At 66.6% G+C, this 114285-nt stretch carries 100 protein-coding genes, 1 tRNA gene and 3 pseudogenes (1 of these 104 only partly in view); 39 read left to right on the forward strand and 65 right to left on the reverse strand.

The window, feature by feature from the left end:
* Positions 1 to 373 precede the first annotated feature (373 nt).
* Positions 374 to 1144, reverse strand: coding sequence for a S9 family peptidase (locus F622_RS0107365; RefSeq protein ID WP_019568107.1), 771 nt, complete (start codon positions 1142 to 1144; stop codon positions 374 to 376).
* A gap of 139 nt (positions 1145 to 1283) precedes the next feature.
* Between F622_RS0107365 and F622_RS0107370 the strand changes: the two genes are divergently transcribed.
* Positions 1284 to 1484 carry a YdcH family protein gene (locus F622_RS0107370; protein ID WP_018168326.1) on the forward strand — a complete coding sequence of 67 codons (201 nt, stop codon included), beginning with the start codon at positions 1284 to 1286 and terminating at the stop codon, positions 1482 to 1484.
* Positions 1485 to 1779: 295 nt separating this feature from the next.
* On the opposite strand, the gene F622_RS0107375 is transcribed toward F622_RS0107370, so the two are convergent.
* Both F622_RS0107375 and F622_RS0107380 read right to left on the reverse strand, forming a co-directional pair.
* A complete protein-coding gene (locus F622_RS0107375) occupies positions 1780 to 3075 on the reverse strand; it encodes an FCSD flavin-binding domain-containing protein (protein WP_018952242.1) in 1296 nt (431 codons plus the stop codon).
* Between the two features lie 17 nt (positions 3076 to 3092).
* Positions 3093 to 3404: a c-type cytochrome gene (locus tag F622_RS0107380; protein ID WP_018144594.1), complete on the reverse strand. Its 312-nt coding sequence runs from the start codon at positions 3402 to 3404 to the stop codon at positions 3093 to 3095.
* Between the two features lie 224 nt (positions 3405 to 3628).
* Between F622_RS0107380 and F622_RS0107385 the strand changes: the two genes are divergently transcribed.
* Positions 3629 to 3937 carry a PilZ domain-containing protein gene (locus F622_RS0107385; RefSeq protein WP_077277014.1) on the forward strand — a complete coding sequence of 103 codons (309 nt, stop codon included), beginning with the start codon at positions 3629 to 3631 and terminating at the stop codon, positions 3935 to 3937.
* 16 nt (positions 3938 to 3953) lie between these two features.
* Here F622_RS0107385 and F622_RS0107390 read toward each other — a convergent pair whose 3' ends face one another.
* Positions 3954 to 4346: a DUF3775 domain-containing protein gene (locus tag F622_RS0107390; protein ID WP_018144592.1), complete on the reverse strand. Its 393-nt coding sequence runs from the start codon at positions 4344 to 4346 to the stop codon at positions 3954 to 3956.
* Entirely contained in the window at positions 4347 to 4658 is a 312-nt protein-coding gene (locus F622_RS0107395; RefSeq protein WP_018144591.1) for a DUF2288 family protein, read from the reverse strand. It abuts the gene before it with no gap.
* Between the two features lie 95 nt (positions 4659 to 4753).
* Here F622_RS0107395 and F622_RS0107400 point away from each other — a divergent pair, with 95 nt between their 5' ends.
* The 3 genes from F622_RS0107400 to F622_RS0107410 are packed head-to-tail and all read left to right on the forward strand — an operon-like array spanning position 4754 to position 7156.
* Positions 4754 to 5083 (forward strand): PepSY domain-containing protein, encoded by a 330-nt coding sequence (locus tag F622_RS0107400; protein ID WP_018144590.1) that lies wholly within the window; start codon positions 4754 to 4756, stop codon positions 5081 to 5083.
* The gene (locus tag F622_RS0107405; RefSeq protein WP_019571601.1) at positions 5080 to 5796 is read left to right on the forward strand and encodes a response regulator transcription factor; all 717 of its coding nucleotides are present in this window, start codon (positions 5080 to 5082) and stop codon (positions 5794 to 5796) included. The genes F622_RS0107400 and F622_RS0107405 overlap by 4 nt, the downstream gene beginning before the upstream one ends.
* Positions 5797 to 5821: 25 nt before the next feature.
* A complete protein-coding gene (locus F622_RS0107410; protein ID WP_018144588.1) occupies positions 5822 to 7156 on the forward strand; it encodes an ATP-binding protein in 1335 nt (444 codons plus the stop codon).
* A 170-nt stretch (positions 7157 to 7326) separates the two neighbouring features.
* Here F622_RS0107410 and F622_RS0107415 read toward each other — a convergent pair whose 3' ends face one another.
* The 8 genes from F622_RS0107415 to F622_RS0107450 all read right to left on the reverse strand — a co-directional run bounded on the left by F622_RS0107415 (position 7327) and on the right by F622_RS0107450 (position 20467).
* Positions 7327 to 8583 (reverse strand): FAD-dependent oxidoreductase, encoded by a 1257-nt coding sequence (locus tag F622_RS0107415; RefSeq protein ID WP_018168322.1) that lies wholly within the window; start codon positions 8581 to 8583, stop codon positions 7327 to 7329.
* Positions 8584 to 8608: 25 nt separating this feature from the next.
* Positions 8609 to 12553: an ATP-dependent RNA helicase HrpA gene (gene hrpA / locus F622_RS0107420; protein ID WP_019571602.1), complete on the reverse strand. Its 3945-nt coding sequence runs from the start codon at positions 12551 to 12553 to the stop codon at positions 8609 to 8611.
* Positions 12554 to 12555: 2 nt separating this feature from the next.
* Positions 12556 to 13146: an SPOR domain-containing protein gene (locus F622_RS0107425; RefSeq protein ID WP_019571603.1), complete on the reverse strand. Its 591-nt coding sequence runs from the start codon at positions 13144 to 13146 to the stop codon at positions 12556 to 12558.
* 3 nt (positions 13147 to 13149) lie between these two features.
* Positions 13150 to 14913, reverse strand: a complete 1764-nt coding sequence (gene argS / locus F622_RS0107430; RefSeq protein ID WP_019571604.1) for an arginine--tRNA ligase — start codon at positions 14911 to 14913, stop codon at positions 13150 to 13152.
* A 100-nt stretch (positions 14914 to 15013) separates the two neighbouring features.
* Positions 15014 to 17230: a primosomal protein N' gene (locus F622_RS0107435; protein WP_019571605.1), complete on the reverse strand. Its 2217-nt coding sequence runs from the start codon at positions 17228 to 17230 to the stop codon at positions 15014 to 15016.
* Between the two features lie 410 nt (positions 17231 to 17640).
* Entirely contained in the window at positions 17641 to 19029 is a 1389-nt protein-coding gene (locus tag F622_RS0107440) for an NAD(P)(+) transhydrogenase (Re/Si-specific) subunit beta (protein ID WP_018168318.1), read from the reverse strand.
* Positions 19026 to 19337 (reverse strand): NAD(P) transhydrogenase subunit alpha, encoded by a 312-nt coding sequence (locus F622_RS0107445; RefSeq protein ID WP_017942675.1) that lies wholly within the window; start codon positions 19335 to 19337, stop codon positions 19026 to 19028. Before F622_RS0107445 ends, F622_RS0107440 begins: the two co-directional genes overlap by 4 nt.
* Positions 19334 to 20467 carry an NAD(P) transhydrogenase subunit alpha gene (locus F622_RS0107450; RefSeq protein ID WP_038037866.1) on the reverse strand — a complete coding sequence of 378 codons (1134 nt, stop codon included), beginning with the start codon at positions 20465 to 20467 and terminating at the stop codon, positions 19334 to 19336. Before F622_RS0107450 ends, F622_RS0107445 begins: the two co-directional genes overlap by 4 nt.
* A 334-nt stretch (positions 20468 to 20801) precedes the next feature.
* Here F622_RS0107450 and F622_RS0107455 point away from each other — a divergent pair, with 334 nt between their 5' ends.
* From F622_RS0107455 to F622_RS0107475, 5 genes are all read left to right on the forward strand, one after another.
* Entirely contained in the window at positions 20802 to 21383 is a 582-nt protein-coding gene (locus F622_RS0107455) for an HNH endonuclease (protein WP_019571606.1), read from the forward strand.
* Positions 21384 to 21497: 114 nt separating this feature from the next.
* Entirely contained in the window at positions 21498 to 22592 is a 1095-nt protein-coding gene (gene hemH / locus F622_RS0107460) for a ferrochelatase (protein WP_019571607.1), read from the forward strand.
* A 22-nt stretch (positions 22593 to 22614) separates the two neighbouring features.
* Positions 22615 to 23373: a molybdopterin-binding protein gene (locus F622_RS0107465; RefSeq protein ID WP_019571608.1), complete on the forward strand. Its 759-nt coding sequence runs from the start codon at positions 22615 to 22617 to the stop codon at positions 23371 to 23373.
* Between the two features lie 156 nt (positions 23374 to 23529).
* On the forward strand, positions 23530 to 24246 hold the full coding sequence (locus F622_RS0107470; protein ID WP_018168314.1) for a 2OG-Fe(II) oxygenase: 717 nt from the start codon (positions 23530 to 23532) through the stop codon (positions 24244 to 24246).
* 250 nt (positions 24247 to 24496) lie between these two features.
* Positions 24497 to 25486, forward strand: a complete 990-nt coding sequence (locus F622_RS0107475) for a DUF4382 domain-containing protein (protein WP_019571609.1) — start codon at positions 24497 to 24499, stop codon at positions 25484 to 25486.
* Positions 25487 to 25591: 105 nt separating this feature from the next.
* On the opposite strand, the gene F622_RS0107480 is transcribed toward F622_RS0107475, so the two are convergent.
* The 17 genes from F622_RS0107480 to F622_RS0107560 all read right to left on the reverse strand — a co-directional run bounded on the left by F622_RS0107480 (position 25592) and on the right by F622_RS0107560 (position 45569).
* Complete coding sequence (locus F622_RS0107480) at positions 25592 to 27772, reverse strand: hypothetical protein (protein WP_155997108.1); 2181 nt, start codon at positions 27770 to 27772, stop codon at positions 25592 to 25594.
* Positions 27773 to 28011: 239 nt separating this feature from the next.
* Positions 28012 to 30363, reverse strand: coding sequence for a S8 family serine peptidase (locus tag F622_RS0107485; RefSeq protein WP_019571611.1), 2352 nt, complete (start codon positions 30361 to 30363; stop codon positions 28012 to 28014).
* A gap of 534 nt (positions 30364 to 30897) precedes the next feature.
* The gene (locus F622_RS0107490) at positions 30898 to 31740 is read right to left on the reverse strand and encodes a hypothetical protein (protein ID WP_155997110.1); all 843 of its coding nucleotides are present in this window, start codon (positions 31738 to 31740) and stop codon (positions 30898 to 30900) included.
* A 22-nt stretch (positions 31741 to 31762) separates the two neighbouring features.
* Positions 31763 to 32458, reverse strand: coding sequence for an outer membrane protein assembly factor BamD (locus tag F622_RS0107495; RefSeq protein WP_019571613.1), 696 nt, complete (start codon positions 32456 to 32458; stop codon positions 31763 to 31765).
* Complete coding sequence (gspN, locus tag F622_RS0107500) at positions 32455 to 33273, reverse strand: type II secretion system protein N (protein WP_019571614.1); 819 nt, start codon at positions 33271 to 33273, stop codon at positions 32455 to 32457. The genes F622_RS0107495 and gspN overlap by 4 nt, the downstream gene beginning before the upstream one ends.
* Before the next feature lies 1 nt (position 33274).
* A complete protein-coding gene (gene gspM, locus F622_RS0107505; RefSeq protein WP_019571615.1) occupies positions 33275 to 33769 on the reverse strand; it encodes a type II secretion system protein GspM in 495 nt (164 codons plus the stop codon).
* Complete coding sequence (gene gspL / locus F622_RS0107510; protein ID WP_019571616.1) at positions 33766 to 35064, reverse strand: type II secretion system protein GspL; 1299 nt, start codon at positions 35062 to 35064, stop codon at positions 33766 to 33768. The genes gspM and gspL overlap by 4 nt, the downstream gene beginning before the upstream one ends.
* A gap of 48 nt (positions 35065 to 35112) precedes the next feature.
* The gene (locus F622_RS0107515) at positions 35113 to 35913 is read right to left on the reverse strand and encodes a general secretion pathway protein GspK (protein WP_019571617.1); all 801 of its coding nucleotides are present in this window, start codon (positions 35911 to 35913) and stop codon (positions 35113 to 35115) included.
* On the reverse strand, positions 35910 to 36596 hold the full coding sequence (gene gspJ, locus F622_RS0107520; RefSeq protein ID WP_026331552.1) for a type II secretion system minor pseudopilin GspJ: 687 nt from the start codon (positions 36594 to 36596) through the stop codon (positions 35910 to 35912). The genes F622_RS0107515 and gspJ overlap by 4 nt, the downstream gene beginning before the upstream one ends.
* Positions 36583 to 36975 carry a type II secretion system minor pseudopilin GspI gene (gene gspI / locus F622_RS0107525; protein ID WP_019571619.1) on the reverse strand — a complete coding sequence of 131 codons (393 nt, stop codon included), beginning with the start codon at positions 36973 to 36975 and terminating at the stop codon, positions 36583 to 36585. The genes gspJ and gspI overlap by 14 nt, the downstream gene beginning before the upstream one ends.
* A gap of 2 nt (positions 36976 to 36977) precedes the next feature.
* A complete protein-coding gene (locus tag F622_RS0107530) occupies positions 36978 to 37550 on the reverse strand; it encodes a Tfp pilus assembly protein FimT/FimU (protein WP_018650544.1) in 573 nt (190 codons plus the stop codon).
* A gap of 8 nt (positions 37551 to 37558) precedes the next feature.
* Positions 37559 to 38029: a type II secretion system major pseudopilin GspG gene (gspG, locus tag F622_RS0107535; RefSeq protein ID WP_019571620.1), complete on the reverse strand. Its 471-nt coding sequence runs from the start codon at positions 38027 to 38029 to the stop codon at positions 37559 to 37561.
* A 2-nt stretch (positions 38030 to 38031) separates the two neighbouring features.
* Positions 38032 to 39261 carry a type II secretion system inner membrane protein GspF gene (gene gspF, locus F622_RS0107540; RefSeq protein ID WP_019571621.1) on the reverse strand — a complete coding sequence of 410 codons (1230 nt, stop codon included), beginning with the start codon at positions 39259 to 39261 and terminating at the stop codon, positions 38032 to 38034.
* A gap of 4 nt (positions 39262 to 39265) precedes the next feature.
* The gene (gene gspE, locus F622_RS0107545; protein ID WP_019571622.1) at positions 39266 to 40822 is read right to left on the reverse strand and encodes a type II secretion system ATPase GspE; all 1557 of its coding nucleotides are present in this window, start codon (positions 40820 to 40822) and stop codon (positions 39266 to 39268) included.
* The gene (gspD, locus tag F622_RS0107550; RefSeq protein WP_019571623.1) at positions 40823 to 42736 is read right to left on the reverse strand and encodes a type II secretion system secretin GspD; all 1914 of its coding nucleotides are present in this window, start codon (positions 42734 to 42736) and stop codon (positions 40823 to 40825) included. It lies immediately after the preceding gene.
* Complete coding sequence (gspC, locus tag F622_RS0107555; protein WP_026331553.1) at positions 42733 to 43617, reverse strand: type II secretion system protein GspC; 885 nt, start codon at positions 43615 to 43617, stop codon at positions 42733 to 42735. Before gspC ends, gspD begins: the two co-directional genes overlap by 4 nt.
* 563 nt (positions 43618 to 44180) lie before the next feature.
* Positions 44181 to 45569 (reverse strand): VWA domain-containing protein, encoded by a 1389-nt coding sequence (locus tag F622_RS0107560; protein WP_019571625.1) that lies wholly within the window; start codon positions 45567 to 45569, stop codon positions 44181 to 44183.
* 631 nt (positions 45570 to 46200) lie between these two features.
* Between F622_RS0107560 and F622_RS13395 the strand changes: the two are divergent.
* From F622_RS13395 to F622_RS0107585, 4 genes and pseudogenes are all read left to right on the forward strand, one after another.
* Positions 46201 to 46920, forward strand: a pseudogene (locus F622_RS13395) (2OG-Fe(II) oxygenase).
* A gap of 101 nt (positions 46921 to 47021) precedes the next feature.
* A complete protein-coding gene (locus F622_RS0107575; RefSeq protein WP_019571628.1) occupies positions 47022 to 49157 on the forward strand; it encodes an adenosylcobalamin-dependent ribonucleoside-diphosphate reductase in 2136 nt (711 codons plus the stop codon).
* 19 nt (positions 49158 to 49176) lie between these two features.
* Positions 49177 to 49884 (forward strand): annotated as a pseudogene (locus F622_RS13400) (ribonucleoside-diphosphate reductase).
* Positions 49885 to 50089: 205 nt separating this feature from the next.
* Positions 50090 to 50518 carry a hypothetical protein gene (locus F622_RS0107585; RefSeq protein ID WP_019571631.1) on the forward strand — a complete coding sequence of 143 codons (429 nt, stop codon included), beginning with the start codon at positions 50090 to 50092 and terminating at the stop codon, positions 50516 to 50518.
* A gap of 48 nt (positions 50519 to 50566) precedes the next feature.
* On the opposite strand, the gene F622_RS0107590 is transcribed toward F622_RS0107585, so the two are convergent.
* Entirely contained in the window at positions 50567 to 51628 is a 1062-nt protein-coding gene (locus F622_RS0107590; RefSeq protein ID WP_019571632.1) for an IS5 family transposase, read from the reverse strand.
* 725 nt (positions 51629 to 52353) lie between these two features.
* On the opposite strand from F622_RS0107590, the gene F622_RS14040 reads away from it, so the two are divergent.
* The gene (locus F622_RS14040) at positions 52354 to 52728 is read left to right on the forward strand and encodes a hypothetical protein (protein ID WP_155997112.1); all 375 of its coding nucleotides are present in this window, start codon (positions 52354 to 52356) and stop codon (positions 52726 to 52728) included.
* A 318-nt stretch (positions 52729 to 53046) separates the two neighbouring features.
* Positions 53047 to 53406 (forward strand): hypothetical protein, encoded by a 360-nt coding sequence (locus F622_RS14205; protein WP_019571633.1) that lies wholly within the window; start codon positions 53047 to 53049, stop codon positions 53404 to 53406.
* Between the two features lie 63 nt (positions 53407 to 53469).
* On the opposite strand, the gene F622_RS14045 is transcribed toward F622_RS14205, so the two are convergent.
* The 10 genes from F622_RS14045 to aroB form a co-directional block, all read right to left on the reverse strand.
* The gene (locus tag F622_RS14045; protein ID WP_155997114.1) at positions 53470 to 54084 is read right to left on the reverse strand and encodes a hypothetical protein; all 615 of its coding nucleotides are present in this window, start codon (positions 54082 to 54084) and stop codon (positions 53470 to 53472) included.
* Positions 54084 to 54449, reverse strand: a complete 366-nt coding sequence (locus F622_RS14050) for a hypothetical protein (RefSeq protein WP_155997116.1) — start codon at positions 54447 to 54449, stop codon at positions 54084 to 54086. The genes F622_RS14045 and F622_RS14050 overlap by 1 nt, the downstream gene beginning before the upstream one ends.
* A gap of 11 nt (positions 54450 to 54460) precedes the next feature.
* Positions 54461 to 55198: a TIGR04255 family protein gene (locus F622_RS0107605; protein ID WP_019571635.1), complete on the reverse strand. Its 738-nt coding sequence runs from the start codon at positions 55196 to 55198 to the stop codon at positions 54461 to 54463.
* Between the two features lie 177 nt (positions 55199 to 55375).
* A tRNA-Ile gene (locus tag F622_RS0107610) sits at positions 55376 to 55452 on the reverse strand.
* 103 nt (positions 55453 to 55555) lie between these two features.
* On the reverse strand, positions 55556 to 57505 hold the full coding sequence (gene rpoD, locus F622_RS0107615; protein ID WP_255346797.1) for an RNA polymerase sigma factor RpoD: 1950 nt from the start codon (positions 57503 to 57505) through the stop codon (positions 55556 to 55558).
* Positions 57506 to 57682: 177 nt separating this feature from the next.
* Entirely contained in the window at positions 57683 to 59464 is a 1782-nt protein-coding gene (dnaG, locus tag F622_RS0107620) for a DNA primase (RefSeq protein ID WP_019571636.1), read from the reverse strand.
* Between the two features lie 391 nt (positions 59465 to 59855).
* The gene (gltB, locus tag F622_RS0107625) at positions 59856 to 64319 is read right to left on the reverse strand and encodes a glutamate synthase large subunit (RefSeq protein ID WP_019571637.1); all 4464 of its coding nucleotides are present in this window, start codon (positions 64317 to 64319) and stop codon (positions 59856 to 59858) included.
* A 717-nt stretch (positions 64320 to 65036) separates the two neighbouring features.
* Positions 65037 to 66917, reverse strand: coding sequence for an SPOR domain-containing protein (locus F622_RS0107630; protein WP_019571638.1), 1881 nt, complete (start codon positions 66915 to 66917; stop codon positions 65037 to 65039).
* Positions 66918 to 66928: 11 nt separating this feature from the next.
* A complete protein-coding gene (locus F622_RS0107635; protein ID WP_038096225.1) occupies positions 66929 to 68119 on the reverse strand; it encodes a deoxyguanosinetriphosphate triphosphohydrolase in 1191 nt (396 codons plus the stop codon).
* Positions 68103 to 69212, reverse strand: coding sequence for a 3-dehydroquinate synthase (gene aroB / locus F622_RS0107640; RefSeq protein ID WP_019571640.1), 1110 nt, complete (start codon positions 69210 to 69212; stop codon positions 68103 to 68105). The genes F622_RS0107635 and aroB overlap by 17 nt, the downstream gene beginning before the upstream one ends.
* Before the next feature lie 180 nt (positions 69213 to 69392).
* Here aroB and rpsU point away from each other — a divergent pair, with 180 nt between their 5' ends.
* From rpsU to hemE, 4 genes are all read left to right on the forward strand, one after another.
* The gene (gene rpsU, locus F622_RS0107645) at positions 69393 to 69608 is read left to right on the forward strand and encodes a 30S ribosomal protein S21 (protein WP_018144550.1); all 216 of its coding nucleotides are present in this window, start codon (positions 69393 to 69395) and stop codon (positions 69606 to 69608) included.
* A 39-nt stretch (positions 69609 to 69647) separates the two neighbouring features.
* Positions 69648 to 70094, forward strand: a complete 447-nt coding sequence (locus tag F622_RS0107650) for a GatB/YqeY domain-containing protein (protein WP_018176191.1) — start codon at positions 69648 to 69650, stop codon at positions 70092 to 70094.
* A gap of 75 nt (positions 70095 to 70169) precedes the next feature.
* Positions 70170 to 71576, forward strand: a complete 1407-nt coding sequence (locus tag F622_RS0107655; protein ID WP_019571641.1) for an FAD-dependent oxidoreductase — start codon at positions 70170 to 70172, stop codon at positions 71574 to 71576.
* 8 nt (positions 71577 to 71584) lie between these two features.
* Positions 71585 to 72640: a uroporphyrinogen decarboxylase gene (gene hemE, locus F622_RS0107660; RefSeq protein ID WP_018168288.1), complete on the forward strand. Its 1056-nt coding sequence runs from the start codon at positions 71585 to 71587 to the stop codon at positions 72638 to 72640.
* 30 nt (positions 72641 to 72670) lie between these two features.
* Here the strand turns inward: hemE and F622_RS0107665 are convergent, their stop codons facing one another.
* A complete protein-coding gene (locus F622_RS0107665) occupies positions 72671 to 73300 on the reverse strand; it encodes a hypothetical protein (protein ID WP_019571642.1) in 630 nt (209 codons plus the stop codon).
* Complete coding sequence (locus F622_RS0107670) at positions 73301 to 75679, reverse strand: penicillin-binding protein 1A (RefSeq protein ID WP_019571643.1); 2379 nt, start codon at positions 75677 to 75679, stop codon at positions 73301 to 73303. It abuts the gene before it with no gap.
* Between the two features lie 143 nt (positions 75680 to 75822).
* Here F622_RS0107670 and F622_RS0107675 point away from each other — a divergent pair, with 143 nt between their 5' ends.
* From F622_RS0107675 to F622_RS0107705, 7 genes are all read left to right on the forward strand, one after another.
* Positions 75823 to 76890 carry a pilus assembly protein PilM gene (locus tag F622_RS0107675; RefSeq protein WP_038084249.1) on the forward strand — a complete coding sequence of 356 codons (1068 nt, stop codon included), beginning with the start codon at positions 75823 to 75825 and terminating at the stop codon, positions 76888 to 76890.
* Positions 76887 to 77450 (forward strand): PilN domain-containing protein, encoded by a 564-nt coding sequence (locus F622_RS0107680; RefSeq protein ID WP_018144543.1) that lies wholly within the window; start codon positions 76887 to 76889, stop codon positions 77448 to 77450. Before F622_RS0107675 ends, F622_RS0107680 begins: the two co-directional genes overlap by 4 nt.
* On the forward strand, positions 77450 to 78031 hold the full coding sequence (locus F622_RS0107685) for a type 4a pilus biogenesis protein PilO (RefSeq protein ID WP_018144542.1): 582 nt from the start codon (positions 77450 to 77452) through the stop codon (positions 78029 to 78031). Before F622_RS0107680 ends, F622_RS0107685 begins: the two co-directional genes overlap by 1 nt.
* A 14-nt stretch (positions 78032 to 78045) precedes the next feature.
* Positions 78046 to 78573 carry a pilus assembly protein PilP gene (locus F622_RS0107690; protein ID WP_026287946.1) on the forward strand — a complete coding sequence of 176 codons (528 nt, stop codon included), beginning with the start codon at positions 78046 to 78048 and terminating at the stop codon, positions 78571 to 78573.
* A gap of 20 nt (positions 78574 to 78593) precedes the next feature.
* Positions 78594 to 80735, forward strand: coding sequence for a type IV pilus secretin PilQ (gene pilQ / locus F622_RS0107695; protein WP_019571644.1), 2142 nt, complete (start codon positions 78594 to 78596; stop codon positions 80733 to 80735).
* 62 nt (positions 80736 to 80797) lie between these two features.
* Positions 80798 to 82741 (forward strand): Ig-like domain-containing protein, encoded by a 1944-nt coding sequence (locus F622_RS0107700; protein WP_019571645.1) that lies wholly within the window; start codon positions 80798 to 80800, stop codon positions 82739 to 82741.
* Between the two features lie 248 nt (positions 82742 to 82989).
* Entirely contained in the window at positions 82990 to 83532 is a 543-nt protein-coding gene (locus F622_RS0107705) for a shikimate kinase (protein WP_026331554.1), read from the forward strand.
* Positions 83533 to 83893: 361 nt separating this feature from the next.
* On the opposite strand, the gene F622_RS0107710 is transcribed toward F622_RS0107705, so the two are convergent.
* A complete protein-coding gene (locus F622_RS0107710) occupies positions 83894 to 84355 on the reverse strand; it encodes a nuclear transport factor 2 family protein (protein WP_018938215.1) in 462 nt (153 codons plus the stop codon).
* Complete coding sequence (locus tag F622_RS0107715) at positions 84331 to 84741, reverse strand: nuclear transport factor 2 family protein (protein WP_019571647.1); 411 nt, start codon at positions 84739 to 84741, stop codon at positions 84331 to 84333. Before F622_RS0107715 ends, F622_RS0107710 begins: the two co-directional genes overlap by 25 nt.
* A gap of 124 nt (positions 84742 to 84865) precedes the next feature.
* Here F622_RS0107715 and F622_RS0107720 point away from each other — a divergent pair, with 124 nt between their 5' ends.
* A complete protein-coding gene (locus tag F622_RS0107720; RefSeq protein ID WP_019571648.1) occupies positions 84866 to 85756 on the forward strand; it encodes a PfkB family carbohydrate kinase in 891 nt (296 codons plus the stop codon).
* A 50-nt stretch (positions 85757 to 85806) separates the two neighbouring features.
* Here the strand turns inward: F622_RS0107720 and F622_RS0107725 are convergent, their stop codons facing one another.
* The 15 genes from F622_RS0107725 to F622_RS0107795 all read right to left on the reverse strand — a co-directional run bounded on the left by F622_RS0107725 (position 85807) and on the right by F622_RS0107795 (position 97343).
* Positions 85807 to 86076 (reverse strand): HPr family phosphocarrier protein, encoded by a 270-nt coding sequence (locus tag F622_RS0107725; protein WP_018144535.1) that lies wholly within the window; start codon positions 86074 to 86076, stop codon positions 85807 to 85809.
* Entirely contained in the window at positions 86048 to 86473 is a 426-nt protein-coding gene (locus F622_RS0107730) for a PTS sugar transporter subunit IIA (RefSeq protein ID WP_018168280.1), read from the reverse strand. The genes F622_RS0107725 and F622_RS0107730 overlap by 29 nt, the downstream gene beginning before the upstream one ends.
* A 51-nt stretch (positions 86474 to 86524) precedes the next feature.
* Positions 86525 to 87397 (reverse strand): RNase adapter RapZ, encoded by an 873-nt coding sequence (rapZ, locus tag F622_RS0107735; RefSeq protein WP_019571649.1) that lies wholly within the window; start codon positions 87395 to 87397, stop codon positions 86525 to 86527.
* A gap of 7 nt (positions 87398 to 87404) precedes the next feature.
* Entirely contained in the window at positions 87405 to 88436 is a 1032-nt protein-coding gene (gene hprK / locus F622_RS0107740) for an HPr(Ser) kinase/phosphatase (RefSeq protein WP_018144532.1), read from the reverse strand.
* 48 nt (positions 88437 to 88484) lie between these two features.
* Entirely contained in the window at positions 88485 to 88952 is a 468-nt protein-coding gene (locus F622_RS0107745) for a PTS sugar transporter subunit IIA (RefSeq protein ID WP_018168278.1), read from the reverse strand.
* Between the two features lie 3 nt (positions 88953 to 88955).
* Positions 88956 to 89294, reverse strand: a complete 339-nt coding sequence (gene hpf / locus F622_RS0107750) for a ribosome hibernation-promoting factor, HPF/YfiA family (protein ID WP_018144530.1) — start codon at positions 89292 to 89294, stop codon at positions 88956 to 88958.
* A gap of 16 nt (positions 89295 to 89310) precedes the next feature.
* Positions 89311 to 90795 carry an RNA polymerase factor sigma-54 gene (locus F622_RS0107755; protein WP_019563243.1) on the reverse strand — a complete coding sequence of 495 codons (1485 nt, stop codon included), beginning with the start codon at positions 90793 to 90795 and terminating at the stop codon, positions 89311 to 89313.
* Between the two features lie 88 nt (positions 90796 to 90883).
* Positions 90884 to 91654: an LPS export ABC transporter ATP-binding protein gene (gene lptB / locus F622_RS0107760; RefSeq protein ID WP_019571650.1), complete on the reverse strand. Its 771-nt coding sequence runs from the start codon at positions 91652 to 91654 to the stop codon at positions 90884 to 90886.
* The gene (gene lptA / locus F622_RS0107765; RefSeq protein ID WP_018176181.1) at positions 91651 to 92193 is read right to left on the reverse strand and encodes a lipopolysaccharide transport periplasmic protein LptA; all 543 of its coding nucleotides are present in this window, start codon (positions 92191 to 92193) and stop codon (positions 91651 to 91653) included. Before lptA ends, lptB begins: the two co-directional genes overlap by 4 nt.
* Positions 92174 to 92755: an LPS export ABC transporter periplasmic protein LptC gene (lptC, locus tag F622_RS0107770; protein WP_369773124.1), complete on the reverse strand. Its 582-nt coding sequence runs from the start codon at positions 92753 to 92755 to the stop codon at positions 92174 to 92176. Before lptC ends, lptA begins: the two co-directional genes overlap by 20 nt.
* Positions 92752 to 93291, reverse strand: coding sequence for an HAD family hydrolase (locus F622_RS0107775; protein ID WP_019571652.1), 540 nt, complete (start codon positions 93289 to 93291; stop codon positions 92752 to 92754). Before F622_RS0107775 ends, lptC begins: the two co-directional genes overlap by 4 nt.
* Positions 93291 to 94268, reverse strand: a complete 978-nt coding sequence (locus F622_RS0107780) for a KpsF/GutQ family sugar-phosphate isomerase (RefSeq protein ID WP_018168272.1) — start codon at positions 94266 to 94268, stop codon at positions 93291 to 93293. Before F622_RS0107780 ends, F622_RS0107775 begins: the two co-directional genes overlap by 1 nt.
* The gene (locus tag F622_RS0107785) at positions 94265 to 95242 is read right to left on the reverse strand and encodes a calcium/sodium antiporter (protein ID WP_018168271.1); all 978 of its coding nucleotides are present in this window, start codon (positions 95240 to 95242) and stop codon (positions 94265 to 94267) included. Before F622_RS0107785 ends, F622_RS0107780 begins: the two co-directional genes overlap by 4 nt.
* Before the next feature lie 56 nt (positions 95243 to 95298).
* Positions 95299 to 96231, reverse strand: coding sequence for an NAD-dependent epimerase/dehydratase family protein (locus F622_RS0107790; protein ID WP_019571653.1), 933 nt, complete (start codon positions 96229 to 96231; stop codon positions 95299 to 95301).
* Between the two features lie 11 nt (positions 96232 to 96242).
* Positions 96243 to 97343 carry an LLM class flavin-dependent oxidoreductase gene (locus tag F622_RS0107795; RefSeq protein ID WP_019563237.1) on the reverse strand — a complete coding sequence of 367 codons (1101 nt, stop codon included), beginning with the start codon at positions 97341 to 97343 and terminating at the stop codon, positions 96243 to 96245.
* A gap of 78 nt (positions 97344 to 97421) precedes the next feature.
* On the opposite strand from F622_RS0107795, the gene F622_RS0107800 reads away from it, so the two are divergent.
* The 11 genes from F622_RS0107800 (at position 97422) to hisC (ending at position 107110) form a co-directional block, all read left to right on the forward strand.
* Positions 97422 to 98084, forward strand: a complete 663-nt coding sequence (locus tag F622_RS0107800; RefSeq protein ID WP_019563236.1) for a hypothetical protein — start codon at positions 97422 to 97424, stop codon at positions 98082 to 98084.
* 381 nt (positions 98085 to 98465) lie between these two features.
* A complete protein-coding gene (locus F622_RS0107805) occupies positions 98466 to 99299 on the forward strand; it encodes an ABC transporter ATP-binding protein (RefSeq protein ID WP_026313092.1) in 834 nt (277 codons plus the stop codon).
* A complete protein-coding gene (mlaE, locus tag F622_RS0107810) occupies positions 99292 to 100074 on the forward strand; it encodes a lipid asymmetry maintenance ABC transporter permease subunit MlaE (protein ID WP_018144518.1) in 783 nt (260 codons plus the stop codon). The genes F622_RS0107805 and mlaE overlap by 8 nt, the downstream gene beginning before the upstream one ends.
* 33 nt (positions 100075 to 100107) lie before the next feature.
* On the forward strand, positions 100108 to 100566 hold the full coding sequence (gene mlaD, locus F622_RS0107815; RefSeq protein WP_018144517.1) for an outer membrane lipid asymmetry maintenance protein MlaD: 459 nt from the start codon (positions 100108 to 100110) through the stop codon (positions 100564 to 100566).
* A 25-nt stretch (positions 100567 to 100591) separates the two neighbouring features.
* Positions 100592 to 101260: a phospholipid-binding protein MlaC gene (locus F622_RS0107820; RefSeq protein ID WP_019563234.1), complete on the forward strand. Its 669-nt coding sequence runs from the start codon at positions 100592 to 100594 to the stop codon at positions 101258 to 101260.
* The gene (locus tag F622_RS0107825; RefSeq protein ID WP_019563233.1) at positions 101257 to 101574 is read left to right on the forward strand and encodes a lipid asymmetry maintenance protein MlaB; all 318 of its coding nucleotides are present in this window, start codon (positions 101257 to 101259) and stop codon (positions 101572 to 101574) included. Before F622_RS0107820 ends, F622_RS0107825 begins: the two co-directional genes overlap by 4 nt.
* 101 nt (positions 101575 to 101675) lie before the next feature.
* The gene (murA, locus tag F622_RS0107830) at positions 101676 to 102935 is read left to right on the forward strand and encodes a UDP-N-acetylglucosamine 1-carboxyvinyltransferase (protein ID WP_018144514.1); all 1260 of its coding nucleotides are present in this window, start codon (positions 101676 to 101678) and stop codon (positions 102933 to 102935) included.
* Between the two features lie 38 nt (positions 102936 to 102973).
* Complete coding sequence (gene hisG / locus F622_RS0107835; protein WP_018144513.1) at positions 102974 to 103624, forward strand: ATP phosphoribosyltransferase; 651 nt, start codon at positions 102974 to 102976, stop codon at positions 103622 to 103624.
* Positions 103625 to 103635: 11 nt separating this feature from the next.
* Positions 103636 to 104703, forward strand: coding sequence for a 3-deoxy-7-phosphoheptulonate synthase (locus F622_RS0107840; RefSeq protein ID WP_018168264.1), 1068 nt, complete (start codon positions 103636 to 103638; stop codon positions 104701 to 104703).
* A gap of 14 nt (positions 104704 to 104717) precedes the next feature.
* Complete coding sequence (hisD, locus tag F622_RS0107845) at positions 104718 to 106019, forward strand: histidinol dehydrogenase (protein WP_019568176.1); 1302 nt, start codon at positions 104718 to 104720, stop codon at positions 106017 to 106019.
* The gene (gene hisC / locus F622_RS0107850) at positions 106016 to 107110 is read left to right on the forward strand and encodes a histidinol-phosphate transaminase (protein WP_019571654.1); all 1095 of its coding nucleotides are present in this window, start codon (positions 106016 to 106018) and stop codon (positions 107108 to 107110) included. The genes hisD and hisC overlap by 4 nt, the downstream gene beginning before the upstream one ends.
* 440 nt (positions 107111 to 107550) lie before the next feature.
* On the opposite strand, the pseudogene F622_RS13410 reads toward hisC, so the two are convergent.
* The 5 genes and pseudogenes from F622_RS13410 to F622_RS13805 form a co-directional block, all read right to left on the reverse strand.
* A pseudogene (locus F622_RS13410) lies at positions 107551 to 112075 on the reverse strand (DEAD/DEAH box helicase).
* A gap of 24 nt (positions 112076 to 112099) precedes the next feature.
* A complete protein-coding gene (locus F622_RS0107860) occupies positions 112100 to 112402 on the reverse strand; it encodes a hypothetical protein (RefSeq protein ID WP_018144508.1) in 303 nt (100 codons plus the stop codon).
* A gap of 64 nt (positions 112403 to 112466) precedes the next feature.
* Complete coding sequence (locus tag F622_RS0107865) at positions 112467 to 113666, reverse strand: alkaline phosphatase family protein (RefSeq protein WP_019568173.1); 1200 nt, start codon at positions 113664 to 113666, stop codon at positions 112467 to 112469.
* A 4-nt stretch (positions 113667 to 113670) separates the two neighbouring features.
* The gene (locus F622_RS0107870) at positions 113671 to 113994 is read right to left on the reverse strand and encodes a BolA family transcriptional regulator (RefSeq protein ID WP_018176172.1); all 324 of its coding nucleotides are present in this window, start codon (positions 113992 to 113994) and stop codon (positions 113671 to 113673) included.
* Between the two features lie 148 nt (positions 113995 to 114142).
* A protein-coding gene (locus F622_RS13805; protein ID WP_081620867.1) for an addiction module protein crosses the window boundary here: on the reverse strand, positions 114143 to 114285 show its 3' portion. It continues 118 nt past the right edge of the window; 143 of the gene's 261 nt are visible here — the last part of the coding sequence; its start codon lies off the right edge, out of view; its stop codon occupies positions 114143 to 114145.

Below are 114285 nucleotides of genomic sequence, written 5' to 3' on the forward strand. Positions count from 1 at the left end.
CTTCACCTTGCCCGCTGCCAGGTCCCGGACCCACATGCAGTCGAGCTTGTTCTTGCTAACATCAATGCCAATATGAGCCATCTCGTCCTCTCGCCTTGTCCGTACAGCCTCACCCGTCCATCACGGAGGGGGGTCTTGGATACCGTTCAAACTTCGAGATGAGAAAGGACTCGGGGGCCAATCTACAGAACAGGTTCGTGACCTCAGGAGCCTGACGGGTTACCCCGAGCCCAATGCGGTTCATGGTAGCGATCCGTGAACCGCAAGACACAAGGAGCCTGCTTGCAGGCGAAGCGCCTGCCAACGCTCGATATGGGGCAGGGGCGTTCGCCTGCAAGCAGGCTCCTACGGGGGAGCTTCTGCCGTTCCGGGTCTAGTCGAGCAGATTGGCCGACCAGGCGCGGATCAGGCCGGCGACATAGCGGGTGTGTTCCGGGCGCGAGAGCAGGTGGTCGGTCTGGTGCAGGGCGACGAAGCTCTTCGGGTGGTGGGCCTGCTGGAAAATCTTGCGGGCGTGGTCGACGCTGACCACGGTGTCGCCCGGTGCATGCAGCAGCAGGAGTGGCTGTTCCAGGGTCTCCAGTGCGGCATCCAGGGTCGGCTCCTCGATCGACTCGATAAAGGCGTGGCCGATTTCCACCGGGCGCCCGCCGATGCTGATGCGGGCCGAACCCTCGCGCCGAATCTCCTCCGCGGTATCGCCGAACAGGTGGGCGACATGGCCGGGGCGGCTGGGGGCGGCGATGGTCACGATGCCGTCCAGTGACTCGCGCTGCGCCCCCACATAGATCGCCATGGCGCCGCCGAAGCTATGGCCGATCAGCAGGTTGGTATGCCGCCCCGTGTAGGTCTCCAGCGCCTCGATGGCGGAGTGCAGATCCTCGCAGTAGGTTGCAAGCGTGCTGTCGCGAAACTCCCCTTCGGAGTCGCCCAGCCCCATGAAGTCGAAGCGCAGGGTGGCGATGCCTTCCGCGGCCAGGGCGCGAGCCAGCCGCACCGTAGCGGGGAAGTCCTTGGAGCAGGCGAAACAGTGGGCAATGCAGGCCTGGCCGCGGATGGCATCCGCCTCGGGCGCGACGATCACGCCGCCGAGGCGGACGCCGCGCGGGGTCTGAATGGTCAGCGGCGTGTTGTGGGTCGCCATCGGGGGGCTCCGGATGCAGGGTATTCGCTATGGTCCCACCGGGGACGGTCTGCGATCATACGGGTTTGATGATCCGAATGGCCACGCGGGGTGTCTCCCGGTATACGGCCACCACTTCACGGGACCACTGGGGGACGGCTTGGAAACCGAGAGTCAGATTCGCGCACGCCTGGCCGAGCTGGAGGCCGAGCACCGGGCTCTGGATTCCGCGATCGGCGTGATGCACGAGCAGGCCGCACCGGACATCTTCGCCATTCAGCGCCTGAAGAAGCGCAAGCTGCAGTTGAAGGACTCTATCCAGCGCCTGCGCAGCCGCCTGATCCCCGACCTCAACGCCTGACCCGGGTGTATTCACCACGAAGCGGATGAAGGCACGGAGAAGGGGAGGGATCCGGCGGTTGTCAGGCGAGTAGGATGCGTTGAGCGTTGCGAAACGCATCCGGGGGGCGGCAGTTCCGCGGAACCGATGCGATTCGCTGTGCTCATCGGCATCCTACCCTTCCTGTATGTTTTCCCCGGTTTCATCGCTGACCTCTGTGGTGCAAATCGCCCTTCTTCGTGTACTTCGTGGTGGCCAACAAAAAACGGCGCCCGGAGGCGCCGTTTAAGTGTGTTCCATAGTGGAACGCCGGGGTTTAGCCCCAGATGTCGTGGGTGATGCCGTTGTACCAGGCGCGGGTGTATTCCGCCTCGCGGCGACGGAAGCTGGTGCTGGCACCCGACGGGCTGACCCCACCGGCACCGGATACCCCGGCCATCGCACCGTCCTGGTACTGGTAGACCGCGGCTACGCTGACCGCGTAATCGGGGGTCACCAGGCTGTAGCAGGTGTTGGCGGACGACGGGTTGATGGGCTCCTGCCCCGCCAGTTCGCGGACGATGGCGGCCGCCACGATCTTGCCCTGGTTGTTGGCCGAGTGGCCGGACTTTGGCATGGCGCCCGCCACGCTGGCATCCCCCAGGACGTAGATGTTGTCGTCCATCTCCGACTTGAAGGTCAGCTGGTCTACCGGCACCCAACCGGCGTCGTCGGTCAGTCCGACGTCATGGGCGATCTGACCGGCGTGCTGGGCCGGGATGAAGTTCAGCACGTCGGCGCGGACGCGTTCGAAGCCGCTGTCGGCCAGTACGGTCATGTTGGAGACGTCGATCTCCTCGGCGCGCCCGCCCGATGAGCCGGCCCGCCACTCGATCATGTCGCCATAATGCTCGGCCCAGCCTTCCTCGAACAGGCCCTGCTTGGAGAAGCCATCCTTCGGGTCGAGGATGATGATCTTGGAACGTGGCTTCTCCTGCTTGAAGTAGTTCGCGACCAGCGATACCCGTTCGTACGGCCCCGGCGGGCAGCGGAACGGGTTGGGCGGGGCGACCATGACGAATACGCCGCCGTTCGGCATGTCCTGCAGCTGGGAGCGCAGCAGTTCGGTCTGCGAACCGGCCTTCCAGGCATGCGGGATGCGCTCGGCATCGGACTCGGAGATGCCCGGCATATCGTCGTAGCGGAAGTCGATGCCCGGTGACATCACGAGCTTGTCGTAGCTCACGCGGTCGCCTCCGCTCAGGCGCACGCTGCGCGCATCGGCGTCCACCGCGGTGACGCGGTCCTCGATGATCTCGATGCCGTATTCATCGCGCAGGGTGTCGTAGCCCTGGGCGATGTCGTCCATGCCAGCGAAGCCGCCGATCACCCAGTTACTGCCGTAGCAGGTGTAGTAGGTGGCGTTGGGCTCGATCAGCGTTACGCGCATGTCGGGCGAGAACTGCTTGATGTATTTCGCGGTGGTCGCGCCGCCGGAGCCGCCGCCGACGACCACAATGTGGGCCTTTTCGGCCCCGCGCATGCCATTGGCGGCACAGCCGATACCGGTGAGGGCCGCGGCGCTGCTGATGCCCGCGACCTTCAGGAAATTACGTCGATTAAAGTCATGCATGATTCGTTTCCCCCTGATCAGAAGCGGCTGAAGTAGCCGGCCATCGATTCGATTTCCTCGTCGGTGTAGCCCTTGGCGTGACGATCCATGATCGTCGCGTCGCGGTCACCGTCGCGGAATGCCTTCATTTGGCTCTCGATGACTTCAGCGGGAATGCGGTTCAGTTCCGGTACGCCGTCGTCTGCAGCGGCTGCGTTGTGGCAGGCCTTGCAGGACGCGGCCATCAGCTGGCCCCGGGTGATTTCGTCGTCGGCAAGGGCCTGGGTAGCAGTGCCCGCCATCGCCAGCGAGGCGGCAAGCCCCACCAGGTACAAGTGCGATTTCTTCATTGAAACGGACTCCTCCGTAAGAAGTGGCTTTTAGCGAGCGACAGCTGTGAAGTACTGTCTTCATCCTTTGGCCCGGTGTGAAGATCCGGGTTGTGATTACGCCACCGGGTTCGAGCCCGGTAGTTGCGCCTGATCGCGAAAACCAACGATCATGAACCTCGTATAGCACAGAAAAAACGCCTTTTCGATGCATTGCAAAGGCATATGCCGCCAGGAGGAGTGCCATGACAGGAGAACGACGTCGTCATCCAAGGATCCCGATGACGGTCGAGGTCGTGGCCGAGTGCGAGAGCGGGGATACGGTCACCCTGACCACGAACGATATCTCCGGCGGGGGGGCCTTCCTCGAGTGGGAAGACCCGGAAAATGCCTGCGTGGGGCACCTGATGAAGCTCGCCTCGGACGACGAACTGATGCTGCAGGTATTCGGCATGCTGGGGGATGGCGGCGCGGCGCCGCGGGTCAAGGCCCAGGTGGTGCGGGTGATGGACGGGGGTATTGCGGTGCGCTTTGACCCCGAAGAGCTGGAATAGCCAACGGGAACGGGGGTTACGCCTCGCGCTCGATCTGTTCCAGCCCCGCGGCCCATTCGTCGGCGATCAGCGGATTGGTCAGCAGCCAGTTCACGGTGTCCGGGCTCCAGTCATCCTGCGCCTCTTGCAGGGCGCTCTCCCAGTCTGCTGCCGTGTAATCCCCGCGCCCCAGGGTGCTGAGGGCCTGCAGCTCCGCCTGTTGGTCCGGACCCAGGTCGCGCAGCGTGCCCTCCAGTTCCTGCAGGGTCAGGTCGCTGGCGTGATCAGCCAGGATCTGCATCGCCCAGTCATTGTCGCTACCCTCGCTTCCGGTATCCGGGAAGACCACATCCTCTTTGGCATGGAATTCCCGCGCGGCCTGGATTAACCGCTCCATCGTCTCGCCGGTGATGCCGAGGGAGATGGCCATCTAGTGGGCCGGCGTCCGTTCCTGGGCCAGGACCCAGGGGGCGGCCACGATCGCAGTGAAGATCGGGTCGTTCGCGGCCCAGCGGCGGGCATCGTCATCCGAGGCCCGCGCGACCTGGTCGTTGGCCAGCCATTCGCTGACCTGATGGGTCGCATCGTCGCGGATGGCGCGGGCGACCTCGATCAGATCCAGCTCCGGCGCCACGCGGATCACCACGCCGCGCGCGAAATGCGGCATCAGGTCTTTCCACGGCAGCGGGCCGGCCTGTTCTTCCAGTGGGACTTCGGGTTGTTCGGCAGTGGCGTCGTGCATGACGGTTCCAGTCGGTTTCAGATATCGTTCAGGCTAGGCCGATACCCTTGTATCTTCAACATCTGCCCACGCACGCGTCCGGAGAATGCACCGATATGCGACCCACGCCGGATCTCCAGCCCGGATACCGCGGGCGGGACCTGACGCGGCCCCGCGCGGGCCACGCACTGGTGCTGGCGACGCTGCTGTTCGTGGCGCTTCCGGCGCAAGGCCAGTTCAACACGGATGACCCCGAGGCCGCCGTCTGGGATCTCGACGAGGCCGTTGCCCAGATCGAGGCGCACTACCCGGGCCGGGTGCTCCACGCGCGCGAGGATGTGAGCCAGTTCGGGGCGCGTCTGTTCATCATCCGTATCCTGACCAATGATCAACAAGTGCGTACCCTCCGGATCGAGGAAGGCACCGAAGTGGAGCTCCCGGAATGAACCTGCGCGTGGTACTGATTGAAGACGACGTCGCGCTGCGCAACCAGATTGGCGACGAGTTGGACCGCAGTGGCTGCCGCGTGGATACCGCCTCGGACGGCGAGACCGGGCTTTACCTGCTGACCGAGTACCACTGCGACATCGCGGTGGTGGATCTGGGCCTGCCGGGCATGGATGGGCTGGACGTAATCCGCAAGGCGCGCGAGTCCAAGCCGCGCCTGCCGATCCTGATCCTGACCGCGCGCGACCGCTGGCAGGACAAGGTCGAGGGCCTGGAGGCCGGGGCCGACGACTACCTGGCCAAGCCGTTCCACATCGAGGAATTGCTGGCGCGGCTGCGCGCCCTGGCACGCCGCAGCCTGCAGTCGGGCCAGGAGCGGCTGGCGTTCGGGCCGCTGGTGATCGACACCGCGGGTGACGAGGTCTGGCTGAATGGCGAGCCGGTCACCCTGACCACATTCGAATACCGCCTGCTGATGACATTGGTCCGCCAGCCGGGCCGGGTGCTCAGCAAGGATGTGCTGGCGGACTACCTCTACGATCACGACGAGGACCGCGAAAGCAACGTGATCGAGGTCCTGATCGGGCGCCTGCGGCGCAAGCTGGATGCCGACGGCAGCCTGGGCTTGATCGAGACCCTGCGCGGACGCGGCTACCGCTTCGCCCGCGAACCCGACGCCGTGCCGGAAAACGAGTCGGACAGCCCTCGATGACCTGCCGCGAGGCTGCCGGGTCCGCATGACAGCGGCCCTGCGCAAGCTGCGTGGGAGTCTGGTCCTGCGCTTGGCGGGGGTCACGGCGATCACCGTGCTGATCTTCTCGTTGCTGACCGCCTGGGTGCTGGAGGCCGCCTTCCGCGACAATGCGGCGGATGCGGTAGAAACCCGCCTCGAGGCGCAAGTCCTGCTGCTGATGGGGCTGGCCGAGGTGGTTGGCCCGGCCGATGTGCGCGTCCCCGAGATGCTCCCCGAGAGCCGGCTGCAGTTGCCAGTCAGCGGGCTCTACGCGCGCATCCTGGGCGAGGAGGGGCAGACCCTGTGGCGCTCGCCGTCGGCGGTCGGCGTCTCCCTGCGCGGCTGGACGGAAGACGACTACTTCAGCTTCAGCCTGCCGGTGCAGTGGGAGCTGGACGGCGGTCAGGTCGGCCTGACCTTCCAGATGCTGGAGGACCGCGAGGCCTTCAGCGAACAGGTCGAGCAGTACCGCACCAGCCTCTGGCAGGGGCTGATGACCATGACCCTCTCCATGATCCTGGTCCTCTCGCTGGCGTTGTGGTTCTGGGGCTTGCGCCCGCTGCGCCAGGTCCGGCGTGACCTCGATGCCCTGCGCCACGGCGACCATGCGCATCTGGCTGGCGATTATCCCACCGAGGTCCGCGCCCTGACCGGCAGCATCAACGATCTGGTCGAGTTCGAACGCGCCCGCCTGGCGCGCCAGCAAAATGCCCTCGCGGACCTGGCTCACAGCCTGAAGACCCCGATCTCCGCCCTGCGCCTGAACCTCGAGAGCGCGCGACCGGATAATGACGACATGCAGCGCCAGGTCGACCGGCTGCAGGGCATTGTCCAGCATCAGCTCAACCAGGCCCAGCGGCTTGGGCCGGCCCCGTTCCAGGCTGCCGAGCCGCTGGGGCCGATCATCGAGCGTACCGGACAGGCATTGGGACGGCTCGCGGCCCAGGAAGGGGTGGCGCTGGAGACCGATCTGGCTGCGGGCTGCGTCCTGCGCATGGACAGCGGGGCGATCTTCGAGCTCCTCGGCAATACCCTGGACAATGCCATCCGCCATGCGACCACGCGGGTGCGCATTACCACTCGCTGCCAGCCCGGCGAGGTGATGCTGATCATCGACGATGACGGCCCCGGCATCCCGCCGGCCGATCGTGCCCGGGTGCTGGAGCGCGGGCAGCGCGCCGATACCCGCGGCGGCCAGGATGACGGCCGCGGTGAGGGTCAGGGGCTCGGTCTCAGCATCATCCACACCCTGGTGACCGACCACGGCGGGACGCTGTTCATCGAGCAGGCCCCGGAGCTCCACGGCGCGCGCATCCGCATGGTGTTTTCCGCGTCCTGAAGCCGGCGCGGGCGGGGTCGGGGGTTGCTCCATGATGCGTTTCGCGGTGCTCAACGCATCCTACGAGGATCCCTAATGGCACCCCGCCGCTTGGCATCGTGCACCGTAGGATGTGTTGAGCGTAGCGAAACGCATCGACCAGGGCGTGTCGCTCCCCAAACCGTTCGAAATCAGAGTGTCAGGCCGTCCATCGGCAACGCCGGGGGCTCGCCCAGCACGCTGTCGCGCACCAGCGCGGCCGCGCCGCAGGCGAAGGTCCAGCCGAGGTGGCCGGACCCGGTATTGAGGTAAAGGCCGGGTACCGCGGTCGCCCCGAGGATCGGGGTGCCGCGTGCGCTCATCGGACGCAGGCCGGTCCACGGGGCCATGGTCTCGGCATCCATTTGCTCGGGCAGGCTGGCCAGGGTGCGCCGGCAATGATCCAGTACGCTGGCGGCACGTTGCGGGTTCAGGCTGCCGTCGCGACCCGCGAACTCCGCGGTGCCGGCCAGGCGCAGGCGATCGCCCAGCGGGGTCATCACGACCTTGTTGGCGTCGTCGATCAGCGGCAGGTGAATCCGGGTTCCGGCGTTCATCGGCAGGGTCAGCGAGTAGCCCTTGACCGGTGCCACGGGCAGCCGGATCCCGAGTGGGCGCAGCAGATCGGGCGCGTGGTAGCCGTTGGCAACGACACAGGCATCCGCGGCGATCGGGCCTTCCGAGGTCTCCAGTGCATTGAGGCGGCCGCGGAAGGTGCGCAGGCGGCGCACCGCCACGCCCGGGCAATAGGTCAGTCCGCGGCGGCGGGCGATGGCCAGCAGGCCCGCGGTAAAGCGCGCGGCATCGCCGATGGCATCGTCGGGAAAGTAGAGCCCGCCGCACAATTGATCGCGCACGGGGGCCAGCGCCGGCTCTTCGGCGATGATGCGTTCCACGGTCCAGTCCTCGAAGCGCACGCCGGCGTCCGCCATGTCCTCGCTGGCGGTGCGATTGCGGGCCTGGCTGGTCGGGTCCTGGAATAGCTTGAGGATGCCGCTGCGGCGGAAGTCGAAGTCCAGCCCCTCGGGTGCCAGCTCGCGCTGCAGGCGGTCGATCTCCTTCAGGGAGAAGGCCGCCAGGCGCGCATTGAGCCGGGTGTGTTCCTCGAAGCGCGCGCGGCGGCTGTTGCCGAGAAAGCGCAGGCCCCAGCCGATCAGCCCCGGTATGGCGTGCGGGCGCACCAGCAGTGGCGAATCGCGGCGCCCGAGATAGCGCAGCAGGTCGAGACCCACGCCCGGGGCGTTCCAGGGTTCGGCATGGCTGGCATGCAGCATGCCGCCATTGGCGAAACTGGATCCGCTGGCCGGCGCCGCAGCGGCGTCCAGCAGCACGACCTCGGCTCCGGCCTCCTGCAGGTACCAGGCTGTGGTGACACCGATCACCCCGGCGCCGATGACCGCTACGCGCATCCGTTGGTCCTTCCGTTGTCGTGGCTCATGTGCCACTGGCCAGTCGTTGGATCAGTGTCGCGTATTCGCGTTCCAGGCGTTTGGGCGAAACCTTCTCGCGGGTGCCCAGTTCCTGGGCGAACTGCGAGACGCGGAATTCCTCGATGCGGTAGCGAAAGGCGAGGACGTCCGGGTGGTCCGGGGCGCGGGCGATCAGTTCCTGCGCCTGCTGCCACAGCGGCTCCACGGCGACGCGGCGGGCGCGGTCCTTGTCCGGGGCCTGGCTCAAGCGCTCCAGGCGCTTGTCGATCGCCTCGAGGTAGCGCGGCAGTTCCGGCAGGACATCATGCGGGATGCACAGCAGGAAGTCCGCCGGGACCAGCGCGTCCAGCTGCCCGCGGATGTCGCGCGCGGCCTCGATCCAGGATAGCGGCAGGTCGCCCTGCAGCCGGGTGCGAAGGTCGTGCCAGCGGCGCAGGATCTCGGCGGTCAGGCGCGAGAGCTCCATTACGGTGGGCGAGAACGCCGGCAGCGACTCGTCGAGTCGTTGGGCGAACGCCTCGGCGGCGCGTGGCCAGGGTTCGGCCAGGAACACGCGGTCCGCAGCGGCCTCCAGGATCTGGTCGCGCAGGGCCTCGCAGCTGCCCAGCGTCGAGTAGTTCAGGCAGGCGCGTTCGATCTCCGGGAGCTGGCGGCGCAGATCGCGCGCGGTCTTGCGGGCGCCGAGCAGGAACAGCCGGCGCAGGCCCGCGCGGTGGGCGCGTTCGGCCTTGGTCGGGTCGGGTTCCAGCTCCAGCGAGACCGAATCGCCGCGATCGACCAGGACCGGGAAGGCCCGCAGCTGTGCCCCCTGGTGGTCGAATTCGACACTCTCCGGCAGCGCACCGAAATCCCACTCCGTGATGCCCTCGCGGGTGATCTCGTCCGGACGGCTGGCATCGAAGTGGGCCTCGGCGCTCCCGCCCAGCCGTGCCTTGAGCGCGGGCAGGTCGCGGCCGCTGGTCTCTTCCTTCCCTTCCGGGTCGAGGATGCGAAAGCGCATCACCAGGTGCGGCTCCAGGGTCTCCGGGCGCCAGGCATCCAGCGGGATCTCGGTGCCGGTTATGGCGCGCAGGGCCGCGGCCAGTGCGGGAATCAATGGGCCCTGGCGGTGTTCGATGCGGGCCAGGGCGGCCTGGGCGAAGTCCGGGGCGGGCACGAACTGGCGGCGCAGGGCCTTCGGCAGGCTCCGCAGCAGGGCGGTCACGCGATCCTCCAGCAGCCCCGGCACCAGCCAGTCGCCCAGCCAGTCGGGCACCGCGTTCAGCGCGGCGATGGGGATGGTGACGGTCACGCCGTCGTCCGGTTGGCCAGGTTCGAAGCGGTAGGCCAGTGGCAGGCGCAGCCCCTCGAGCTCCAGATGGTCGGGATAGGCGCCTTCCGGGAGCGTGGCCTCTGGCTCGTTCAGGAGCTCGGCGCGGTCGATCTTCAGCGCCTCCGGATCGTGTTTTTCGGTCTTGCGCGCCCAGGTCTCGAAGCTCGTGCCGTCTGTGATCGCGGCCGGCAGACGGGCGTCGTAAAAGTCGAACAGGCGCTCCTCTTCCACCAGCAGGTCGCGGCGGCGCCCGCGCGCCTCCTGTTCGGCGATCTCGGCTACCGCCTCGCGGTTGGCGCGCACGCCGTTGGAGCGCGAGCGCAGTTCGCCGCCGACCAGGCCCTCGCGGATCAGGATACGCCGTGCCTCGGCCGGGTCGTGCTTGGCGAAGTCCACCGGTTTCCTGGGTGCCACGACCAGCCCGTACAGGGTGATGCGGTCGAAGGCCCCGACGCGCCCGCTGCGGCCCTGGAAGTGCGGCTCGAAGATGTGGTGCTTAAGCAGGTGCGGGGCGGCGGTCAGGATCCAGTCGGGCTCGATGCGCGCGTTGTCGCGGGCGTAGACACGCGTGGTCTCGGCGATCTCCGCGCTCATCACCCAGGCCGGCTTCTTCTTCGCCAGCACCGAGCCGGGGTGGATCTGGAAGCGGCGGTTGCGCGCGCCCAGGTAGCCGCCGCGCTCGGTCTTCTGCCCGACCTGACTGACCAGCCCGGTCAGCAGCGCCCGGTGCACCGCCTCGGCGTCCGCCGGTTGGTGGTTCGGGTGCAGGTCCATCTCGCGCGCCAGGCGCAGGAGTTGTACGCGCAGCTCCTGCCATTCGCGCATGCGCAGAAAGTTCAGGAAGTGCTCGCGGCACCAGCGCTTCAGGGCACTGGACCCGAGGTCCTCGCGGGCGGTGTGCCAGGCGTCCCACAGCCGCAGCATGCCCATGAAGTCGGACCCCTCGACCTGGAACTCGCGGTGGGCCTGGTCCGCCGCCTGGGTGGCCTCGGCCGGGCGCTCGCGCGGGTCCTGCAGCGACAGGGACGCGGCGATGGTGGCGGTCTCGGTGACACAGTCGTGCTCGGTGCCGGCCAGCAGCATCGCCGCGTGGCGCGGGTCGATGGGCATGCGCGCGAGCTGCCGCCCGCGCCGGGTGATCCGGCCACGCTCGTCTACCGCGCCCAATTCGTCGAGCAGGTGGTAGCCATCCTTGACCAGGCGCGGGTCGGGCGGGTCGAGGAACGGGAACTGGCGCGGCTGGCCGAGCTTGAGCGCGGCCATCTGCAGGATCACCGAGGCGAGGTTGGAGCGCTGGATCTCCGGGTCGGTGAAGGGCGGGCGCAGGTTGAAGTCGTCTTCCGCGAACAGCCGGATGCAGATGCCGGGGCCCAGCCGCCCGCAGCGCCCGGCGCGCTGGTCGCAGGCGGCCTGCGAGATGGCCTCCAGGCTTAGGCGCTGTACCCGCGAGCGCCAGGAGTAGCGCGAGATGCGCGCGAGCCCCGAGTCGATCACGAAGCGGATGCCGGGCACGGTCAGCGCGGTCTCGGCGACGTTGGTTGCGAGTACGATGCGACGGCCGCTGTGTGACTGGAATACCCGCGACTGCTCGCGTGCGGACAGGCGTGCGTAGAGCGCCAGGATCTCGGTGTCGGCGCGGACCTGGCCGCGCAGGGCCTGGTGGGCGTCGCGGATCTCGCGTTCGCCGGGCAGGAATACCAGTACGTCGCCGGGCCCGGCGCGCTCGCACTCGGCCACCGCGTCGCGGATGCCGTCGAACAGGTCGCGTTCACCACGCCCCTGTTCGTCGCCTTCGTCCCCAGTATCCTCCGGCTCGATCGGCCGGTAGCGGACCTCCACCGGATAGGTGCGTCCGGCCACCGTCAGGATCGGGGCGTCGTCGAAGAATGCCGACAGCCGGTCGGGGTCGAGGGTGGCCGAGGTGATGATGATGCGCAGCTCGGGGCGCTTGTGCGACAGGCGTTTGAGCACGCCCATCAGGAAGTCGATGTTCAGGCTGCGTTCGTGCGCCTCGTCGACGATGATGGTGTCGTAGGCGCGTAGCTCCGGGTCATGCGCCATTTCCGCCAGCAGGATGCCGTCGGTCATCAGCTTGATCCAGTTGTTCGGCCCGGTCTGGTCGGAGAAACGTACCTTGAAGCCGACCGTGGAGTCCCGGTTGCCGCCCAGGGTGGTGCCCAGTTCCTCGGCGATGCGGCTGGCCACCGAGCGCGCGGCGATCCGGCGCGGCTGGGTGTGACCGATCAGCCCGGCCTCGCCGCGCCTGGCCTCCAGGCACAGCTTGGGCAGCTGGGTGGTCTTGCCGGAGCCGGTCTCGCCGCACAGCACGAGTACCGGGTGCTCGCGGATGGCGGCGACGATGCGTTCGCGCTCGGCGTGGATCGGCAGGTCGCCGGCGTAGACGGGTTGCGGGCGCAGGCGGGCGCGCTCGTCGCTGCCTACCTGGGGGGCGGCCCCCTCGGTGGTGGCCAGGCGTTCGGCGAGGGTGCGGGCCATGCGGTCGCACGGCTGCCCGCGCCGCTGGCGCTGACGGGCCCGGCGCAGCAGGTCCGCGAGGTCCTTGCGTTCGCCGCCGGCAGGCAACGCCTCGATGCGGGCCGCGAGGGCGTCGAGATCCGGTGCGGGGGCCGGTTTCACGCTCAGCCCTGGTAGCGCAGACGCAGGGCCTCGATATTCTCCGTGCGCAGGCGCTCCAGCGCCTGGCGCACGCGGTCCTCGTCACTGAACGGGCCGAGGTAGACGCGGTACCAGGTCTCGCCCTGGATCTCGACCTCGTGCACTTTCGGGTCCAGACCGAGCAGGGTCAGTCGTGCCTTCATCTCGTCGGCCTGGGCAAAGCGGCGGAACGAGCCGGTCTGCAGGACGACCGGATCGCCTTCACTGGGCGATGCGGCCGGTGGCACAGCCGGGGCGGGCGCGTCGCGCTCGGACTCCGGCACCCGGATCTCGTCCTCGGGCAGCAGCTCGTAGTAGCGGAAGCGGGGCTCGTCGTCCGAGGGAACGGTGTCCCGCTCCACCGGTGCCGGGGTCGGGGCGGCCGTCTCGGTCGTGGGATCCGGGTCACCGAACAGCGCGCCCAGATCCGGCGAGCGGTCGGCACCCTGCAGGTACAGCACGGCGGCAAGCCCCAGGCCGATCAGCAGGCCGAGCAACATCCATACCCAGCCGGGGATCGGCCGCGAGGCCTTCCGCGGGGCGGACTTGCGACGGGTCTTGCGCGCCTGGGCCATGGTCTACATCCGTTCCGGGGCGGTCACGCCCAGCAGGCGCAGGCCGTTGTGCAGCACCTGCCTGGCGCCGGTCAGCAGCGCGAGACGCGCACCGATCACGTCGGGGTCGTCCGCGTTGAGGAAGGGTACCGCGTTGTAGTAGGTGTGGAAGCCGGCGGCCAGCTCGCGCAGGTACTGGGCGATCTGGTGCGGTTCGCAGGCCTCGGCGGCCGCCGCGATCACCTCCGGGAAACGGTCCAGGCGATCCAGCAGGTCATCCTCTTGCGGTTCGGTCAGGCGCGTGCTGAGGCCTGCGGCGTCGGCGGCGGCCGGGGCATGCCCGCGCTCGGCAGCGGTGCGCAGCACGCTGGCGATGCGCGCGTGCGCGTACTGGATGTAGTACATCGGGTTGTCGTTGGACTGCGACTTGGCGAGGTCGAGGTCGAAGTCCAGGTGCTGGTCGCAGCGGCGCTGCACGTAGAAGAAGCGCGCGGCATCCGAGCCGACCTCGTCGCGCAGTTCGCGCAGGGTCACGAACTGTCCGGCGCGGGTGGACATGGGCAGGCGCTCGCCACCGCGATAGAGGATCGCGAACTGCACCAGCAGCACGTCGAGGCGGCCGGGGTCCAGGCCCAGGGCCTGCAGCGCGGCGCGCACGCGCGGGACGTAGCCGTGGTGGTCAGCGCCCCAGATGTTGATGACACGCTCGAAGCCGCGCTGGAACTTCTCGCGGTGGTAGGCGATGTCGGAGGCGAAGTAGGTGTAGTCGCCGTTCTCGCGGCGCACCACGCGGTCCTTGTCGTCGCCGTAGTCGGTAGAGCGGAACCACAGGGCCCCGTCCTGCTCGTACAGCGCGCCGCGCCCCTGCAGGTCCTCCACCGCGGCGTCGATCGCGCCGGAGTCGGCCAGGCTGCGCTCGGAGAACCAGCACTGGTACTCGACGCCAAACTCGCGCAGGTCGTCGCGGATGTCATCGAGGATCGCGTTCAGGCCGCAGTCGAACACCTTGCGGTAGAGCGTCTCGCCCAGCAGTTCGCGGGCGCGGGCGATCACCGCGTCGATGAAGGTTTCCTTGTCGCCGCCGTCCGGTTCGTCCGCCGGAAGGTCGCGGGTGACGGCCTCGGCCGGGTGCACGCCCTGTTCGCCGATCTGCGCGGTCAGGGTCTCGGCGACCGGGTGGATGTAGTCGCCCTTGTAGCCATTGGCCGGGAACGGCACCTGGACACCGTGCTGCTCCAGGTAGCGTAGCCACACACTGGCAGCGAGGATGTTCATCTGCCGCCCGGCGTCGTTCACGTAGTACTCGCGGGTGACATCGAAGCCGCAGAAATCCAGCAGGTCGGCCACCGTGGCGCCGAAGGCCGCGCCGCGGCCATGGCCGACATGCAGCGGCCCGGTGGGATTGGCGGAGACGAATTCCACCTGCACCGGGCGTCCGCCGCCTGCGCTGGAGCGGCCGAAGTCGTCACCTTGGGTCGCGACGCGGCCCAGCACCAGCGTGCGGGCATCCGCGGCCAGGCGGAAGTTGATGAAACCGGGGCCGGCGATCTCGGTGCCGGCGAGGCCGGGCACCTCGGGCATGGCCGCACACAGGGCCTCGGCCAGATCGCGTGGCTTGGATTTCGCCGGGCGCGCGAGCTGCATCGCCAGGTTGGCGGCGAAGTCGCCGTGTTCGCGGTCGCGCGCACGCGTGACCTGCACCTCGACACCGTGGTCGGCGGGTACGCGGCCTTCGGCCACCAGGGTCTCCAGTGCGGCCGCCAGGGCCTCGGTCAGGGTGTCTTTCAAGGGAAGCTCGATCCGTCGGGTAAAAAGGGCCGCATTCTAACCCGGAAGCGCTGGTCGTGCCGCCCCGGTACGGGGCGCTCGAAGGGAACCGGGCGGCGGTTTACGCCAGCGAGACCGGGTCGATGTCGATGGCGATGCGGGTGCCGCGCGGGAGGTCGTCGGTCTGCCAGGCGTGGCGGGCGCGGGTCAGGGCCCGATGGAGTGGGCCGCGCTGGGTGGACTGCAGCAGGATCTGTTCGCGGAAGCGGCGATTGACGCGGTGGCGCGGTGCGGGGGCCGGGCCGAGCACGCGCAGGCCTTCGGCAGCCGCGTTGCGCAGGTGGGTGGCGACGCGCTCGGCGTGGCGGCGGGTGGTCTCGGCATCGCCCGCCTCGACGCGGACCAGGGCCAGGTGGCCGTGGGGTGGCATCTCGGCGGCAGCGCGCTCCTCCAGCAGGGGCGCGACCATCGCCGGGTAGTCCGCGGCGTTCAGGCCGCGGATCAGGGGGTGGTCCGGATGACCGGTCTGCAGCAGGACGCGGCCGCCGCCGGAACCACGTCCGGCGCGCCCGGCGGCCTGCACGATCAGCTGCAGGGTGTTTTCGGTCGCGCGCAGGTCGACGCTGAACAGGCCCTGGTCGACGTCAATCACGCCGACCAGTCCGACCTGCGGGAAGTCGTGGCCCTTGGCCAGCATCTGGGTCCCGACGACGATGGCGGCATCCAGCTGGCGGATACGGTCCAGCGCCTCCTCGAGCGCCCCCTTGTGGCGGATGCTGTCGCGGTCCAGGCGGATCAGCGGAGTGGTCGGGTAGTGGCGCGCCAGGGCCTGTTCCAGGCGCTGGGTGCCGAGACCGCGCTGGGCCAGGGCCTCGCCGCATTGCGGGCAGCGCTGGGGGCGCGGTTCCTGGTGACCGCAGAGGTGGCAGACGGCACGCGGGTTGTGCGCGTGGATGGTCAGGCGCGCATCGCAGTCCGGGCATTCGGCGACCCAGCCGCAGGCGTCGCAGGCCAGCACGCGGGCGAAGCCGCGCCGGTTCAACAGCAGGAAGCACTGGTGGCCGGCGGCGAGGGTCTGTTGCATGGCATCCAGAAGCGGGGCGGTGAGGCCCTCGTCCGGGGTGTGCACACGCGTGTCGATGGCCTCGACGGCGGGCGGTTGAGAGCCGTCCGGGCGCGTCGCCAGTCGGGCATGGGCGTAGCGGCCAGTGGTCGCCGCATGCAGGGTCTCCAGGGTCGGCGTGGCCGAGCCCAGGACCACCGCGGCCTGTTCCAGCTGGCCGCGCTTGATGGCCAGGTCGCGGGCGTTGTAGCGAAAGCCGTCCTGCTGCTTGAAGGCACTGTCGTGCTCCTCGTCAACGATGATCAGGCCGAGATCGGGCAGGGGCGTGAACAGCGCCGAACGGGTGCCGACCACGATGCGGCGCTGCCCCTGACGGGCGGACTCCCAGGCGCGCAGGCGCTCGCCCTCGGACAGCCCGGAGTGGAGGAGGGCGACCTGCCCGGGGAAGCGCTGCTGGATGCGCGCGCTCAGCTGTGGCGTCAGGGCGATCTCGGGGATCAGGAACAGGACCTGGCGCCCGCGGGCCAGCACGCGTTCGGCCATTTGCAGGTAGACCTCGGTCTTGCCGCTGCCGGTAACACCCTCCAGCAGGAGGGGTACGCCGGTATCCGGGGTCAGGGCGTCGACGGCGGCGCGTTGTTCGGCGGTCAGGGTGTGGTCGCTGGTGTTCGGGGGCGGTGGCTGTTTCGGGTCGGGCGTGATCGCCTCCAGCCAGCCGCGTTCCGCAAACGCGCGCAGTTCGCGCGGGGCGAGTTGCAGCCCGGTGGCGGCGGCCAGGGTGGCGCGATCCAGGGCCGGTGAGGCATGCGGTGTGGAATTCGGGTGGGCCAGCGCGCGGAGGACGGCCTGCTGGCGTCGCCCGCGGGCGTCACCGTCGGCCAGCGCCTGGCTGCCCGCGGGTGTCATCCGCCACAGGGTCTCCGGGGTCAGGGCGGGGAGCGGGTCGCCATGGCGCAGGGCCGGGGGAAGTGCCCCCAGCAGGGCTTCGCCCAGGGGGTGGTGGTAGTACCGGGCTCCGAACTGCAGCAGCGCCAGCAGGCGGGGCTCCAGGATCGGTTCTGCCTCGGGTGCTTCCTGGATCGCACGCAGGCGGCCGGGTGCAACCTCGCTGGTGGATGCCAGCTCGACCACGACCCCGATGGTCGACCCGCGCCCGAAGGGCACGCGCACCCGCTGGCCGGGTGCAAGCGTCAGTCCCTCGGGGATGCGGTAGTCGAACAGCCGGTCCAGAGGGCGATCCAGCGCGATGCAGGCGATTCGGGGCGCGGCAGGCATGCGCACAGTCTACTGTGTCGGACCCCGGGGAGGGGGAGTGGCCGTCGCACTGAGGGAGGGGGGGGTTATCCACAAAAGCTGTGGATAACTCTGTGGGTGAATCGGTATGAACATCCCTAAATGCTTGTTACTGCTAAGGGCTACCTGGATTGGGCAAAAATCGACCATATCCATTTAATAGATTGAAAACAGCGAGTTAGGATCGTTATGTGAAACCGAGTGCGCGCTGTGTGTGCTAACCGGGGTTTGACCCCGGCCCTTGTGGGTAGTTTGTACAGGAAACGTACAGATTTCGGGTTTCAATCCTGGCCCGGTGGGTGAGCAACAAAAAAAAACCCGGCACCGCAAAACGGTGGCCGGGTTTCGGTTGCGGGGCCCGGTGTCCGGGCCCCGCGAGTGGAGCGGGCCGACTAGCCGAGGGCCTTGACCGATGCCACCAGTTCGGCGGCCACCTTCTGGCCGTCGCCGTACAACATCTGGTTGTTGTCGGCATAGAACAGGTGGTTCTCGATGCCCGAGAAACCGGAGCCCTTGCCGCGCTTCACGCAGATGACGTTGTGCGCCTGGTCCGCGTTGAGGATCGGCATGCCGTAGATCGGCGAGTCCGGATTGGTCCGGGCCACCGGGTTCACGACGTCGTTCGCGCCGATGACCATGGCGACATCCGCGGTCTTGAACTCCTCGTTGATCTCGTCGAGGTCGAAGATGATGTCGTAGGGCACGCCGGCCTCGGCCAGCAGCACGTTCATGTGCCCGGGCATGCGGCCCGCGACCGGGTGGATCGCGAACTTCACGTCCACGCCGCGCTTCTGCAGCAGCTGGGTGAATTCCCAGATCTTGTGCTGTGCCTGCGCCACGGCCATGCCGTAGCCCGGCACGATGATCACCTTCTCGGCAAAGGCCATCATGATCCCGGCGTCGTTGGCCTGGATCTCCTTCATGGTGCCCTCGATCGCTTCCTCGGCACCCCCGCTGCTGCCACCGAACTGGCTGAACAGGATGTTCTTGATCGGGCGGTTCATCGCCTTGGCCATCAGCTGCGTGAGCAGCGTACCGGCCGCGCCGACGACGATACCGGCGATCATCAGGGCCGGGTTGTCGAGCACGATGCCCTTGAGGCCGACTGCCAGGCCGGTGAGGGCGTTGTACAGCGAGATGACCACCGGCATGTCGGCGCCGCCGATCGGCAGGGTCATCAGGATGCCGAAGGCGAGCGACAGGATGAAGAACAACAGCAGTGTGGCCGAGCCGATCTCGCCGCCGCCGGTCGCCAGCATGAAGCCGAGGATCACGGTGATAGCAAAGATGGCGATGTTCACCACCTGCTGGCCCGGGAAGTGGAAGGTCTTCTTCATCAGGCCCTGCAGCTTGGCGTAGGCCACCAGCGAACCGGAGAAGGCGACCGAACCGATCAGCGAGCCGGTGGTGGCGATCGCCAGGCCGGTGTTGCTGACGGTCTCCGGGGTGGCCTGCAGCAGGTAGATCGCGCCGATGCCGGCCGCGGCGCCGCCGCCCATGCCGTTGTACAGCGCGATCATCTGCGGCATGTCGGTCATGGCGACCTTCTTGCCGCTCCACCAGGCGAGACCGCCACCGATGACGATACCCAGGACGATCAGGGTGTAGTTCACGCCCCCGGAGACCTCCGGATGCACGAAGGTCACGAGCGTGGCGAGCACCATCCCCACGCCGGCCCACATGATGCCCGGCCGCGCGGTGGTCGGCGAAGACATCTGCTTGAGGCCGACGATGAACAGGACCGCCGCCGCAAAGTAGGCGAGGTTGATAATCAGACTCATGCGTTATCTCCCTTCTTGTCGTCCTTCTTGCTGGTCTTGAACATCTCCAGCATGCGTTCGGTGACGACATAGCCACCCACGGCGTTGCCCGCGGCCAGGATCACGGCGACAAAGCCGATGGCCTGTTCCAGCGGGGTCGTGGCGTGGCCGAGCGCGACCATGGTCCCGACCAGCACGATGCCGTGGACGAAGTTGGAACCGGACATCAGCGGGGTATGCAGGATGACCGGGACCTTGGAGATGATCTCGTAGCCGGTGAAGGCCGCGAGCATGAAGATGTACAGCGCGATAAAGCCTTCGATGATCATGATTGAGCTCCCTTCAGGGCCTCGCGGGTGGCCTCGTGCACGATCTCGCCATCGCGGGTCAGCACGCTCTTGGCGATGACCTCGTCATCCCAGTCGGGCTGGAATTCGCCGCCTTCTGCGATCATCGGCGTGAGGAAATTCAGCAGGTTCTTGGCATACATCTCGGAGGCATGCAGCGGGACCTGCGAGGGCACGTTCAACGGGGCATGGATGATCACGCCCTTGTGGTCGTGGGTCTCGCCGGGCTTGCTCAGCTCGCAGTTGCCGCCACCTTCGGCCGCCAGGTCGATGATGACCGCACCCGGCTTCATGCCCTCGACCATGATCTTGGGGATCAGCTTGGGTGCATCGCGTCCCGGGATCGCGGCGGTGGTGATCAGCACGTCGGCCTTGGCGATGTACTCGCCCAGGGCATCCTGCTGCTGCTTTTTCTCTTCCGCGGTCAGTTCGCGGGCGTAGCCGCCCTCGCCCTCGGCGGAGACGCCGAGATCGAGGAACTTCGCGCCCAGCGACTCGACCTGCTCCTTGGTGGCGGAGCGCACGTCATAGGCCTCGACCATCGCGCCCAGGCGCTTGGCCGTGGCAATCGCCTGCAGCCCGGCCACGCCGGCGCCGATCACGATGACCTTGGCCGGGCGGATGGTGCCGGCCGCGGTGGTCAGCATCGGGAAGAAGCGGCAGGACAGGTCGGAGCCCATGATCGCGCCCTTGTAGCCGACCACGGCCGCCTGCGAGGACAGCACGTCCATGCTCTGGGCGCGCGAGATGCGCGGGATCAGCTCCATAGCGAAGCTCAGGATCTTGCGCTCCTGCATCGCCTTGACCACATCCGGGTTGCGGTGAGCGTGGAACAGGCTGACCACGGTCGAGCCTTCCGGCAGCTGGTTGATCTCCTCGACTGTCGGCGGTGCCACGCGGACCATCAGGTCCGACTGGCCGTAGGCGGTCTCGGTGTCGACCACGGAGGCCTTCTCGTAGGCCGCATCCGGAAAATGGGCCTCGGAACCGGCACCCTTTTCCAGCTGCACCGTGATGCCCATATCGCTGAACTTGGCCGCTACCGACGGATCCAGGGCCACGCGGCGCTCGCCACTGGCGGATTCCCTGGGAACGGATAATTTGATTGCCATGCGCTCTCTCCCCGGGCCAAGCGTTCCCGTATTCCCTATGGGACGATCAGCCGCGCTCGCGGGTGGTGAAATCGGATGCGGCACGCGTGATTCGGGCGTGCCGCACAAAAAACGACCCGCGAGTGTAGCGGATCCGGCCTCGTGCTTAAACCGTGTCCACCCTCGTTGCCGGGCCCGTCAGGTTGGGCGAGCTTACGATACCGCGGGTCATGGCGTTGTAATTGCTTTGTTCCTGAAGGCTGTTTATTGTTTTTCGGGTATCGAAGGCGGCATGGATTTGTTCACCCGTACGCCGCGTGAGCAAATCCGTGTTTCCTTGAGACGGGACGGGGTCATGTTGCCGAATGAGCATCAGGTCCTGCGCACGGATGCCGCGGGCATGCCGCTGGAGTGGATCGGCCTGGAGCAGGCCGTGCGCCTCTATTACACCGAGCAGGTGGCCTACACCTGTGGCAGCCCGCTATATCGCATGCGCGGCGGCATCAACGCGCGCACCGGGTTGCAGTCACGGGTCGAGGTCAACTCGATCATCGCCACTCACGGCACCCGCAAGTCCCGCTTCAACGACTACATCCCCCCGCTCAACAACACCACCCTGTTCCGCCGCGATGCCCATCTTTGCCTCTACTGCGGTCATTCGTTCCTCGAGCGCGATCTGTCGCGCGATCACGTGACCCCAATCAGTCAGGATGGCGAGGACACCTGGACCAACGTGGTCACCGCCTGCAAGCGCTGCAATAACCACAAGGCGGGGTTCACGCCGGAAGAGGCCGGGATGCAGTTGCTCGCCATCCCGTTCACGCCCACCCACGCGGAATACATCTTCCTCAAGGGCAAGCGCGTGCTGGCCGACCAGATGGAGTTCCTGCAGGCGCACTTCCCGCGTACCAGCCCGTTGCGGGGTCGTAGCGTCTGATCCGTCCCGGGCGCGCGCCCACTCGTGCCCGCGGGTATCCTTGGCGTGTGAACCAAAGCGACGCTCCGTGACTCCGACAGGGAGTCACCGTCCCCCATGCCTGCAAGGAGCCCCATGAAGTATTTCGGAGAAGCGGATTATCGCCATGGCCAGGCGCGCGGCGTCGGCGTTTTGCTGACCAACCTGGGGACGCCGGACGAACCCACCGCGCCCGCCTTGCGGCGCTACCTGAAGGAGTTCCTCTGGGACCCGCGCGTGGTCGAGGTCCCGCGACCCATCTGGTGGCTGATCCTGAACGGCGTGATCCTGAACATTCGGCCCAAGCGCTCGGCGGCGAAATACGCAACCGTGTGGACCGACGAGGGCTCGCCGCTGCTGGCGATCTCGAAACGCCAGGCCGCCGGTGTGCGCGAGCGCCTGGCCGCGCAGGTCGGCGAGGATGTCCCGGTCGCCCTGGGCATGCGCTACGGTAACCCGTCCATTGAATCCGGCCTGGACGAACTGCGCCGCCAGGGCGTGCGTCGTGTGGTTGTCCTGCCGCTGTACCCGCAGTACTCGGCCAGCACCAATGGCTCCACCTTCGATGCCGTGGCCGACGTGCTCAAGGGCTGGCGCTGGGTGCCCGATCTGCAGTTCATCGCCGCCTATGACGCCCAGCCCGGCTACATCGAGGCCCTGGCCAGCAGCGTGCGCGAGCACTGGCAGGCGCATGGTCAGGCCGATCGCCTGATGATGTCCTTCCACGGCATCCCCAAGCGCTACCTGCTGCAGGGCGACCCCTACCACTGCCTGTGCCACGCCACCGGGCACAAGCTGGCGCAGGCGCTGGGCCTGAACGACGACCAGTGGCAGGTCACCTTCCAGTCGCGCTTCGGTCGCGAGGAATGGCTGCAGCCCTACACCGACAAGACCCTGGAGGCCTTGCCGGGACAGGGCGTGCGCTCGGTGGACGTGATCTGCCCCGGTTTCTCGGCGGATTGCCTGGAGACCATCGAGGAGATCGGCGACGAAAACCGCGAGATCTTCACCGAGGCCGGCGGCGAGCGCTTCCACTACATCCCGGCGCTGAACGACCGCGCCGATCATCTCGACTTCCTGGCCGGGCTGCTGCAGCAGCACCTGGCGCCGTGGCTCGACGATCCGGACAACGCCCCCGAGGCGCGTGCGGCTGCGCGCGAGCGCGCGCTGGCCATGGGTGCCAAGCAGTAGATCGGCGATGGATCGACCCACGATGGACGGCCGGGGATCGCACACGATCGAGATCGGCGCCGTGATCATCGGCGACGAACTCCTGAGCGGGAAGCGCCACGATCTGCATCAGGCGCACCTGACCGCGGCGCTGGCGGAAAGGGGGCTGGAACTCGCGTGGATCCGTATCGTCGGTGATAACGCCCGCCTGCTGACGCAGACCTTCCGCGAGACCCTGGCGAGCGGCGCCGAGGTGTTCAGCTTCGGTGGCATCGGCGCGACCCCGGATGACCGCACCCGCGCCTGCCTGGCCGAGGCACTGGGCCGGCCGCTGGCGCCTCATCCCGAGTTCATGGCCATCCTCGAGGAGCGCTTCGGTGCCGACGCCTGGCCCCACCGCGTACGCATGGCCGAGCTCCCCGAGGGGGCCAGCCTGATCCCGAACCCGGTCAACGGCATCCCCGGCTTTAGCTGTGCGCAGCATCACTGCGTACCCGGGTTCCCGGCCATGGCCGAGCCCATGGCCCGCTGGGTCCTGGAGCAGCGCTTCCCCGACCGCGATGCGGCGGCGGGCGCCGTGGAAGAGATCCTGCGCCTGGAGAATGTCACCGAGAGCCGCCTGGTCCCGGTGCTCGAGGCCATGGAGGCCGCGTTCCCCGACCTGCGCATCTCCTGTCTCCCGCGCATGGACCGCCAGGCGCCGCAGGTCGAGCTGGGCCTGCGTGGCGCCCGCGCCCGCGTCACCGAGGCCCAGGCCGCCTTGCGCCAGCACCTGATCGCCGGCGGTTTTCTGGCGTACTAGTCTGCAGCCTCCTGGCAGGGCAACGGTGCTATAAAGCCCTTGCGCACCCCGGCGTTCCCGGTATATATCCTGTGGGGAAGACGCTGATCTGGGCGTCTGCCTGACAGGCGCCCGCCTGCGCGCCGCGATCGCGGCCCGAATGGAAGACCCGAGTACGTGAACCTGCCTGCCCTTGGCCCCGAATGGCTGGAAGCCGCCGAGACCGCGCCGACCCTTGCGCCGGTCGTGGCCGACTCCTCCTCCGAATTTTGCGCGCCCGACGGCTGGCTGGATGCGCTGGCGCGCGAGCATCGGCTCGTCTGGCCCGATTTCCTGCCGCAGGAGATCGTCGACGCCCTGCGAGAGGAGGTCTATGCGCTGCGTGATGCGGCGCAACTGGCGCAGGCGCGGATCGGCCGCGCCGGCGAGCGCCATCGGGACCGGGCGACCCGCGGCGACTGGATTCACTGGCTGGATGGCGCGAGTCCCGCGCAGCAGGCGTTCATGGCGCGCCTCGACGAGATTCGTTTGCAGGCGAGCCGGGCGCTGATTCCGGGTTTGTTCGAGACCGAGTCCCACTTCGCCCTGTATCCGCCAGGAACTCACTACGCCCGGCATGTGGATGCCTTCCAGGCTGGCAATTGCCGCCGCCTGTCGCTGGTGTTCTACCTGAACCGTCACTGGCGCGAACGCGACGGCGGCCAGCTCGCAATCTACGACAGCGAAGGGCGCGAGATCCGCCGCATCCAGCCACGCGCGGGGACGCTGGTGATGTTTCTCAGTCAGACCGTACCCCATGCCGTCCTGCCTACCCGCCGCTGGCGCGCCAGCATCGCCTCCTGGATGCGCATCCGCGATCTCTCGGGCCCCCTCGCCAGCCTCGACCGCTTCTGACGGTCCTGGTTGCCTGAGGGGGGGCACCTGCGCGGCGGGCCGACGCCTGCCGAGTTCTCGCCGAAATCGCAAGTCGACCCCGCCCATTCGCGACGCGGGACTCGCCCCGACAGCGGCTCCGTGCGGTTCGTTTCGTGTGATGCGCTTCTGGTTTTCCAGCCTTTCCGCGGTCCATGCGGCTTTGTGTGTCATCGGGCCTGGCAAACTGCCTAGGCTTGCAAAGGACGTTTCTGGCTAGAGGGAGACCGTGATGCACAAGATTGGCAATTTGACTCGTTTGGTGGGGTTTGGGATCGCGACGGCGGGGCTCGTCGCCTGTGGCGGCGGCGGGAGCAGCGGTGGCGGGACTGGACAGATGAGCCTTGCCGTGACGGATGCCCCTGTCGATTCGGCCAGCCGGGTCGTGGTCCGCTTCACTCATGTGGAGCTGAAGCCCGAGCAAGGGGGAAGCATCCTGATCGACGTCAGTGAAGAAGGAGAGCCCGTACGAGAGATCGACCTGCTGACTTTGCAGGGAGAGGACTTCAAGCCACTGTTCGAGAACGAGGAGGTCCCGGCGGGTGACTATGCGTGGCTTCGTTTCCATCTGGAAAAGGACGATGAGCGGGCGGGCTTCCCGGGCTCCCAGGGGGATATCGCGACGACCTCTTTCATCGAGTTCGTGGGCGGCAACCAAGATCGCCTGATCATCCCGGGGGCGAATCAGGCCGGATTGCAGCTCAGCAGCGGCTTTTCGGTGCCGGAAGACGGCCAGGTCTCCTTTACCGTGGACTTCGACCTGCGCAAGGCCATCAAGGAGGATTCGCGCGAGGGCTTCCATCGCATGCGCCGATCGCTTCGGCTGGTCGATAACAGCAGCGTCGGTAGCATAACCGGTACGGTGGATCCGACTATTGTCCCGGGAGACAGGTGCGAAGAGCGCGAAGAGGGGCTGCATGCCTGTCCGGGCGTCGCGGTCTATGTCTTCGAGGATCATGATCGCGAGCCCCGGGATCTGCGCGACGACGATGATGATGCGGTGACCACGGCGAACGTGTATTACCGCCATGTCGAGGCGACTGATGACTGGGAGTACCGCTACACCGCAGGATTCCTGGAGGCGGGCGATCACACGGTGGCCCTGACCTTCGAGGCGGATCAGGACGATCCGGAAGAGGCCACTCTGATCGAATTTGTGGATCAGGCGAACGCTGAGGTCACTGCCGGCGATGCCACGCGGATGGATTTCTCGGGCAGCTAGCCCTTACCCCGCAGTGCGTATGCTGGAACTAAGGCAACAAAAAGGGGCCCCAGGTTTCGACCTAGGGCCCCTCATTGTGTGATCCGGTCTGTTGCTGATGCCGGATCAGTCGGTGCAGGCTGCGCCGTCTGCGTCCTCGGTCCGTACCCCAATGATGAGGCCGGCACCGGATACGCTGCCACCGCTTAGTGTGCGTTCCGCGAGGACCATCATTTGGCCGTCGGAACTCACGAAACCGGTAGCCTCGATCCGATCAAGGCCTGCTTCGTCGTCGTAGCCGATGGTAAGGACTCCGTCTTGCGCGGTGGTGACGTTTAGGTTCTGCCCGGCATCTAGAACTATGCGCTCGCCGAAACCGGAGGCATCCGGCACGGGAACGCCCTCGCTGTCACGCTCGATGTCCAAAAAACGATCGGGATCGGACACCAGGCGCGTACCGCTGTCACAGAAGGTGACAGCGGAGCCGAGCGAACCGCCCAGCGCAGTCGGTCCGAAGCCCCCGTCGTAGAGGGCATCGTAGCTGAGCAGTCGCCACGCCGTGTTGTCCACGCTGGGCATTGTCGAATCGACGGCGACGCCGATCAGAAGGGTGTTTTCGGTATGGGTTTTGACTCCGTCCAGTTCGGTCTCGTTGTAGTCGCCGATTACCCAGAGATTACCGTCCGGGTCCGACGCGCCTTCCAGCGGTTCATCGTCCGGTTCGCCACTGATCCTGATACGACCGTCGCTCAAACCCTCGATCTGTACATGTACGTTGTCCAAATGTTCCGGCTCAAACGGATCACAGTTGGTGCCTAGGGCCGCATCGTCTCGCAGGATCGCATTGGTGATACTGAAGTTGCTTCCATCGGTCCGGGTGGCGAGGATGGCCTCGTTCCCAGCCTCGGAACAGCCGTGGCCCACGTCATCCAGGCCGAGGGCGAACGTCATGCGGACCAAGCCATAACGGTGCTGCAAGCTGGGGATGCTGCCATCACTGTGGACCATCAGATCCAGCATCATTTCTTCGCGCTTCCCGCGCGGCCGATCAAGGTCAATCGCACCGAAATTTCCCTGTGGGTCGACGCTTGTTTCTCTTCCGAAGAACAGCTGCGTCTCCTGATTGACCCCGACGAAGGCATAGGGCGCCTGGCTCGTGCGCGCCGGGATTCCTTGCAGGCGGAAGGTCCCTGGCAGGTAGCGGATGGCGAAATCGTCGTCGGCGAGCTCTTCTTCCAGTGGGAACGAACCGCTTAGAACACCGTTTTCTCGCAGGTTAAACCCAGAGACCTCCTCATCGCCGAAGATGTCCGTAATCACGTTCAATGGCGGAAGGATGAGGGGGTCCGGCTCCCTGATTTGTCCCGATGTCATGACCGCGCCCTCGATGGAGGCGCCGACTGTACTGTTGTCATCAATGAAAAAGGCTAAACGGCTGTCCTTTTCGAAGTTGGTGGCAACCTCCCGGAAGCCGTCCAGGATGCCAATGCCCTTGGCCAGCAGGAACAGGGTGTACTCTTCACCATTGATTTGTTCGGCCGAAACAATCGGGGTGTTCAGTTCCGCGATATCGGGCCGAACCACCGTCTCGGCCACCGCGCCGATCGCGTCCAGGGTGTTTTCGAGGTTGGTGCCCTCGGCGATCTCCAAGTCGTCGATCTGGCCGCGGAGGCGCACCACCTCATTCACCGGCAGGCTGGCGAGATTTACGTTAGCCCGTTCAAGTTCGCGCACCAGGAACTCGGATACCGGGTCGATATCGACCGATTCACCCGTGGTGACTGAGCGCAGGGGGATGTTCGATGATTCCGGGTTGCGGACGTTCTCCCTGACCACGCGCAGCACCAGATCGGCGGTCAGGTCCAGTGTCTCGGGCAGCGTAAGGGTGTACTGGCCGGTAGCGCTGACCAGCGCACTAACCGGATCACCGGTGGAGTCGTCGACGACCTCGACGTTGCCGTCGGGCCCGACACGGGTGAGTTGCACCCAATACGGCCCCTGAAAAGTTCCTGACTCTGCTTGTGCCGTGCCGATCAGGAAGTCGCCTGCCAGGCGAATGGCCCGGTTCAGGCTGGCCAGGTCGTCCCCTTCTTCGAATTTGGCGACCCCTGGAAGTGACACTGTGCCCTCGACGGAGGAAATCTCCACCGCGTCCTCGGTCGTATCCCCGTTCTTGGCGGTATCCCCGTTTTCGGTCGTATCCCCGGAAGAGGATCCGCCGCAGCCGGATAGCGGGACCGCCAGGGCAGCCGAGCAAATGATTGCCATCAACGAGCGCGCCAGTACCTTCTTGCGCATGTATTTCACTGAATATCTCCCTGTGTCTCGTGCGGCATCCTCGGGAGGAGGGGCCACGATGGTTGCGAGGAGGACGTTCGCAGTGAATGTGCAAGCAAGACGCCCCCTGGTCGGATCGGCCAGGGGGCGTCTGTGCGATAGCCTCTCCCAAAGCCGTACTTTAGGGAAGGGATATGCAGTTGTCCAGCTCGCGGTCGTTACCTGTGGCGGGACCTTCGTTTGCCCGAATCGGGGGGGCAGGTGATGGACTAGCGGTTCTCCAGAAGGAAACCTTCGTCGGAAAACGGCCGCCAGGCAATTCCGAAGTCGAGGCCGGTACGGTCGCGATCCACTCGGAAGGTCTCGCGGGCTCCATATTGGGGCCAGGCTCCGCAGGCCTCGGCGCCGGCACAAATCCGGTCATTGCCCGCGATGTTGGTGCCGGCGACCACGCGATAATCCCCGGCGGGCACCCCTTCGAAGCGATAGCGGTAGGTCCCGTACTCGGGTTCCAGGGCCGTTTGCGCCACGACGCGATCGTCCCGGTCGAGCAGTAGTACGTAGACCCGTCCCACGGTATCGCGTTGCGGGTCGCGCTCGGCGACCCGGATCCCGACCGGAATGTCGCGCTGGTCGCCGTTGTCGGCAGTGATGCGCAAGCGAGACTCGTAGTCGCCCGGGCTCAGTGCATCGCGCTGTCCGTAGGAGCGATAAAGCCCCAGGCCGTCTTCGGTGACGTCGTGGGGTTCCACGGTCAGCCATGTCGCGGGCGTGGCGATGTCTTCAATCTGCAAGCTGCCATCGCCCCCGTTGCGCAGCCGCAGATCCAGGCTCGTGCCCGTGAAGCCGAAGTTCAGGACTTGTGGGGTGACCGAGATCCGGGGCGCCAGCTCTCCCGTGTCGGTCCGCTCCGCGAACGTCTGGACCGCTTGATGCGCGTCGATCTCGCCCCAGCCGGTTTCCGGGTCCCAACCGGTGGGTCCCAGGTCCTGGGTGAGCGCGCCCGATTCCAGCAACTCCAGCAGCAATCCCGGGGAGAGCCCCGGATTCACCGCGCGGCCCAGCGCAAGGACACCGGAAACGACGGCCGTGGACATCGAAGTGCCCTCAAGGAATGCGTAGCCCGATTCCAGGGTTCCGGCCCTGCTCTCCTTCACCCAGGTGCTCAGGATGCCGTCGTCGGGTTGAATCATGACGCCCCCGGGCGCCACCAGGTCCAGACGGGGGCCGTAATTGCTGTACCCGGCGCGTTCGGCGTTGCGGTCCGTGGCGCCCGCTGCAAGTACCGATTCGTAGGCCGCGGGGTAGCCGATCGTGCTGGTTCCGTCGTTGCCCGCGGCCGCCACCACCAGGATTCCGAGCTCGCGTACCTCCTGCAAGAGTTCATCGGCCTCCGCGCTGTAGCCACCACCCCCGAGGCTGAGGTTGATGATGTCGGCTCTCTGGCTGGGTACGGTGCCGGAGTCGTTCGGCAGACCGGCTGCATAGCGGATCCCCTGTAGCGTGTCGTTCAGGGTCCCGGTCCCGTTCAGGGTCCAGACGGGGAGGATGTCCACCCCCCAGGAGATACCAGCGACGCCCAGACTGTTGTCGGTTGCCGCCCCGATGATTCCGGTGACGTGCGTACCATGCCAGGAACGCTCTTCATCGCAGGTGCTGTCTGCTGGATCGCAGACAAACCGCTGCGTTGGGAAGAGCCGATCCTCGTCCAGATCTTCGTGCTCGCGGTAGACGCCGGTATCGATTACGGCCACGACAACCTCTTCGTCTGCTTCTTGGCCGGTGGTTATGTCCCAAGCTTGCGGCAGGTTGATGGCCTCGTGGAACCATTGATCTCCCCAGTCTGTGTCGTTCGGCGTCCGCATGGGTTTCATCCGGTAGTTGGGTGACGCCGAGACGATATCCGGTTGTCCACGCAGCGCCTTGATGACGCGCAGGGTTTCATAGCGAGAGGCGTGTTCCGGAGTGCGCCAGGCCACTGCCGGCGAGATCGAGGGCGTATGCAGGCCCAGCGTACTGATGACTGCCTCCGCATGACCCTCGGGGATCCGCCAGAGCTGCTCGCGTCCCGGAGCCCCGGAAACCCTTTGCAGGAGCATCTCGGTTGGCCCTTTTCCCCGTGTGAAGGGGCGCATCTCCTCCGTGCTGCGCACAATGATCTCGCCCGGCACAAAGTCATCCGCCACACGCAGGCTTGCCGCATGCGCGGGGTCCAGCAGCTGCGACGAGTCGAGTCGCAAGTGGTACGCGGACTGGCCCGAATAGGCCGATACCCGGACATAGTAAAGCCCGGCCTCGGGTGCGACGACGCGCGCGAAACCCTCGACGCTAATGGAGGCATCCACCAGCATCCCGTCTTCATCGATCAGGTTCAGGTCGAGATCGGCCCGTGCGGGATCTGGGAACTCCAGCAAGGCCTGGTCGCCGGCCTCGAACTCGGCCACGAAACTGTCATCCGGGTCTCCGGCCGAGCCGAAGCGGCAGTCGGTCAGGGGGCTGGCCACAAATCCGCCGATGATGGCGGGCATGCGCACCGCTTGCGCATTGGCAAGGTCGTTGTTACTGGAGATCCGGCTTTCCGGGTCGTTCGTATCGGAATCGACATGGTGCAAGGCCTGCACCTCGATGCTCCCGGAAACGACAAAACCCCCGCTGGACGACCCGCCGCCCCCGCACCCGACCGCCAGAAGCGCCGAAGACAATGCCAGTGCGATCCATGCGAAGACCTGCCGCATCGATCGCGCTGGGTCATGGCGATGCACGTCGCCATTTGATGGGCCGAATGACTGCTTCACTCCAAAGCTCCTCCGGATCACCGGCATTTCTGGGGCATCGGCGATTTCGACGGGCGTGCCCCGCGAGCCGTCCTCGATGCCCGTTCGGCCGCAGACGCGAGAAGGAACTCGCCACGATCGACCAAGAATCGCAGGTCCGGGCGGTTCGGACTGTCAACCCTGCCCAATGCGGTCTTTCTGTACCGGCCACGACGATAGCCGGTGTGGCCGACCGCGTCGTTCGGATGGGCCATATTTGGCTGCCTCTCCCGCCGGGGGCGGCTCTTTCTCGCTCATCGCAACGCGGCGCGAGAAGACTCCGCAAGGTTGAGGGGCTGGTAACCGCCGTGCGGGGTGGATCCAGCGGGCTACGCCGGGATGTCAGTGCGTGTCGATTGGCCGGCCGTTGATCGTGGCGCCTGTCAGTTCCCACCGGGTTTCCGCGAACCCGTGGCCTTCCACCTGCGTCATGACCGGGATTCCGCTCCCGACCGCCTGCCATTGGTACAGGGTGTGGTCTGGCATTCTCAGGCTATACGGGGCCCCATCCGTCTGTCGGTCCGAGGGCGCTTCGTAGCGTTGAACGATCAGGCAGGTTTCGAAGCGGCCGGCTGGGACCTCGACGGTTTTTCGTCCCCGGTAGGTCGTGGTGATCGTCCAGTGGCTGTCCCACGCGCCGTGCGGCATGTGGCGCGAGGTCACGAGGGCCTGCGTGTACGAGTCGCCTTCTTGCAGGTCGTGGCGTATCAACCGGGCGGGGTGGTGGGTCACGATGGTCGGCCCTTCCAAGCCGCCTTCGTGACGCTGCCCCAGCACGCGGTACCCGGTCGCCGGATCGGTGCCGGCCTGGATGTAATGCGCGGTCTCGAATGGCGGTTCCGGTTCTTCCTGCCAGTAGGTGCGCGTATGCCGGCGGGTATCGGCCAGGCGCGCGTCTGGGCCGAATTCGATGCCGGCATCGCTCTCCACGCGCACCTCGAACCGGGTGGGGCCGGATAAGGGATCATTGGAATCTCCGAACCGCGTTGTGTCAGGCGCGGAAGTTGGCTCTTCGGGTGTCTGCGTGTAGCCATAGGTGGAGCCATTCCTGAGCAGTTCCGGGTTGAAGCAGTCCGACGCCGTGTTGACATCTCGTGACGTGCCCTCGTCGCAGGCGGAGATGCCGAGGACGACCAGAGGCAGGCCGACGAGCAGACGCCTCGTAGACGGTGACAAGAGGGCCATGTGTCGGGCGCCGAGTGGCCGGTCAGGTCCCGGCATCGTCTTCGCCGGCTTCACGCGCCTCGAGTCTCTCGGCGGCGGTTTGCGCAGCGGTGGTACCCGGGTAGTAGTCGCGCACGTACTCGATTCGTGCGCGAGCCTCCTCTGCGTGCCCGGCCGCGGCGGATCGGTCGGCGATCTCCAGTTCGATGTCGGCCAGATTCTCGCGCATGCGGGCCAGGCGCGGGGCAATGGACTCCGCGTACTCCGACATGGGGTAGTCGTTGAGGAAGGCGGCCAGCTGGAGGAAGACCTGGCGGCCCTGTTCGCTGCGTTGCTTCGGCGGCGCGGACGTGGCCCGGTTCCACGTTCCCAGATGCGCCAGGGCACCGAGATACGCGGCGTAGTCGATATCCGGGTGATCCGGGTTCTCCTGGCGGATGGTATCGGTGAGGTTGCGGGTGCGCGCGAATTCCCCGCGCTGCAGGCATACCCGGGCGACCGACAGGCGGACGTCGACCGAGGCGGGTGCGTCGGCAGTATCCAACGCACTGTAAGCCGCACGGCAGTCCCCGCGTTCCAGGGCATAGCGGATATCCTCTGGCGGGGGCTCGGACCCGTTTGGCGGGGTGGTGGCACAACCCGCCAGCATCAGGCCGAACAGCGCGCTGGCGGTCAGCGCGGCGGTCGGGGTCGCAAGCCGGAACCGGCGGGGCGTTATCGGGTTTGGTTCGGGTGTCACGGGGCTGATCCTGCGGTCCATAGATACCGTCCCTGGTCGTCACGGCGGAGATTGTTTTCGAGTAGGCGCTGGATGCTGGCATCGGCGTGGGCGCGCGGGTCCAGCAAAACGCGCGCGTTCATGCCCGGGGCATCCGTACGCAGGTCCAGGCGAATCGTGCCGGTGATTCCCAGTTCGGCATCCGGGGCGGCATCCAGGTCGATCCCCAAGCGCTGGTCCTCTTCGCGCAGGGTCGCGCGTTGCTCGCCCAGGGGCAAGGGGCGGGGGAGGCCCGCGGCCGCTTCCTGCCAGTTGACCCGCCCCGAGGCGTGCTCGACGGTTCCGTCCCGATGGATCCGGAGTTGCAGGCCGCTCGTCTGCAGCCGGCCGTCCAGGACGAGGGGGATGCCCGTGTCCCACTGATGCAAGGCAGCCGCGGGCAGGCTCCCTTCGAGCCCGGAGAGCTGCACGCTGTCGAGCCCAAGCCGCAGGCCTCCACGAAGTTCGCCGCCGCCGGGCGGGGCCCAGTGGAGATCGGCGCCCAGCCCCCCGCGCAGAAGCTCGCCGGGGCGCACATCCCAGTGCAGCCGGCCCATCGGCCCCACCGGTGATTGAACCCCCTCGACGCTACCCTGCCAGAGCGACCCGTGCACCTGTTCCCAGGTGATGGTTGCCGGCAGACCGCCCCAGCGCTCGGCACCCGCCAGCGCGATGGAGGCGGGCGCGCGTACGATCAGCGCAAGCAGCAGGACGAAAACGAAAAACGCCCCCAGCGAGAACCATGCAGGGCGATCCCGGTGGCGTTCATCGGCGCGGTTGTCGGAGGCGATGGTCACGCTACGACTCGCGGGTCAGAAAGAGTTCGGCATTGATGCGCCCCGGTTCGACGACGCGTTCCAGCAAGATGCGTCCGGGCACGACACCGTCTCCTTGTTCCAGTTCGCCGAGCCAGCGCATCAGATCGCTGTAGGGAACCCCTTCGAGGTGCAGGGTGACGCCGGTCTCGCCTGGGCGGGCGCGCGCCAGGTGCTCGCCCAGGCCGAAGGCCCGCGCGGAGGCATCCACGTGGGCGATCAGCGAGCGGCCTTCAAGGTGCGGTCGCTGATTGTCCTGTGTCGGTTCGCGGCTGTGGGCGGCCGCAACCTCGGGGGCGTTGGCCTGCATCCAGGCCAGCTCCGCGCGCGCCTCGGCGAGTCGGTCGCGGGACTGTTCGCGGCTTTCCAGCAGGGGCTCGACGACACCCAGGAACAACACCGCGATCAGCAGGACCAAACCACCTGCCAGCAGGATCCGTTGCTCGCGCGTCCGCAAGTCGTCCCAGTAGGCCTTCATGGTTCCCGCTCGATGGTCATGCGTGTCCGGACACCCTGCTCGCCGGTTTCGGCCGAGACGATCCGCACACGCGCGGACATGGCTTCGCGTAGGGCCTCGCGCAACTTTTCCAGTTCCGCGATTCCGCTGCCCTCCAGCTCGAGTTCAAGGCGATCCGGGTCGCCCCGCAGGCGCTGCAGGGTGAGGTCGCGCGGGGCGAGGCCCTCCATGATGCTGGCAAGGGCTTCGCCGAGCGGGCTGTGTATGGTCGCAGTCGTCGTGTCCGGTCCGGCCTGTCCCAGCAGGCTCTCGAACTGAGCCACGGGGTCGACCATGCGGGCCTGCGGCAGGGTTTCCTCGAACAGGGCCGCGATGTCCCGTTCGGTCGACCGGTATTCCCGCTCGAGCTGCCAGGCCTCCAGCCACACGGACCCAAGCCAGAGTACGGCCACGACTAGCGTGAGTGCCGCCGGTGCGCGCCATGGTGCGGGAAGAGCGCCGAGCGAGGTCGGGCTTTCGGCGGAGGATGCGAAGTCGAAGGCCAGTGCGGCCCGTACGGCGCGCTGGAGATCGGGTGGCGACAGGCTTCCCGATTGCACCCCGGTCAGCAGGAGCTCGAGGACGTCGCCGGACCATTCGGGTGGGGGCTGGAGGGGTGCGCATGGGTCGGGTTCGGCGGCCGGATCCACCACATGAACGGCGGTCTGGGGAGACTGCGTTTCGTTGGCGCTGGTGTCATCGGAGGCCGTGGCGGCGGCGGAGCGTTGTTGCAACCACCAGCTGGCGACTTCCCGGGGCATCGCGAGGGGTTCGGCCTCGGGCGAAAGCACGATGCTGCGTTGCGTTCCCGAGAGCAGGAAGACCTGATCGCCCGGGTCCAGGGTTCGCAGTAGCGCAAGATCCGGGATCATGTGCGACACGCGGATGCCGAGCTCGCGAAGCCAGTCTTCCCAGCGTTCCAGGTCGCGATGAGCGACCACGCCGGCCAGGGTCTCGCTACCGTGGCGAGGGCCGGCAACGATCCGGAGCTGTTCCAAATCCTCGCTGAGACGGTCCTCCAGGGCGAACGGAAGCGCGCGGCGACGCACGCGGCCCGACTTCCCGGGCACGAACACCCGATGGAGAGGGGCGCGTTCCCCGGGGAGCAGCGCAACCACATGGTCGTCCGCGGCGAGCAGGGCGCGCAGCTCGTCCGGTGCCGCCTCGCCCTGATCCGCGAGCGCGCCGTTCCTGCGCAGCCGCAGCCAGCGCAGCCGAAGCGGCGTGTCCGCGCCGAGCATCTCGGGTTCTGGCAGCTGGAAGAGGAACCAGTTCATGCGGCGTCCGGTGAGTGAAAGGCGTCTGCAGGCATCCGGTTTTCTTGTTCAGGGTTCGCAGGGAGCATGTTCGCGAATAATGGTACGCCCGTTGGGGCCATCGAGGATCGCGCAGTGAAAATAATCCCGTCCGGCGATGCGGACAACCAGTTGCAGTCGGAAATAGCGAATGTCGCGGCTCTGTTCGGTCGCCTGACCCAGCGCCGCCGCGGTTACGGGATCCGGGGCGCGCTCCATGTCGATGGCGTTGTCCGTGCCCGGCCGGGCCACGACCCAGGGCGCCAGTGCCTGCCAGAGGTCCGGATCGAACCCGTGTACCTGAAGCAATTCCGACGCGAGGCGCATCGGGCGGTTGCCGCTGAGCCGGGGCGGTTCCAGGCCGCGGTATACCGGGTCGTCCGTTTCCGGGTTCATCCAGTCATGTACGGCGACCGCCAGGCGCTGGGGGTTACCCGACTGACCCTCGGTTGCCGCGAGGGCCTGCTCGATCAGGCCGGCGAAGGCCTCAAGGGGCGGGTCATCGGCGCGCCCGAGACTGTTGATGTTGAAGCGGCAGTGAAGATTCTCCAGGCGGGCGCGCACGCCGACCCCCTCTAACTCCAGTGGCAATGTAGGTGAGGTGCAGCCTTCCCACGGCAGGTCGTCGTAACTTGGCAGCCTTTCCAGCATGTGGAGGGCGACGGTTTCGGCCCCCTGGGTCAGGTGCCGCGCCCGATCCTGGTCCTGGATGGTGGCCGCGCGGAAGACTTGCTGATTGTCACGCATGGTCATGGTGACCGCCGTCACGCTGGCGATCGCGACCACCAGCAGGGCCGTGATCAGCGCGGCACCCGAATGCCGGCCCCTCACTGGACCCCCGGCAGGGCGATGCGGCGCTCGATGGGGCCGAGTCCCGGAACGACGAGGCTGACGATCACCTGCGCCGGCCGCCGTTCGCCGCCATCCAGCGGCGGCCAGCTGTCCTTGATCTCCTGGGTGTTGCTATCGACAAAGTCGAACCGGATTTCCAATTCATCTCCCGCGTCCCGCGTTATTTCGCGGTCCGCCGTGGAGGTCCTGCCGGCGTGTGCGTCCCGATCCAGAAACAGGCGCACCTGCTCGGACTCCGGCAGGGCACCGTCCAGCACCGGCCAGGTGACCCGTTCCAGCCCCCGGTCACTGACTCTCCAGGCCACCCGCGCCAGGCGGCCGTGTTCCCCGCCTCCCGCCCGTACCAGTTCCAATTGTCGCGGGTCCGTGACCGGGCTGTAACGCAGGGCGGGGAGGCGGTCGCCGTAGCCGTCGCGGGGCTGCAGCTCGATGCTGTGGCGCAGGTCGCGTTCCAGCACGGCCAGCGTGACCTGCAGCTCCGCCAGGCGCTGGCTCTGGGCCTGCGTGGCATGGTCCGCCATCAGCACTGCACGCAGTCCGCCGATGGCGAGCACGCCGACGGTGGCGAACACGGCCACGGCCACGAGCAGCTCCAGCAGGGTAAAGCCGCGCGAGGCGCCGAAAGAACATGACCGATGTGCCGGCACGTCAGGGCAATGCATAGCCGGTCGTCTGGACGAGAGGATGGTCGGGGTCGCCATTGAGCGGCCACACCCGGACCTCGATGTGGCGAACCGCCGGCAGCTCCAGCGGGGCGTCGATGACCGTATCGGTGATCTCGATGCGGGCCTCCCATTCGCGGTCCGCGAGTGTGGACTGAATGTGCTCGGTACCGACATCGACTCGCCGCAACCCGGCCTCGTAGTCGGCGAGCAGGTTGCCGGCCACCCATCCGGCCAGCGTACGTTCCTGCAGGTAGGCGGTATTGCGTGCGTGTTCGCTGCCCGCCTTGATGAGGGCCCCGAGGGCGACGCCGAGCACCACCAGGGCAATCAGGACCTCGAGGAGCGTGAATCCGCGCCGTGTGCCGCGTGCCAGCATGGCTAGTTGGGCTGGGCCGGATGGGCCATCAGCAAGTGACGTGGCTCGCCGCGTGCCGGTGGCGGGTGTTCGAAGGCCTGGATGGGTTGACCCCGTTCGACCCGGAGTACGAGACCGCTTTGCCCGTCGGGGTGTTCCAGCACCAATTCAAAGGGTTCGATGTCGCCGCTATTGCTGATGGCGATGCGGTTGTGTTCCGGCCCTTCGCGGAGGCTGCTTCGCCGCCCGTCCACGTAAAGCCGTGGTTGCAGCCCGTGTTGCCGGAAGTCCCGCGGACCCAGCGGCCCCCGCTCGATCGGTGTCCAGGTGACCTGGGCATCGTCGATCCACTGGCGCTCCAGGATGACCAGCCCCTCCGTACCAATGCCGATGGACAGCGCCTGGCCGGTCAACAGGGTGTGTTCCCGGGCGAGTTCGATCTGGCCCGCCAGCTGGCGGGCGGTCTGTTCGAGGCTCCGGCTGCCCAGCTGGCTCATGGACAGCACGCCGATGCTGGCCACCACGCCGATCACGAACATCACGACCAGGAGTTCGATCAGGGTAAAGCCGGTGGGGCGTGCGCGGCGGGTCGCCATTGGCGTCCTCAGAATTCGTCCATGTTCCAGTTGCCGATCTCGCCCTCGATCCCCTCGCCACCACGGCGTCCGTTGGCGCCGTAGCTGAAGACGTCGAAGTCGCCATGTCGCCCGGGGTTCAGGTATTGATACGGATTGCCCCAGGGGTCGCTCGGCAGGCGGTCCATGTAGCCGCCCTCGCGGTACTGGGGGGCTTCCGGCCCGCTGCGCGGTCGCTCCACCAGCGCATCCAGTCCCTGGTCGGTGGTCGGGTACCGGAAATTATCCAGACGGTAGAGATTCAGGGCACTTTCAAGGGTGCGGATATCCTGCTTGACCTTGGTGATCCGGGCATCGTCCGGGCGGTCCATTACGCGAGGGACCACGATGGCCGCGAGGATGCCGAGGATGACCACCACCACCATGATCTCGATCAGGGTGAAGCCCCGGGCACCGCGGAATCCGGTACGCGCAAGGCAGGCAGAGCGGGGTTCTTGCATGTTCAATTCACCAGCTGGTTGAGTTCGAAGATCGGGAGCAGGATGGCGAGGACGATGACCAGGACGATGCCGCCCATGGTCAGGATCAGCAAGGGTTCGAACAGGCCCATGCTGATACTGATACGGGATTCGACCTCCTGTTCCTGGGTCTCGGCGGCCCGTTCCAGCATCTCGGTGAGCCGTCCGCTGGACTCGCCGCTACGGATCAAGTGTACGGTGATCGGCGGGAAGTATCCCGTCTCTTCCAGGGCCTGACCGATGCTGCGGCCCTCGCGGATTCGCAGCGAGGCATCCTCCACCGCGGCGCGCATGGGGCGGTTTCCAATGACCTCGGCCCCGGTTCGGAGCGCATCCAGGAGCGACACGCCGCTGGCGGACAGGATGCTGAGGGTGCGTGCGAACCGCGCCGTGTTGAGCCCCCGGACCAGGCGCCCCACGAGCGGGAGGCGCAGGACCAACCGGTCGAAACGCATGCGCGGCCCGGGGTTGCGCAGCCAGTGGGCCAGCAGCGCCACGAGCACGCCCAGGGCGATTAGCGCGTACAGACCATAGGTTCGCAAGAGATCACTGGTGCTGATCAGCATGCGGGTCAGTGTGGGCAACTGCTGGTCCAGGCCCTCGAAGACCTGGACCACTTCGGGGACCACATAGACGACCAGGCCCACGGTCACGCCAAGGGCCACCAGCGTCAGGATGACCGGATAGATCAGGGCGAGCATGACCTTCTGCCGCAACGCGTGGCGATTCTCGAGGTAGTCGGCCAGACGCTCCAGTACCAGGTGCAAGTGCCCCGAGGCCTCGCCGGCCGAGACGGTGCTGCGGTAGATCTCGGGAAACGCGCGCGGGAACGCGCCCAGCGCCTGGGCTAGCGAGTGCCCCTCCATGACCCGGGTGCGCACGGCACTCAGGATGTTGCGCACCTTCTGCTTTTCGGACTGGCGTGCGACGGTCGCCAGCCATTCCTCCACCGGCAGGCCGGCGCGCGCAAGCGTGGCCATCTGACGTGTCGCGAGCGCGAGGTCGAGGGCGCCGATGCCGCCGGCCCCGCCGCGTCCCGAGTGGGTCCGGGTACCCCGGGTGGCGGCCGAGGATTCGCCGATTTCGAGCAGATCCAGTGGGGTCAGGCCTTCGCTGCGCAACTGGGACCGGACGCTGCGGGCGGTGTCCCCCTCGGTCACGCCCTTGCGCGTTCGGCCGGCTGCGTCCAGCGCCTGGTATTCGAAGGCGGGCATGGCCCTAGCCTGCCTCGGTGACGCGCAGCATTTCCTCGAGGCTGGTCGTGCCGTCGAGAACCCGTCGGCAGGCATCGGCGCGGAGACTCACACTGTTCTCGCGTGCGGCCCGGACCATGGCCTGTTCACTGGCATTGTCATGAATGAGTGCGCGCAGGCGTTCGTTCACCTCCACCAGCTCATAGATGCCGGTCCGGCCCCGATAGCCGAGTTCGTTGCAGCTCGGGCAGCCGCGTGCATGGTAGAGGGTGGGAGGTTCCGTGGAGGCTACGCCCAGCAGTTCGCATTCCCGTGGCGATGCCGGGTAGGGTTCACGGCAGTCCTTGCAAAGGACCCGTACCAGCCGCTGGGCGAGAATCCCGTTCAGGGTCGAGGAGAGCAGGAACGGCTCCACGCCCATGTCGCGCAGGCGCGTGATGGCCCCGATCGCGGAGTTGGTGTGCAGGGTGGAAAACACCAGATGCCCTGTCAGGCTCGCCTGCACCGCGATCTGGACGGTATCGACATCGCGGATCTCGCCGACCATCACGACATCCGGGTCCTGGCGCAGGATGGCACGCAGCCCGCGGGCAAAGGTCATGTCGATACGGCTGTTGATCTGAGTCTGGCCGATCCCGTCGAGGTAGTACTCGATCGGGTCTTCGACCGTGAGGATGTTGCGGCTGCGGTCATTGAGCCGGGTCAGCGCTGCGTACAACGTTGTCGTTTTGCCCGATCCGGTCGGGCCGGTGACCAGCACGATACCGTGCGGCCGCGTGACAATCCGTTCCAGGGTGGCATGGGTATCCGGATCCATGCCCAGGTGGGTGAGGTCAAGGCGACCGGCCTGTTTGTCCAGCAGTCGCATCACCACGCGTTCTCCGTGGCCCGAGGGCAGGGTGGAGACGCGCACGTCCACCGCGCGGCCGGCGACCCTGAGGGAGATGCGTCCATCCTGCGGCAGTCGCTTTTCCGCGATGTCCAGCCGTGCCATCACCTTGATGCGTGAGACGATGAGCGATGCAAGCCCCGCGGGCGGGGTCAGAATCTCGCGCAAGACGCCGTCCACGCGCAGCCGGACGGCCAGGCGACTCTCGAAGGGCTCGATGTGGATGTCCGACGCGTTTTCCCGTACCGCCTCCGTCAGCAGCGCATTGATGAGCCGGATAATCGGGGCATCGTCTTCGGCCTCCAGGAGGTCCTGCGGCTCGGCGAGAGATTCCGCGACGCTGGACAGGTCGAGGTTGCCATCGAGCTCCTCCATCGATTGCATGGCCCGCGAGCTGGAGGATTCGTAGCGCTCGCGCAGACGCTGCTCGAAGGTCTTGTCATCGACGGTTTCCAGGTTCAGCGGCTCGGGGCTGCGTCGGCGCAGTTCCAGGAGCCCCTGCGGATCGGCGTCGTGGCGCAGGAATATCTGGCGCTTGCCCTCTACCAGATCGCCGGGCACGGCGCCGACCCGGCGGGCGAAGGTGTAGCTCACGGTGAACGTACCAGCCACCGGCGTCCCGAGCGCGTTCGGGTCGTCCGGCACGAGTTCCCGGGTCGCCCCTGCGCTCAAGGCCTGGGTACCCTCGGTCATTCAGTCGTGCTTGCCATGGACATCTTCGAAGCTCGGCGGGAGCTGGGTCAGGCGCTCCCATTCCGGCAGGACCGGACTTCTGCGCTGCTGGGTGCGCGCCTGCTCGCGCAGCTGCTCGCCGCGGATAAAGCTGTACTTTTCGCTGGTCAGTTCGGCGCCGCGGGCGCTGTCCCGGACGATGCGCGGGTGCAGGAACACCATCAGGTTCCGTTTCTCGGTCTGGTTGCGGTCCGCCCGGAAGAGTCGTCCAACCCCGGGGATGCTCCCCAGCCCTGGGACGCGCGCCTCGCTGTCCGTCTGGCGCTCTTCGATCAGTCCGCCAAGCACCAGCATGTCACCATCGTCCACCAGAACATGGGTTTTGATGTTTCGGGTATTGGTGATTCGCCCCTCGTCTGCGTTTCCGGTAGTTGGGACTAATTGAGAAACTTCCTGCTCGATCTCCAGCCGGATCGAGTTCCCCTGGTTGATTTGCGGCCTTACCCGAAGCTTTACACCGACGTCTTCACGCTGGATAACGTCCGTGCCAAGTCCAGACGCTTCACGCTCGCGCCCAACCACGAAGGGGACGGTTTGCCCGACAAGAATCTCCGCTTCCTCGTTGTCCAGTGTTACGAGACTGGGGGTGGACAGGATGTTGCTGGAGCTGTCGCGTTGCAGCATGTTGATCAGGGCAGCGATCCGCGTGCTTCCAGTCGACCCCACGCCTCCGGCGGTCAGGCCATCCCCAATGGGGGACACGCCCCCGTCAAGGAACGCTTCCACGCCTGCGGCGAGTTCGAGAATCCCGCCTGACCCGGCGCCGGAAAAGTTGAGGACCCCGGCCCCGCTGTTTCCGATGGCGCCCCACTGCACGCCGAGGTCCTGCACGCGATCCGACGAGACCTCCGCGATGACGGCTTCGACCAGGACTTGCGCTCGGCGGATATCGAGCTGATCCACGATGATGTCGAAGTCGCGGATGAAGTCGGAGGGGCCGTAGGTCACCACCGCGTTGGTGGACTCGTGTGCCTCGATATGGATCCCGTTTCCACCTCGTCCATCGGCGTCGATATCCGGGCTTTTCTCGGCGATGTTGCGCAGCAGTTCGGCAACCTCCTCGGCGCGCGCATACTTCAGGTAGTGCACGCGTGCGTTCCCTTCTTCCATCTCCCGGTCAAGCTGGGCGATGAGCCCGCGCAGGCGCAAGCGAGACTCCTCGCGCCCGGAGAGGATGATGGCGTTGCTGCGGCGATCCGCCAGGACCTGGGGTGTGGCGAGCTCTCCCGTGCCCTCCCGGGCCAGAACCTGCAGCTGCTCGGCGAGTTCCCCGGCGCGGGCGTGACGGAGCTCAATGACTTCGAAATCGTCCGCGAATGGCCGGTCCATGCGTTCGACGAGGGCGCGGATGCGGTGCACGTTGCTGCGCGTATCCGAGATCAGGAGCGTATTGGGCTCGGTGGCCGCCGCGAGATGCCCCCCTTGCGGGATCAGCGGACGAAGGACGGGAACGAGCTGGGCGGCAGAAACGTGTCGCAACGCCATCACGTGGGTGACGATGCTTCCGCCACGCACATCGGCGTCCGGTTCTGTCTCGATATCGAGGACCGTGGGGGCATCCTGCTTCGCCTGCGCGTCGGGCACGATGCGGGTGGACGATTCGCCCGGAATGGCCGCGAATCCGTGGATCTTGAGGATGTCGTGGAACAGATCCATCAGTTCGTCCCGAGGCACGGGGCGGCTGGAAACGACCGTGATGTTGCCGCGCACCCGTGGATCCACGATGAAATTGGTCCCGGTTTCCTCGGATACAAGATCGATCAGGTTGCTGATACTGGTGTCGCGCAGATTGAGCGTCAGCTCGTCCGCTGCGACGGACCCCGCTGCGCAGAACAGGGACAGTGCGAGGGTGAAAAGGCGGAGTCGGAGGCTCATTCGGTTAACTCGATGGTCAGCGGCAGGGTCTGCCCGTCACGTTCTATGGTGATGTTCACCCGGTCGGCGTTGCCGAGTCCAGCGAGGATCTGTTCGGGGTCGTCAATGTCGCGGATCTGCTGGCCCTGGACCGAGGTGATGATGTCGCCTTCCTGAAGACCGGCGCGTTCGAATTCGCGCTGGTTGCGCGTCGGGGTGACTCGAATGCCCAGCAGCGCGCCATCACGTAGTACGGGCTGGGCGCGCAGCGAATTCATGGCGCGCTGCGGGTCGTCGAGCCAGCGGGATCGGCTGATGTTAGCCGTGATCGGCGCGGGGGAACCGGCGGTTTGTGACGAGCGCTGATCGGTATCGGAGCGGCCGCTATCGACTCGCAGTTCGTCGCCCCGCGGGAGCCGTAGGGTCTCCAGTCGACCTTCGCGCTCCAGGATGACCCGGTCCGCGTGTACCTGGTGCAGCGTCGCCAGCTGGTTCCCAATGGTGTCGCCCACATGGTAGAGCTCGACATTGGCCCGCCCTGCGGAAATGATCGCGCTGCCGTTGCCCTGTCCGGTCGCCAGGATGCCGAGTAGCTCCAGACTCAGGCGTGTATCCGGTGCGTCCTCGATGGCCTGTGGGGCCGCTTGCCGGGGGCTGCCGAAGGGGGAGAATTCGGCGCTTCGCGTAAAGCCGGACCGAGGAGGGGCATCGGCTGCGGGAGACGGGCCGGAGCGACTGGCGGTTGCCGGTTCCGCGGAGTCCGTGGTGCCCGACGGGTAGGTGTATCCCGGAACGGCGATCGACCAGACCAGGCCGGCGATCAGCCATGCCGTGGCCGCCAGCAGCCCGGCACTAAGCATCCAGGGAAGGGGGAATGGCACAAGTCGGGGCGAAGGTGGCATCGTCAACGGCGTTCGCGGGTTGTTCGAATGGCTGGCCCCGGCGGTTCTCGCTGGGTCGGGTTGGATCGAGCCTCGCAAGGCGCCCTGGAGAGACGCGGATTAAAGTCTACGCGCGCCGGTGGCCAGGTTCCCCGATCCTGCGTTGCTCAGCATGACGCTTTCGCCCAGCGGGGTCGAGTCCCGGCCCATGCGGCTTCCGTTTCCCGGAGACGCCCCGTGCCCGTGCGCGGAGACCAATGCCCAGGAGCGCGAAGGCCCCGTGTCTCGCGGCTCCCAAGTCGATTGCTCCTGGTGGATCCACGTTTGGATGCCGGCCGTTGCGGTAGCCGCCATCGGATTCGGGAACAGGGGGTGCGCCCGGTCTGGAAGTGGGCGTTCGTCGTGACGACGATGGGATGAGGCCGCGCCAGCCGGTGGAAGGGGGGGCTACCTGCATGGGCGGCTTCATCCATCGCGTCCGACCTCGGTCTGGATGACGGACATCACCCACAAGATCGGCTGCTTCTGCAACGCGCGCCGACACCCCCGCCGAAAATGGATTCGGGGGAATGCCGCAATGACTTTTACAGGCAAGCCGGGATGGCCTTGGCCCCACTGATGGCCTTGGCCCCACTGTGGAACTCGACCTCTTCGAATCTGGGCTCGACATCCTCGAACGTTAAGGTGACATCAAGTGAGTCTCTGTCGTCACCTTCGGGGAGGTGGAAGTAGACTATATACTGTTCCTTAAAGAGCAGGTCGACCAAGTAGTCAAAAGTCTGCGGGAGGCGGGCGTCACCCGCAAGGTCATCCGCCAGGTTGTAGAACAATCCGCCCGTGCGGTCCGCGAGCCTTTGTAGTTCATCTTCCTGAGCTTCCTGAAGGAATTGGCCGAACCCGATGGTGAATACGGGTATATCCGCCCTTTCGGCGGCGGCGATAGCGTCGCCCAAGTTCTTTTCTTCAAGGGTATCTTCGCCGTCGGTCAAGGCGATGACAGCCTTACGGTGCGTGGTGTTGGTTTCGGTTTCGAATCGCTCAATGGCTTCCACGGTTGCGTTGTAGAATGCAGTGTCTCTGCCGATGTTTCCCGGATCTTGGTCGATCTTCTCCTTCAGCGCGTCCTTGTTGGAAGTGAAACCGTCGGGGGTCATTACCTTCACATGCTCGGCGTACTTGATGATGTCCGCTTCATCGTGGGTCTGCATCGCATCCACCAGCCGCTTGGCGCCCCGCTCCATGTTGTCTGCCGCACCCTCGAAGTCGGTGATGCTGCCGCTGTAGTCCATCACGATACTGAGAGCGAGGTCGGTGTCGGTGAGGCTTTCGCCGACCTGGTTGACGGGGCCGAAGTGTAGCCCTCCAAGGTTGAAATTCTCTTCGTGCAAGCCCGAAATCGGGAATCCCTCTTGGTCGGTGACGGATACATAGGCTATAGCGTCAGGACGGGGGCAGGCATTGATCTGGTTGACGGTCACGTCGATCGACGTGACGGGTGCATACTCGCCGGCCAGAGCGCCCAAGACCGTGGGGACGGTGGGATGATTGCTCTGTATCCTCAACAGGGCGTCGAACTTGTCGAACCTCGGTGGGTCAACAAAATCGACCTCAACGGTGCAGCTGTCGCCAGCGGGGAGGTTAAACGTGGTCGCTCCGCATGGGTTGTTGCCGCCCGAATGGTCCAGAAAAAACGCGCCTGGGTTCCTCCCAAACAGACTTATACTCGAGATGTTATAGGACCTCGCTTCCTCGTTGCGGATGACGAATTCCTGAGGGGACGTTCGGTGCAGGTTGCCTTCCGTAATGACCCCGAAATCGTAAAGGTCCGGTGTCACAGTGATCCCGGTGGCAGGCGTGTCGCCACCGCCACCGCCACCGCCACCGCCGCCCCCGCCACCGCATCCAATCAAGCCGAGGGACGCTGCCAGCAGGGCTGGTGCCAGGAGTCGGGACTTTCCGTATTCAAGCGTCATGGCTTTGTTTCTCCATTGATGAGTGGGGTGACCGGGTCGGTGCCCTGCAATGGGATGCGGGTGCCGGGAACGGTCAGGCGGCGCGTCTGGTCGTCCGCCGGGGGCCTGATACCGGGGAAAATCTAGTGGAAGAGCGAGAACTGGGTCCGTGCGGTGTCGAACATAGGCGACCCGTCCGTGCCAGAACCCCTGTCGTCCGGAGGGCTCCCTTCTCCCCAAGAATAAAGATGAATGAACGCCATGGAAGGCAGTCCGTTACCCCCTCGTTATCGCGCCGGGAGGTCCCGTGAAACGGGGATCCACCGAGTTAAAGCGGAGACTTGCGAGAAGGCCCGTGCTGGGCCGAAGGACTTCATGACGAAGCGCAACCGGTACAGCCCCGAAGCCAAGCGGGAAGCGGTGGGGCTTGTGTGGGTCAAGTGGTGCAGAAGTGTGGCGGCCATGTTCGGTTGGTCCTGGGCTCAGGCCGCCCTGCGCCAGCACCCGATCGCCGGCCGTTTCCCGACGCACTGAGCGGGCCGGGACAGGGCGCTCCGAAAGGGGCTTGCGCAGGGGCTCGTTCCCGGTATATTGCTTCGGCAGGCACTTGCCTGCGTGCCGCCACGGCGGCCCGAATGGACGACCCCTGCACGTGAATCTGCCTCTCCCACGGCCCGAGTGGCCATCCCCGACCGAGATCGATCCGGCCTGCCTGCCGGGGCCGTCGGATGGTGCGTTCCCCGGAACCCGCGAGCCGGATGGCTGGCTGGATGCCTTGGCGCGCGATCAGTTATTCGTCTGGCCCGATTTCCTGCCCGTGTCGACGGTCGACGCCCTGCGCGACGAGGTGTATGCGCTACGGGATACGGCGCGGCTGGAGCAGGCGCGGATCGGGCGTGCCGGGGAACGTCATCGCGACCGGTCCACACGCGGCGACTGGATTCACTGGCTGGATGGTGCGAGCCCCGCCCAGCAGGCGTTCATGGCGCGCCTGGACGAGATCCGGCTGCAGGTGAGCCGGTCGCTGATCCCGGGTCTGTTCGAGACGGAATCGCACTTCGCCCTGTATCCGCCCGGCACCCATTACGCCCGGCACGTGGATGCCTTCCAGGCCGGCAACTGCCGCCGCCTGTCGCTGATGTCCTACCTGAACCGCCACTGGCGCGAACGCGATGGCGGCCAGCTCGCGATCTACGACCGCGAAGGGTGCGAGATCCGCCGCATCCAGCCGCGGGCGGGGACACTGGTGATGTTCCTCAGCTAGACGGTGCCCCACGCGGTGTTGCCCACCCGTCGCTGGCGCGCCAGCATCGCCTCCTGGATGCGTATCCGCGACTTGTCGAACCCGCTCGCCAGCCTCGACCGCTTCTGATGGATGTCGACGGCGCTGCCTTGCAGCGTCCGCCGCCGGCGCCCATGATCGGAGAACGGGCTTCCCGAAGCCCCGGATCATATGCGGAGCGGCGGGCCATCATGGGCGACAGCTGGCAATCGCAGGACAAGACGACACCCCTCCGGGACACGTTGCCCGACGTGCCGCTGCAGCCCTCGTCCTATTCGATCTGGACCGAGCGCTATCAGCTTCGCGATGCGCAGGGCGAACCCGTGGACCGTTCGGTGGAGTCGATGTTCGACCGTGTGGCCCGGGCGCTCGCCGCGGTCGAGGTGCCGGACAAGCGCGCACAGGTCGAGCGGGACTTCCGCTGGGCGCTGGCCAACGGTGCGGTCCCGGCCGGGCGCATCCTGGCCAATGCCGCGGCCGAGGCGTTCAAGCCGCACACCACGCTGATCAACTGCACCGTCTCGCGGACGATCCATGACTCGCTGCGGGCCATCCTCGATGCCAATACCGCTGCCGGCCTGACGCTGAAGGCCGGGGCCGGCATCGGCTATGACTTCAGCACGCTGCGCCCGAAAGGTGCGCGGGTGGCGGGTGCGGGCGCGCCGACCAACGGCCCGGTCGCGTTCATGCAGATCTTCGACCAGACCTGCCGGACCATCGGCGCGGCTGGCGGGCGCCGCGGGGCGCAGATGGCGACGCTGGATATCGGCCATCCGGACATCGAGCGCTTCATCCTCGCCAAGCGCCGCAAGGGGCGGCTGACCCAGTTCAATCTCTCGGTGCTGGTGCGCGACGCCTTCCTGGAGGCGGTGGAGCGCGACGCGGAGTGGGCGCTGGCCTTCCCGCTGTTGCCTGTAGAGCGGGACCAGGTGGCCGCATCCGACATCGTCTACCGCGACTGGCCGGTCGTCGAGGACGACTACCGCGTCGATGAACAGGGCCGCGTCGCCTGCCGCATCTACCGCCGCGTCCGTGCCCGCGAGCTGTGGGACACCCTGATGCGCAGCACCTATGACGTCGGGGAACCCGGCGTCATCCTGATCGATCAGGTCAATCGCCAGAACAATGCCTGGTTCGACGAGGTGATCCGGGCAACCAACCCCTGCGGCGAGCAACCGCTGCCGTCGGACGGGGCCTGCCTGCTCGGGTCGGCGAACCTGACGGGCTTCGTCTCTGCGCCGTTCGCCCAAGACGCGACATTCGACTGGGCCCGTTTCGAGCGCGTGGTGCGCGTATTCACGCGCATGCTGGACAACGTCGCGGATATCTCGGGGCTGCCGCTGCCGGAGCAGCGCGCCGAGATGCTGCGCAAGCGCCGCCACGGCATGGGCATCCTCGGACTTGGCTCGGCGCTGGCGATGCTGGGAGAGACCTACGGCTCCGAGGCGGCCGCTGACTTCACCGCAGAGGTCTGTCGCCGCCTGGCGCTGGAGAGCTGGCGGGCCGGACTGGAGCTGGCGCGCGAAAAGGGCCCGGCGCCGATCATGGACGAGGACTTCACGCTGACGCCCGACTTGCTCCGACGTCAGCCGGCACTGGCCGAGGCCGGTTACCAGGTCGGCGACGTGCTGAAGGGCCGCGAACTGCACGCGCGCTTTAGCCCCTACATGCAGCGCATTGCCGGGGAGGACCCGGCACTGGTCGCGGCGCTGGCGGAGGAGGGCGCGCGCTTTACCCATGCCACCTCGATCGCGCCGACCGGCACCATCAGCTTCTCGGTCGCCAACAACGCCAGCAACGGCATCGAGCCAACCTTCCTGCATCGGACCACGCGCAACATCCGCCGGCCCGGGCGGCGCACCCGCGAGGCGGTGGACTGCTACTCCTACGAGCTGCTGGCCTACCGGGCGCTGGTGGATGCCGAGGCGGGGCCAGAGGATCTGCCCGCCAATGCGATCACCGCGGACCGGGTCAGCGTGGACGCCCATATCCGCATGCAGGCGGCCGCGCAACCATGGGTAGACTCGGCCATCTCCAAGACGCTCAATGTCCCGAGCGAGTTCCCGTTCGAAGACTTTCAGCAGGTCTACCTGCAGGCCTGGCGCGCGGGGCTTAAGGGTTGCACCACCTACCGGCCGAACCCGCAGGCGCAGATGGGCGTGCTGATGGACCCGGAGCGCCTGCGCAGCACCTGGTACACCTTTACCCTGGCGGATGGCCAGGAGGTGACCCTGCGCGGCGACGAAGATGTGGAGTACGAGGGCCAGGTGCACACCGCCGCCAATCTCTTCGCGGCGCTGGACGAGGGCTACTACGACGATGTCTGACGTCATCGGGGAGGACACGATGCACCGGATCGACCAGCCCATCATCGCCGTTCGCCGCTCGGATGTTGCGGCAGGAGAGAGTCCACCGCTGGGCGACGATAACCCGCTGGGCAAGCGTATCCCGTCGCGCCCCGAGGGCGAGCTTGAGTCGGTCACCGAAAAGGTCCGCTACTGAACCCAGGAGGGGCCGCAGACGGTCTACCTCGTGGTCAGCTTCGTGGCCGTTTCCGGAACGGTGGGCGGCGAGCGTGTGGCCATCGAGCGCCCGATCGAATTCTTCCTGCCCACCGGGCAGCAGTCCGAGTCCTACCAGTGGATCTCCGCCACCATGCGCAGCCTGTCGCTGGCGGCCCGCGGGGGCTACGCCACCCGCGCCCTGCGCGACCTGCGCAAGGTCACCTGGGATCGCGGCCCGGTCCGCTGCGGCACCAACGAATACGGCAAGCCCCTCTACCATCCCTCCGAGGTCGCGGCCATTGCCCACGCCCTGCAACAAATCCTCCAGCGCCGCGGCTTCCTCGACCCGGACGGCCAGCCGCGCCCGCTGCGCGAGCTTGCTGCCACCTTTCGCGACAAGGACCGAACCTCGGATTCCGCTGCAGCCGTGACCCTGGAGGCACCGGCTCAAACAGCGATTGGAGCAGCCTCCTGCCCCCAGTGCGGCGGCCACCTCGAGATTATCGACGGCTGCCCCACCTGCCGCGACTGCGGCTATTCCAAGTGCTAGTTCCTTCGGCGACAGGAGAGGGCGCGCAGCCTCCCCGTGGTCCGCCCGAACAAACCGAGGCCACCGGCCCCTGACTCGTCGGTGCCGGTGGCCCTCATCGCGTATCCACCAGCATGGATAACCCCTCGGCCGACAGGGCCGCCGTGGAAATCTCAAAGGGGGTCTCGTAGTCTCCCCGGCTCGTCCATTCCGCTCTGGAGACATCGTGGCCAACATCCTGAACCCGTACGCCGACGAGCAGCCCGAGTCGAAGCACATCGTGCTACGTGCCCGCAGTGGCCAGGCGGTCTCCGCCAATTTCACCCTGCAGGATCGGCGCGGGCGCGAAAGCGCGGCGGAATACCTGTTTCATCTCTATTCCACCATCAAGCAGAAGCTGGGCGAACCGGTCCTGGATACCGCTGCACCATCGCCGGACGACCAGGCCGCCATGCAGCGATTGATCCTGTACTCGGCCGGAGCCCACGACACCATGTTCGGCACCTTTAATGCCTCCAGTGCCTCCTCGGAGATGCCGGAGGAGGAGCGCAACGAGTTCGTGGAAATCTTCCTGCTGGCCAGCGCCACGGTCATCGAAGGCCAACGGATCACCGTCGACCTCCAGCGCGGCCTCATCACCGCCGACGCGGCCTGAGCCAACAGCCCGCGCCAAGTGGTACCAGCTCCTCTAAGGAAACACTGATCAATGGCCCCGCAGCAGGCTCCATGTCCCGCCGAAGCGTTTTGGGAAGGACATGGGGGCCACGGCCGCCTGTTTTACTCCCTGTAACCGCCGTTTTGGGCGGGTTACAGGGGCGGTTTCCGGTCCTGCGGACACACTATCCCTGCGGCAGGAGCCCCCATCGTCGCGCGCGGTGTTTTTCTTGAGACCCCGGTAACGCACCTTGCGATACCCGAACAGGTTCTTCACCACATGGAACGGATGCTCCACGATCGAACGCAACTGGGCCTTGTGCCGTTCATCGGTGCGGACCTGATCGCGCTCCGCGCCTTCCGGCAGCGCGCGTACGGTGCCGCGCTTGCGCGCGACATGGGTCTCGGGGCGATGCGCCTTCAGGCGCTTCTCCGCACCGATGTAGCCGGCGTCGCCATGCAGGCTCTCTTCCTCGCCGTGGAGCAGTTCCGGCACCTGCGAGACGTCCGAGACGTTCGCCGCCGTGCCCTTCACCGTGTGGACGAGACCGGTGACGACATCGGCCCCGATATGCGCCTTCATCCCGAAGTACCACTGGTTGCCCTTCTTCGTCTGATGCATCTCCGGATCGCGGGCCTTCTCCCGGTTCCTGGTGGAGGGCGAGGCCGCGATCAGGGTGGCATCCACCACCGTGCCCTCGCGCGGCAGCAGACCCCGCTGCTGGAGGTGGGCGTTGATCCGGTCGAAGATCACCTGGGTCAGGTCGTGCTGCTCCAAAAGACGCCGGAACTGCAGCAGGGTGGTGGCATCCGGCGCGTCTTCGCGGCTCAGGTCGATCCCGACAAAGCGCCGGATCGCCTGGCTGTCATACACCGCATCCTCGACCCCTTCATCCGACAGGTTGAAGCACTGTTGCGCCACGTACATCCGCAGCATGCGCTCCAGTCCGATCGGCGGACGGCCGCGCTTCCCCTTCGGGTAGTGCGGCTCGATCGCCTCCACCAGCGCCGCCCAGGGCGTGATCGCGTCGATCTCCCCCAGAAACCGGTCGCGCCGCGTCTGCTTACGCTTGGCGGAGTACTCGAGATCGGAAAAGCTGCGCTGGGACATCGGCCATCACCTCGGGCAGGAAACCTGGCGCCATTATCCCAAACCCGCCCGCCGGGCGGGAGCGACGGCGGATTAAATCAGCGTCTCCCTAACACTGAGACTTCCTCGACCCGCACGGACGCCTTTGCCCTCCGCATGAACTCAATGAAACCTCCCGCGACCCGGAATGCCAGGCCGATCGAGAAGGCAAAAGCCAAGCTTTGACCTCGGGATCGCGCAGGCCCGGCGGCGCTGGTAACTATCGGACAGCTGCACCTGGCCGTCCTGTGTTAGAAGCGCCTCTTGTTCGAGGCCAGGCGGGACTGCGGCGAGGCGATGCTTGAGGAGTGCGGATACGTGCGGAATCCTCTCGCGACAGTGAACGCAGCCACTCCAAAAAGAGTGAAAGTAGGCGACGGGGCGTCGACTTTGATCGCCTAAAATGCCATTACTCATCCACCTAAACCTACATTTCCCTCCTCGGTCTGGACGTTGCGACCGTGCTCTTCCATAATTGCGGGTTCGGTGCGTGGTTTTCGTCGACGCCGCGTCACCTCTAATTTTTGTGACTCACAGATCAGCCCGTTGGGGAGGATAAATTGACCTTGGCCGCGCTGCATCTTATGGGGGGCCTTGCTCGGATCTTTTGTTGTTAGGCTCCTAAGTAAAGTGTTTGACGGTATCGTCTCAAAAAAGACAATTCAGGAAGGGCGACGCAAAGCAATTCGATAGAATTGAGGGTCCCGTTGGATGAATTAGAGCATCCAGTCAATTGGCATGATCTTTTAGATTGGTTTAACCAGAGATATGATTCTGACAAGCTCGTTAACCGATTCTCCGATGCGCTACAAAAGATTCTTTTCGTGATAGAGGCTCTCGTCCTTCTGGCTCAAGTCACTGTTATAGGGCTTGCTTTGTGGTTGGCTGTTTATGAGGATCCCGCTAACGCCGCGCTGGCTTGGTTGGCGGTCTTGATCGCTGTGGTTCACGTCTTGTTTGTTTGGCTTGTTAACTTCGGGTCAAAAGTTATAACAAACCGTTTTGTTGGCGAGGCTGCCAAAGGTCGAAAGGCTGCTGCCGACTTGGAAGGACTTGTATTCCAGCAGTCAACCAGAAGATAGGGGCCGGGAAGCTACTCCTCGTTGATGTGGTCGATAGTGAGAGCTGACATCACCGGCCGTTGTGTCTGTGAGGTCCAGCAAGACGGAGTCGTCCGACAATCACTACCTTCTGTTCGTTCCGCCGGATCAAGAGACTTGAGTGGTGGAGATCATGCAAAGTGGACGTTGAAGGATTCGCCCACCGAACGAGGGGCCCGGCGCCATCGGTTCACCGTCGAGTACATCGACTACGAGCGCTGAACCGCTACGGGCTATGTCGCCAAGTACGTCAGCAAGAACATCGACGGTTACGGACTCACGGAGGATAGTGTCGGACACATGTCGGACACGGCGGCACAGAGGGTCCAGGCATGGGCGTCGGTCTGGAGAATCCGACAGTTCGCGTTCTACGAAACCCAGCCGGTCGGTATCTGGCGCGAGTTACGCCGCGCCCGTGGGGACGCAGATGATCCGATCCGGGACGCCGCTTTGGCGGCCGACGCAGGCGATTGGGACCGCTTCACGGAAGCGCTTATCCATCATCTGTTACGCCTGTTAAAGGTCTGGAGCGACGCGCCGGGAACTTACGGAGAAGAGAAAGGCGACCAGGTTCTTGGAGTCGAAACAGTAGACGCCTCAGTCGTCGTCAAGACTCGCTTTCACACCTGGGAGTTGCGCCCGGCATCGGGGCGCCCGTAGGGCGCGCCGCCTTGGAGTTCTGTCAATAAGTGTACGTTTCGAGCTCGCGTCTAGCCTCGGCGTTTAATTACCGCTTCGATCGACACGTTCGTGCAACCTTGTGAAATGAATGGACAGCTTCAATAGGAATATATAGAACCCAGCATTGCTGAGCCGGAAAACCCGCGTTTCAATGGCGCTCTGGAATTCCTCCAAGGGTACGCTGTAGACGTGATCCAAAATCACTACGCGCTCGGTCTCGTTTATATTCGACTCCGCAGGAAAGTGCGTGATGCTTGACACTCGATTGCGCCTAACGTCTTCAACGTGGCTCAGGTTTCTTGACCGATCAGGCCGCGCGTTATGTAGAAGCTGCTCGTAATTTGAGAGTTTTATGGCAGGAGCAACGAGTACACGCCGGTTGGGGCGACCTTCATTGGTCGGATCGATGTCGCAGCTGTTCGATAGAACCACCCCGGTAACGTGTTTTTGTTCGCCCGTTGAAGTGTCTCTTATTGGAATATGGGTCCAAGCGTCGCCCTGAAGAACCCCACCTGCTTCTTGATCGGTTGGATTCCAGAAGAAAGCATCTATGTCGGGGGCTTTTCTAAGCTGCCGTATCAGCTCATCGTACGATGAGCTGCTTAGGTATCCGGGCAGATGAACCTCGATTGATTTGGCAAATTCCTCGCGATTCATCAGCTTGTTTCATAGAGGTCCCAGGCGTTATCGAAAAGAATACCTAGTGCTTCGGTGTCAACCCCGTACATCTGGGGGGAAAGTGTGTCTACGGCGTGGGCTACGGCCGCGGCAAATTCCTCGTTTTGATTGAGGCGGAATGAACTTGGCGTCCACGTCATCGAAGAAGAGAGGTCAAGCCCTTCGGCATAAACACCTGTCTTTGCCTTTTCGCCAAAAAAAGGGGACGCCGGGTGGATGTCAGGGAAGGTTGACGTCAGCGCAATTGCCAGCGTGGAAGTGGCGCCCAAAACCCCGCCGACAAGGAGAGAGCGGCTTTCTACGGGAAGATGGCTTTCACTACCTTGGTTGACTATGGGGTCCATTCGGTTACACCTCATTTGGGGCCAAGTTCTTCGATCGTATCGTCAGTTAAAAGACTAAAAAAGACTTCTTTTTCCGTCGCGTGGAGGCTCTCAATTATGTTGTCTGCATGAGCCCAGAAATCTTCCGTATCGATATTCTGTATGCAGTCAACATCGATAAGCACACCCCGAAGGTCTTCTTTTGTCTTGCTTGATTGCACGCGAGTCTTTGTGAAAATGCTCATCAAGGTCGTGATGCCGTTAGCGTTGTGCTCGCAGTGAATCCGTTGTGTGTTGGGTGTGGTATTTAGGTTGGCAACCTTCAGTGCGACATTGAGTTTAGAGAGGTCGTCGAATTCATCTTTTGTCTCAATTATGTTTCTGTATTTCAGTGAGCATCTTTCTGCTGAGCGAAGCTGGTTTGTCTTTTCGAAGGATTGCAGCGTGTCCGTGATCGCTCGCTTAAACTCTTTCCAACCTGGGTAAGGGCGTTGCACTGTGATTGCGAGGAGCTTCGGCCCAATCGCGATCTGATATGTGTCACCGACCAAGCGCCGTAGGGGCTGGTACTGGAGGTTCGGATCGCTTGATACCAGGTGTTTCGGCAATTCGGAGGCTGGCAGTGATTCGAGCTTTGTCGCGTAGTCCTTCAGGTCAGGCAGCATCATGCCCGGCAGTAGGTCGGCCGAGCTCTCGTTATCTGCAACGAAGCGGACCTCGAAGGTGGCTTCGAAGATGGGTATGTGCGTCAGTTGAGCGGGAAGATTCACAGGGGCCGGAACCTTGAATGTCGTGGGAAGAGGAACGCGCGGCTCTGGAGCTCAATTCGGGTAATCGCGTTGCTCTAGGGTAGTAAAATTAGCTGGGGAGGGGAAGCTGGCTGTGCCTACAGGGCGCCTACAATGAGATGGCGTTTATCTCGTGTGTATCATAAGTCTCTGAAAAATTGGTGGGCCCGGTCGGACTCGAACCGACGACCAAGGGATTATGAGTCCCCTGCTCTAACCAACTGAGCTACAGGCCCGTATTCGGGGGGCGTACAAACGACTGCGGCGCCATTCTACCCGCAAGGGGAAGATGGCGCCGCATCGCTAGGTCGGGTTCCGGCCGCCGGGCCGGGACGCCGGTTACTCGGCGTCGGTGTAGGTGCGCAGCAGTTCGGCGCGGGTCGGGTGGCGCAGCTTGCGCAGGGCCTTGGCCTCGATCTGGCGGATGCGCTCGCGGGTGACGTCGAACTGCTTGCCGACCTCCTCGAGGGTGTGGTCGGTGTTCATGTCGATGCCAAAGCGCATACGCAGGACCTTGGCCTCGCGCGGGGTCAGCGTCGACAGGATCTCGCGGGTGGCCTCGGTGAGGCTCTCCTGTGCGGCGGAGTCGGACGGCGAGGCGACCTTCTCGTCCTCGATGAAGTCGCCCAGATGCGAGTCTTCGTCGTCGCCGATCGGGGTCTCCATGGAGATCGGCTCCTTGGAGATCTTGAGCACCTTGCGGATCTTGTCCTCGGGCATCTCCATGCGCTCGGCCAGCTCTTCCGGGGTGGCCTCGCGGCCCATCTCCTGCAGCATCTGGCGGGAGACGCGGTTGAGCTTGTTGATCGTCTCGATCATATGCACCGGGATGCGAATGGTGCGCGCCTGGTCCGCGATGGAGCGGGTGATCGCCTGGCGAATCCACCAGGTGGCGTAGGTCGAGAACTTGTAGCCGCGACGGTATTCGAACTTGTCCACGGCCTTCATCAGGCCGATGTTGCCTTCCTGGATGAGGTCGAGGAACTGCAGGCCGCGGTTGGTGTACTTCTTGGCGATGGAGATCACCAGGCGCAGGTTGGCCTCGACCATCTCTTTCTTCGCGCGGCGGGCCTTGGCCTCGCCGATGGACATGCGGCGGTTGATCTCCTTGATCTCGGCGATGTTCAGGCTGGCCTCGCGCTCGATCTCGGCCAGCTTCTTCTGCAGGCGCACGATCTCTTCTTCGTGCTGGGCCAGGGCGTTGGTGTACTTGCCCTTGGCCTTGCAGGCTTCCTTGATCCAGTCGAGATTGGTCTCGTTCTTGGGGAAGCTGTCGATGAAGGCCTTGCGCGGCATCTGGGCCTGCTCGACGGCGAGCGCCATGATGCGGCGCTCGTGGCGGCGGACGTGGTCGATGCTGCCGTGCAGCTGGGTGGTCAGCTGGTCGACCATGCGCGGGATCAGCTTGAACTCCATGAAGTACTTGGCGGTGGCCTCGCGCGCTACAGCGTAGGCCTCGCGGTTGCCCTTCTCGAAGGCCTTGTGCGCCTTGGCGTGCAGCTTGCGCAGCTTTTCGAAGCGCTCGCGCGCCTCTTCCGGATCCGGGCCGGTGTCCACCGGCTCGGCGGCTTCTTCGTCTTCCTCGGCGTCTTCCACCTCGTCGACGATGGCATCCAGTTCGGCGCTGGCCTGCTGCTCGGCGGCGGCCGCCGCAGCCGCCTTCTGCTCGTCCTGGGCCTTCTGGGCCTGCTCCGGTGTCACCAGGCCACGGGCCACGGCCTCACCGTTGGCGTGATCATTCGGGTCGATGAAGGAAACCACCAGGTCGGTCAGGCGGCCATTGTTCTCGACGATCCGGTCGTATTCGCGGATCAGCCGTTCGATCGCGCCCGGATGGTGGGCGAGCGCGAACAGGACCTGCATCAGGCCCTCTTCGATGCGCTTGGCGATGCGGATCTCGCCTTCGCGGGTCAACAGCTCGACCGTGCCCATCTCGCGCATGTACATGCGCACGGGGTCGGTGGTGCGGCCGAAGTCGCTGTCGGCGGAGGCGAGCGCCGCCACGGCGTCCTCGGCGTCGTCGTCGGCAGAGACCGAACCGTCGGACAGCAGAAGGCTGTCGGCGTCCGGGGCCTGCTCATGCACCGCGATGCCCATGTCGTTGATCATCGCAATGATGTCCTCGACCTGGTCGGAGTCGATGATCGAGTCGGGCAGGTGATCGTTTACCTCGGTATACGTGAGGTATCCCTGCTCCTTGCCCTTGGCAATCAGTTCCTTGAGCTGGGATTGCTGCTCTTCACGATTCATTGCGGTCGTACTCCGAGGTGCTTGTTTGAGCCGTGGCAAGACGGCTCAAGGAAAGTGGGACGCAGAAAAATCAATCCTACATTGTAGCAGAAGATTCTTATATTGCCGGTGGCATGATGGATTCTCGGGTCAAGGCTGGGTCGCGACCCGGCTCTGGGGCGACCTCCTTGACCGCTATGTTGAGGGCGAATCCGGGCGCTTCAAGCCCCGGCGGCGCTATTTGGGCAGGTCGAACCGCTGCAACTGCTGGGTAAGACGGGCGAGCTCGGCGCGTTGTTCCGTTCCGAGTTCGGAACCGGGGCGAGTCAGTTCACGAATTCGCAATCGATAGTGCTGACGCAGGAGCTGGCGGGCGCAGTCCAGCGCCGTCTGGCGGGTGACCGCTGGCTCGCCGTCGTTGAGCTCCTGGTGGGCCAGGGCCATGAGTCGCTGAAAGTGGCGCTGGTCGCGAAAGCGCTCCAGCAGGCCGGCCGTGTGGCGTCCAGGGCTCTCGTCCAGGGCCGCGAGGACATTGCGCAGGGTCTCGGCGGCCGCTCCGGGCAGCTCGACGACCTGGCGGAACTCGGGCTGTGACCAGTCCAGTTCCGGGTGTTGCAGGACGCGGGCGAGCAGGGCACCCCACAAGGCCGGGGCGCTCTCGCCGCGCGCGGGCGCACGGCCGCCGGGGGTGGCGGGGAGCTCGTGACCCGGGCCCGGTTCAGGGTTGCGGGCAGGCTGGGGTGGCTGTTCCGACAGGACCTGTTCCAGTCGCTCCTGGCTGAGCCCCGTCTCCTGTCCGATGCGTTCGACCAGCTGGTCACGAAACAGCGGATCGCGGGCGGTGGCGACCAGCTTCATCGCCGCGTGGGCGAAGCGGGTGCGGCCTTCGGCGGTGTCGGTGGGGTGCTCCTCGCGCTGCAGGCGCATCAGGGTCTCGGACAAGGGCAGGGCGCCGGCGAGGCGCTCCTCCCAGCCGGCCAGGCCGTCGCGCAGGACCAGGCTGTCCGGGTCGTCGCCCTCCGGCAGGAACAGCACGCGCACCTCGCGCAGGCCCTGGATCGCGGGCAGCGCCTCGCCCAGGGAGCGCCAGGCGGCGCGGCGGCCGGCGGCATCGCCATCGAAGCACAATGTGATGCGCGAGACCTGACGGAACAGGCTGTCCAGGTGGGCACGGGTGAGCGCGGTACCCATGCAGGCCACCGCGCGGTGGAACCCGGCGCGGGCCAGGCCGACCACGTCCATGTAGCCCTCGACCACCACGATGTCGTCCAGCCGGGTGCCGGCCTTGCGCGCCTCGAACAGGCCATAGATCACCTGGCCCTTGTGGAAGACCTCGCTCTCCGGGCTGTTCAGGTATTTCGGCTCGCCGTCCTCGATCAGGCGCCCGCCGAAGCCGGTGATGCGCCCGCGCCGGTCGCGGATTGGGAACATGATGCGGGAGCGGAAGCGCTCGCGGATGCCGCCGTCGTCGCGGCGCGCGGCCAGGCCGGCATCGACCAGTTGCTGCGGAGTGAAACGTGGCTTGAGCGCCTCGATCAGCCCCGCGGGCGGGGCCCAGCCGATCTGGTAGTTGCGTGCGGTGGCGCCGTCGATGCCACGGTTTTTCAGGTACTCGACTGCCCTGGGGGTCTGGCGCAGTTGCTGTACGTACCATTCGGCGGCCGCGTCCAGCGCGTCATACAGCGGGGCATGGGCCTCGCGGCGGTCGTCATCCCCGGCCTCGCGCGGAACCTCGAGCCCGGCCTGTTCGGCCAGCTGCTCGATCGCCTCGGGAAAGCTCAGGTTCTCGTACTCCATCAGGAAGCTGATGGCCGTGCCGTGCGCCCCGCAGCCGAAGCAGTGATAGAACTGCTTTTGCGGGGAGACGTAGAACGATGGCGTCTTCTCGCCGTGGAACGGGCAGCAGGCCGCGAATTCGCGCCCGGCCTTCTTCAGGCTGACGCGGCGCTGAATGATCTCGACGATGTCACTGCGTTCGAGCAGATCGTCGATGAACGCCTGGGGGATGAGGCCTGCCATGGGGTCGCTGCGTGTTCCTCGGGGTCGTGCCGGTGGTTGGGTTCGCATGATAGCCCAGCGTCGGGCCGCAACGCGTCATTGCGGCACGCCTTGGCCGACGGGGCAAGACCCGGCGGTTTCCAAGGCGGACGCCGGGGTTGCCCGTGGAGATCGCCACGTCGCTTCGCTCCTCGCGATGACGGTGTTTCGCTCTCGCGTCATTGCGAGGAGCCGGAGGCGACGAAGCAATCGTTATCTATGGCCCCCGATTCCGGTGCGGGACGCGGGACTGGATATTACGCGCTGCTCCTTTGCCACGGTCCCTGTTGGGTCCTGTAATGACGGACTTTTACGCGCGCAAACAAAACGGGCCCCGTGAGGGGCCCGAATCGTAGTGCTGCCGGATGGCGGGTCAGGCGGCCTGGCGCAGGTTGGCCAGCAGGCCCCGGAGTTCTGAGGCCTTGGGCTTCACCAGCCAGAACGAGCCCTGGTAGTCGTCGAAGCGTTCCAGGATTTCGCGGCCCCAGGCGCTGTCGGTCTCGTGCACGAATTCCGTGACGAGTTCCTCCAGGTAGTTCCGGTGCGCCTCCATCTCCTCGGTGTCGAGGCGGTGCAGGTCGATTAGCTCGTTGTTGATGCGGTCCGGGAAGTCGTTCTCCCGGTCCAGCACGAACGCGAAGCCGCCGGTCATGCCCGCGCCGAAGTTGATGCCGGTATTGCCCAGCACCACCATCACGCCGCCGGTCATGTACTCGCAGCCGTGGTCGCCGATGCCTTCCACCACGGCGATCGCGCCGGAGTTGCGCACGCCGAAGCGCTCACCACACTGGCCGGCCGCGAACAGCTTGCCGCCGGTCGCCCCATACAGGCAGGTGTTGCCCATGATGGTGGTGTCCTGGCTGGCGAAGCTGGAGCCCTCCGGCGGCCGGATCACCAGCTTGCCGCCGGTCATGCCCTTGCCGACGTAGTCATTGGCATCGCCTTCCAGGTACAGGTGCAGACCGCCGGCATTCCACACGCCGAAGCTCTGCCCGGCCGTGCCCTTCATGCGCACGGTGATCGCGGCGTCCGCCATGCCCTGATTGCCGTGGCGCTTGGCAATCTCTCCGGACAGTCGCGCGCCGATCGAGCGGTCGGTGTTGGCCACGTCGAAGTGGTATTCGCCACCCGCCTTGCTCTCGATGGCCCGGAGCATCTCCGCGACCATCTTCTCGGCGAGCTCGCCCTTGTCGAACGGTTCGTTCTTCGGCGCCTTGCAGAAACGCGGCTTGTCGGCCAGGTCGCCGCTGGCCAGCAGGCCGTTCAGGTCCAGGTGCTGCTGCTTGGGCGTCTCGCCAGGCAGGATCTCCAGCAGGTCGGTGCGGCCGATCAGGTCGGTCAAGCTGCGCACGCCCAGCTTCGCCATCCATTCGCGGGTCTCGCGGGCGACGAACTGGAAGTAGTGCATGACCATCTCGGGCAGCCCGATGAAGTGGTTCATGCGCAGCACCTTGTCCTGCGTGGCCACACCCGTTGCGCAGTTGTTCAGGTGGCAGATGCGCAGGTACTTGCAGCCCAGCGCGACCATCGGGCCGGTGCCGAAGCCGAAGCTCTCGGCGCCCAGGATGGCCGCCTTGATCACGTCCAGGCCGGTCTTCAGGCCACCGTCGGTCTGCAGGCGCACCTTGTCGCGCAGGTCGTTGCCGCGCAGGGTCGCGTGGGTCTCGGACAGGCCCAGCTCCCACGGGGTGCCGGCGTACTTCACCGAGGTCAGCGGGCTGGCGCCAGTGCCGCCGTCGTAACCGGAGATGGTGATCAAGTCGGCGTAGGCCTTGGCCACGCCGGCGGCGATGGTACCGACCCCGGCCTCGGAGACCAGCTTCACCGAGACCAGCGCATCCGGGTTGACCTGCTTGAGGTCGAAGATCAGCTGCGCCAGGTCCTCGATGGAGTAGATGTCGTGGTGCGGCGGCGGCGAGATCAGGGCCACGCCGGCATTCGAGAAGCGCAGCTCCGCGATCATCTTGTTGACCTTGTGCCCCGGCAGCTGGCCACCCTCGCCGGGCTTGGCGCCCTGGGCGACCTTGATCTGCAGGACTTCGGCGTTGACCAGATAGTGCGGGGTCACGCCGAAGCGGCCGGAGGCCACCTGCTTGATCTTGGACATGCGCTCGGTACCGTAGCGCGAGACGGCCTCGCCGCCTTCGCCGGAGTTGGAGCGTCCACCGAGGCGGTTCATCGCGGTGGCCAGGGCCTCGTGGGCCTCCGGCGACAGCGCGCCCAGGCTCATGCCGGCGGAGTCGAAGCGGGGCAGGATGTCGGCCTCGGGCTCGACCGCGTCAAGCTCGATCGGCTCGATGTCGTCGCGCACCTTGAGCAGGTCGCGCAGCACGGTCACCGGGCGTTCGTTCACCAGGTCCGCGTATTCCTTGTAGATCCCGTAGTCGCCGGACTGCACCGCGCGGTGCAGGGTCTGGATCACGTCGGGGTTGTAGGCGTGGTACTCGCCGCCGTGGACGTATTTCAGCAGACCGCCCTGGCCGGCGCTCTTGCGCGGGTTCCAGGCCCGCTTCGACAGCGTCTCCAGATCCGCCTGAATGTCGGCGAAGCGGGTGCCCTGGATGCGGCTGGTGGTGCCCTTGAAGCAGGTCTCCACAATCTCGTCGGACAGGCCGACGATCTCGAACAGCTGCGCGCCGCGGTAGCTGGCAATGGTGGAGATGCCCATCTTGGACAGGATCTTGAACAGGCCCTTGTTGATGCCGCGGCGGTAGTTCTGCGCCAGGGTCAGCGGGTCCGCGTTCGGGATCTCGCCGGACTGGCACATGCCGTGCAGCGCGGAGTAGGCCAGGTACGGATAGATCGCGGTGGCGCCGTAGCCCAGCAGCACCGCAAAGTGGTGCGGGTCGCGCACGGTGGCGGTTTCGGCGACGATGTTGGCGTCGGTGCGCAGCTTGGCGCCGATCAGGGCATGGTGAACCGCGCCCACGGCCAGCGCGGCCGGGATCGGGCGGCGTTCCGGGTCGATGCCGCGATCCGACAGGACCAGCACCACGGCACCGTCGCGCACGGCCTCGACCGCGTGCTCGGTCAGGGCCTTCACGGCGTCCTCCAGCGAGCCGGAATGGACGTCGTAGTTGAGGTCCATGCGCTCGACGCGGAAGGCGTCCTCGGTCTGGTTGCACAGCTCGCGGAACTTGGCCTCGGACAGCACTGGGGAGTCGGACACCAGGCGGTGGGCGTGGTCCGGGGTCTCCTCGAACAGGTTCTGTTCGCGGCCGAAGCAGGTCTCCAGTGACATCACGATGCTTTCGCGCAGCGGGTCGATCGCCGGGTTGGTCACCTGGGCGAACTGCTGGCGGAAGTAGTCGAACAGCGAACGGGTGTGGCTGGAGAGCACTGCGAACGGGGTGTCGTCGCCCATGGAGCCCACGGCCTCCTGCCCGGCCTCGGCCAGTACGCGCAGGATCTGGTCGCGTTCCTCGAAGGTCACGTCGAACAGTTTCTCGTAGGTCTCCAGGCGCTCGGGCGGCATCGGCTCGCCGGAGAACAGCTGGTTGTCGTCCAGCTGGCTCTTCAGGTGCTTCACGTGCGCGCGCAGCCACTGGCGGTAGGGCTGGCGGGTGCGGTTGATGCGGTCGACGTCCTCGGGCTGCAGCAGCTCGCCGGACTCGGTGTCCACGGCGAGCATCTGGCCGGGCTTCAGGCGCCCCTTGGCGACTACGTCCCCGGGGGCGTAGTCATACACGCCGATCTCGGAGGCCAGGGTGATGTGGCGATCCTTGGTGATCACGTAGCGCGCCGGGCGCAGGCCGTTGCGGTCCAGGGTGCAGGCGGCGTAGCGGCCGTCGGTCAGCACGATGCCGGCCGGGCCGTCCCAGGGTTCCATGTGCATGGAGTTGTATTCGTAGAACGCACGCAGGTCGGAGTCCATGTGCGCGACGTTCTGCCACGCCGGCGGGACCAGCAGGCGCATCGCGCGGAACAGGTCCATGCCGCCGGCCAGCAGCACCTCCAGCATGTTGTCCAGGCTCTGCGAGTCGGAGCCCTCCAGGTTCACCAGCGGTTCCAGCTCGGCCAGCTCCGGCAACTTCTCGGTGGCGAACTTGTGCTGGCGCGCGACCGCCCAGTTGCGGTTGCCCTGCACCGTGTTGATCTCGCCGTTGTGGGCGAGGAAGCGGAACGGCTGCGCCAGGCCCCACTGCGGGAAGGTGTTGGTGGAGAAGCGCTGGTGGAACACGCAGATTGCCGTCTCCAGTTCCGGGCGCTTCAGGTCCGGGTAGAACACCGGCAGGTTGGCCGGCATCACCAGACCCTTGTAGGAGAGCACGTGCGCCGACAGGCTGGGCACGTAGAACACGGGGTCGTCGCCCATCGCGATCTCGGCGCGGCGGCGCACCACGAACAGCGCGCGTTCGAAGTCGGCCGCGTCCATCTCCGCCGGGGCATTGATGAACACCTGCAGGATGTGCGGCTGGCTCTTCATCGCCTCGGCGCCGCAGGCCTCTTCCGGATTGACCGGCACCTCGCGCCAGCCGGCAAGCCGGAGCGGGCCGCGCTCGATGGCGCTCTCCACGGCGGCGCGGGTTTCGGCGATCTTTGCCGGGTTGATGAACACGATGCCGGCGGCGAAGCGCTCGGCCAGTTCGATGTTCGACTCGGAGGCGAGGGTGCGCAGAAAGGCCTCGGGGGTCTTCATCAGGAGCCCGCAGCCGTCACCGGTCTTGCCGTCGGCGGCGATCGCGCCGCGGTGGGTCATGCGTTCCAGGGCCTTGATCGCGGTGTCGACCACCCAGTGGCTGGCTACGCCGTCCATGTGCGCAATGAGGCCGAAGCCGCAGTTGTCGCGCTCGAATTCGGGGCGGTAGAGGGTGCCGTTCAGTTGGTTCTGTCGCATCGGTCAACTCCGGTCGCAGCGCGCGGGGCCATACGCGGGCGCGGTACGTTGGTCAGGGCCGTCCCTGGAAAAAGAACACGGAAAAAGGCGCAGGAATATAGCCGAACCGTCATTCTCCCGGCAAACCGGGGCCGGTCAAGAAGACACGACATCGACGCAGGTTAAGTCGTGGTGGGGCGGTTCACCACGAAGCCCGCGAAGGCCTGAAGGAGGGCAACCTCAAAAGCGTTATAAACCACACAGGGCACGGAGTTCACGGAGCAATTCGGGGTCAGGGGCAAAACGCATCGAGCTACCTGCGCTTTCGCCTACCAGCCATCCAAAGATTTCCTGATTCGCCACGAGGGTCAGCCAGGTCCAAGGACCGTGCGGGCCCGGGTGTGTACAGCACCCGGCGGCCGAAGGTGGCCCTGGAGCGCAGCGGCACGCGCCCCGGGCTCCATGCGCCTCCTGCTTCGTCATCCCGGAAACCGGGTAGCGGTTATCCAGGATCTCGGCGGCTGGGGTTGCCCCGACGGGGGGATCCCGGCTCTTCGCTTCGCTCCGGCCGGGATGGCAGTGCAGGGGAGGGTGACATTCCAAAAAGGCCCGGATGATCCCCGTGACTGGCTGACTCTCGTTGCTAATCAGGAAAGATTTTGCCTTTCTCTGTGTGCTCTGTGCCGAACCGCTTTTTTTCTTCTTCGTGCGCTTCGTGGTGACCAAGCAGCGCGGGGATCAGTCGCGGGTGACGTTCTGGACCGAGCCGATGGAGCGGATCCAGGGTTCGTCGCGGCGCACGGCGGCGGGGAGGTCCTCCGCGGCCCGCTGGGCGGCGGCCCGGTCGGGGAAGACCCCGGCCAGGATGACCACGAATTCGCGGTTGTTGACGCGCGTTGGGATATAGCGGATCCCGCCCAGGTCGTGCTGATCGGCATAGGCCCGTGCGGCCCCCATGTTCGGCGCGGCCAGCAGCTGGATGGTCGTGGCGCCTCCGTCCTGGTCGTTCAGCCAGGCGCGGTCGTTGCGCAGGCGCTCGGCGTCGGCATCCTCAGCGGCCGGCTCTTCGGTGGCGGGTTCCGGCTCGGGCGTGGGCTCGGGCGTGGGTTCGGGTGCCGGTTCAGGCTCCGGCTCCGGAGTGGTTTCTGGCTCGGCCTGCGGTTCGGATGCGGGCGCCGTCTCCGCGGGTTCCGCCGCCGTCTCGGGTTCGGGCTCGTCCGCGGCCGGGTCCTGGGGGGCGGTCTCCCGCTCGGTCGGTTCGGCTTCGGCCGGAGGGGGCAGGTCCAGGGGGTCGGCCACGACGACCTCGTCGTCGGTGGTGGCTGCCGGCCCCTCGGGCGCGGGTTCCGGCTCGGCCTCGGTGATGCGCGGCTCGGGCAGGGGTAGTTCGATGATCTCGCTATCGGTCGGCGCGGATTCCGTCTCCAGCAGTTGCCAGGCGACCGGGGCGGCGATGCCCAGGGCCACGGTGATGGCTACCGCCGGGACGAACCAGCGCTGGTTCCAGAAGGCGACGTTCTCCGCCGCCGGCGGCTCCGGGATGCGGTGATCGGCGTCGATGCCGCCCGGCTCGCCCGGCGGCGCCTCGGGAGCTGTCTCGCGCGGCGGGTCGGGTCGCGGAGTGGACGCGGCAAGAGCCTCGGCCGCCGGGGTGAAGCGGTCGTCGTCCGGGTCGCGGCTGGCGCGGATGGTTGTCTCCGGAGGTGTTTCGCTCGCCGGCTCGGCCTCGCGGGTGGAGGGGGTGAGCGCGGGCTCCCCGTCTTGCGGTTCGATGTCGGTGTCTGTCTCGGCCGCCTCGCCCGCGGCCACCCCCGGGGCAGTGCTGCCGGCGGCTGCGGCTGTGGCTGTGGCACCGGTCCGGCGCTCGCTGCGGCACTGGCGTTCGAGGAAGCTGTTGGCTTCGCGGTTGAGGTTGCCGGGCAGGCCCTGACTGGTGGTCTGCAGGTGATGGATGGCGTCTGCATCCAGCAGGCGATCGGGGTCGGCCAGGCCGGCGGCCTGCAGGCGGTGGCGCAGGTAGGCCGCGGTCTGCTCCAGGTTGAACGCGCGCAGGCTGACGCGAGTGACCTGATCCTCGTCGGAGGGGTCGGGCAGGTAAAGGCGGCGGCGCAGTAGCCCACTGGAACCGACCAGGATGATGCGCGGGGCGCGGCCCTGCCTGGCAAGGATCTCGCTGCGCATGCGCATCAGGTTGTTGACGATGTCGGTGCCGACCAGGTGCGCGTCATCCATCGCGATAACCGGGTCGACGCCTTCGGCGACGCGGTCGCCGAGGAGTTCGGTCAGTGGGCGGTCGGGATCGTCCGCGTTCTGCGAGCGCAGGTAATTGCGGATGGTGTTGTCCACCGACTCGAACTGGGTGTTGATGCGCGCACGGAAGGCGATCAGCTCGAACGGGTCGGGCAGCATCGCCAGCAGTCGCATCAGCTGGAGGCTGCGGCCGGAACCGTTCTCGCCGGTCATCAGCACGACTGCGCCGGGGCCGTTCAGGGCAGCCCGCGCGGACTCGAGCAGGCCATCCAGCAGCGGGTCGCTGTAGATGAAGGTCTCGTCGGGCGCGTCGTCAAACGGCGGCGCGTGCAGGCCGAGGTGTTCCAGGCATTGTTCGGAAAGCGCCATCGAATTCCTTTTCAGGTCAGCGTGCCCAGGTCGAACAGGCGGTGGTGTTCACGGATGGCGTGGCGGTCGGTCATGCCGGCGATGTAGTCGGCGATGGCGCGTTGCGGCCCGTGCGCGTCGTGGGTGGCCATCTCGTCGGCATGCCGCTGGTAGTGCTCGGGCATCAGGCGTGGCTCCGACTCGAACGCGGCAAACAGATCGTGGATCAGCTGGCGGGCCTTGTGCATTACCCCGTGGACCTGGTGGTGATGGTAGAGGTTTTCGCGCAGGAAGCCCTTGAGCTCGCGCGCCTGTTCCGCCATCTGCGGGCTGAAGCGGATCAGTGCCTCGCCGGCGCGGCGCACGTCGTCGGGGGTTTGCGGGCGCTGGTGGTCGATCGCGGCCTGGCTGGTCTCGATCAGGTCGCCGACCAGGGCGTCGATCATGCGCCGGACGGTCTCGTGCTGGATGCGACGGGGGTCCAGGTTCGGGTACCGGGCCTGGACCGTCTCGCGGCAGTCGCGGAACAGGGTGACCTCGGCGAGGCGGTCCATGGTGAGCAGCCCGGAGCGCAGGCCGTCATCGACGTCGTGATTGTTGTAGGCGATTTCGTCGGCGACGTTCGCGAGCTGAGCCTCGAGGCTCGGCTGTTCCTTCTGCAGGAAACGCACCCCGATCTCGCCCAGCTGGCGCGCCTTCTCGGGTGCGCAGTGCTTGAGGATGCCCTCGCGGGTCTCGTAGGTGAGGTTGAGGCCGTCGAAATCGGCGTAGTGGCGCTCCAGCAGGTCGACGATGCGCAGCGACTGCAGATTGTGCTCGAAGCCGCCGTGTTCGCGCATGCAGGCATTCAGTGCGTGCTGTCCGGCATGCCCGAACGGGGTGTGGCCGAGATCGTGCGCCAGCGCGACGGCCTCGGTCAGGTCTTCGTTCAGTTGCAGGGCGCGCGCGATGGAGCGCCCGATCTGCGCGACCTCCAGCGAATGGGTCAGGCGGTTGCGGAACAGGTCGCCCTCGTGGCTGATGAAGACCTGGGTCTTGTACTCCAGCCGGCGAAAGGCGCTGGAATGCACGATGCGGTCGCGGTCGCGCTGGAAATCGCTGCGGTGACGCGGCGCGGCCTCGGCCTGGGCGCGGCCGCGCGAACGTGCGGGGTCGCAGGCGTAGGGCGCCAGGCCCGGTGTGGCGGCGCTGGGGGTGGCAATGGTTTCAGGCGACACGGGCATGCTCGTGCAGGGTGTCGTCCAGGGCGTCCTGATCGAACGCGTCGGTGAGGACGGCTTCGCCAATGCCGCGCAGCAGTACCAGGCGCAGGCGGCCGCTGGCCACCTTCTTGTCGATCGCCATCAGTTCGCGGAAGCGGTCCGGGGTCACCGCCCCCGGCGGTTCCAGGGCCAGGCCGGCGCGCTGGATCAGGGCCTCGGCGCGTTCACGACCAGCAGTATCCAGCCAGCCCATGCGTTCGGACATGCGTGCGGCCATGGCCATGCCGGTGCCCACGGCCTCGCCATGCAGCCAGGCGCCGTAGCCCATGCCGGCCTCGATCGCGTGGCCGAAGGTGTGGCCCAGGTTCAGCAGGGCGCGGATACCGCCCTCGCGCTCGTCGGCGGCGACGATCTCGGCCTTGCAGGCGCAGGAGCGACGGATCGCGTAGGCCAGCGGTTCGGGTTCCAGTGTGCGCAGGGCGTCGATGTGTTCCTCCAGCCAGGCGAAGAACTCGGCGTCGCGGATCAGGCCGTACTTGATCACCTCGGCCAGGCCCGCCTGGAGTTCGCGCTGGGGCAGGGTCTTCAGCGTGTCGGTGTCGATGACGACGGCGCGGGGTTGATGAAAGGCGCCGATCATGTTCTTGCCCAGCGGGTGATTGACACCGGTCTTGCCGCCAACCGAGGAGTCGACCTGGGCGAGCAGGGTGGTTGGGACCTGAACGAAGTCGATACCGCGCTGGTAGATCGCGGCGGCAAACCCGGCGATATCCCCGACCACCCCGCCGCCCAGGGCGACGATGCGGCTGCCGCGATCCAGGCGCGCCTCCAGCAGCCGGGACAGGATGGTCTCTACCGTCGCGAGGGTCTTGTGCTGTTCGCCGTCGGGCAGTTCGATCCATAGCGGGTCGCTGCTGATGTCGCAGGCGGCGAGGTTCCGGCGCAGGGCGTCGCCATACAGCGGCCCGACCGTGGTGTTGGTCACCACGGCGACGCGCCGGCCGTGCAGCGCCGGCCGGAGCCGCTCCGGTTCGCCCAGCATGCCCGGCCCGATGTGGATCGGGTAGCCCCGTTCGCCCAGTTCTACGTTGAGACTTTCCATGCCCGTCATCATAGCGTGCGGGCCGACGGCGGCGTAAGCCGGGCATTCCGCATGGTGCGGATCGCTTCACGGACTTTTGCAATTGGCGCCGGTTGGATTACCATAGGGAGTTCTGCATGGTCGCCCGGAGTGTTTGGCGGCCGGTTTTGTTATTTTTGATCGAGATGATCCTGCATCCGTTTCGGAGATTGTATGCCGCACGTACGAATTCGTGAGAACGAGCCCTTCGAGGTCGCCCTGCGCCGTTTCAAGCGCACCTGCGAGAAAGCCGGCGTGGTCGCGGAAGTCCGCCGCCGTGAGTACTACGAGAAGCCGACCACCGAGCGCAAGCGCAAGGCCGCTGCCGCGGTGAAGCGTCAGCTGAAGAAGAATTCCCGCGACATGACTCGTCGGGTGCGTTTGTACTGAACCCCGTCCGGGTGGCTGCCCGGACCCGAGGACCCAAAGATGTCGCTCAAGGCCCGGTTGCAGGATGACGTCAAGCAGGCCATGCGGGCCCGGGCCAAGGACCGCCTGGCTGCATTGCGCATGATTCAGGCCGAGGTATCGCAGTTCGAGGTGGACGAGCGGCGCGAGGCCGACGACGACACCGTGCTGGCGATCCTCAATCGCATGCTCAAGCAGCGGCGTGATTCCATCGATCAGTATCAGAAGGGCGGTCGCGAGGACCTCGCCGAGCGCGAGGCCGCCGAGGTCGTCATTATCGAGGAATACATGCCCGAGCCGCTGGACGCCGCCGCGCTGGACCAGTTGGTGAGCGAGGCGATTGCCGAGACCGGAGCCAGTGCCCCGGGTGACATGGGCCGCGTCATGGGGGTGCTGAAACCCCGGGTCTTCGGGCGTGCGGACATGGGCCAGGTGAGCCAGAAGGTCCGCGCCGCCCTGCAGGGCTGACTACGGGCCGGATCCCGGCCGAACTCCCCGGGCCCATCGCGGCCCCTATCCCGATTTCGTCGGAGCGAGTGTTCCATGGCTTCCAATCCGATGCAGTTCCTGGACCTCCCGCGCCAGGACCCCCAGAAGACCCCCGCCGAGATCCGGATCCACGAATTCGGCGAGATCATTGGTCAGTTCGATCCCGCCACGGCCGGTCAGCAGGCCGGCCGTTGCCTGGCCTGTGGCAATCCCTATTGCGAATGGAAGTGCCCGGTCCACAACTTCATCCCCAATTGGTTGAAGCTGGTGGAGGAAGGCAATCTGTTCGCGGCCGCCGAGCTTTCGCACAAGACCAACTCGTTGCCCGAAGTCTGTGGCCGCGTATGCCCGCAGGATCGTCTGTGCGAGGGGGCCTGCACCCTGAATGACGGCTTCGGCGCGGTCACCATCGGCTCGGTCGAGAAGTACATCACCGACGAGGCCCTGAAGGCCGGCTGGCGCCCGGATCTGTCGGATGTCACCCCGACCGGCAAGCGTGTCGCAGTGATCGGCGCCGGGCCCGCGGGATTGGGCTGCGCGGACATCCTGGCGCGCAATGGCGTGCAGGCGGTGGTGCATGACCGCTATCCGGAGATTGGCGGCCTGCTGACCTTTGGCATCCCGCCGTTCAAGCTGGAAAAGCACGTGATCCGCACTCGCCGCGAGATCCTCGAGGGCATGGGCGTCGAATTCCGTCTGAATATCGAGATCGGCCGCGACATCGCGATGGATGCGCTGCTGGAGGAATACGACGCCGTGTTCCTCGGCATGGGCACCTACACCGCGATGCAGGGCGGCTTCCCCGGCGAGGACCTGCCGGGCGTTTATCCCGCCCTGCCGTTCCTGATCTCCAATATCCGCCAGGTGATGAACTGGCCGCAGGAAGAAGGCCACGAGTTCATCGACATGGCCGACCAGCGCGTGGTCGTGCTGGGTGGCGGCGACACCGCGATGGACTGCAACCGCACCTCGATCCGCCAGGGCGCGGCGTCGGTGACCTGCGCCTATCGCCGCGACGAAGAGAACATGCCCGGTTCGCGCAAGGAAGTGGTGCATGCGCGCGAAGAGGGCGTGCAGTTCGAGTTCAACGTGCAGCCGGTAGAGATCGTCGGCGACGGCAAGGTCGAGGGCGTGAAGGTCGTGCGTACCCAGATGGGCGCCCCGGACGAACGTGGCCGCCGCCGTCCCGAGCCGGTCCCCGGCTCCGAACACGTAATCCCGGCCGACCGGGTGCTGATCGCCTTTGGCTTCCGTCCGTCTCCCTCCGACTGGTTTGCCGACTACAAGATCGGCATCGACGAGGGCGGCCGCGTGCAGACCGCGGGCGAGCATGCCTTCCAGACCGGCAACCCGAAGGTCTTTGCGGGCGGCGACATGGTGCGCGGCTCCGATCTGGTGGTCACCGCCGTCTTCGAGGGCCGCGAGGCCGCCGAAGGCATCCTTGAATACCTCGGCGTTTGAGCCTTTCGATGTCCCAGAACCTGAAGAACGACCTCCTGCTGCGAGCCCAGCTGCGCGAACCGGTGGAGCGTCCGCCGATCTGGATCATGCGCCAGGCCGGGCGCTACCTGCCGGAGTATCGCGAGACCCGCGCCCAGGCCGGCAGCTTCATGAGCCTGTGCCAGAACCCGGAGCTGGCCTGCGAAGTCACCATGCAGCCACTGCGCCGGTTTCCTCTCGATGCGGCGATCCTGTTCTCCGACATCCTCACCATCCCCGACGCGATGGGGCTGGGTCTGTATTTCGAGACGGGCGAGGGCCCACGTTTCCGCGAGCCGGTGCGTACGCTGGAGGCGATCGAGAACCTGCCGGTGCCGGATCCGGAGCAGGAGCTACGCTACGTGATGGACGCGGTGCGCCTGATCCGCCGCGAGCTGGACGGCCAGGTCCCCCTGATCGGTTTTGCCGGCAGCCCCTGGACCCTGGCGACCTACATGGTCGAGGGCCAGGGCTCGCGCGACTTCGCCGAGACCAAGCGTCTGATGTACGGCGAGCCGCAGGCGATGCACGCCCTGCTGCAAAAGGTCGCCACCGCGGTGACCGATTATCTGAACGCGCAGATCCGCGCCGGCGCCCAGTCGGTGATGATCTTCGACACCTGGGGCGGTTCGCTTACTCCGCGGGCCTATCGCGAGTTCTCGCTGGCCTACATGCAGCGCATCGTCGACGGGCTGATCCGTGAAAACGATGGCCGCCGCGTCCCGGTGACGCTGTTCACCAAGGGTGGCGGCGCCTGGCTGGAAATGATGGCGGATACCGGGGCGGATGCCCTGGGGCTGGACTGGACCATCGAGATCGCCGAGGCCAGCCGGCGGGTCGGCGATCGCGTTGCGCTGCAGGGCAACCTCGATCCGTCGGTGCTCTACGCACCCGAGGCGGTAGTGCGCGAAGAGACCCAGCGGGTGCTGGATGGTTTCGACCGCGACACGGGTCATGTCTTCAATCTTGGCCACGGCATTCATCCGGGGATCGATCCGGAGCGGGTGGCCGCGATGGTGGATACCGTAACCAACTACCGACGTTAGTCCGCCCGGCGCGAGCGTACGGCCCGGTTATTATTCCGCCGTGGCCGCCGCCTCTTCGGCGCCGGCCTCCGCCAGCATCCTCTCTACGTCCGCGCGGGTTGCGCGTTGCATCGGGCGTCCGTCCACTGGCGACGGTGGCGCCTGGCGCAGGCCGTCCAGCGCGAATACCGTGAGCTCAACATCGGTGTCGTCCGGTCCGCGGAAGGCGAGGAAGGGGATGCGCTGTTCGCGCCCCTTCCGGCTGCGGTAACGGCGCTCGCCGGTCTCGCAGTGAATCCCCCGATCCCCCATCTCCAGGATGACCTCTTCCACTGTCTCGGCGAAGGCATGCAGGTTGATCAGCGGTTGTGATTCCACTAGCCCTTGAAGGAGCGGGCCGACCAGCCGCGGTTCCAGGTGCTCCAGGCGTTCCATCACGACCAGCGCCGCTTCCAGGCGGCCGCGGTAGGCGGCGCGGCTGGCGGGGCTGGCAAACAGCCGGCTGCGTTCGATGGCGGCGTCCTGGATCTCCAGGTTGCCGGGCATGTCGTGGCGGGCGTCCACGCCCAGGTGTTCCGCGGCTTTCCGCTTGGCCAGGCCGAAGTCCCGGATGCCGTCGTCGAGCATGATGCGAGCGGCTTCCTGGGCCAGCTCCTGGCGCGCGCGCGAGGGGCTGGCCATTTAAAAGACCAGTTCGGGTTGCTGGTTCCCGCTGCTTCCGTTCTCGCCGTTCCCCGGAATGACGTGTCCGCGTTCCGGGATCTGGTGGGGTAGCAGCCACTGGTTGCGCGCGCCCGGGGCGTCGTCGCTGGGGGCGCGCTGGCCGTTCGGCAGGATGGCGACCCGCACCAGGTCGTTGGGGCGCTCCACCGGCCGTTCTGGCTGGTCGGCCAGCACGCTGCCCATGAAGCGGGTCCAGATTGGCAGGGCCGCGCGACCGCCACTTTCGCGTCGGCCCAGCTCGCGGTTGTCGTCGAAGCCGATCCAGGCGGTTGCGACCAGCGCCGCGTTGAACCCGGCGAACCAGGCATCGCGGTAGTCATTGGTGGTCCCGGTCTTGCCGGCCAGGTCGGACCGGCCCAGTTCCATGGCCCGCCGTCCGGTTCCGGATGTGATGACGCTGCGCAGCATGTCGCTCATCTGCCAGGCGACACCGGGATCCAGGACCGGTACCGGATCGGTGTACTGCAACGGGCCACTGCTGGCGACCAGCGGCAGATCCTGGCCCTTCGGGTTTGTGCAGGGCGCCGGGCAGGCTCGTTCGGTCGGTGCCTCGTACAGGGTCTCGCCGTCCGCCGTCTCGATGCGGGCGATGATCCAGGGGCTGTTCAGGCGGCCGCCGCTGGCGAACACGCCATAGGCATTGTTCAGCTGCAGCGGGGTGAGGGAGCCGGTACCCAGGACCATGGACAGGTTGTTCGGCTGCCTTTCGAGGTCCAGACCGAAGCGCGTCAGTTCCTGGTGCACGTTTCCGGTGCCCAGGCGGTCGAGCAGGCGAATGGAGGCCAGGTTGCGGGAATTCGCAAGTGCCTCGCGCAGGGTGGTCTCGCCGTGGAAGCGCCGCGAGTAGTTCTGCGGGCGCCATTCGGCCCCCAGGGCGGGGTCATTGAAGACCATCGGCGCGTCGATCACGGTCCCTTCGGGCCGGTGGCCCTCGCGCAGGGCCAGGGCATAGACCAGCGGCTTGAACGCGGATCCGGGCTGGCGTTGCGCCTGGGTCGTGCGGTCGTAGCGGTTCTCAAAGAAGTCGAACCCACCGGCCAGTGCCAGGATGGCGCCGTCCTGAGGGGCCTGGGCGATCACGGCGCCGGTGACTTCCGGCTTTTGCGCCAGGCGCCAGCGGCCGTCGGTATAGGGACGTATACGGATCACGTCGCCGCGTTCGAGCGCCGGTGATCCGGCCCATTCGCGGTCTTCCGGCAGGACTTCCAGTTCGCCAATGCGGCCGCCGTCGACGCGCAGTACCCCGGCGTCGCCCTGCCCCAGGACGGCGGCCGGGAACAGCAGCCTTCCGTGCACGCCAATGGCCATCAGCGCGCGCTCGCGTGCCTCGGCGTCCTCCAGGGTATTGCCGGGAAGCCGCATTTCGGGACCGCGAAAACCGTGACGCTCGTCATATTCCAGCAATCCTTCGCGCAGCGCCTGGTTGGCCGCTTCCTGCTGGCGGGAGTCGATCGTCGTGTGCACCTGCAGGCCGCGACGGTAGGCGTCGTCACCCCACAGGTTCACGACCATCTGGCGCGCCATTTCGGCGACCCAGTGGGCATCAATCTCGGTGGCTGTGGTGTGGCGTTCCGACAGCACCGGGCGCTCGATGGCGGAGGTATAGGCATCCTCGTCGATCACGCCGGTCTCCAGCATCCGCCGCAGTACGTAGTTGCGGCGGATCTCGGCCCGTTGCGGGTTGCTTACCGGGTTGGTGGTCGATGGCGCCTTGGGCAGGGCGGCGAGCGTGGCAATCTCGTCCAGTTCCAGCGCATCCAGCGAGCGGCCGAAATATACCCGCGAGGCCGCCTCGATCCCGTAGGCGCGCTGTCCCAGATAGATCTTGTTCAAATATAGCTCGAGGATTTCATCCTTCTCGAGTTCCTGTTCCAGGCGGATGGCCAGGAAGATCTCGCGCAACTTGCGTTCGTAGGTCCGCTCGCGCGTCAGGAAGATATTGCGCGCGAGCTGCATGGTGATGGTGCTGCCGCCCTGGCTGCGCTCGCCGCCGGTGGAGATCACATTCAGTCCGGCGCGGGCAAGGCCCATGACATCCACACCCGGATGGTCATAGAAGCGCTCGTCTTCCGCCGCAATAAAGGCATCGCGGACTTGCTGCGGGATTGCGTCGATCGGGACGGGAATGCGCCGTTCTTCCGCGAACTCACCCATAAGGCGGCCATCCGCACTGCGGACCTGCAGTGGAGTCTGCAGGCGCACATCGCGTACGGCGTCGGCCTCCGGGAGGCTCGGCGCGTAGTAAACATAGAGAGCGGCCGCCGCGATGGACAGGCCGATTCCGGCTGCCAGCATCAGGGCCAGCAGCGCCGTAATAATCTTAAGGAGCGGATTCATGACAGCAAAAAAAGTGAGGCCAAGATGAGAAGTCGCTTTCAAAGCGACTTGCAACCCTGAAGTCGCGGTGTATATTGTGAACCAGCTAGCATACGTGATTGTAACGCTACCAGTTACTTTCGTCGGGGTATACAGGGGGATGTGTGCTGAGTCTCGGAAAATCCAAACAAGGGGTCCTGGGCGTGGATATCAGCTCGGCAGCCGTCAAGGTGCTGGAGCTGACGCGACAGGGTAAGGGCTATCGGGTCGAGGCCTTCGCGGTCGAACCGCTGCCCGATGGGGTGATGGTCGACAAGGTCTGTCAGGACACCGAGGCCGTGGGTAATGCCCTCGCCCGGGCGGTCAAGCGCTCCGGCACCCGCCTCAAGCACTGCGCGATGGCTGTGCCGTCCTCCGCCGTGATCACCAAGACCATCCAGATGTCGGCCGCGCTGGGCGATGCGGAACTCGAGGGCCAGGTCTTCGTGGAGGCGGATCAGTACATCCCCTACACGCTTGAAGAGGTCAACCTGGATTTCCAGGTCCTCGGCAAGAACGAGAAGAACCCCGAGATGGTCGATGTCCTGGTCGTCGCTTCGCGCCGCGAGAACGTGGACTCGCGCGTGGCCATTGCCGAGGCGGCCAAGTTGACCCCCGAGCTGATCGACGTCGAGGCATACGCGATCGAGCATACCGCCGAGCGCCTGATGGAGCAGGTCCCCGACCGCGAGAGCAAGCCGATCGTGGCGGTCGTGGATGTCGGCTCTTCGGTGACTGCCGTGTATGTCGTCAGTCAGGACGAGGGCGTGGTTTACACCCGCGAGCAGAATTTCGGCGGCCGCATGCTCACCGAGGAAATCATGCGGCGCTACAGCATGAACTATCAGGAGGCCGGTTCCGCCAAGATGAGTGGCGACCTGCCGACCGACTACGCAAGCTCCATCCTCGAGCCCTTCAAGCAGACCATGGTCGACCAGATCCAGCGGCTGCTGCAGTACTTCTACGTGACCCGCCCGCAGGACACCATCGATCACATCCTCCTGGGTGGCGGCTGTGCGGCCATCCCGGGCGTGGACGAACTGCTCGAGGAGGCCGCCGGCACGCCGGTATCGATCGCGAACCCGTTCCGCGGGATGGCGTTGGCCAAAAGGGTCAACCAGGAACGTTTTGCCAATGATGCCCCGGCGCTGATGACGGCCTGTGGCCTGGCCGTGCGGGGGTATGCGTCATGATTTATATCAACCTCCTTCCCTGGCGCGAGAAGGCACGCGAACAGCGGCGCAAGCAGTTCTTCGCCGCGGTTGGTGGCGCCGCGGTGGTCGGCGTCCTTCTTGCCTTCGTTGGCTACAGTTTTATCGGCGCGTTGATCGACCACCAGCAGTCGCGCAACCAGATGCTGGAAAGCGAGATCCGCGAACTGGATCGTCAGATCGCCCGGATCCGCGATCTCGACGAACAGCGCGAGGCCCTTATTGCCCGAATGGAAGTCATCCAGACCCTGCAGGCGCAGCGGCCCGAGGCCGTGCATCTCTTCGATCAGCTGGTCGAGACCCTGCCCGATGGTACCTACCTCAACGAGGTCCGCCAGGAAGGCGAGAATGTGCGCCTGGTCGGGCGCTCCGAGTCCAACACCCGGATCTCCGCGTTGATGCGCCGGATCGATGGGTCGCCCTGGCTGGGTAGCTCCAACCTGCAGATTATCGAGACCCGCGAGGAGGGTCGCCTCCAGGTGCGTGACTTCCGACTGGATGCCACACAGACCCGGCCGGATGCCGCAGAGGGGGATTCCTGATGGATCTCAATGAACTCAAGCAGGTCGATTTCAACAACATCGGGGAAGCCTCCTGGGGCGTGAAGGGCCTGATCCTGGTCGTGATTGTCCTGGCCATCCTCGGCCTGTCCTATTACCTCTTCATCGGCGATCAGCGGACAGAGCTCGAGCGCGCGGAGAGCCGCGAACTGCAGCTGCGCGGCGAGTTCGAGGACAAGCAGCAGCGGGCTGCCAACCTCCAGGCCTACGAGGACCAGCTGGAGGAGATGGAGCGCATGTTCGCCTCGCTGCTCGAGCTGCTGCCCAGTAGTGCCGAGATCCCCAGCCTGCTGGTCGATGTCTCGCAGACAGGGTTGCAGGCGGGTCTCGAGATCGAGCTGTTCGAGCCGCGTGGCGAGAACCGGCGCGACTTCTACGCCGAGGTTCCGATCCGTCTGCGCGTCCGGGGCGATTACGAGGATCTCGCGGAGTTCGTCAGCGGTGTCTCGGCCCTGCCGCGCGTGGTCACCATGCACAACATGCATATCCGTCCGGGCGATTCCGACAACGACCTGCTGATGGATGCGGTCGCCCGCACCTATCGCTACCTGGAGGAGAACTGATGAGGCATTCTTCCATGCGAGCGGTATGGCCCGGACTGGCCATGGTCCTGACGGGCGGGATCCTGCTGTCGGGCTGTACTCAGGACAACCGTGACCTCGAGCAGTACATCGCCGAGGTCAAGGAGCGCCCGGGGAGCGGGATCGAGCCGATCCCCACCCTGGAGCCACACGAGCCCTATCTCTATCCGGGGCATGCCCGGTCGCCTTTCGACTCGTCGGTAATCGCCCAGCCGGAGCTCGCCGCGGCCGAGGGGCAGCCCGGAGACGCCGAGATTGATCCTGACCGCCCGCGCGAGTTCCTCGAGGGCTTTCCGCTGGATTCGCTGCGGATGGTCGGGTCGCTGGAGCAGCATGGCGTGCGCTACGCCCTGGTCCGGACCCCGGATCGAGGGGTTCAGCGCGTCACTGCGGGCAACTATATGGGCCAGAACCACGGGGAGATCATCGAGATCACGCCGACCCAGATCCGGCTGGTCGAGATCGTGCCGGATGCTTTCGGCGGTCACGTGGAACGTGAAAACTCGGTGGCGCTGACCGACTAGCGGTTGGGGGGGAGAAGAAGATGATGACGAGCATTCGCCGCAAGGTCGGCACAACCAACAGGGGATTCAACATGGGTTCTTCCATGCGCGCTTTCGCAGGCACGGTCGTTGCGGGCCTGCTGTTCATGGTGTCCCAGGGGGTGGCTGCCACCGAACTGGAAGAGATCCGGGCCGGCAGTCTGAGCGGTGACCGGGTGCAGGTGAACCTGCGTTTCTCGGAGACGCCGCCCTCCGATATTCGCGCCTTTGCGATTGATTCACCGCCGCGCATCGCGTTGGATCTGCCCAATGTCGGCAATGCATTGCCGCGGCGCGAGACGGACCTGAATGTGGGCCCGGTGCTGCGGGCGAGCACGGTCGAGGCGGGCAACCGCACCCGCGTGGTGTTCAACCTGACCCAGGCCTCCGAATACCAGACCCGAGTGGAAGGCAACAACCTGATCCTCACCCTGGGGCGCGGTGTCTCCGAAGCGGATGCCCGCGCCGAGCAGGTCGTTGAGCGTGCGGGTGACCCGGCCCAACCGGTCACGCGCAGTGCGCGTCCCATGGAGATCACTGGCATCGACTTCCGTCGCGGCAGTGAGGGCGAGGGTCGTGTCGAAGTGGATCTGTCCCGCTCTGGGGCCGAGATCAATGTTCGCGAGCAGGCCGGGCGCATCGAGATGACCTTCCCCCGTGCCATGGTTGATGAATCATTGGAGCGGCGCCTGGACGTGGTCGATTTCGCCACCCCGGTGCATACCATCGACACCGTTGCCGAACGCAATCGGGTGCGCATGGAGATCGAAGCGCGCGGCGAGTACGAGATCATTTCCTACCAGAGTGATCGCCAGTTCGTCCTCGAGGTCGCCCCGATTTCCGAGGCCGAACGCCAGGCGCGCGCTCGCGAGGAAGAGGAGTTCGCTGGAGAACGCCTGTCCCTGAATTTCCAGGACATCGAAGTGCGTTCGGTACTGCAGCTACTGGCAGACTTCACCGACCTGAACATCGTGGTCAGCGACACCGTGGGCGGCAACATCACCCTGCGTCTGAACAACGTGCCGTGGGATCAGGCGCTTGACGTCATCCTTCAGGCGCGAGGACTGGACAAACGAATGGACGGGAACGTCCTCTACGTCGCTCCCAGCGAGGAAATCGCAGCTCGTGAGCGCATGGAGATGGAGACTCAGCGCGATCGGCAGGAGCTGGAGCCGCTGCGCACCGAATTCGTTCAGATCAACTTTGCTCAGGCCGAGCAGATCGCCTCCCTGATTCGGAGTGACGAAGGCGGGCAGTTTCTGTCGGAGCGTGGCAGCATCACCATCGACACCCGCACCAATACATTGCTGGTGCAGGACACCCAGAGCCGGATCGAGGACGTCCGTCGCCTGGTCTCCACGCTGGATGTCCCGGTGCAGCAGGTCCTGATCGAGACCCGCATCGTGATCGCGGACGATAGCTTCCAACGCGATCTGGGGGCTCGCTTCGGCATTAGCGCCGGGCGCGATCGCGGGCGGACTTCGCTGGGCCTGTCGGGCACCGCTGACGCTTCCAGCGAAATTACGCAGAACCTTTCGGGCGGTACACCCGGCGTTCCGAGTCTGGGTGACCGACTGAACTCGTCGTTGCCGGCGCAGGCCGATGCTACCCCGGGGTCTGTGGGGCTGAGCATCCTTCGCCCCAATGTCCTGTTGGACCTCGAGCTGTCAGCCCTACAAGTCGAGGGGCGTGGCGAGATTATCTCCAGCCCCCGAGTGATTACGGCTAATGGCCAAACGGCCACGATCAAACAGGGTGAAGAGATCCCGTTCCAGGAGGCAACGGCCTCCGGCGCGACCTCAACCCAGTTCATCGAGGCTGTGCTGTCGACCGAGGTGACCCCGCAGATCACGCCCAACGGGAACGTCATTCTCGACATCAAGGTGACGAAGGACGAGCCGAGCCAGCGCGTGGTGCTCGGCGTTCCGGGGATCAACAAGCGCGAGGTGGAGACCCAGGTCTTCGTGGGCAACGGTGAGACCGTCGTTCTCGGTGGGGTTTACGAGATCGATAGCCGTACGCAACTGGAGAAAGTGCCTTTCTTTGGGGACATTCCGTTCCTTGGCAACCTTTTCAAGAACCGTTCGACGGAAAATACCAAGGCCGAGTTGCTGATCTTTGTCACGCCACGGGTCATCGACTAACTGCCACCTAGGTCATATGTACCTTGGGTTGTCCGAAACCCGAGACACAAGGGAGACACAAAATGGGGAAGTTTGGATTTGGGATCGCGACCATGGGGGGGAGTGCTATCACGGCGATCCTGCTGGCCGCTTGTGGCGGCGGCAGCGGCAATGATGCCTTCACCGGCGAGGGAGATGATTCCGCGGATTCCGATCCCGGCACATCTGTAGGGGCCATCTACATCACCGGTGATAACGAGCTGGCGACTGGCACTGATGGTGAGCTCGAGCTCCGGGTGGTTGTGGTGGATGGGAACAATCGCGTCATGAGTGGGGTGGAAGTGATTCCTGACGTCGATGACCGTGGCATCGTTGTCGGCGGCGATCAACAGACGGATGATGGCGGAAGGGCTGTTCTGACCCTGACGTCCGAAGGCAGTTTCTCCAACCGGTCGATTGATTTCCGGGTCTCGGCAGGGGATACCACTTCATCAGTCTTTCCGATCGATGTTGCCGGGACGCGATGGGTCCGCCAATCCCAGTCATTGTCTGGTATTGGGGGAGAAGTGGAGTTGGCGCTGGAGGATGGTTCGGACGATCGCGTTTCGGGAAGCCACGTGTCCTATGACTACGTTGATGGACTGGTGTCGCTCACTCGAGAGCCAGTCCAGACGGATGCTCGGGGCGAATTGTCTGTGGAGTTTGAGGCCACGGGTGGGGCGGCGGGTGACTACCGTTTCGACGTAACAGGTTCCGGGGCGACCTATTCTCAGTTCTGGTCCGTTGCCGACCAGACACTGCAGGTGGTCAGTCCCGCGGGCGAGACCTTCTGGCCGGTTGGTGAATCGCATCCGGTGCAGGTCAAGTTGACCGGCCCGGATGGTGATCCAATTCCTAACCAGGAGATTCACTTCGAAGCTACCCGCGGAAGCCTTTCGGCCCCGAGTGCTAGCACTGAATATGATGGTGTTGCCGAGGTGTCGCTGACGTCCGATAACATTGGACCTACCCGAATTCAGGCTCGATATGAGACGGCCGAAGGGCCAGTTGTTGCAGATGCGGCCGCACTTTTTGTGACCCGGGACGTAAAGACCGTCTCGATTCAGGCGCAGCCTTCAACCATTTCGACGGAGGAAACTAGTCGCATTATCGCGAGTGTGAGAGATGATGACGAGCAGCCCGTTCAGGGGGTTGAGGTTGGTTTCAGCGTCTTCGACCAGTCGGGCGGCGATTTGCTCGATTCCAGCGCGTTGACGGATCAGTTCGGGCGGGCTGAAGTTACATACCGGGCGGGAAGCATTGCGTCTTCGGATGCGGGGGTTCAGATCACTGCCACTGCGACCCGTCCAGATGGTTCGACGACGGAAGACGACGTCAACCTTACCGTCACGGCTGAGGCACTCTATATTTCGCTTGGTACGGGCAACACCCTGCGTAATGTCAACGATACGACTTACGGTCTTCCGTACACGGCGGTTGTCACCGATTCCTCGGGCAGTCCCGTCGCCAATCGCGAGTTGAGTCTATCCCTGTGGTCCACCGACTATCGTCGTGGTCGTTGGGAGCTAATAGGTGACGGTTGGAAGCAAAACGTAACCAATTCGGACCCTTCCTCTTGCCCGACGGAAGATCCTGATCGCACTGGTCTTTACGACGAGGCGAATGACGTTTCGGATACAGAGACGCTGCTCCCGGGCAACGTGGCAACGCTAGTGCCGGATGGCGGTGCCGCTCAAGGAGAAGATGCGACGATCCGGACGGACGAGAACGGGTTCGCTAATTTCGAGATTCGGTATGCGAAAGAGTACGCCGAATGGGTACGCGTCGAGCTTCGGGGTAGCATCGAGGTCGATGGGACTGAAGGGACTCGCAGCCGCTCCTTTTGGCTGCCGATCGCTGCTGCTGACATCGACGACAGTGATGTAGATCCCCCCGGTAAGGTCAGTCCCTTTGGCACTGGGGAGCCCGGCGCCACGGACTTGTGCACCGCGTTTGCTGAGGACTGGGAGGAAGACAAGCTCGACTGATCGGTATTCAACAGGTTTTGGAGTCTTCGGTGCCGTCACAAAGCAGCGACACCGTGTCGCCGCCTGCGATGAATCCCAGGAACAAGTCCAGGGCCTCGGGTGCAGTCCAGAAGCCCGGATGCTTTGACCTCCTGTCGGAACCGCCTGATTGAGGACAGTTCTTGCCATTTAGGCGTTTCGTTTAGGCCGGGGTGCACCGAATGCCCCGGCCTTTTCTTTGGGGGGCCCACCCAGTAGCCTTGGCGCCCATGCAGAACATCGTACTGGTAGGGCCTATGGGGGCCGGCAAGAGCACAATCGGACGCGGTCTCGCGGGACTGCTGCGGCGGCCGTTCTTTGATACCGATCAGGAGATCCAGCGGCGTACCGGCGTGGATATCCCGACCATCTTCGAGTTCGAGGGCGAGGGCGGTTTTCGCAAGCGCGAGACGGCGATGCTGGAGTCGCTTCTTGAACAGGAGGGGGCGGTGATTGCCACTGGGGGCGGGATCGTCGAACGCCCGGAAAACCGCGAGCTCCTGCGCGACCAGTTCGTGATCTACCTGCGAGTGCCGGTGGAGGAGCAGTTCCGGCGTACCCGCCGTAACCGCAAGCGCCCGCTGATCGCGGAGGCGGCGGACCCGAAGGCCCGCCTTCAGGAGTTGTTCGTGGTCCGCGATCCGCTCTATCAGGAGGTCGCGGACCTTACGCTGGAGGGCAAGGGGCGGCGGGTGCGCGACGCGGTCAAGGGCGTATGCGCGGCCCTGCAGGTGCAGCGCCCGGATCTTTGCCAGCCGCGCTCCGAAGGCTAGCTGGTAACCATTAAGCGCACGAAGACACCAAGCAAGGGCGCGAGTCATCCACAGGGGCCGGTTGCGGCCCCATGCGTGATTCTAATGGGGTCAACGGGCAGTGGAAGGTCCTGGGCTCCATCGATCTGCCGGACGCCTGGTCGCGGTGGTCACGTGATTTTTTGACCCCCCGAGGACGGCGGAGCACAGCGAGGCAGTTTCCGGTTGTTCAGGCGCTTCACGACCCGCATCCATACCGTTCGCGGATCCTTTTGCCTCGGAACACACCTGCCCCGAACGCCCTTCTCTAGGTGCTCCGTGGTGCACTCGCTTTGGAGCTTCTTCGTGCGTTCATGCGCTTCGTGGTCGATCCCACTGCTCGTCAGTGGCGGGTGTTGCCGCCGCCATCGGGGACGAACATGCCGTCCTGCGATGGCGGTGAGCGGCGCCCGTGCGAGGCATGGTGAAACAGCAGGCGCCAGCCCGTGTCCAGCCAGCGCCAGGTCTGGCTGATCAGGATCGTCCCGGTGGGCGTGACGTCGCCCGGTCGCGTGATCGCCTCCTCGATGACCAGGCTGATGATCTCCCCGGTCTCGTGGCGCCCCACGATCTTCGGTTCGATCCCGATATTCAGTTCGCGCGCGAAGACCAGTAGCCAGCTCTCCATCACCTCTGCCACGCCCCGGTGGGCGCGCGGGCTGCCCGGGTGGATGCAGACGATGTCGGGACGCTCGCCCCAGAGGCGCATCATCTGTTCGATATCGGCGGCACGAAAGGCGGCGTAATACGCCTCGACGCAGCGATCGGCATCCGTCGCCATCAGTGCACGCCCCCGGTGGGCCATTCCGGCGTGGGTTCCGGGTCCGGGCTGGCGTGGTGGAGCACCATGCGCCAGCTTTCCCCATCATGGCGGTAGCCATTGGTCGCCAGCATGACGCCGCGCCGTTCACCCTGGACATACAGGTTTTCGCGCAATACGTGGAGGACGAGGTCTTCGCCCGGGATGGCGGTCACCTGGGTCCGGTGTACGATCACCCCGCGCATCCCCGGCAGGATGTCGTCCCAGCTTTCCAGGATGATGTCCGTTCCCTGCAGGCGCTCGCCACCTGGGTGGATGCAGACGCACTCGGCACTGTCGTGCCAGATTTCGCGCATGCCTTGTGCATCGCCTGCCTGAAAGGCCGCGTAAAAGGCGGCTTCGGCGGATTCGGGAGAAGGGAACGTGGCCATACCGGTCGGGGCCTCCTGAGACAGAGGGGGTATTGTCGCAGGAGCATCCGCGGATGACGAATGTGCGAGATGACGTAATGGGCGCGACCCGCCAGAATGGCGCTCCTTCATCACGGGAGCCCGTATGGCACGTATCCTCGCGACTGGCATTGTCACGCTCGACCACACCCTCGATGTTGCAGCCTTCCCGGCCGAGGACGACGAGGTCCGGGCGCTCGCCAGCACCACCCAGCCCGGAGGCAACGCGACCAACACCGCAACGATCCTGGCGCAGTTCGGCCACCGCCCGGGCCTGGCCGCGGTCATCGCCGAGGGTGCGGCCGGGGATGCCTTGAGCGAGTCCCTGGAGGGGCGCGGACTGGATATTCGTCACTGCGTACGCCGGCCCGGAGCGACGCCGACCTCCCATATTCTTCGTTCCAGGGAGACGGGCAGTCGCACCATCGTCCATCATCGCGACCTGCCCGAACTCGGGGTGGAGGATCTCGCGGGCGTACCCTGGCCGGAATATGACTGGCTGCACTTCGAGGGGCGTAACCCGGAGGCCCTTGCGTCCATCCTGCGGGCGGTGCGCGAGAGCATCTTTGACCAGCCGGTGTCGCTGGAGCTGGAGAAGCCCCGGCCGGGGCTCGACGCATGCCTGGACTATGCCGATGTCCTGATGCTCTCACGCGACTGGGCCGCGAGCGTGGCGGGCACTCCCGAGGCTGCGCTGCAGCAGCTTTCCGAGCGCTTTCCTGATCGCATCCTGACCGTGACCGCCGGGGGCGAAGGGGCCTGGATGGCCGTGCGGGGCGCGATCCACCATTGTGAAGCGACGCCCGGACGGCGGGTGGTCGACAGCGTGGGGGCAGGGGATACCTTCAATGCCGGGTTGATCCACGCGCTGGTCTCCGGGGAGCCCCCGGAGCAGGCTTTGACGGCCGCTGTGCGCCTGGCGGAGCGCAAGCTCGAGCAGGTCGGCCTGGACGGGCTGGGTGACGCGGCCTCCGACCCGGGAGCGTGGCCCGGATAGCCCCCGCAGGGGATGGTGGTTGTTGACCGGGGCGGGCGGGACTCGGAGGTTCAGGCCTCTTCGCCGAAACGATCGGCAACCAACTCTGCGAGTGCATCCAGCGCCTCCGGCGCATCCTTGCCTTCGGCCTCGATGGTGATCTCGCTGCCCTGGGCGGCGGCCAGCATCATCACGCCCATGATGCTCTTGCCATTCACCTCCTGCTGGTTGCGGGAGACGGAGACGTCCGCGGCGAACTTGCTGGCCAGGCTGACGAACTTGGCCGCGGCGCGCGCGTGCATCCCCAGGCGATTAACGATGGGGACTACGCGCTGCGGCATCGCTGCACTCCTGATCGCAGAGGAGAATCCCGTCATGGCCGCCCGAAAGGGCCTTGTTGACCAGTTCGGTCAGGGGGAGGTGTTGATAGTTGAGCACGCGGATGAGCATTGGCAGGTTGGCGCCGGCGATCACGCGGGCATTTGCACCCCGGGCGACGCGAATCGCCACGTTGGAAGGCGTGGAGCCAAACATGTCGGTCAGAACGAGCACCCCCGAGCCGCTGTCGAGGGTCGCCAGGCGCTCGCGGGCGCGGGCCAGGACCTCGTCGGGGTCGTCGTTCTGGGACATCGCCATGGACTCGCAGTCCTCGGGCAGGCCCCCGAGCATGCTCTGCGCGGTCTGCAGCAGGGTATCGCCCAGGTTTTGATGCGTGATCAGAATGAGACCAACGCCCATGGATCTGCTCCGATTGCGGGTTCCAGAAGGCCCTCGTCCCGCGTCCAGTGGTTACTGTTTACCCAGCTCGCGGTGACGGGTGCTAACAGTAACATGTTCCCGATCCTGCCACGCCTCCGCAAGCCGCTCCACCAGATACACCGAGCGGTGTTGCCCGCCGGTACAACCGATGGAGACCGTGACGTAGCTGCGGTGATCGTCCAGCAGGCGCGGCAGCCACTGCGACAGGAATCCCTGGATGCTGTCGAACATGGCCGCGACCTCCGCGTGCCGCTCAAGGAACTCGCACACGGGCGGGTCGCGACCGGTCAGGGCGGCCAGATCGCTTTCGTAGTGCGGATTGGGCAAGCAGCGCACGTCGAACACGAAGTCGGAATCCAGCGGCGCGCCGTGCTTGAAGCCGAAAGACTGGAACTGCAGGGATAGCTCGTGTTCCCCGCGCTCGCCTATGCGGTCGCGCAGGGTGCGGGCCAGATCGTGCATCGACAGGCGCGAGGTGTCGACCGTCAGATCGGCCTCCGCGGCCACATGGCCCAGCCACTCGCGTTCGCGGTCGATGGCCTCGACCAGTGGCACGCCGTCGCGCGCCAGCGGGTGGCGCCGGCGGGTCAGGTGGTAGCGCCGCAGCAGCACCTCGCTGGCCGCCTGCAGGAACAGGACCTCCACCTGCACCCCGTCCGCCCGTAGTTGCGCCAGGAGATCGGAGAACCCCTCCAGGGCCTCCAGGCCGCTGCGCACATCCACGCCCACGGCCAGATGGCGGTCGGTCTCGGTGTCGTAGTGGCCCTGCCGGACCTGATCGATCAGGTCCGGCAGCAGCGGCAGCGGGAGGTTGTCGACGCAGAAGTAGCCGGCATCCTCCAGGGTGTGCAGGGCCACGGTCTTGCCGGACCCGGACAGGCCACTGACGATTAGCAGGCGCATGGCCGATTCAGCCCTCCGGGTCCGGGTTGGGGACCGTAGTGGCGGGCACCGCGCGATGGTAGGGCGGCTCCTCCGTCTCGCCGCTCATCTGGCGGCGCTGGCGTGCGCGCAGGTCGTCGCCAGCGATATAGCCCTGCATGTGCAGCATGTGGTTGCGCACGGCCGCCTCGATCATGACCGCGATGTTGCGCCCCGGCGCGATCGGCAGGCTGATCAAGGGGACGCGCAGGCCGAGGATATCGATCTCGCCGCGGCGCCCGTTCAGCCGGTCATCGGGGACCGGCGAGGGTTCGCCATGATCGCGTAGGTCGATGATCAGGCGCAGGTACTTGCCGCCCTTGATCGCGGAATCGCCGTACATGGCGCGGATGTTGAGCACCCCAAGACCGCGCACCTCGAGCAGGTCCTGGAGCAGGGCCGGGCAGTGGCCGCGCACGATGTCGGGCGCAATGCGCGCGAATTCGGGGGCATCGTCGGCGATCAGGCGATGCCCGCGCGAGATCAGTTCCAGTGCGACCTCGCTCTTGCCAACGCTGGAGGCGCCGCTGATCAGCACCCCGATCCCGAGGATCTCCATGAACACGCCGTGGCGCACCTCGAAATGGGCCAGGCGCTGCTGCAGGAAATAGCGCAGCAGCGAGATAATCTCGTGGCTGCTGGTGCTGGAGCACAGGATCAGCGGCAGCGCCTCCTGCGGGGCGTCGGGCATCTCCGAGAACGGACAGGTGTCCTCGGCGAAGATCACCGCGGTGGTCCCAGTGCGGGCCATCTCCAGGATCAGGTCGTTGCACTGGGTGGCGCTGAGGCTGGAGATGTAGCGGGCCTCGAAGTCGCCGATGATCTGGATGCGGTTGGGCCGGATCAGGTTGAGATGGCCGGCCAGCGGCAGGTCGTCCCCGTCGTCGCCGACCAGCTTGCGGTCGGGTGCTGCATGTTCGCCGTGCACGAAGCGAAGATCCAGGCGGTTTCCCATGGCCTGGATCAGGCTCTCCACGTTGATGTCGCGGGCGATCCCGCCTTCTCCCAGCGCCTCGTTCATGGCAGACGCTGCGCGCCGGAATCGCGGCTGGAGGCGGGTTCCACGGGCTTAGTCCTCGCTGAAGCGGCGCACGAGTTCCTGTTCCAGGGCCGCCGCGTCCCCGGCCCGGCGCAGCGCTCCGATGGTGTCTGGCTGCGACAGGCCGCGGGCGAGTTGGGCCAGCAGGTCGAGGTGGTCGCCGGTGGCGGCCTCCGGGACCAGCAGTGCGATCAGGATATCGACCGGCTCGTGATCCATGGCGTCGAAGTCGACGCCCTTTTCCAGGCGCAGCACGGCCACGCGCGGCGCCTCGAGATCGGCCAGGCGGCCATGGGGAATCGCAACCCCATGGCCGAGACCGGTGGATCCGAGTTTTTCGCGTGCGGACAGGGCCTCGAAGATCGCATTGCTTCCTGGTCCCGTGCCGTCACCTCCGCCGGCGAGGAGGTCCGCCAGGGCCTCCAGGGCCCGTTTCTGGCTGGAGCACTCGGGTTGCAGGCCAATGCGCTCGGAGGTGATCAACTCGGCAATCGTCATGGATCAGGAGGCCTGCTCGCGGTTGCGCTGGGCACCTTCGGCGCGGTGGTGGTCCTTGACCTTTTCCTTGTGCTTGATCAGCTGACGGTCGACTTTGTCGATCAGCGCGTCGATTGCGGCATACATGTCCTCGTGAGAGGCCTCGGCGTGGATGTGATTGCCGCTGACCTGGAGATTCGCTTCGGCCTGGTTGTGCTGATTCCGGGTCTTCTCGTGGGTCAGCACGACGTGGACGTCGATGACCTTGTCGAAGTGGCGCTCCAGCTTCGCGAATTTCTCGTTGACGTAGTCGCGCAGGGCGTCGGTGATGTCCACGTGGTGGCCGGTCAGGTTGATCTGCATGGTCAGGACTCCTTGGTTACTTGCTGCCGGTGGGCATCGAGGCCATCTGCCGGCGTTCGCTGGATGAAGGGATGTGCATCGCCTCGCGGTACTTGGCCACGGTGCGGCGCGCTACGTTGATGCCCCGGTCCGACAGGACCTGGGCGAGCCGGGCATCGCTGAGCGGCTTGTTCGGGGGTTCGTCGCCAATCAATTCGCGAATCATGGCACGGATGGCGGTGGCGGAACACTCGCCGCCATCGTTCGTGCCGACATGGCTGGAGAAGAAATACTTGAACTCGAAGACCCCGCGCGGGGTGTGCATGTATTTCTGCGTGGTAACCCGCGAGATGGTCGATTCGTGCATCTCCAGGGTCTCGGCAATGTCGCGCAGGATCAATGGCTGCATCGCGACGTCGCCATGCTCGAGAAAGCCCTGCTGGCGATGGACGATCGCCTCGGCGACCCGCAGCAGGGTGTCGTTGCGGCTGTGCAGGCTCTTCAGGAACCAGCGTGCCTCCTGCAGCTGATCGCGCATAAAGGCGCTGTCGCGGGCATCCGAGACCTGGCGCACCATGCCGGCGTAGAGGTCGTTGATGCGGATGCGCGGTGCGATCTCCGGGTTTAGATCCACGCGCCAGCCCTCGGTGGTGTGGCGCACGTAGACATCCGGGACCACGTATTCCGAGGTGGCGGAGCTGATCTGTGCGCCGGGGCGCGGGTTCAGGGTGCGGATCAGATCCAGTGCGCGGGCCAGTTCGTCCGGGTCGCGTACGCCGGACTGGCGCTGCAGGGCCTTGTAGTCGCGCTTGCCCAGGCTGTCCATGCCGTGTTCCAGGATCGCCCGTGCGGCCTCGCGGGCCGGGGCGTCCGGGGCCAGTTCGCGTAGCTGGATCTCCAGGCACTCCCGCAGGTTGCGCGCGCCGACCCCCAGCGGGTCGCACTGCTGAATCCAGTGGAGCACTGCCTCGACCTCGTCGACGCCGACGGTTTCATCCTCGCCTCGGCTGATGGTCTCGGCCAGGGTTTCCAGGTCACCCTCGAGATAGCCGTCGGGGCTGATGGCGTCGATCAGGGCCGCCCCGATGCGCTGGTCGCGCGGTGTCAGATGGCTCAGATGCAGCTGCCACAGCAGGTGATCCTGCAGGCCCTCACCGTCGTCGTCGCTGGTGTTTTCCAGCGGGTCGCGGTCATCCACGCCCTTGTTGGGCGTCGGGGCCGGCTCGTAGATGTCGTCCCAGCGGCTGTCGGTCGTCAGTTCCTCGGGGATCACGTCGTCGCTGGTGGTGGTGGCCTCCATGCGATCGCCTTCCACCAGCTCGCCGTCCTGGTTCAGGCGCTCGGTGTCGGCCTCGGCATCTTCGTCCTCGACCTGTTCGAGCATGGGGTTGCTCTCCAGCGCCTGCTGGATCTCCACCTGGAGCTCGAGCGTGGACAGCTGCAACAGGCGGATCGCCTGCTGCAGTTGCGGGGTCATGGTCAGCGTCTGACCCAGCTGCAGATTCAGGCCGGGTTTCAGCATCGGGTATGCGGGGCGAGGGTGGGCATTGATGGAATCTTAAAGCCTGCCTTGTGGTTTGTGCACCGACCGGGCCGCATACGGGGCGCTTTCACAGGCGGAAGTTCTCGCCGAGATAGACCCGGCGCACCTGGGGATCGGCCAGCAGCTCGTCCGGTGTCCCGGCGGCCAGCAGGCGGCCTTCGCTTAGAATATAGGCCCTGTGGCAGATGCCGAGGGTCTCGCGCACGTTGTGATCGGAGATCAGTACGCCGATGCCGCGCTGGGCGAGATGCCGAATCACGTCCTGGATGTCGCCCACCGAGATCGGGTCCACCCCGGCGAAGGGCTCGTCCAGACAGATGAAGCGCGGATCCCCGGCGAGGGCGCGGGCGATCTCGGCCCGGCGCCGTTCCCCACCGGACAGCGCGATGCCCGGGCTGTGGCGCACGGTCTCGAGCTGAAACTCCTCGATCAGCGCATCGCCAATGCGGCGGCGCTCGTGGCGATCCAGCCCGGGGCGCAGTTCCAGCACGGCCTGCAGGTTGTCCCACACGCTCAGGCGGCGAAAGATCGAGGCCTCCTGCGGCAGGTAGCCGAGGCCGGCGCGCGCGCGTACGTGGATGGGGGCGCGGGTGATGTCGCGCTCGCCCAGGGTGATGCGCCCGGCATTGGGACGGATCAGCCCGACCAGGCTGTAGAAGCAGGTGGTTTTGCCGGCCCCGTTCGGGCCCAGCAGGCCGACCACCTCGCCGGGCGCGAGGTCGACGTCCACCTGGTCCAGCACCGTGCGCTGGCCGTAGCGCTTGGTCAGCTCGCGTCCGATCAGGCGGTCGTTGGTTTGTGCCGGTGTGGCGGATGGGCTGGGGGCGGTGGCGTTCATTCGTCGTCGCGCGGCTGGATGGTGATGCGCACGCGCTCGCTGTCGCCTTCGCCGCGTTCGGCCTCGATCACGTCGGTCGTCAGGTCGTAGGTGATGCGCTTGCCGCGCGCCTCCTCGCTGGTGGTGATCACATGGGCCTGGTCGGTGAGGATCATGCGGTCCTCGTTCAGCAGGTAGTCGATGCGCAGGGCGGTGGCAATGCGCATCTCTCCGGTTTCCGGATCGGGTGATTCCAGGCGTGCCGGCTCGCCGTGGGCCTCCATTTCGTAGGGGCGGCGATCGCGGGTGCGCACGTAGACCTTGTCGGCCTCCAGGGTCATGTCGCCGCGGATTACGATCACGTCGCCGGTGTAGGTCCCCAGCCCCTGGCGTTCGTCCATCTCCGCGCGGTCGGCAGTGATCTCCACCGGCAGTGCCGGGCCCGCCGAGCCCTGCTGGGCGAGCGCGGGCGTGGCCAGCAGGGCTAGCAGCAGGAGCGCCGCCAGGCGGGCACCCGGTTGGCCCGGACGGTGGCGAAGGCTATGGGGATTCGGGGTCATGCGCGGGATCCTCCTCGCTCGTCTCGCTGTAGAGCGAGTACACGTCATGGAACAACTCTATGGTATCCCCTCGCGAGTCCACGCGCAGACCGGTGCCGCGCTGGAACAGGCCCGGCTGGTTCAGGGTGGAAAGGGCATCCGAAGTGGCGACCATGGTGTCGGTGGCGACGCGAACATCCCGCGAATCGATGATGGTCTCTACGCGTTCGCCGCGGGGCGGCTGTACGCCGTGGGTGGGGCCCACCAGGTCCAGGGTCACGGCGGCCGGTTGATGCAGTGCGGCGGGGGCAGTCCAGCGCCATTCGATACCGCCTTCGGCGAACAGGTCGAGGTCCGGGTCGTCCACCCATTGGGGGCCGTCACGTCCAAACTCGCGCAGGCGGGTGCCGCGCAGACGATGGCTCAGTTCGCCGTCGTCGCCGGTGGCATGCAGGGTGAAGCCGTCAATCTGCAGCGTGACCTCGCCCTCGGGCGGGCTTACCTCAGCCTGCGCCAGGGGCACGGTCGCGAATGCGAGCACGGCCAAGGCCCATCCGAGTCGGCTGCGAATCCTGCGGCTCATCCGTTCAGGTAGGTCTCGAACAGCGCGTCGAGCCGGCTCTGCGCGGCCAGCAGGCCCTCGCAGGCCTCGCGCACGGCCCCGCGCCCACCATGGGCCTCGGTCACCCACTGGGCATGCTGGCGCACCAGCGGGTGGGCGTCGCCGACCGCGATCCCGAGCCCGACCCGCTGCATCGCTGGTAGATCCACGATGTCGTCGCCCATGAAGGCCGCTTCGGCGGGGTCGTGGCCGGTCCGCTGCAGCAGTTCGTGCAGGGCCTCGCCCTTGTCGCGGCGGCCCTGGATCAGATGCTCCACACCCAGGTCGCGCATACGGTGTTCGACGACCCCGGAGGTGCGCCCGGTCAGGATGGCGATCTCGATCCCGCCGTCCAGGGCCAGACGGATACCGTGGCCGTCGCGGCTGTTGAAGGCCTTGTACTGCTCGCCGCCGTCGCCGAGGAACAGGCTGCCGTCGGTCAGCACGCCGTCCACGTCCAGGATCAGCAGGCGCACGGCCTGCTGGTGGGTGCGCAGAGTGGTGGCATCCAGGTTCATCACGCCACCCCGGCGCGCAGCAGGTCGTGCATGTTGATCACGCCCACCAGGCGGTTTTCGGCGTCGGTGACGGGCAGGGCGTTGATGCGCCGGCTCTCCATGGCCTCCAGGGCCTCCACCGCCAGCCAGTCGGGCTGCGCGGTGTGGCCGCCGGTGGTCATGGCCTCGCCGATGGTCAGGCCGTCCAGGCTGTGCCCGGCATCCAGGGTGCGCCGCAGGTCGCCATCGGTGAACACGCCCTGGATGCGATCGTCACCGTCGGTGATGATCACCAGCCCCAGACCCTTGCGGGTGATCTCGAACAGGGCGTCCTTGAGTGGGGCGTCCGGGGTGATGCGCGGGATCGCGCCTCCGGTATGCATGATGTCGGCGACATGCACCAGCAGGCGCCGGCCAAGGCGGCCGCCGGGGTGCGAGCGGGCAAAGTCGTTGGCGGTAAAGCCGCGTGCATCCAACACCGCGACGGCCAGGGCATCGCCCATCGCCAGCGCGGCGGTGGTGCTGGAGGTGGGAGCCAGGCCCAGCGGGCACGCCTCGCGCTCGACGCTGACATCCAGGTGTACGGTGGCATCCGCGCCGAGGCGCGAGCCGGGGTTGCCGGTCATCGCGATCAGCGGTACGCCCAGGCGCCGGATCAGCGGCAGGATGGTGATGATCTCGTCGGTCTCGCCGGAGTTCGACAGCGCGATGACCACGTCCTCGCGGGTGATCATGCCGAGATCGCCGTGACTGGCCTCGCCCGGATGCACGAAGAAGGCCGGCGTGCCGGTGGAGGCCAGGGTCGCGGCCAGCTTGCTGCCGATGTGCCCGGACTTGCCCATGCCGGTGACGATCACGCGGCCCTTGCACGCGAGGATGCAGCGGCAGGCCTCGAGGAAGCGGTCGTCGATGCGCCGGGCGAGGTTGCGTACGGCCTCGGCCTCGTCATTGAGGACGGCCAGGGCGAGCTTGCGGGTCGTTTCGGGGTTGAAGTTCATGCGGTTGCCGTGATTCCCAAATAGACAAGGTAGCTTGCGAAGGCGATGAGGAGAAGGGCGCCCTGCCAGCGCCGGATCTGTCCGCGGCGGCCCAGCGCGATCAGGAACAGGGCCACGGTCAATGCCAGCATCACCGGATAGTCGCGCGTCAGCACATCGGCGTCGATTGCCAGCGGCGTGATCAGGGCCGGAACGGCCAGTACCGCGAGCAGGTTGAACAGATTGGACCCGACTACATTCCCGATCGCCAGCCCGGCCTCGCGGCGGAAGGCGGCGACCACCGAGGTCGCCAGTTCCGGCAGGCTGGTTCCCACCGCGACAATGGTCAGCCCGATGACCAGGTCGCTGACCCCCAGTTGTTCGGCGATCTCGACGGCCCCCCAGACCAGGGCCTGGCTGCTCGCCAGCAGGAGCAGCAGCCCGAACACGAGCCAGGCGATCGCGGGCCCCAGTCGGTCGCCCTCTGGGATCGTCTCGACCATGCCGCGCACCACCTCGGGGGTGTCGTCATGGGGGGCCGGGCGTGCGCGCCGGGCGCTGATGGCCATCCAGGCAGTGAACAGGACCAGACCGGCCAGCAGCGCGATGCCCTCCAGCCGGCCCAGTTCGCCATCCACCAGCAGGAGCAGCACGCCGAAGCTGACCAGCAGGAGGATCGGCAGTTCGCGCCGAACCATGCCGCGCCCGATCGCCAGCGGCGCGACCAGGGTCGCGGTCCCCAGCACCAGCGCGATGTTGGCGATGTTCGAGCCGATCGCGTTGCCCACCGCCAGCCCCGGGTTGCCCTGCAGGCTGGCGAGGACCGAGACCACGATCTCCGGTGCCGAGGTCCCGAAAGCGACGATGGTCAGGCCGATGATCAGCGGGCTGACGCCCAGGCCGCGGGCCAGGGCCGAGGCGCCGAACACGAAGCGGTCGGCACTCCAGGTCAGCAGGATCAGGCCGCCGATGATGGCGACAACGGGTAGCACCATGGACAGTCGGGTCCGGGAGGGTCAGGCCCGGGATTGTAGCCGATTGGGTAGTGGTTTCAGCAGCGCAGACGTTCTAGGCACCCGGCGGTGGTCACCTGCGGTGTCCAGCCGAGCTGCTCGCGGGCGCGGGTGCAGTCCAGTACCAGCGGGCCGTCCAGCCCGCGGACCCAGCCGGGGTCCCCGGCGCGGGCGGTCAGGCGCCAGGCCAGCGGGTGCAGGGTGCGGATCAGCCGCAGTGGCACCGGGATCCCCCAGCGCCGCTGGTGGCGCGCCATCGCCCGTAGCGACCAGGCAGGTTCGGCCCCCAGGTTGAAGATCCCCGCAGTGCGAGTTGTGATGCTGCGCACCATCGCGGCGGCGGCATCGTCCTCCCACAGGATCTGCACTGGCTGTTCGCCCCCGGCGGGATACAGCCGTCCGCGGGCGATCTGCAGCAACAGCGGGTGGGCGTTCGGGCCGACGATCGCGGGCGGGCGCAGGAGGGTCACCTGGCACTCGGGGTGTTCCCGGGCAAGCGCGAGCAGGGCCTGCTCCACGGCGACCTTGTCTTCGGCATAGGGGAAGCGCGGCCGGGTGGGATGGTCCTCGCGGAGCGGCTGCGGGCTGTCCGGCCAGGGGCCGTAGACCGCCGCGCTGGACAGGAACACGATGTGGCGCACACCGGCGGTCACCGCCGCGTGGAACACCTGCTGGCTCAGGGCCACATTCTGGTGGCGGACCCAGGTGCGGTCATGCCGGCGGCGGCCCCCGTGACCGCCCATCAATTGAAAGGCGAGGTGCACCAGCGTGTCCACCCCGGCCAGGTCGTCCGGCTGGAGCTGCGCCAGGTCGAGTACCCGGGCCTCGATAACGGTGCCGTTTTCGGGGGGAGGCAGCGCCGGCGCGGCCCGGTCCAGAGCGAGGATGTGTTCAATCGTCGGCGCGCGTGCCAGGGCGGGCAGCAGGACTTGCCCCAGGCGCCCGGCGGCGCCGGTCACGGCGACGTGCATCCGTGTTTCGCTCAGGTCGCGGTGCGGGCGACGGTGGCCGGGGCGGGGTCGGCAAACGCGGGCATGACCTCTTCCGCGAAGCAGTCCATGGACTCCTCGGCCAGCGCATGCGGAACGGCCCCGGCGCCGAAGGCGAGCAGGACCTGGTCGACCCCGGCCGCGCGCAGGCCCTCGATGCGTTCACGACACTCGGCGGGGGTGCCGACGAGCGTCATGCCCAGCATGTCGAGGACCTTCAGGTTGATCCCGGCCTTGACCAGATGGCGGAAGCGGCCGAGCGAGCGGTAATAGTCGTAGCCCTCGATCAGGCGTTCCAGCACCGGCAGGGTCTGCTGGAACATGTGGCGATAGAACCACTCGAAGGCCGGCTTGGCCTCGCGCCGGGCGCGCTTGCCGTCCGGCAGGCACAGAACCCCCAGGGTCATGCCGACCCGGGGCGGGTGGGCGACGTCCGTGCGTGTCGCGTCCCAGGCCTCGTGGTACAGGCGGATGTCCTCGCGGATCATCTGCCAGGGCTTGAATGGCCCGGCCAGCGCGCCGATGCCCTGCTCCGCCGCCCAGGTGAAGGACTCCGGGCTGACCGCGGCGGTCCAGATCGGCGGGTGCGGGGCCTGCACCGGGCGCGGCATCACGGGCACGTCGTCCAGGTGATGGAACGGCCCGTCCTGGGTGATGCGGCCGGTGGCGAAGGCCTGGCGCAGCGCATCCAGCCCGGCATCGACCCGCGCGCGGGACTCGCTCATCTCGGCCCCGAATGTGGCATATTCGCGCGGCGAGAAACCGCGTCCGATGCCCAGATCCAGGCGTCCGCCGGAGAGCTGGTCGAGCATGCCGACGCGTTGCGCCACCCGCAGGGGGTGGTGGTAGGGCAGGGGGACCACGCCCAGCCCCAGGCGCAGGCGTTTGGTGCGCTGGCTGGCCGCGGCCAGCACCAGGTCCGGCGCGGTGGAGTGGGAAAATTCCGGCATCAGGTGGTGCTCCACCAGCCAGGCGGTGCCGAAGCCGAGACGATCGGCGCGCTCCCACAGGCGCAGGGTGTTCTCCAGCACCTCCGCTTCGGAGGTCTGCAGGAAGTCCGGTACCGAGAGCTCGTGGAACAGGTCGAAACGCATGGCGCCAACTGTGCCGCGCGCTCGCAGGTGATACAAGCAATCCGCGCAAAGATGCGGTTACGCCGTGGAGGTTGGGGCATGTCGCAGGATTACGAGGCACTGGTATTGCAGGCGGCCGGGGTTGCGGCTCCGGGCGAGGACTGGTGGGACGACTTCTTCCCCGAGGACCTGCCGCAGGACTGGCAGCTGGAGTACTACACCCATTACCACAGCCGTTTGCTGTTGCCTGCCCCAGTGTGGACCGAGGCCGGGGCGCCGGCCTTTGGCGACTGGGCCGAGGCCGTGCCCCCCGCGCTGCGGCTGACACTGGACTGGCCGGTGGAGCTGGGCCTCGAGACGGGTGCGACGCGGGCGCGCGCGCTGGCCGAGGCTGTCGGCGACGGCCTGCAGGCGGTGGCGCCGGGGCCGATGGGGCCGGCGCAGGTGCAGGCGATCCGCGCGGCGCTGGAGGCGGCCGGACTGGGGCGCCTGATGGTGTACGGCGCCGGCGAGGAGCGGGTTATCGCGCGCGCCGAGGCGGCGTGCTTTTACCCCGCCCCGGTGTCGAGGTCAGCGTCGGCCGCCGGGGGCGGGGCCTGGCAGGTCAACCCCGAGGCAGGGCTGGATGCGCCGGGCTGGCGCGCGCTGGTGGAGGCCCTCGGGCAGGCCGGTGGCAGCGGCGAGATCCCGGTGTTCCTGCGCGCGCGTCCGGAGCGGCTGTCGGATTTCCGCACTATCGCCGCATTGCTGGGATTGGGATGAGCACCGCACCCGCCCGTTTGACGGTCTCCCGGCCTGCGCCCAGACTTCGGGGTTCTGTGGGCCTAAGGAAACACTGATTGATGTACACCCTCGCGTTGGTACCCCAGGTTTTCCGAGCCCAGGCGCGGCGCGCAGCCGGTAGTGGTTCTACCGGCCCGTTTTTGACCGATTCGGGCCGCAACGCAGGATCGGGGAACCTGGGGTGCCAACCTCGAAGGGGCTCGGCCGCCCGTTGTCATCAAAAACGGGCGTGCGCACGGCGTTGCGGCTCCCTTGTGCAGAATGACTGCACGGCGGTCACCGCGCCTTGTTCGCACGCAAAAGCGACTCGAGCGCGAGCGTGTACATTAATCAGTGTTTCCTTAAGGGCGAGGAGCGCGCGTGGCTGACCCGGCAGTGGAAGACAGTCCGCATATCGTGATCGAGAACCTGTGCTTCCGGCGCGGGCGCAAGATGATTTTCGATGACCTGTCGATGCGCATCCCGCGCGGGCAGGTGACGACCGTGATGGGGCCCAGCGGCAGTGGCAAGACCACGCTGCTGCGCCTGGTCGGCGGTCAGTTGCGTCCGGACAAGGGCCGCATCTGGGTGGATGGCCAGGAGGTGGCGAGGCTCTCCACCCGGCGGCTGTACGCGCTGCGCAAGCGCATGGGCATGCTGTTCCAGAGTGGCGCGCTGCTGACGGATCTTTCGGTATTCGAGAACGTCGCCTTCCCGCTGCGCGAGCACACGGATCTGCCGGAGGACGTGCTGCACGCGCTGGTGCTGCTGAAGCTGGAGGCGGTGGGCCTGCGCGCGGCGCGCGACCTGGACCCGGCCACCCTGTCCGGTGGCATGGCGCGGCGCGTCGCGCTGGCGCGGGCCATTGCGCTGGACCCGGACCTGATCCTGTACGACGAGCCGTTCACCGGGCTCGATCCGATCACCATGGGCCAGATCGTCAGCCTGATCCGCCGGACCAATCAAAGCCTGGGGCTCACCAGCGTGCTGGTCTCGCATGACGTGACCGAAGCGATGGCGATCTCCGATCAAGTGGTGCTGATCGCCGATGGCCGGGTAGTGGATGCCGGGCCGCCGGACGAACTGGAGGCGCGCGCCTCCGACTGGAGCGCGCAGTTCCTGCAGGGTCGCCCGGACGGGCCGGTGCCGTTTCATTACCCGGGCGCGTCCTACCGCGATGACCTGCTGGGGCAGGGGGAGCGCCGCGATGACTGATTCGATTGCCGCGCTGGGTCGGACCACGATCAATGCCCTGACGGTGTTCGGTCGGGCGTTCATCTTCCTGATCCGGATGCTGGCGAGCCTGGATATCGTCTTTCGCCGCTTCGGCCTGACACTTGTTCAGGTGTATTCGGTGGGCGTGCGCTCGCTGCTGATCATCGTCGTGTCCGGGCTGTTTGTCGGCATGGTGCTGGCGTACCAGGGCTACATCACGCTGGTGAACTTCGGCGCGGCCGAGGCCCTGGGCGGGGTGGTTGCGCTGTCGCTGGTACGCGAACTTGGGCCGGTGGTCACCGCGCTGCTGTTCGCCGGGCGCGCCGGCTCCGCGCTGACCGCGGAACTGGGGCTGATGAAGACGACCGAACAGCTCTCGGCGATGGAGATGATGGCGGTGAACCCCTATCGCCGGATCTTCGCGCCACGCTTTGTGGCCGGGTTTCTCTCCATGCCGCTGCTGGCCGCGATCTTCAGCGCCGTGGGCGTGATGGGCGGCTACCTCGTCGGGGTGGGGCTGCTCGGCGTGGACAGCGGCGCCTATTTCTCGCAGATGCAGTCGGTGACCGACTGGAACGAGGATGTGCTCTCCGGCGTGATCAAGAGCATCGTGTTCGGCTTCGTGGTGACCTGGATCGCGGTGTTCCAGGGCTTCAATGCGCAGCCGACGTCCGAGGGCATCTCGCGCGCCACGACCCAGACGGTGGTGGTGTCGTCGCTCGCGGTGCTGGGCCTCGATTTCATCCTGACCGGGCTGATGTTCGGCGCGGGCTGACCAAACAGTGTTTACCCAGGACAGGTGGCAATAATGAAGGTACGTTTCTTCGAACTGGCGGTCGGTGTCTTCGTGCTCCTGGGTATCGGGGCGCTGTTCTACCTGGCGGTGCAGGTGAGCAACGTGACCGACTACCACGACCGTGACACCTATACGGTGAGCGGATACTTCGACAACATCGGGGGTCTCAAGACGCGTGCCCCGGTCACGGTGTCGGGTGTGCGCATCGGGCGAGTGGCGGATATCCGTTACGATCCGGAACGCTTTCGCGCCGAGGTGACCCTGGCGATCCGCTCGGAGCACGACTACCTGCCGATGGACACCCAGGCCGCCATCCACACCGCGGGGCTGCTGGGTGAACAGTACATCGCGCTGGAGCCGGGTGGTGACTACGACACCCTGCAGGAAGGCGACGAGCTGATGTTCACCCAGTCGGCACTGGTGCTGGAGAACCTCATCGGTCGCTTCATGACCAACATGGGTAGTGACTGATCTACCCAAACCGGGAGCAAGAGACATGAAATGGTTGCATGAACGAATCCTGATCCTGCCGCTGGCGCTGCTGGTCCTGATCCTGGCGGCTCCCGCCCAGGCCGAAGAAAACCCCGCCGAGCTCATCAAGCAGTCGATCGACGCGGTCTACGAGAAGCTGCGGGCAAACGAGGCGCGTGCGCAGGAAGATCCTGACTTCGTGATCGGCGTGATCGAGGAGGAGATCCTGCCCGGCGTGGATATCAACGGGATGGCCCGTCTGGTCCTGGCACGTCACTGGCGCGATGCCAGCAGCGAGCAGCAAAACCGCTTCGCCAAGGCCTTCAAGAACACGCTGCTGCAGGCCTACGGGGTGCAACTGGCCGATCATCTGGACAAGGACGTGCGCGTCATCGAGCGGCGCTCGCGCCAGGACGAGCGCATGGCCGTGGTTGCCACCGAGGTGGTGATGGGCTCCGGCCAGTCGAACATCCAGGTCAACTACCGTCTGCGTCCGGTGAACGGCGAATGGAAGGTCTTCGACGTCGAGGCCGAGGGGCTCAGCTTCGTCGGCAACTTTCGTACCCGCTTCAACGAGGAGATCAACCGCGACGGCCTGGAGGCGCTGATCGAACGCCTGGAAGATGGCGACGAGGCGCTGATCGAGGATGCCGTAGGCGACGTGACCCCCGACAACGGGGCCGGGGACCGGTGAGCGATGCACAGATCCGGGCGGATGAAGGCGGTCTGGTCGTCAGCGGGCCACTGACCTTCGCGACGGTGGCCGGGCTGGAGGCACGGGCCCGCGGGCTGACGGCGCATCTCCCGGAACACGCTCGGGTGGACCTGACGCAGGCGGGTCGTATCGACAGCGCCGGCGTGGCGTTCCTGGTCATCCTCTGGCGTCGCGCCCGCGAGCAGGGCCGCACCCTGGTCTTCGAGCCCCTCCCCGAGGGGTTGCGCCCGTTACTGGAGTTGTACGACCTGGAGTCGATTATCACCGACTCCGCCGCCCGTTCCGTCGCCTGAGTCGTGCCGGCGGCGGGCGAACGGGCGAGCCCGGCGCGGATTCGTTATCATGGCGCGTTTCGCCGAACCACGGTCGGTTCGGCGGTCAATCCGGGCATCCCATGGACAAACTGATCATTACCGGAGGTCGCCGACTCGAGGGTCAGGTCTGGATCTCCGGGGCCAAGAACGCCGTGTTGCCGATCCTGTCCGCCACCTTGCTGGCGGACGGGCCGATGACCATTGGCAACGTCCCGCATCTGCAGGACGTGACCACCACCATGGAGCTGCTCGGCCGCATGGGCGTCAGCCTTACGGTTAACGAGCGCATGCGCATCGAGGTCGACCCGACCACGCTGACCCAGTGCGTCGCCCCGTACGATCTGGTAAAGACCATGCGCGCCTCCATCCTGGTGCTGGGGCCGCTGCTGGCCCGCTTCGGCGAGGCCGAGGTCTCCCTGCCGGGCGGCTGCGCCATCGGTTCGCGCCCGGTGAACCTGCACCTGCGGGGTCTTGAGGCCCTGGGGGCCGAGATCGAGGTGGAAGGCGGCTACATCCACGCTCGCGCGGACCGCCTGAAGGGCGCGCGCGTGGTCTTCGACCAGGTGACGGTAACCGGTACCGAGAACCTGTTGATGGCCGCCACCCTGGCCGAGGGCGAGACCCTGATCGAGAACGCCGCGCGCGAGCCAGAGGTCATCGATCTGGCGGACTGCCTGACCGCGATGGGCGCGAAGATCCAGGGTGCCGGCACCGACACCATTCGGGTGCAGGGCGTGGAGCGCCTGCACGGCTGCGAATACGACGTGATGCCGGACCGTATCGAGACCGGCACCTTCCTGGTCGCCGCCGCGGTCACCCGTGGGCGCGTGCGCTGCCGCAATACCCGCCCGGAGCTGCTGGACGCGGTGCTGGCCAAGCTGGTCGAGGCCGGCGCTCGCATCGAGACCGGGCCGGACTGGATCGAGCTGGATATGGAGGGCCGCCGTCCGAAGGCGGTGAACCTGCGCACCGCGCCGTTCCCGGCCTTCCCGACCGACATGCAGGCGCAGATGATGGTGCTGAACACCGTGGCCGAGGGCACCGGATCGGTAGTCGAGACGGTGTTCGAGAATCGCTTCATGCATGCGCTGGAGCTGCAGCGCATGGGCGCGCACATTACCATCGAGGGCAATACCGCGATCGTCGAGGGCGTGGAAAAACTGGTCGGTGCGCCGGTGATGGCGACTGACCTGCGTGCCTCGGCGAGCCTGATCATCGCCGGCCTGGTGGCCGAGGGCGAGACCGAGGTGGACCGCATCTACCACATCGATCGCGGCTACGAATGCATCGAGGAAAAACTGAGCCAGATCGGCGCGACCATTCGTCGCGAGCCGGTCTGAAGCTGCGACTCACACGGAACCGGACGAACGCCTGACCCATGATGGATCCCAACGCCCTGACCATCGCCCTGTCCAAGGGCCGCATCCTCAAGGACACCCTGCCGCTGCTTTCCAGCGCCGGGATCGAGCTGCTGGAGGATCCGGACGAGACGCGCAAGCTGATCCTCGACACCAACCGCGAGGACGTGAAGATCGTGGTGGTGCGCGCGACCGACGTGCCCACCTACGTGCAGCACGGCGCGGCGTCCATCGGCGTGGCCGGCAAGGACGTGCTGATGGAACACGGCGCGGCCGGGCTGTACGAACCGCTGGATCTGCATATCGCCGAGTGTCGTCTGATGCTGGCGGGGCGCCCGGGCCAGCAACCGGACCCGCAGCAACGCCTGCGCATCGCCACCAAGTTTGTGAACATCACGCAGAACTACTTTGCCCAGCAGGGCCGCCAGGTCGATATCATCAAGCTCTACGGCTCGATGGAACTGGCACCGCTGGTGGGCCTGGCCGACTACATCGTCGACCTGGTGGATACCGGCAACACCCTCAAGGCCAACGGCCTGGAACCGCTGGAACTGATTACCCCCATTAGTTCCCGGTTGATCGTGAACCAGGCAGCCATGAAGATGCGACATAGAACCATTCAAAATCTCATCGAGGGCCTGCGGGAGGCCGTCACCCCCGCGACGACGTAATCGAGAACCCCATGACCGCCGATACCGACGACCTGCGAATCCGCGAAATCCAGGAGGTGTCCGCCCCGGACACCGTACGCGATGAACTGCCGATCACCGATGCGGCGGCCAACACCGTGTTCGAGGCCCGCCAGGCCTGCCATCGCATCCTGCGCGGCGAGGATGACCGCCTGCAGGTGATCGTCGGCCCCTGCTCGATCCACGACGTGGACGCCGCGCTGGACTATGCCGATCACCTGAAGACCCTGCGCGAAGAACTCTCCGACGCGCTGCATATCGTGATGCGGGTGTACTTCGAAAAGCCGCGTACCACGGTCGGCTGGAAGGGTCTGATCAATGACCCCGATCTGGATGGCAGCTTCCATATCAACAAGGGCCTGCGCGTGGCGCGCGGACTGCTGCGCGATCTGGCGGTGAAGGGCATGCCGGCGGCGACGGAATACCTCGACCTGATCAGCCCGCAGTACATCGCGGACCTGGTCGCCTGGGGTGCGATTGGTGCGCGCACCACCGAAAGCCAGGTGCACCGCGAGCTGGCCTCCGGTCTGTCCTGCCCGGTGGGCTTCAAGAACTCCACCGATGGCAGCCTGCGCGTGGCGATCGACGCGATCCGTTCTGCCTCGCGCCCGCATCACTTCCTGTCGGTGACCAAGTCGGGCCGCTCGGCAATCTTCTCCACCACCGGCAACGACGACTGCCACATCATCCTGCGCGGCGGGAAGCAGCCGAACTACGACGCCGCGAGCATCGAAGAGGCCTGCAAGGAACTGCGCATGGCCGAGCTGCCGGAGTCGGTGATGGTGGACTGCAGTCACGCCAACAGCCGCAAGGACCCGAAGCAGCAGATCGAGGTCGCGCGTGTGCTGGGCGAACAGATTGCCGGCGGCGATCGGCGCATTATGGGCGTGATGCTGGAGAGCCACCTGACCGGTGGTCGCCAGGACATCCTGCCCGGCAAGCCGCTGCAATATGGCCAGAGCATCACCGATGCCTGCATGGGCTGGGACGACAGCGAGGCCACCCTGCGCCTGCTGGCCGATGCCGTGCGCGCGCGCCGCAAGGCTGCCGTACCCGCCTGAACGAGGAGCCCGACATGCCATCCATTGCCCGACTCGATACCCAGCAGCCCGATTTCGATCAGGCCCTGGAGAACCTGCTGTCCTGGGAATCCGTTGCCGACACCGGCGTGCGGGACGCGGTGGACGAGATCCTCGGCGCGGTGCGCACCGAGGGCGATGCCGCGGTGCTTCGTTACACCGCCAAGTTCGACCGTCTCGACCGCGCCGCGGTGTCCGATCTCGAGATCCCGCACGACCGGCTGCAGGCCGCCCTGGAGTCGATCCCGGCGGAGCAGCGCAAGGCCCTGGAGATGGCCAGCGCACGCATCCGCCGCTACGCCGAGCACCAGCTCATGCGGGACTGGGACTTCACCGACGAGGACGGCACCGTCCTCGGCCAGCGCGTGACCGCGCTGGACTCGGTGGGCCTGTACGTCCCCGGGGGCAAGGCGGCCTATCCGTCCTCCGTGCTGATGAACGCCATCCCGGCCAAGGTCGCCGGCGTCGAGTTGCTGGTCATGGTCGTGCCCGCCCCGGGCGGTGAGCTGAACGATCTGGTGCTGGCCGCGGCCGCCGTGGCCGGCGTGGATCGCGTGTTTACCGTGGGGGGTGCCCAGGCCGTGGCCGCGCTGGCCTATGGCACCCAGACGATCCCGGCGGTGGACAAGATCGTTGGTCCCGGCAATATCTTCGTGGCCGCGGCCAAGCGCGAGGTGTTCGGCACCGTCGGCATCGACATGATCGCCGGTCCGTCCGAGATCCTGGTGGTCTGCGACGGCGAGACCGACCCCGACTGGATCGCGGCCGACCTGTTCTCTCAGGCCGAGCACGACGAGCAGGCCCAGTCCATCCTGCTGTCCTGGGACGACGCGTTTCTTGACCGCGTGGCCGAGGCCATGGACCGTCTGCTCGAAGAAATGCCGCGCGCCGAGATCATCCGCACCAGCCTCGACAAGCGCGGCGCGCTGGTGAAGGTGCGCGACTCGGCCGAGGCCGTCGCGGTCGCCAACCGCATCGCCCCGGAGCACCTGGAGCTGTCGGTGGCCGACCCGCAGGCGATGCTGGATGCCGGGCTGCGCCACGCCGGCGCGATCTTCATGGGCCGCTATACCTCCGAGGCCCTGGGCGACTACTGCGCCGGCCCCAACCACGTACTGCCGACCTCGCGCACCGCGCGCTTCTCCTCGCCGCTGGGCGTGTACGACTTCCAGAAGCGTTCGAGCATCATCCACTGCTCGGCCGAAGGTGCGGCCAAGCTGGGCGAGACCGCCGCGGCGCTGGCCCACGGCGAGGGCCTGATCGCCCACGCGCGCTCCGCCGAACTGCGCAGTCGATGACCGCCCGTGCGACCCGGACCCCGGACGCCCTGATGCGCCCGGAGGTGCTGGCGCAGCCGGCCTACCAGGTGGCCGACGCGACCGGCCTGATCAAGCTGGACGCGATGGAGAACCCGCATCCCTGGCCGGGGGAGCTGGAAGACGCCTGGCTGGCGGCCCTGCGTGATCCGCAGCTGAACCGCTATCCCGACGCCCAGGCACTGGGTCTGGCCGCACAGGTGCGCGCCGCCCACGGTGTGCCCGAGGCTGCCGGGTTGATGTTCGGCAATGGGTCGGACGAACTCATCCAGATCCTGATCACGGCGGTGGCGGGTTCCGGGCGTCCGGTGCTGGCGCCGGAGCCGACCTTCGTGATGTATGGCGTGCTGGCCCGAGCGCTGGGGGTGCCGTTCATCGGTGTCCCCCTGAACGCGGACTTCACCCTGGACCTCGACGCGATGCGCGCGGCGATGGCCGAGCACAACCCGGCGCTGGTGTTCCTCGCCTACCCGAACAATCCCACCGGGACGCTGGACGATGCCGCGACCGTACAGGCCATCGTCGACGAGAACCCCGGGGTCACGGTGGTCGACGAGGCCTACGCCCCGTTCGCCGCGCACAGCTTCCTCAAATGCGTCGGCGAGGATGACGGCCTGATGGTGATGCGCACGGTCTCCAAGCTGGGGCTGGCCGGTGCACGGCTTGGCTATCTGGCAGGCACGCCGGCCTGGATCGATGCGCTGGATCGCCTGCGCCTGCCGTACAACATCAACACCCTGACCCAGCGCTCGGTGGCCTTCGCCCTGGAGCACCGCGAGGCGCTGGACACGCAGGCGCGCGGGATCATCGAGGAACGCGACCGCCTGAGCGAGCGTCTGACCGGGGCGACGGGGGTCGAGCAGGTCTTTCCCAGCCAGGCGAACTTCATCCTGTTCCGGGTACGCGCCGGGGCGGGGCATGCGACCTTCGCGGCCCTGCGCGACGCCGGGATCCTGATCAAGGACGTCGGCCGCGCGCATCCGCTTCTCGCGGACTGTCTGCGCGTGACCGTCGGTCGCCCCGACGAGAACGACGCCTTCCTCGCCGCGCTCGGGCAGGCCCTCGCCGCCTGACGCTTTTTCCGGCGCCACGCCTTTTGGTTGCACCACCGAGGGCACGGAGAAATGCGCGGAGTGGTTACCTTCCGGAACAGGCTAAGCGGGTCGCACAAGGGGTCTTGCCATCGCGGAAGACGCGGCGAGATCGGATGAAGGCGGGGCACCAGGCCCGGTTTTCGTTCGCCCTGTCCCGAACTCGGAAAACCGGAGGTCATCCCGGCCGCAGCGCAGCGAAGAGCCGGGATCTCCGACGCAAATCCTGCCCTCCACGTTCGGCCGGATCACACCGCGGAGATCCCGGATAACCGCTGCGCGGTTTCCGGGATGACAAGGGGGCGCTGCCGGGCCGGTGCGCAAGAGCGGCGGTAGCCCCTGACAGCCCTGCGCATTTCTCCGTGTCCTCCCGTGCCCTCTGTGGCGAAGAGCCTTTCCTGGCTCTTTCCCGGTGCGGCGTCTCAGCGGCGGCCGGCGGGCGGTTCCAGACGCAGGCCGCGGACCTCGCCCATGGCACCGCCAGCGCGCAGGGCCTCCGTAAACGGGGACTGGCGGGCGGGTTCGCCGTTGATGCTCTCGATGGTGATGCCGCGGCGTTTGGGCAGCCAGCGGCTGCCGCTGCCGGTGAGCTGGCGGATGGCGTCGGTCACCAGGGTGGCGTGTTCCTCCGCGGTGTCGATGCCGGGGATCGCCTCCCAGACGAACAGCTGGCGGCCGGAGGCGGCGAGATAGAGCAGCGGCTGACCGCCGGCCAGCGCGACCAGCGCCCCGGCCACGCGGCGCAGGCGGCCCTCGGCGGCCTCCGGCGGCTGCGGCCAGGGCAGGAGCTGGCCCCAGGGATTGGCCGGGTCGACGCTGGCCAGCCACTGCGGCTCGGGGGTGGCGTCGGCCGTGCGTTCCAGCGCGCGCAGGCGGTCCACCGCGCCGGCGCGCGCGAACTGGGCGCCGGTCAGGCCCTCGACGAAGTGGCCGCGGCGCAGCTTGCCGGCGTCCTCCATCGCACGGTAGACGGGGTACACGCGGCCGAAGCCGCCCGGCAGCCCCTCGGCGCGCGCCATCTCGCGGCTGACCACGCCGTAGCGTGCCAGCAGGTTCTCGGCCTGTTCGCGAGCGCGTTCCGTCAGCGACACGCCGGGATCGATCAGGTCGGCCACCCGGGACCAGCGCCCGCCGGCCAGGCCCTGGCCCGGGCGCCGCCGGCCGCGCGAGCTGGGCTTACGCTGGCCCAGGCTGCGCAGCGGGGCAAAGGTGTCGTTGGTGATCTGCCCGGCCCAGACCCGATCCCAGATCGCGGCCTCGATCATGTCCTGGCGGGCGTCCGGCTGCGCCTCGCGCGCTGCGCGTTCCAGCTCCATGTAGAAGCAGGCGCCGCGCCGGTCCAGCGTCTCCAGGATGGCTTCGGCCAGTGGGTCGTCGCGGGCCGGTGTCTCCGCCTCGGGTGTGTCCGGCTCCAGCAGCACCATCGCCTGTTCGCGGCGCAGGAAGCGGATGCGCCCGTCACTCTGGCCCAGCGCGCCACTGCCCACCCAGACGAACTCGCCGGACGCGGTGATGCGGTCCAGCGCGTCCAGCGAGAAGTCGCGCACCCGCATCGGCAGCACATGGGTGGTCCAGGCCGACCAGGGCAGGGCGACGCCTTCGAGCTGCGTGAGCACTTCGCGCAGGGTGCCGATGCCTGACCCGGGCTCGCTCAGGCCCTGCCAGGCGGGCAGGAAGCGGCCCAGCGCGCGGGCGTCCACCGCCGCCGCCTCGTCGCGCAGGCGGGCCAGGGTGCGGCGCTTCAGCCGGCGCAGGATGTCCAGCTCGCACCAGTCCTCGCCCTGGCCCTGCGGGCGGATCTCGCCGCGCAGCAGCACGCCGGCACTCTCTAGCGCCTCCAGCGCCGGAAGCAGCGCGCCGGGCGCGAGGCCGTAGCGAACGCCCAGCTCCTCGACGCGGAATGGCCCATGGGTGCGGGCGTAGCGGCGCAGCAGCTGTTCCAGCGGGCGTTGCGGCGGCTCGAGGAAACCGGCGGGCAGGCCGGGTGGTGGCACGACCCCGAGCGCGTCGCGAAAGAGGGCAGCGTCCTCGGCCGCGATCCAGCGCGGCTCGCCGGCGATTCGGACCTCGACCGCACGCAGCCCGTCGGCCAGGGTCTGTAGCCAGGGTGCGGGGTTTTCGTCCGCTGCGGCTTCGATCTCCTCCCGCGTCAGGTCGCCCCCCCCGGCGCAGCAGGTCATGCAGCTCGTCGGCGTCGCGGACCTGTGTCGCCTCGGTGGTGTGCGCCAGCTCGGCCTCCAGCTCGGCCAGGGCATCGGGGTCGATCAGCTCGCGCAGCTCGGCTTGGCCCAGCAGCTCGGCCAGCATCCCGCGATCGAGCGTGAGCGCCTGCGCCTTGCGTTCGGCCATCGGCGCGTCCTGCTCGTAGATGTAGGCGGCGACGTAGGCGAATACCAGGCTGCGCGCGAACGGCGAGGCCCGTGGCGTTTCCACCTCGTGCACCCGGATGTGGCGCTCCTGCACCCCGCGCAGGATCTCCCGGAGGGCGTCCAGATCGAACACGTCGGCCAGCACCTGGCGGTAGGTCTCCAGCACCACCGGGAAGCTCGCGTACTCGCGCACCGACGCGAGCAGCTGCTGCGACTTCAGGCGCTGGGCCCATAGCGGCGTGCGCTGGCCCGGGCGGTTGCGCACCAGAAGCAGGGCGCGGGCCGCATTCTCGCGGAAGGCGCTGGCGAACAGGGTGGAGTTCCCCAGCTCGCGAGTGACCGTCTCCTCCAGTTCCTCCGGGTCGGGGAAAAGGCTGTCCAGCTCCGGCAGGTCCTCGCTGTCCGCCAGGCGCAGCACGATGCCGTCGTCGGTGTACATCACCTGCACTTCGAAACCGGACGTGCTGGTCAGCGCCCCCTGCAGGGCCAGCGCCCAGGGGGCGTGCACGCGGGCGCCGAACGGGGTCAGGATGCATACGCGCCAGTCGCCGACCTCGTCGCGGAAGCGCTCGACCACGATGCGCTTGTCCGACGGGAGCTGCCCGGTGGCCTCGCGCTGTTCGTCGATGTAGTCGCCGAGGGTCTCGACCGCCGCCTCCGACAGCGGGGCGTGGTCCTTGAGCCAGGTCGTGCGCTCGGCGCGGTCCATGCGCGCGAGGCGTTCGGTCGCTGCGCCGATCGCGCGCCCGAGTTCGATCGGCCGGCCGGGGCCGTCGCCGTGCCAGAAAGGCAGCTTGCCGACCTCGCCAGGGGCGGGGGAGACCAGCACGCGGTCGCGGGTGATCGCCTCCACGTGCCAGGTGCTGGCGCCCAGGGTCACGTTCTCGCCGGTCTTCAGCTCGAACACCATCTCCTCGTCCAGCTCGCCGATGCGCGGGCCGCCCTCGCCGACATGCACGCCGTACAGGCCGCGGTCGGGGATGGTGCCGGCGTTCAGGCGCGCGGCCAGCGCCGCGCCCCGGCGCGGGGTCAGCTCGTCGCGGGCGCGGTCCCAGGCGAGCCACGGGCGCAGGTCGGCGAAGTCGGTGCTGGGGTAGTGGCCGGAGAGCATATCCAGGGTCGCCTCCAGCAGCGGGCGCGACAGCTCGCGCCAGGGTGCGGCGCGGCGCACCAGCGCGTGCAGCTCGTCCACCGTGCGCGGGCGTTCGCAGACCATCGCGACGAGCTGCTGGGCGAGTACGTCCAGTGGGTTGTGCGGGGCATGGATCGGTTCCAGCGCGCCGACCTGCATGCGCTCGCCAATCACCGCGCATTCCAGCAGGTCGCCGCGAAAGCGCGGCAGCAGCAGCGAGCGCGAGACCTGGCCGACCCCGTGCCCGGCGCGTCCGGCGCGCTGCAGGCCGCGGGCAACCGAGCCGGGCGACTCGACCATGATCACCAGGTCCACCGCACCCATGTCGATGCCCAGTTCCAACGAGCTGGTGGCGACGATGCCGCGCAGGCGTCCGGTCTTCAGTCGCCCCTCGATCTCCGCGCGGCGCTCGTGGGAGACGCTGCCGTGGTGCGCGGCGACCAGGTCCTCCTTGTCGGTGGCCTCGGCCTGCTGTTCGCGCCAGGCGTCGTTGATGCGCTGGACCAGGCGCTCGCAAAGCCCGCGGCTGTTGACGAACACGATGGTCGAGCGGTGTTCCAGGATCGCGGCCAGTAGGCGCGGCTCCAGGCGCGCGGCGCGGTCGCCGCCCCCGCCCGGGAGTGGTCCGGTGCCCTGGCCGTAGACCGCGCCGAGGATGGAGCCGGACGGGATGGTGTCCGCGCCTTCGGACGCTTCGAGGGTGGGGGGTGCGTGTGCCGCTGGCGGCTCCTCCGGGGCGAGGATCTCGAGATCCAGGCGTGGGGCCTCGGCGGCGTCGATCACCTCCACCTCGCGGTTGCCGCCGAGGAAGCCGCGCGCGACCTCCATTGGATGCACGGTCGCGGAGAGCCCGATGCGTTGCGGGTCCTCGCCGCAGCGCTCGGCCAGGCGTTCCAGCGACAGGGCCAGGTGCGCGCCGCGCTTGTTCCCGGCCAGGGCGTGCACCTCGTCGATGATTACCGTATGGATGGATTCGAGGTTCTCCGCGGCCTTCGAGCCCAGCAGCAGGTAGAGCGACTCCGGCGTGGTCACCAGGATGTCGCCGGGTTCGCGCGCCTGGGCGCGGCGCTCGGCCTGCGGGGTGTCGCCGGTGCGGATGTGCACCACGGGTTCGCGGGCCGACTGGTCGCCCAGGCGCGCGGCGGTCCGCGTGATGCCGGTCAGCGGGGCGCGCAGGTTGCGCTCGATGTCGGTGGCCAGTGCCTTCAGTGGCGAGATGTAGAGTACCGAGTAGCCGGTGCGGGGTTCCGGGGCCGGCTCGCCGGTCAGGCGGTCGATTGCACTCAGGAACGCGGCAAGGGTCTTGCCGCTACCGGTCGGAGCGATCAGCAGACAGTGGTGGCTGGCGCGGATCGCGGGCCAGCCGCGGGACTGGATGGGAGTGGCCTGCTCGAAGGCCTCGCGAAACCAGGTGTCGGTCGCGGGACGAAAGGGCGTGACCGGCATCGGCTGGGGCCCCGAGCTGGCGGGTCAGGCGTGGCCGACGGTGCTGTCGGTGGTGGAGTGGAAGTAGTCGCTGTCGCGCGCCAGCTCGTCGATCAGCTCGTGCAGCATGGCCAGCCGGCTTTCAGCATCCGCGAACGGGGCGCAGTCCTCGCACAACGGGTCGCCGCAGGGTTGGCGGCTGTACAGCCAGAAGTGGATCGCACCGGCCAGCAGGCCGTCGGCAACATCACCGGTCTCGTCGGCCTGGCCGTCATCCGCCAGGCGGTTGGCCAGCTCGATCAGGTGCTGGGCGGCGTTGTTGTAGGTCTGGTCGGTGGTGTCGTTCATGGGGTCTCGGGACAGTCTTGTTTAGCCAGCGCCAGTCGGTTTGACTGACACAGAACCCGGCAGTTTACCGCGACTGGCCGATATTCCGAAGAAACAGGGGAATATGCCGTTCCTCCGGGGACAGGCCGCCGTGGGCGCCAACGAAGAACGGCCCTTCGTCGTCGGCCGGCGGGTCCACCAGGTAGGCGTCCTCGACCGGCAGCAGCAGGTAGTCGCCGGCCCGCGCGCGCAGTTCCGGGTGTTGCGGCTCGGGGCCGAGGGTCCCGTGGCCCAGCCACTCGGCCTGCGGGATGGCCAGGACATCGTCACCGAACGCCCGCTCCAGTGCCTGCAGGAAGTCAGCGTGCTGTCCGGTTCGGATGTGGGCGAGGGCGGCGCGTGGCTCGCCGGTCAGACGGTGGCGCAGGCAGGCCTGTACCGCCGGATGCTCGCGGAGGTCCAGGCGGCGTTCGACCGTGCGCATGCCGTGGTCGGCGGTGGTCAGGAACACGCTCTCGGGGCGCTGGATCTGCGCGCAGGTGGCGGTGTAGGCCAGGTCCAGCTGTTTCAGGTGGCGCTCCACCTCCGGGCTGTCCGGGCCGTACTCGTGGCCCAGATGGTCCAGCTCCGACCAGTAGACGTAGGTGAAGTGGGGGCCTGGCGTCGCGTTCACGTGCGCGGCCACCCGCGCCGGCAGCTCGGAGAGGTCCTCGAAGCCAATGAAGTCGGCGCCGCGGCTCATCATGCGGTTGTAGGGCGTGCCGCCGATCCATTCCGGGCCGATGAAGGTCATGCCGCAGTCAAGCCGGTCGCCCAGGCGGTCGGGCTGCACGCGGCCGGTCAGCTCGCGGTAGCCGAGCGTGGCCGGGTGGTCGTCGGCGCCGCGCTCCTGGCCCATCAGTACCGTAAGGGTGCGTTCGGCGGCCGCCAGGCGGGTATGCCAGCCGAGCAGGCCATGCCGTGCGGGGTGGCGGCCGGTCAGGATGCTGGTGATCGCGGTGGCCGTAGTGCTGGGAAACACAGTCTCCAGATCGGTCACGTGGTCCGCGCCCAACAGCGGCGTGTGGCGGCGGTAACGGGCGGCAAAGCCGTCGATGAGCCAGAGTACGATATGGCGGTCCGGGCCCAGGTGCTCGGAGACACCCGCGAGCGGCGGGTGCGAGGCCGCCGCGTTCAGGCTCGCCTCGATCTGGCCGAGCAGGTCCATCAGCCCGGGGGATTCCAGCCGCGCGCGCAGAATGGCGTCCACGGCCGAGTGGGCCGTGGGGGTGGCAGTGACCGACAAGACCTCAGGCCTTCGCGCCGCCGTCGCCGCCCATGCAGGGCGGGGAATCCGCGACCTTTCCGGCGCGCTCGAACCACTGGTCCGGGTCCAGGGTGTGCAGCGCCAGGGCGTGGATGCCCCCGGCCAGCTCGTCGGCCAGGGCCTGGTTCACCAGACGATGCCGCGCGATCAGTTTCTGATCGCGAAAGGCCTCGGATACCACGGTCACCTTGAAGTGCGACTCCGAACCCGGCGGCACGTTGTGCATGTGGCTCTCGTTCACCACCTCCAGATGCTCGGGCGCAAAGCGTTCCTCCAGTTTCCGGCTAATGGTCTCCTGCATGGTCATCGACGACTCCAGTGCTTCGAATGGTGGGTCAACGTGTCCAGTCTGCCGTGTCGGCAACGCATGTCCAGATCCTCTGTGGGTCGCATGGCTGCCGTGCCCGGAAGGCCGGGATTACGCGCCCGGTGCGCGGGTCTTCCAATAGTCCGGATCACGATGCAGGTGCATGATGGCGAGAATCAGAACAGCGTCGTTGAAACCGGTGCCGTATCTTCTCGAAGACCTGCTCGCCCGGAATGGCCGCGACCGTGCCCGACCGGATCTCTTCCAGGCGTTTTCGGGAGACTTCCGCCC

It is taken from the genome of Thioalkalivibrio sp. ALMg3 (genome assembly GCF_000381225.1).
Lineage (GTDB): Bacteria > Pseudomonadota > Gammaproteobacteria > Ectothiorhodospirales > Ectothiorhodospiraceae > Thioalkalivibrio > Thioalkalivibrio versutus.

What these genes read in the sequence shown, in the direction of transcription:
- F622_RS0107700 (WP_019571645.1), top strand. Translation starts at nt 80,798, where the DNA reads ATGGGGAAGTTTGGATTTGGGATCGCGACCATGGGGGGGAGTGCTATC.
- F622_RS14050 (WP_155997116.1), bottom strand. Translation starts at nt 54,449, where the DNA reads ATGGACCCCATAGTCAACCAAGGTAGTGAAAGCCATCTTCCCGTAGAA.
- rpsU (WP_018144550.1), top strand. Translation starts at nt 69,393, where the DNA reads ATGCCGCACGTACGAATTCGTGAGAACGAGCCCTTCGAGGTCGCCCTG.
- F622_RS0107720 (WP_019571648.1), top strand. Translation starts at nt 84,866, where the DNA reads ATGGCACGTATCCTCGCGACTGGCATTGTCACGCTCGACCACACCCTC.
- F622_RS0107405 (WP_019571601.1), top strand. Translation starts at nt 5,080, where the DNA reads ATGAACCTGCGCGTGGTACTGATTGAAGACGACGTCGCGCTGCGCAAC.
- F622_RS0107465 (WP_019571608.1), top strand. Translation starts at nt 22,615, where the DNA reads ATGGACGGCCGGGGATCGCACACGATCGAGATCGGCGCCGTGATCATC.
- gspF (WP_019571621.1), bottom strand. Translation starts at nt 39,261, where the DNA reads ATGCCCGCCTTCGAATACCAGGCGCTGGACGCAGCCGGCCGAACGCGC.
- hisC (WP_019571654.1), top strand. Translation starts at nt 106,016, where the DNA reads ATGACCGCCCGTGCGACCCGGACCCCGGACGCCCTGATGCGCCCGGAG.
- F622_RS0107395 (WP_018144591.1), bottom strand. Translation starts at nt 4,658, where the DNA reads ATGCACGACGCCACTGCCGAACAACCCGAAGTCCCACTGGAAGAACAG.
- lptC (WP_369773124.1), bottom strand. Translation starts at nt 92,755, where the DNA reads ATGAGCCGCAGGATTCGCAGCCGACTCGGATGGGCCTTGGCCGTGCTC.
- hemE (WP_018168288.1), top strand. Translation starts at nt 71,585, where the DNA reads ATGTCCCAGAACCTGAAGAACGACCTCCTGCTGCGAGCCCAGCTGCGC.
- F622_RS0107780 (WP_018168272.1), bottom strand. Translation starts at nt 94,268, where the DNA reads ATGAACTTCAACCCCGAAACGACCCGCAAGCTCGCCCTGGCCGTCCTC.
- gspL (WP_019571616.1), bottom strand. Translation starts at nt 35,064, where the DNA reads ATGAACTGGTTCCTCTTCCAGCTGCCAGAACCCGAGATGCTCGGCGCG.
- gspC (WP_026331553.1), bottom strand. Translation starts at nt 43,617, where the DNA reads ATGCCACCTTCGCCCCGACTTGTGCCATTCCCCCTTCCCTGGATGCTT.
- hisG (WP_018144513.1), top strand. Translation starts at nt 102,974, where the DNA reads ATGATGGATCCCAACGCCCTGACCATCGCCCTGTCCAAGGGCCGCATC.
- murA (WP_018144514.1), top strand. Translation starts at nt 101,676, where the DNA reads ATGGACAAACTGATCATTACCGGAGGTCGCCGACTCGAGGGTCAGGTC.
- F622_RS0107415 (WP_018168322.1), bottom strand. Translation starts at nt 8,583, where the DNA reads ATGCGCGTAGCGGTCATCGGCGCCGGGGTGATCGGTGTCACCACAGCC.
- F622_RS0107680 (WP_018144543.1), top strand. Translation starts at nt 76,887, where the DNA reads ATGATTTATATCAACCTCCTTCCCTGGCGCGAGAAGGCACGCGAACAG.
- F622_RS0107690 (WP_026287946.1), top strand. Translation starts at nt 78,046, where the DNA reads ATGCGAGCGGTATGGCCCGGACTGGCCATGGTCCTGACGGGCGGGATC.
- rapZ (WP_019571649.1), bottom strand. Translation starts at nt 87,397, where the DNA reads ATGCGCCTGCTAATCGTCAGTGGCCTGTCCGGGTCCGGCAAGACCGTG.
- lptA (WP_018176181.1), bottom strand. Translation starts at nt 92,193, where the DNA reads ATGACCCCGAATCCCCATAGCCTTCGCCACCGTCCGGGCCAACCGGGT.
- F622_RS0107785 (WP_018168271.1), bottom strand. Translation starts at nt 95,242, where the DNA reads ATGGTGCTACCCGTTGTCGCCATCATCGGCGGCCTGATCCTGCTGACC.
- F622_RS0107375 (WP_018952242.1), bottom strand. Translation starts at nt 3,075, where the DNA reads ATGCATGACTTTAATCGACGTAATTTCCTGAAGGTCGCGGGCATCAGC.
- F622_RS14045 (WP_155997114.1), bottom strand. Translation starts at nt 54,084, where the DNA reads ATGAATCGCGAGGAATTTGCCAAATCAATCGAGGTTCATCTGCCCGGA.
- F622_RS0107400 (WP_018144590.1), top strand. Translation starts at nt 4,754, where the DNA reads ATGCGACCCACGCCGGATCTCCAGCCCGGATACCGCGGGCGGGACCTG.
- F622_RS0107710 (WP_018938215.1), bottom strand. Translation starts at nt 84,355, where the DNA reads ATGGCCCACCGGGGGCGTGCACTGATGGCGACGGATGCCGATCGCTGC.
- F622_RS0107730 (WP_018168280.1), bottom strand. Translation starts at nt 86,473, where the DNA reads ATGGGCGTTGGTCTCATTCTGATCACGCATCAAAACCTGGGCGATACC.
- F622_RS0107795 (WP_019563237.1), bottom strand. Translation starts at nt 97,343, where the DNA reads ATGCGTTTCGACCTGTTCCACGAGCTCTCGGTACCGGACTTCCTGCAG.
- F622_RS0107665 (WP_019571642.1), bottom strand. Translation starts at nt 73,300, where the DNA reads ATGGCCAGCCCCTCGCGCGCGCGCCAGGAGCTGGCCCAGGAAGCCGCT.
- hisD (WP_019568176.1), top strand. Translation starts at nt 104,718, where the DNA reads ATGCCATCCATTGCCCGACTCGATACCCAGCAGCCCGATTTCGATCAG.
- F622_RS0107635 (WP_038096225.1), bottom strand. Translation starts at nt 68,119, where the DNA reads ATGCCCGTGTCGCCTGAAACCATTGCCACCCCCAGCGCCGCCACACCG.
- F622_RS14205 (WP_019571633.1), top strand. Translation starts at nt 53,047, where the DNA reads ATGTCGGACACGGCGGCACAGAGGGTCCAGGCATGGGCGTCGGTCTGG.
- mlaE (WP_018144518.1), top strand. Translation starts at nt 99,292, where the DNA reads ATGACTGATTCGATTGCCGCGCTGGGTCGGACCACGATCAATGCCCTG.
- F622_RS0107685 (WP_018144542.1), top strand. Translation starts at nt 77,450, where the DNA reads ATGGATCTCAATGAACTCAAGCAGGTCGATTTCAACAACATCGGGGAA.
- F622_RS0107385 (WP_077277014.1), top strand. Translation starts at nt 3,629, where the DNA reads ATGACAGGAGAACGACGTCGTCATCCAAGGATCCCGATGACGGTCGAG.
- F622_RS0107670 (WP_019571643.1), bottom strand. Translation starts at nt 75,679, where the DNA reads ATGAATCCGCTCCTTAAGATTATTACGGCGCTGCTGGCCCTGATGCTG.
- lptB (WP_019571650.1), bottom strand. Translation starts at nt 91,654, where the DNA reads ATGAACGCCACCGCCCCCAGCCCATCCGCCACACCGGCACAAACCAAC.
- F622_RS0107715 (WP_019571647.1), bottom strand. Translation starts at nt 84,741, where the DNA reads ATGGCCACGTTCCCTTCTCCCGAATCCGCCGAAGCCGCCTTTTACGCG.
- mlaD (WP_018144517.1), top strand. Translation starts at nt 100,108, where the DNA reads ATGAAGGTACGTTTCTTCGAACTGGCGGTCGGTGTCTTCGTGCTCCTG.
- F622_RS0107560 (WP_019571625.1), bottom strand. Translation starts at nt 45,569, where the DNA reads ATGACGCTTGAATACGGAAAGTCCCGACTCCTGGCACCAGCCCTGCTG.
- F622_RS0107840 (WP_018168264.1), top strand. Translation starts at nt 103,636, where the DNA reads ATGACCGCCGATACCGACGACCTGCGAATCCGCGAAATCCAGGAGGTG.
- gspJ (WP_026331552.1), bottom strand. Translation starts at nt 36,596, where the DNA reads ATGCATTGCCCTGACGTGCCGGCACATCGGTCATGTTCTTTCGGCGCC.
- gspD (WP_019571623.1), bottom strand. Translation starts at nt 42,736, where the DNA reads ATGAGCCTCCGACTCCGCCTTTTCACCCTCGCACTGTCCCTGTTCTGC.
- F622_RS0107475 (WP_019571609.1), top strand. Translation starts at nt 24,497, where the DNA reads ATGCACAAGATTGGCAATTTGACTCGTTTGGTGGGGTTTGGGATCGCG.
- F622_RS0107800 (WP_019563236.1), top strand. Translation starts at nt 97,422, where the DNA reads ATGTCGCAGGATTACGAGGCACTGGTATTGCAGGCGGCCGGGGTTGCG.
- hemH (WP_019571607.1), top strand. Translation starts at nt 21,498, where the DNA reads ATGAAGTATTTCGGAGAAGCGGATTATCGCCATGGCCAGGCGCGCGGC.
- F622_RS0107790 (WP_019571653.1), bottom strand. Translation starts at nt 96,231, where the DNA reads ATGCACGTCGCCGTGACCGGCGCCGCCGGGCGCCTGGGGCAAGTCCTG.
- F622_RS0107745 (WP_018168278.1), bottom strand. Translation starts at nt 88,952, where the DNA reads ATGACGATTGCCGAGTTGATCACCTCCGAGCGCATTGGCCTGCAACCC.
- gspI (WP_019571619.1), bottom strand. Translation starts at nt 36,975, where the DNA reads ATGCTGGCACGCGGCACACGGCGCGGATTCACGCTCCTCGAGGTCCTG.
- F622_RS0107655 (WP_019571641.1), top strand. Translation starts at nt 70,170, where the DNA reads ATGGCTTCCAATCCGATGCAGTTCCTGGACCTCCCGCGCCAGGACCCC.
- F622_RS0107365 (WP_019568107.1), bottom strand. Translation starts at nt 1,144, where the DNA reads ATGGCGACCCACAACACGCCGCTGACCATTCAGACCCCGCGCGGCGTC.
- F622_RS0107775 (WP_019571652.1), bottom strand. Translation starts at nt 93,291, where the DNA reads ATGAACCTGGATGCCACCACTCTGCGCACCCACCAGCAGGCCGTGCGC.
- F622_RS0107630 (WP_019571638.1), bottom strand. Translation starts at nt 66,917, where the DNA reads ATGGCGCTTTCCGAACAATGCCTGGAACACCTCGGCCTGCACGCGCCG.
- F622_RS0107450 (WP_038037866.1), bottom strand. Translation starts at nt 20,467, where the DNA reads ATGGCAATCAAATTATCCGTTCCCAGGGAATCCGCCAGTGGCGAGCGC.
- F622_RS0107410 (WP_018144588.1), top strand. Translation starts at nt 5,822, where the DNA reads ATGACAGCGGCCCTGCGCAAGCTGCGTGGGAGTCTGGTCCTGCGCTTG.
- F622_RS0107435 (WP_019571605.1), bottom strand. Translation starts at nt 17,230, where the DNA reads ATGCCTGCCGCGCCCCGAATCGCCTGCATCGCGCTGGATCGCCCTCTG.
- gspE (WP_019571622.1), bottom strand. Translation starts at nt 40,822, where the DNA reads ATGACCGAGGGTACCCAGGCCTTGAGCGCAGGGGCGACCCGGGAACTC.
- F622_RS0107390 (WP_018144592.1), bottom strand. Translation starts at nt 4,346, where the DNA reads ATGGCCATCTCCCTCGGCATCACCGGCGAGACGATGGAGCGGTTAATC.
- F622_RS0107755 (WP_019563243.1), bottom strand. Translation starts at nt 90,795, where the DNA reads ATGCTGAAACCCGGCCTGAATCTGCAGCTGGGTCAGACGCTGACCATG.
- F622_RS0107590 (WP_019571632.1), bottom strand. Translation starts at nt 51,628, where the DNA reads ATGTCCCAGCGCAGCTTTTCCGATCTCGAGTACTCCGCCAAGCGTAAG.
- gltB (WP_019571637.1), bottom strand. Translation starts at nt 64,319, where the DNA reads ATGCGACAGAACCAACTGAACGGCACCCTCTACCGCCCCGAATTCGAG.
- F622_RS0107455 (WP_019571606.1), top strand. Translation starts at nt 20,802, where the DNA reads ATGTTGCCGAATGAGCATCAGGTCCTGCGCACGGATGCCGCGGGCATG.
- hpf (WP_018144530.1), bottom strand. Translation starts at nt 89,294, where the DNA reads ATGCAGATCAACCTGACCGGCCACCACGTGGACATCACCGACGCCCTG.
- F622_RS0107860 (WP_018144508.1), bottom strand. Translation starts at nt 112,402, where the DNA reads ATGAACGACACCACCGACCAGACCTACAACAACGCCGCCCAGCACCTG.
- F622_RS0107490 (WP_155997110.1), bottom strand. Translation starts at nt 31,740, where the DNA reads ATGGCCCTCTTGTCACCGTCTACGAGGCGTCTGCTCGTCGGCCTGCCT.
- F622_RS0107440 (WP_018168318.1), bottom strand. Translation starts at nt 19,029, where the DNA reads ATGAGTCTGATTATCAACCTCGCCTACTTTGCGGCGGCGGTCCTGTTC.
- gspG (WP_019571620.1), bottom strand. Translation starts at nt 38,029, where the DNA reads ATGCAAGAACCCCGCTCTGCCTGCCTTGCGCGTACCGGATTCCGCGGT.
- F622_RS0107705 (WP_026331554.1), top strand. Translation starts at nt 82,990, where the DNA reads ATGCAGAACATCGTACTGGTAGGGCCTATGGGGGCCGGCAAGAGCACA.
- F622_RS0107530 (WP_018650544.1), bottom strand. Translation starts at nt 37,550, where the DNA reads ATGGCGACCCGCCGCGCACGCCCCACCGGCTTTACCCTGATCGAACTC.
- aroB (WP_019571640.1), bottom strand. Translation starts at nt 69,212, where the DNA reads ATGATGACGGGCATGGAAAGTCTCAACGTAGAACTGGGCGAACGGGGC.
- gspM (WP_019571615.1), bottom strand. Translation starts at nt 33,769, where the DNA reads ATGAAGGCCTACTGGGACGACTTGCGGACGCGCGAGCAACGGATCCTG.
- pilQ (WP_019571644.1), top strand. Translation starts at nt 78,594, where the DNA reads ATGATGACGAGCATTCGCCGCAAGGTCGGCACAACCAACAGGGGATTC.
- F622_RS0107820 (WP_019563234.1), top strand. Translation starts at nt 100,592, where the DNA reads ATGAAATGGTTGCATGAACGAATCCTGATCCTGCCGCTGGCGCTGCTG.
- F622_RS0107575 (WP_019571628.1), top strand. Translation starts at nt 47,022, where the DNA reads ATGGGCGACAGCTGGCAATCGCAGGACAAGACGACACCCCTCCGGGAC.
- F622_RS0107650 (WP_018176191.1), top strand. Translation starts at nt 69,648, where the DNA reads ATGTCGCTCAAGGCCCGGTTGCAGGATGACGTCAAGCAGGCCATGCGG.
- F622_RS0107425 (WP_019571603.1), bottom strand. Translation starts at nt 13,146, where the DNA reads ATGGCCCAGGCGCGCAAGACCCGTCGCAAGTCCGCCCCGCGGAAGGCC.
- F622_RS0107870 (WP_018176172.1), bottom strand. Translation starts at nt 113,994, where the DNA reads ATGACCATGCAGGAGACCATTAGCCGGAAACTGGAGGAACGCTTTGCG.
- F622_RS0107445 (WP_017942675.1), bottom strand. Translation starts at nt 19,337, where the DNA reads ATGATCATCGAAGGCTTTATCGCGCTGTACATCTTCATGCTCGCGGCC.
- F622_RS0107380 (WP_018144594.1), bottom strand. Translation starts at nt 3,404, where the DNA reads ATGAAGAAATCGCACTTGTACCTGGTGGGGCTTGCCGCCTCGCTGGCG.
- F622_RS0107725 (WP_018144535.1), bottom strand. Translation starts at nt 86,076, where the DNA reads ATGCCGCAGCGCGTAGTCCCCATCGTTAATCGCCTGGGGATGCACGCG.
- hprK (WP_018144532.1), bottom strand. Translation starts at nt 88,436, where the DNA reads ATGAACGAGGCGCTGGGAGAAGGCGGGATCGCCCGCGACATCAACGTG.
- dnaG (WP_019571636.1), bottom strand. Translation starts at nt 59,464, where the DNA reads ATGGCAGGCCTCATCCCCCAGGCGTTCATCGACGATCTGCTCGAACGC.